Source organism: Streptomyces sp. H39-S7 (assembly GCF_027158205.1).
GTDB lineage: Bacteria > Actinomycetota > Actinomycetes > Streptomycetales > Streptomycetaceae > Actinacidiphila.
In genome coordinates, this window is record NZ_JAPVLU010000023.1 from 1 (window position 1) to 114,080 (window position 114,080).

The following is a 114,080-nucleotide window of genomic DNA, read 5'->3' on the forward strand; positions in this document are numbered from 1 at the left end:
TTCCGAACCCGGAAGCTAAGCCTTTCAGCGCCGATGGTACTGCAGGGGGGACCCTGTGGGAGAGTAGGACGCCGCCGAACAATCTTTGAGAAGAAGCCCCCAGGCTAATGCCTGGGGGCTTCTTTGCGTTCTCGGCAGGGTCGTTCCCTACAGTGGGGTCATGCGCTATGACCTGATCATCTTCGACAACGACGGCGTCCTGGTGGACAGCGAACCGATCTCCAACCGGATCCTGTCCGGCTATCTCACGGAACTCGGCCATCCCACGTCGTACGAGGAGTCGATCCGCGACTACATGGGCTCCGCGATGCACCGGGTCCACGAGTTGGTGCTGGAGCGCTCAGGACAGAAGTTGCCGGAGGACTTCGACGACGTCTTCCACGGACGGGTCTTCCAGGCGTTCCGGCAGGACCTCCGACCCGTGCCCGGAGTCGCGGACGTTCTGGCGAAGTTGGAGGCGGACGGTGTGCCGTTCTGCCTCGCCTCGTCGGGGAGCCACGAGCGGATCAGGGTGGCGCTGCACACGACCGGGCTCTTCGAGCACTTCGGCGAGGAGCGGATCTTCAGCTCGCAGGACGTCGGACGGGGGAAGCCGGCGCCCGACCTCTTCCTGCACGCCGCCCAGGTGATGGAGGCGGAGCCCGCCCGGTGCGCGGTCGTCGAGGACAGCCCGCTGGGCGTACAGGCGGCCGTTGCGGCCGGGATGGACGTGTACGGGTTCACGGCGATGACTCCCGCGGCGAAGCTCAGGGACGCCAACGCCCTGTTCAGCGACGCGCGCGAGCTCCTGGATCTGCTCGCCGGCCGATCGCCCAACTTGTGACCCGCAACACCTACTCATCCGTAGCTTCGGGATCTACGCTGCTCGCTCATGGACGCATCTCTGCGGCATGGCCGGGCCTCGCTGGCGGTCAGCTTCTTCAGCCAGGGCGTGGTCTTCGCCCTGCTCGTAACCCGTATCCCGGCGATCCAGGACCGCTACGGCATCAGTGACGGACTGCTGCCGGTCTTCCTCGCCGCTGTGCCGATCCTCGCCGGTGCGGGGAGTGTGGCGACCGAGCACCTGGTGAAGCGGGTGCGGCCCAGCGTCGTACTGCGGTGGGTCCAGCCGCTGGTGGCGCTGGTCCTGGTCGCGGCGGGTTCCGGGAACGCGATGTGGCAGATAGCCGTGGCGCTGGGCCTGTTCGGCATCTGTGTCGGCGGGCTCGACGCCTCCATGAACATGCTGGGTGTGAGTCTGCAGCGCACCTACGGCCGGAGCATCATGCTCGGCTTCCACGCCGCCTACAGCCTCGGCGGCATCGCCGGCGCCTCGCTGGCGTGGGCCGGGGCGCACTGGCACCTGTCGCTCGCGGTGCTCTACGCGCCGGTCGCCGTGGTGCTGATCCCGGTGGTGCTGGTGGCGAGCCGCCGGTACGTGGACCAGCGGCAGGAACCACTGGCCGAGGGCGCGGAAGCGCCGGCGGCGACCCCCGTGGCGATGCGGCTGCTGCTGCCGCTCTGCCTGGTGATGTCCTTCGCGTACATCGGCGACTCGACGGTCTCCAACTGGGGCGCGAAGTACCTGCAGGACACGCTCGGCAGCTCCGAGCAGCTGTCCACCGTTCCGTACAACATCTACATGGTGACGACCCTGCTCGGCCGGGCCGCCGGCGACCTGGGTGTGCGGCGCTTCGGCGCGGCCGCGGTGGTGCGGTTCGGGACGGTGCTGGCCGCGGTCGGCTTCGGGGTGGTGGCGGCGGCGCCGGGCCCGTGGGTCGGGATGATCGGGTTCACGCTGCTGGGATTCGGGCTCTGCGTCATCGTGCCGACCACGTTCGCCGCTGCGGGACGGCTCTTCCCCGGGGCCTCGGACACGGCCATAGCGCGGCTGAACATCTTCAACTACGTCGGCTTCCTGATCGGCGCCCCGCTGGTGGGTGCGATCGGCGACGCGTGGAGCTACCGGGGCGCGATGCTGATCCCGATGGTGCTGGTGCTGGCGACGCTCCTCTACGCCAAGTCGTTCGACACCGGTGAGGCCCGATACGGTGTCGGCCATGAGCGGCCGCGCACAGCTGATGTGGGATGAGCAGGTAACGGAGTACGACTTCGGCCCCGGGCATCCGATGGACCCGGTGCGGCTGTCCCTCACGATGCGGCTGGTGGAGGCTTTCGGGCTGGACCAGAGGATCAAGGTGACGGCGGCGCGGGCCGCCGGGGAGTCCACTCTCGGGCTGGTGCACCGCGCCGACTACGTGGCCGCGGTGCGGCGGGTTTCCGCCGATCCGCGGTCGGCCGAGCCGGCCTACGGCCTCGGTACCGAGGACAATCCGGCCTTCGCGAACATGCACCGGGCTTCCGCGCTGATCGCCGGGCAGTCCGTCGGCGCCGCTGAGGCGGTGTGGAGCGGTGACGTTGCTCACGCGGTGAACTTCGCGGGCGGTCTGCACCACGCGATGCCGGGCTCCGCCGCGGGCTTCTGCGTGTACAACGACGCCGCGCTGGCGGTGGCGCGGCTGCTGGAGCTCGGTGCGGAGCGCGTGGTCTACGTGGATGTCGACGTGCACCACGGGGACGGGGTCCAGGCGGCCTTCTGGGACGATCCGCGGGTTCTGACGATCTCGCTGCACGAGCACCCGCGGACGCTGTTCCCGCAGACCGGCTGGCCGGAGGAGACCGGTGGCGCCGGTGCGGAGGGCGGGGCGGTGAACGTCGCGCTGCCGGCCGGGACGGGCGACGCGGGATGGTTGCGCGCGTTCCACGCCGTCGTACCGGAGTTGATCGCCGCCTTCGCCCCGCAGGTCATCGTCTCGCAGCACGGGGCGGACACCCACTTCGAGGACCCGCTGGCGCACCTCGCGGTGAGCCTGGACGCCCAGCGCGCCGTCGCCGAGGCGTGTCACGAGCTGGCGCACGAGCATGCCGGGGGCCGCTGGGTGGCGCTCGGCGGGGGTGGTTACGCGGTGTCGGACGTCGTGCCGCGCTCCTGGACGCACCTGGTGGCGATCGCCGCGGGCGCGCCGATCGACCCGACCGCCGAGACGCCGGAGCCGTGGCGGCACGAGGTGTACCGGGCGACGCGGGCGATGGCGCCCGCGCGGATGACGGACGGCCGCCACCCGGTGGCCTGGCGGAGTTTCGAGGATGCCGGGTACGACCCGGCGGACCGGCTCGACCAGGCGGTCCTCGCCACCCGGCGCGCGGTGTTCCCCCTGCACGGCCTGCTGGCCTGACGCCGCCAGGGGGCGGTCAGGAGGCGCGGTCAGGAGGCGCGCGCGGGATGGGTGGTATTAGGTACCAATCACCCGCAAGGGGTGTGTTTTCCGGTTTCGCGGGGATGGCGGGGGCGTAGAAGGCAGTATCGGGGGCGTGCTGAGTGTCGGCGCGCTGCGCGCGCATCTGCTGGCGGCCCGGCTGGCCGGTCCCGTGGCGACGCCCCGGGAGAAAAGTCTGCTGAGTTATCGGTTGTTCGCGGCGCGGGATCCGCGGCTGACACTCGGCCTCGACCCCGAAGGCACCTGGGGTACGGCGGAGTTGCTCCGGTTGATGGCCGAAAGATGCGGCGTCTCGCCGGATCCCGGGCACACTTCGGGGCAGGATGTGATCGACCCCGACTGCACGGTGGCGGCGCTCGACGCTTTCGCGGAACGTTTGGGGCGGGCGGCGACCGACCGGGTACCGGTGTTGATCGGAACAGGTCATCCGCACCGACTTTTGGGCTTCTACGCCGCATTGGCCGCGGCCTTGTCGGCGGCAGGATGTCCTGTCCTCACCTCCGCGCACGGTCGACCTGTCGACATTCCGACCCGATTCGGGCTACGCCAGCACAACCTTTGGTACGTAGGCGGAGTCGCGACGGTCCGCACTGTGGACGCGATTCCCACGGCGGACGAGTCCGGGACGCACACGCACTCCCCCCTCCCGGTTCGTACCGCGCTGGCCGCCGCGGCCGGCCGCGGGGGGCAGTTGCCGGGGCTGGTGGTCGGTGATCACGGGTGGGTCTGCGGGGCTGGTCAGCTGGGCATTGAGGCGATCGGGCTGGCGGACGCCGATGATCCCGCGGTCTTCGTGGCCGAGGCGGAGGGCCGGGTTTCCGTCGCCGTTCCGCTTGATGACGCTGTGCGCTCCGATTACTACCGACCGCTTACACGCTATGTACTCAATCGAGCGTGTCTGTCACAGTAGTCAACCGATCGCAACTCCTCTTCCCCACTTGCATCACCCGCACCTAATCTGGGGAGGAGCGCACGTGCCTGCTGGAGTCACCGGAGGGGAAGCCGGTGGCCGTCATGTGCGGAAGGTTCAGGTGTGTCATGGCTGCTAGCGACAGGCCTCTCAACGAGGTCGTTTTCCTGACTGTGGCGGAGGTCGCCTCAGTAATGCGTGTGTCCAAGATGACCGTGTACCGATTGGTGCACAGCGGTCATCTGCCGGCGATCCGGGTGGGCAGGTCCTTCCGGGTGCCAGAACAAGCCGTCCACGACTACCTGCGTGAGTCCTACGTGGGGGTGGGGGAATCCGCTTGACGGCCTTCTCGGTCGCCTCGGTTCTACCCGCCCCCTCAGGGCGGGTAGGCTTGGCCGACGTAGGTCGTGTGGGCTCGGACGCCCCGCACCGAGTGAAAACGAAGCGAGGGTAGTCGTGGGCTCTGTCATCAAGAAGCGGCGCAAGCGTATGGCCAAGAAGAAGCACCGCAAGCTGCTGAAGCGTACGCGTGTGCAGCGTCGCAACAAGAAGTAAGCGAGCCACTCGCTGCACTTCCTGCCCTCCCACCACCGTGCTCCGCGCGGCGGTGGGAGGGCAGCTGCGTTTCCGGGGGCCCTGCGATGCCCGGAACGCGCCCGGGGGCAGCCGGAGGTGCGGGGGTGTCCGCCGCACGGGGGGCGTTCCGGCCGACGGCCCGATGCCGTCATCACAGCGCAACAACGAACCGATACGGTGCGTACATCCCTGATGGAAGGCGCTGAATCGTGGGCAAGGTGGTGCTCGTCACCGGAGTCGCGCGAAAGCTGGGCGGCCGGTTCGTCCGCCGGATCCAGCATGATCCGGAAGTGGACCGGGTGATCGGCGTGGACGCCGAGGTGCCCGAGCACCAGCTGGGCAGCGCGGAATTCGTCCGGGCGGACATCCGGCACCCGATGATCGCCAAGGTGCTCGCCCAGCACAACGTCGACACCGTGGTGCACATGGACGTCAGCGGCACCCCGCTGGGCTCCGGCGGCCGGACGCAGGTCAAGGAGACCAACGTCATCGGCACGATGCAGCTGCTGGGGGCGTGCCAGAAGGCGCCGGCGGTGCGCCGCCTCGTGGTGAAGTCGACGACGAGTGTCTACGGCTCCGCGCCCCGTGACCCGGCGGTGTTCACCGAGACCATGCCGCCGAAGTCGCTGCCCAGCGGTGGCTTCGCGAAGGACGCGGTCGAGGTCGAGGGCTACGTGCGCGGATTCGCGCGCCGCCGGCCGGACGTGGCGGTCGCCGTCCTGCGGTTCGCCAACATCCTCGGCCCGCAGGCCGACTCCCCGCTCGCGGAGTACTTCTCGCTGCCGGCGCTGCCGACCGTGTTCGGCTACGACCCGCGGCTGCAGTTCGTGCACGAGGACGACGTGACCGACGTGCTGGTCCTCGCCTCGCTCGACGCCCGCCGCGGGACGCTCAACAGCGGCACGTTCAACATCGCGGGCGACGGCGTACTGCTGCTGTCCCAGACCGCGAGGCGGCTCGGCCGGCCCACCGTCCCGGTGCTGCTGCCCGCCGTCACCTGGATCGGGCAGATGCTGCGCACGGCGGGGGTCACCGACTTCTCCCCGGAACAGATCCGCCTGCTGACGCACGGCAGAGTGGTGGACACCACTCAGATGCGTGAGACGCTCGGGTTCGCGCCCAGGTACACGACGGCCGAGACCTTGGGCGACTTCGCCCGCAGCCGTGGCCCCGGCCTGCTGCCGCCCGACCGGCTCGCCCGCACGGTCGACGCGATCGCCGCCGCACTTCCCGCGGGCGCCAACCGGACGTGAGAGCCCCAACGAGGAGGAGCCGCAGCATGGCGGATGCCAAGGTCATCCCGTTCGACGAGGACACACGTGCCCGTCGGGGGCCGGGCCGGCCGCGCGGACGGGCGGGGGCCCGGAAGAAGAGCGACGGGGCCGCTTCGCCGGCCTCCCTGTCCGCCGTCCCGGCGGAGTTCCCGGACGAGTCGGCCACCGCGCCGGAGCCCCGCGCTCCGCGTGATGCCGCCGACCCCGCGGGTCCGTCCGGAACGGCCCGTGAGGGCGCTCAGCAGGGCCAGGACGGCTCTGCGGACGACCCGGGGGCAATCGGCGGCGCCGATGCGGCCGATGGCGGTGGCGGCCCGCGCACGGCGCCCGCGGCGGCCGTCGCCGAGGCCCTGACCGACGCGCTCACCGGTGCGGCCGAGCGGCTGATGGGAGCCCGCTGGGACCGCAAGGTCGCCCACGGGCTGTCGTTCCTGCGGCGCCGGATCACCGGGGACTACGAGGTCGACGAGTTCGGCTACGACGAGCAGCTCACCGAGCAGGTGCTCATGTCGGTGCTGCGGCCGATCTTCGACCAGTACTTCCGGGTCGAGGTCAAGGGCATCGAGAACATCCCGGCCGAGGGCGGCGCCCTGGTCGTCGCCAACCACTCCGGGACGCTGCCGCTCGACGGGCTGATGGCGCAGGTCGCCGTCCACGACCACCACCCGGCCGGCCGCCACCTGCGGCTGCTCGCCGCCGACCTGGTCTTCGTGCTCCCGGTGGTGAACGAGCTGGCCCGCAAGGCGGGCCACACGCTGGCCTGCGCCGAGGACGCCCAGCTGCTGCTGGAACGCGGTGAGGTCGTCGGGGTGATGCCGGAGGGCTTCAAGGGTCTCGGCAAGCCCTTCGCCGACCGCTACAAGCTGCAGCGCTTCGGGCGGGGCGGCTTCGTCTCGACGGCGTTGAAGACCGGGGCGCCGATCATCCCGTGCTCGATCGTGGGGGCGGAGGAGATCTACCCCATGGTCGGCAACTCCAAGACGCTGGCGCGCCTGCTGGGCGTGCCGTACTTCCCCGTCACGCCGACGTTCCCGTGGCTGGGGCCGCTGGGCCTGGTGCCGCTGCCGACGAAGTGGACGATCCAGTTCGGCGAGCCGATCAGGACCGACCAGTACCCGCCGGAGGCGGCCGAGGACCCGATGCTGGTCTTCAACCTGACGGACCAGGTGCGGGAGACCATCCAGCACACGCTGTACAAGCTGCTGGTGCAGCGGCGGTCCGTGTTCTTCTGAGCCGAAGGCGGCGGCCGCCGCCTTCGGCCGGAGAACGCCTGTGGGGTGGGTCCGGGCCGCCCGCCCGGACCCACCCCACACGTATGCCCGGCCGCCGGCTACTCCTTGGCGTCCTCCGCCCCGAGGCCGAGGCCCGGGAGCAGGCCGGGGAGCAGCGGGGGCAGGTTGACGGACGGCGGGGTCGCCGTCGCCGGTCCGGACGAGTTCTCCTCGCCGGTACCCGGGGACGGGGGGAGCAGCCCGTCCGTTCCGCCGATCAGGCGGTCCTTGTCGGTGCCGGCGCTCGGGCTGCTGGTGGTGCCCGGTGTGCCGCTGTGACCCTCCGCGGTGGCGGAGGGGTGCGGCGCCGGGGTGGCCGTGCCGCTGTGGCCGGTACCGGAGGAGCCGGGTTTGCCGCTCTGCCGGTGCGCGGGGCCTTCGCTGCCCTGAGGGTGGGGGAGCTTTCCGGCCAGAGGCGCGACATCGTGCTCTATGGCGTCGAAGACCGACGTGACCTGGTTGCTCACATCACCGAGCTGGGTGGGCAGCCGGTCGCGCAGCTGGCTCCAGCCCTCGCGGTGCGAGGCGTTGAACTCGTTCAGCACTTCCATCGGCTGCAGCGAGCCGTCGCGCTGGTACGCCGCGGTGAGCAGCCGGTGGCCTTCCGCGGCCTCCTGGTGCATCCCGAGGAGCGCCCGGCGGACCTCGTTGACCGACTCGCTGTCGAGGTCGCCCGAGCGACCGCGCTCCATGAGGCGCCGGGCCTCCTGCATGCGGGTCGCGGCCATGTCCAGGAGGACGCCTCCTCGGGAGGCGTCGTTGTTGGCCATGTCCAGCTTGAGATCCTCCATGCCCCGTTTGAGGCCGTAGAGGGTGTCCCCTGGCAGTGCGTTCGTACTGGCCGCCGCGACTCCGCCCAGGGCTCCGGCCGCGACGCCCACGGAGAGCCCGCCGGCGGCGAGCCGGCGGGACCAGCGGGAACGTGGCCTGAGTTTCCCGAGCCCGGTGGCGCGGTGCGCGCCGCCGGTGCGTTGCTCGGGGACCTTGGGGGAGACCTCAAGGCTGCCATCGGCGAGCGCGGTCTCCATCGCGGCGATCAGTTGAGCACGTTGCACCGTCTTCGCCTCGGCGCTCAGCACCGGCGGCTGCCGGTTGCCGATGGCGCCGACCAGAGCCAGCAGCTGCCCCTGATCGGGGTCGGCGTGCCGGTCCGTGGCATGGGCGCCGTGTTCGCCGGCGGGCTCCTGGGGTGTGCTGTCGGAGTTCCGGGGGTCTCCCCCGGAAAACCGGCAGTCTCAAGGGCCTGGGCGAAGGCGTTCGCCCTACGGTGTGCCGTTGCTTGTCCGATCATGGGCGGCACCTCCTCTCGTCATCCACACTCGACTCCCGAAGCCGCCCGGAAGGTTGCATTCCTTGTTTCTGTCCACCCAATCGAGTGACTGGAAGCGGCCAGAGCGCGGCAGAGAGGTGTCTGCATGTGGTGCAACGAGCGGCGCGCCAGTTGGGTTACGCGGTCATGATGATCGGACTGGAGCGGCCGGGAAAAAGACCGTTGGGAGTGGGGAAAAAGGGACAACTCCGGCTCACCGGGCGTCTTCGGGCAGCAGTCGGGCCAAGGTCCGCACAGCGCGGTACTGAAGGGTCTTGATCGCCCCTTCGTTCTTGCCCATGATGCGTGCCGTCTCGGCGACCGACAGGCCCTGCAGGAAGCGCAGCGTCACGCACTCCTGCTGCTGCGGGTTGAGTTTCCTGACCGCGACGAGCAGCGCCTCGTTGGAGAGCTGTTCCAGTACCGAGTCCTCGGGGCTGCGCTCGACCTCGTTCGCGTCGAGCATCTCGCCGGTGGTGACCTCGAGCCGGAAGCGGCTGGACTTGAAGTGGTCGGCGACCAGGTTGCGGGCGATGGTGACGAGCCACGCGCCGAAGTCGCGGCCCTGCCAGGTGAAGGTGCCGATCCGGCGCAGGGCGCGCAGAAACGTCTCGCTGGTGAGGTCCTCGGCGGTCGCCTTGCCGCCGACGCGGTAGTAGATGTAGCGGTAGACGGTGTCGGAGTAGTGGTCGTAGAGCCGGCCGAAGGCCTCGGTCTCGCCGGCCTGGGCCCGCTCGACGAGGTCCATCATCCGGCCGCTGTCACTGTCCGCGGCGGGACGGCGAGCGGTGGGTCCGCCTGCGGCGTTGCTGCCGGAGCCGCTCCGAGGGGTGTTCCGGGTGCGTCTGCCTGCGGCGGTGCTGACTTCGGCCAGTGCGTACGCGGGGCCGGGGGAAAAGGGCGTGGCGAGGGCGGGCTCGGCGAACGCGGGGACGACACGCAGGCAGTCGTTCACCAAAGCGCGCAGCGTTGCCAGGCCGGAGGTGTCAACCCCGTCGTGTGGGTACACGGGACTCCCAGAGGCAGAACTTCCATCACGTGCAGTACGGGACCGTGCACGCGCCGTGGTCGACGTGTGGGTTCCGATTGCGTCTGAGGAGAATAACGCTTCGTACAGGCAGCGCTACACCGTGTTGCCTAAATCGCCGATTACGTCGGTTCCTTGGTGCATTGGTGATCGATCAATTATCGAACAATGAACCGAAGTTGACCGCTTATGTTCGTGAATTGGTCGCGAGGAGTGCGTGTTGTGGCTGTGTGGCAGCACTGCGACGGCGGGGGACCGGAGGGCACGACCTAGCGGCGGCGTCGGTGGATCGCCACCGCGGCGAGCGCGCCGCCCGCCACCGCGCCCACCCCGGCCGCGGCCGGGATGCCGATCTTCGCGGCCTTGCGGCCGGTGCGGTAGTCGCGCAGCCGCCAGCCCTCGGCGCGGGCGTGCTTGCGCAGCCGGGCGTCGGGGTTGATCGCGTACGGGTGCCCGACGAGCGACAGCATCGGGATGTCGTTCGACGAGTCGCTGTAGGCGGCGCAGCGTGACAGCTGGAGCCCCTCGGCGCCGGCGAGCGCCCGGACCGCCTCGGCCTTGGACGGCCCGTGCAGCGGTTCGCCGACGAGCCGGCCGGTGTAGACGCCGCCGACGGATTCGGCGACGGTGCCCAGCGCGCCGGTCAGGCCCAGCCGACGGGCGATGATCGTCGCGGTCTCCACGGGTGCGGCCGTGACCAGCCAGACCCGCTGGCCCGCGTCGAGGTGGGCCTGGGCGAGCGCCCGGGTGCCCGGCCAGATCTTCTCGGCCATGTACTCGTCGTAGATCTCCTCGCCGATCGACATGAGCTCCTCGACGCGGTGCCCCTTGACGATCGACAGCGCGCTGTCCCGCGCGTCCTGCATGTGCTCGGGGTCCTCGGAACCGGCGAGCCGGAACCAGGCCTGCTGCCAGGCGAAGCGGGCGAGCTCGCGCTTGTGGAAGAACTTCCGCTTGTACAGGCCGCGGCCGAAGTGGAAGATCGCGGCGCCCTGCATCACGGTGTTGTCGAGGTCGAAGAAGGCCGCGGCGTGCGGATCCCCGACGACGGGGAACTCGGGCGCGGCACCGTTCCCGTCCGGCTTTCCCGGTCTTCCGTTCTTTCCGGGCCCGGCGTCCGCCGCGGGAGCTTCCGTCTCCTGGGCGTGTCCGGCCGGCGCCGCGAGGGCGGCCTCGGCCGCGGCCTCGCCTGCGAGCACGCTGCGCGCGGTGGCGGAGCGCTTACGGGGGGTGAGCCATTGCAAAGCGGCCATGCGGCGAGCATAGCCATTCTGTTCGGCCGCCCCTTGCCGCGGAAGGAGCGACGGCGTGAACTCCTCGCGACGTACGTGTTACCCGACGGCCGGGTCCGCCGGAAGGGATGCGGGGGCACAATGTCTCGAATGAGTCCCCTCCTGCGCCGCAGCGCCCGCAAGGATCCCGCCGACCGCACCGTGACGCTGATCGGCAAGCCCGGCTGCCATCTGTGCGACGACGCCCGTGTGGTGATCGAGAAGGTCGCGGGGGAGCTCGGTTCCCGGGTCGAGGAGCGGGACATCACCCAGGACGAGGAGCTGTACCGCAGGTACTGGGAGCAGATCCCGGTGGTGCTGGTCGACGGTGAGCAGCACGACTTCTGGCGGGTCGACGAGCAGCGGCTGCGTACCGCGCTCACCGGCTGAGCCCTTTTTGGGCGCGTTACACGTGGAGCGCGCATTCGATTACCATCGGGTTCGGTTTGTACACCGGGGGCTAGGCGTGAGGATGTGGGCGCGTGCTCTCCGGACGGTTCCAGGGGTCTGGCGGCTATGCCGTCGTGGACCTGGAGGCCACCGGGTCCAGTTCACGGCGGCACCGGGTGGTCGAGGTGGCGGTCGTGCTGCTCGACCGGGAGTGCGTCCCGCAGGGCGAGTTCAGTACGTTGATCGATCCCCAGGGGCCGGTCGGCCCGACCCATATCCACGGCATCGAGGGGCACGATCTCGGTGGGGCGCCGACGTTCGCGGGGATCGCTCCGCGGCTGCTGGGGCTGCTGAGCGGCAGGGTGCTGGTGGGGCACAACGTGGGCTGTGATCGGGCGTTCCTGGCCGCGGAGTACGCGCGGCTGGGTGTGCGGCTGCCGGCCGTGCCGGAGCTGTGCACGATGCGGATGGCCGTCTCGCGGGTACCCGCTCCGAGCGGATTCTCGCTGGGGGCTTGCGTAGCGGACGCCGGACTGGGTGACTGGGCGGCGCACACGGCGCTGGGTGACGCGCGGGCCACCGCGCGGCTGTTCGCGCATTACGCGGCGGACGCACCGGACCTGGCCGGCGTGCCGGGAGCGCTGGAGGCGGCGGCGGAAGTGGAGTGGCCGGTGATCGCGCACACGCCGGAGGCCGAGGCGCTGTGGCTCGGGAGGCGTTCCGTTGATCGTCCGGAGGACCGGTCGGTAGGGCAGTCGGCGGAAATGCCGAAGGGCCCGAAGGGATGGAACGATTCGCCACAGCAAATGGTTTCTTATGTCCGGAATGGGAGCGCGTGATGCCGGTCACTTCCCCCGGACAAATCGGACACTATCTTTGTGCACGCGTTCACAAAGACATAGCCTGGCATGCACGGGGCGGCCCCGGGGACTGTGGTTCCTGGACGTCTACGCTCTACCCGCAGGAGCATCGTGGCAACTAGCCGTTCTCACCGACCGGCGACCCGCAGCCGAGGTATCCCCGAGGCCACCGTCGCCAGGCTTCCGCTGTACCTGCGGGCTCTCACCACGCTTTCCGAGCGTTCGGTGCCCACGGTGTCGTCGGAGGAACTCGCGACCGCCGCGGGCGTCAACTCCGCGAAGCTGCGCAAGGACTTCTCCTACCTCGGCTCCTACGGGACCCGCGGCGTCGGCTACGACGTCGAGTACCTCGTCTACCAGATCTCCCGCGAACTGGGCCTCACCCAGGACTGGCCGGTCGTGATCGTCGGTATCGGCAACCTCGGCGCCGCGCTCGCCAACTACGGCGGCTTCGCCTCCCGCGGGTTCCGCGTCGCGGCCCTCATGGACGCCGACGCCGCCCTCGCCGGGAAGCTGGTGGCCGGACTCCCCGTCCGGCACATCGACGAGCTCGAGGCCATCGTCGAGGACAACCAGGTGTCGATCGGCGTCATCGCGACCCCGGCCGGCGCCGCGCAGGAGGTCTGCGACCGCCTCGTCACCGCCGGCGTCACCTCCATCCTGAACTTCGCGCCCACCGTGCTGCAGGTCCCCGAGGGCGTGGACGTCCGCAAGGTCGACCTCTCCATCGAGCTGCAGATCCTCGCGTTCCACGAGCAGCGCAAGGCCGGCGAGCAGGGCCAGAGCCCGGACGGGGACGTGCCCGCCGTGATGCCCGCATGAGTGTTCTCGTTGTCGGCCTGAGCCACCGCAGCGCACCGGTCAGCCTGCTGGAGCGGGCCGCGCTCGCGGACGAGGCCAAGGCCAAACTGCTGCAGGACGCGCTGGCCGCCGAGCCCGCGACCGAAGCGGCGGTGCTCGCCACCTGCAACCGCATCGAGCTCTACGCGGACGTGGACAAGTTCCACGCCGGCGTCGCCGAGCTGTCGATGCTGCTGTCACTGCACAGCGGCGTCGGCCTCGAAGAGCTCACCCCCTACCTCTACGTGCACTACGAGGACCGGGCGGTCCACCACCTGTTCTCGGTCGCCTGCGGCCTGGACTCCATGGTGGTCGGCGAGGGCCAGATCCTCGGCCAGATCAAGGACGCGCTCGCCCTCGGCCAGGACCTGCACACCGCGGGCCGGCTCCTCAACGACCTGTTCCAGCAGGCCCTGCGGGTCGGCAAGCGCGCCCACAGCGAGACCGGCATCGACCGGGCCGGGCAGTCGCTCGTCACCTTCGGCCTCGACCAACTGGCCGGCACCACCGGCAAGCTCGCCGGCAAGCGCGTCCTCGTGGTCGGCGCCGGTTCGATGTCCTCGCTCGCCGCCGCGACCCTGGCCCGCGCGGGCGTCACCGAACTCGTCATCGCCAACCGCACCGCGGACCGCGCGGAGCGCCTCGCGGCGCAGCTCGGCGGCCGGGCCGCCGACTTCGACGCCGTCGCCGGCGAACTGGCCTCGGCCGACCTCGTCGTGTCGTGTACTGGGGCGACCGGCCTGGTCCTGGACCACGCCACCGTCGCCGCCGCCGTCGCCACCCGCACCGCGACCGGCGCCGGCTCCGCCCCGCTGGCCCTGCTCGACCTGGCCATGCCGCGCGACGTCGACGCCGCCGTGCACGGCCTCGAAGGCGCCCACCTGGTCGACATAGAGTCGCTCGCCGAGGCCTCCGCGGACGCCCCGATGGCCGCCGACGTCGACGAGGTCCGCAAGATCGTCGCCGCCGAGGTCGGTGCCTTCGGCGCCGCCCAGCGCGCGGCCCGGATCACCCCCACCGTCGTCGCGCTGCGCGCGATGGCCGCCGACGTCGTCACCGGGGAACTCACCCGGCTCGACGGACGCCTCCCCGACCTGGACGACAAGCTGCGCGCGGAGATCACCCAGACCGTGCGCCGCGTCGTCGACAAGCTCCTGCACGCGCCCACCGTGCGGGTCAAGCAGCTCGCGGGCGAACCCGGCGGCGCCGGGTACGCCGACGCGCTGCGTGAACTCTTCGACCTCGACCCGCAGGCGGTCGCCGCCGTCAGCAGGGCCGACGACCCGAATCGAGGGCGGCCATGAACGGCCCCACCGCATTGAAACTGGGCACCCGGCGCAGCAAGCTCGCCATGGCGCAGTCCGGCATGGTGGCGGAGCAGGTGCGCCAGCTGACCGGCCGACCGGTCGAGCTCGTCGAGATCACCACGTTCGGGGATGTCTCCCGTGAGCAGCTCGCGCAGATCGGCGGCACCGGAGTCTTCGTCTCCGCGCTGCGGGACGCGCTGCTCGCCGGTGAGATCGACTTCGCCGTGCACTCGCTCAAGGACCTGCCGACGACGCCCGCCGAGGGGCTCACGCTCGCCGCGATCCCGGTCCGCGAGGACCCGCGCGACGCGCTCGTGGCCCGCGACGGGCTGACGTTCGAGGAGCTCGTGGCGGCCGCCGCCGCGCTGGGCCGGCCGGCCCGCGTCGGCACCGGGTCCCCGCGCAGGATGGCGCAGTTGAACGCCTGGGCCCGCAGCCTGGGCGGAGCGGTCGAGACGGTGCCCATCCGCGGTAACGTCGACACCCGTATCGGCTTCACCACCTCCGGTGAGCTCGACGCCGTCGTCCTGGCCGCGGCCGGGCTCAGCCGCCTCGGCCGCCTCGGTGACGCGACCCAGCTGATCTCCGTCGACGCCGTCCTGCCCGCCCCGGGACAGGGCGCGCTCGCCATCGAGTGCGCCGCCGGTAACGCGGCGGGACTGGCGCTGGCGGCACAACTTGCGGAACTCGACGACCCGTTCACCCGGGCCGCCGTCACCGCTGAACGATCACTGCTCGCCGCCCTTGAGGCCGGCTGCTCCGCCCCTGTGGGCGCGCTCGCCGACCTGGTGGCCGACGGGCAGATTTCCGAGCTGCGCCTGCGGGGGGTCGTCGGCACGACCGACGGCACCCAGCTGGTGCAGATGTCCATCACTGGTGCAACCCCTGAGTCCGCGGATGACGCCGCGGTTCTCGGTCGCGAACTCGCGGCCGAGATGCTCGCCAAGGGCGCAGCCGGTCTTATGGGGGAGCGCGTACTTTGAGCCCCACCGCCGTCAATCACTCCGGCCTCGGCCACGTCACCTTCCTCGGTGCCGGGCCCGGTGATCCCGGGCTGTTGACCCTGCGCGCCGTCGAGGCGCTGGCCCATGCCGACCTGCTGGTCGGCGAGCCGCATGTACTGGAGGTCGTGCGTACGCACGCCCGAGCAGATGTGGGCACGGCTGAACCAGCCGCGGGCGAGGGCGCGTTGGACGCCTCCGCTGCTGCCGCCCAGCTTGTCATGGCGTCCGCGCGCACCGGAAAGCGGGTCGTCCGTGCGGTAGCGGGTGATCCCGGCCTGGACAACTCCTCGGCGAGCGAGATGCTCGCCTGCGCGGCCGCCGGCATTCCCTTCGAGGTCGTGCCGGGTGTCTCCGCGGCCATGGGCGTACCCGCCTACGCCGGGGTCCCGCTCAGCGCGGACGTCCGCTGCATCGACGCCGCCACCGCCTCCGACCGCTGCTGGAGCGAGGTCGGCGCGAGCGAGGCCACGCTGGTCCTCACCACGACGCTGCAGACCGTGGTCTCCGCCGCCGCCGAACTGGTCGCGGCGGGCCGCAAGCCCGACACGCCGCTGACCGTCACGGTCGCCGGCACCACGACCCGGCAGCGCACCTGGACCGCGACCCTGGCCACGATCGCCTCCGAGCTCAAGGCCACCAAGGCCCTGCCGACGCCCGAGGGCCCGATCGCGGCGATAGCCGTCGTCGGCCAGCGCAGTCTGCAGCGAGCTCAGCTGTCCTGGTTCGAGACCAAGCCGCTCTTCGGCTGGCGCGTCCTGGTGCCGCGCACCAAGGAGCAGGCCGCCTCGCTGTCGGACCAGCTGCGCTCGTACGGCGCGGTCCCGCACGAGGTGCCGACGATCGCCGTGGAGCCGCCGCGCACCCCGCAGCAGATGGAGCGGGCGGTCAAGGGTCTGGTCACCGGGCGTTACGAGTGGATCGCTTTCACGTCGGTGAACGCCGTCAAGGCGGTGCGGGAGAAGTTCGAGGAGTACGGGCTCGACGCGCGCGCCTTCGCGGGGATCAAGGTCGCCGCGGTCGGCGAGCAGACCGCCCAGTCGCTGGTCGAGTTCGGCGTGAAGCCGGATCTCGTCCCGAGCGGTGAGCAGTCGGCGGCCGGCCTGCTGGACGACTGGCCGCCGTACGATCCGGTCTTCGACCCGATCGACCGGGTGTTCCTGCCGCGTGCGGACATCGCTACGGAGACGTTGGTGGCCGGCCTGGTCGAGCTGGGCTGGGAGGTCGACGACGTCACTGCTTATCGGACGGTGCGGGCTTCGCCTCCGCCGGCCGACACGCGGGAGGCGATCAAGGGCGGCGGGTTCGACGCGGTGCTCTTCACTTCGTCGAGCACGGTGCGGAATCTGGTCGGCATCGCCGGGAAGCCGCACAACGTCACGGTGATCGCGTGCATCGGTCCCGCGACGGCGAAGACGGCGGAGGAGCACGGGCTGCGGGTCGACGTGATGTCGCCGGAGCCGTCCGTGCATGCGCTGGCGCAGGCCTTGGCCGACTTCGGGACGGCGCGGCGGATGGCGGCGGAGGACGCGGGCGATCCTGTGACGCGGCCCAGCGAGCGGCGGCCGGGATCGCGGCGGCGGGCGCGCGTGTAGTTCTTCGGCGAGGGGTACGGTGCGGGTCCGCTCTTCAGGGGCGGGGCCGCGCCGGGGTATCTCCTCGGACGACGAACGCTCGTGCCTGTTGCAAGGTGACGGCCGGATTCGTTCGTCGTCCTGCGGGGACACCCCGCCACTGCCCCTCCGGCCGGTGTGTGGGTGTGCCCCGCGTGCGTGGTGGTCCTGACCCGCCATACCCCCCTCAGTCCGCTCCGGCCGACGTCTAGTCGGGAAGTGCATGCTGTGACCGGGCGTAGCGTGGACGTCTGGAACGTCTCCAGCGCTGGAGGAAGGCTCGGACATGACTGGCTACGGTGATTTCCCCGGAGTGCGCCCCCGCAGGCTGCGCACCAGCCCGGCGATGCGGCGCCTGGTCGCCGAGACCCGGCTGAACCCCGCCGAGCTGATCCTGCCCATGTTCGTCCGCGAGGGCCTCAGCGAGCCGGTGGCGGTCTCCTCCATGCCGGGCGTCTTCCAGCACACCCGCGACACCCTGCGGAAGGCGGCCCTGGAAGCTGCCGAGGCGGGCGTCGGCGGGATCATGCTCTTCGGGGTCCCGGCGGAGAAGGACGCGCTCGGCACGCAGGGCACCGAGCCGGACGGAGTCCTGCAGGTGGCCATCCGCGATGTCGTGGGTGAGGTCGGGGACGCGGTGGTGGTGATGTCCGACCTGTGCCTGGACGAGTTCACCGACCACGGCCACTGCGGAGTGCTCGACGCGCAGGGCCGGGTCGACAACGACGCGACGCTGGAGCGCTACGCCGAGATGGCGCAGGTGCAGGCGGACGCGGGCGTCCACGTGGTGGGGCCGTCCGGGATGATGGACGGTCAGGTCGGCATCGTGCGCGATGCGTTGGACGCGGTGGGGCATCAGGACGTCTCCATCCTGGCGTACACCGCGAAGTACGCGTCGGCCTTCTTCGGGCCCTTCCGCGAGGCCGTCGACTCGTCGCTCACCGGCGACCGCAAGACCTACCAGCAGGACCCGGCGAACTTCCGCGAGTCCCTGCGCGAGCTGGCCCTGGATCTTGCCGAGGGCGCCGACATGGTGATGGTCAAGCCCGCACTGCCGTACCTGGACGTGCTGCGGAAGGTCGCCGACACGGTCGACGTGCCGGTCGCCGCGTATCAGGTCAGTGGTGAGTACGCGATGGTCGAGGCGGCGGCGGCCAATGGCTGGATCGATCGCGATCGCACCATCATGGAGACGCTCACGTGCGTGCGGCGGGCCGGCGCGAACATGATCCTCACCTACTGGGCGACCGAGGTCGCGCAGCGGCTGGGTCGCGAGGGCTGACCGAGGCAGGGGTTACGGTCACACGGGCTGCCCGGCGGGGCAGTATGGGATTGTCACGCCACCAGAAGGAGACGAGTCGGCCATGAGCGCGGAACGAGCGAGCAGCCCCGGTGCGGTACCGCAACCGTCCGCGGCACCCGAGGCGTTGCGTTCTGCTCTGGCAATAGTCGCTCCAGGCCGGCTTCCTGCATTCGACCAGGAACGTATCGCCGCCACCGACGCGGCCCGTACGGCTGTCTCGGCCGCTCCCTTGAGGCGTTTTGTGGAACAGTGGGCCGTATACGTCGCGATCGAGCGTCACCCTGACCGCGCCGCACGCCTGCGGGAACTCGAAGCGCTGGCGGCGACTGCGTCGGATCGTGACGAGGCTCGCCGCATCGCCGCCGAGGTAAGCGAGATCCTCGCCACCGCCGCGATCGAGGCCGGACTCGACCGTGGCGGGGACGGCACATGAGCGGCACCTCCGGGTGGTACTGGGAGTACGTCCCCGACGAGTCTGCCGGGCGGTGGCTGGGTGAACGTGCTGATCGTGCCTCGGGGCTGTCTCGTGGCGATCGTCATGATCGTGCCGCCCGTCCAGCACCTGTGAGCCGGGCGTGCGGTTCGCCAGGTCCGTCCTACGACGCCGCGTAGGCAGTGAGTGGGGCGAGTCTCTGCGGGACCCCGGCAGGATCGTCCGGTGCGACTTCGGGGCGTCCCGGCGGACGGCCGCGACAGGCTGGCTGAGGGGCGGCCAATTTCGAAAATAGGTTCGAGTTCTGTTCTGGGTGGGCAGGTTGATTTGGTCAACTCGCCCTCCCTGGAGAGGAATTCACCTGTGCACGCACAAAACGGGGGCCGCCGGGCCGTCCGCGCACTGTTCACCGGTCTGCTGGCGTCGGCCGGGCTGATCGGTGCTCTCATCACTCCTGCTCAGGCCGCTACGGCGCCGGTGGCGGCGACCTCGTACCGGTTCGCCAGCACGGCGGGCGACTACATAGGCCAGGGCAGGACCGCCTCGTACTCCGCTCCGGCAGCCAGTGTCACCGTCATGGGGACGGGCGCCGATCTGACCGTGCGCGTCGTCGGCGGGGGAGACGACTGGCGTGTCGAACTCGCCGCGCCCCGGGGCGACACCCTGCGGCCGGGCGTCTACCGGGGCGCGGAGCGCGCGCCGTTCCGGACCGGGCGTTCGCCCGGACTGGACGTCGGTGGCGATGGACGCGGCTGCAACGAGGTGTACGGCCAGTTCGCCGTCAACCAGATCGCGACCGACGCCTCGGGCGCGGTGACGCTCCTGGACGCGAGTTTCACGCAGAACTGCGAGCAGGCGTCCGCGCCGGCGCTCACGGGGACCGTCAAGTACCACGCCTTCCCGCTGTCCTACTCCTACTCCAGCGACGCGGGAGACTGGATCGGCGGGGGCAAGAGCACTTCCTACACCGGCTCCACCAGCACCTTCACCCTCAGCGGATCCACCAGCAGGCTGCAGTACGGGGTGTCGGGCAAGCGGGACGACTGGACCGCGCTGTTCGACGCGCCCAGCGGGCAGCAGCTCACAGCGGGGACCACCTACCAGGCGACGGGCGTGAACGGCGACGCGTCCATGATGGTCTTCGGTGACGGACGCGCCTGCACGGCGACCGGCACGTTCACCATCAGCAAGCTCGTCACCGACGCGGCGGGCAACGTCACCGCCCTCGCCGCCACGTTCGTCCAGCACTGCGACGGCGGCACGCCCGCCCTGCGCGGCACGATCCACTACAACGCCTGACCGGCTCCGCGGGATATGACGAGGGGCCCGCCGGACGATCGTCCGGCGGGCCCCTCGGTGCGTTCGGTCAGAGCTGCTCGGGGGTGTGGATGCCCAGCAGCGTCATTCCCTGGCGCAGCGTGCGGCCGGTCAGGGTGCAGAGGAAGAGCCGGTTCTCGCGGACGTCCGCGGGGGTCTCGGGCTTGAGGACCGGGCACTGCTCGTAGAACGTGGCGAACGTGGAGGACACCGAGTAGAGGTACGAGGCCAGTTTGTGGGGCTCGTAGGTGTCCGCGACGCCTGCGAGGGCGTCGCCGAACTCGTCCAGCAGCAGGCCCAGCGCGCGCTCCGCCGGGGCCAGCGGGAGCTCCGGGCGGGCGACCGCCCTGGCCTCGCCGGCCTTGCGGAGGATTGACTGGGTCCGGGCGTACGCGTACTGGGTGTACACGCTCGTGTCGCCGGTCAGCGACACCATCCGGTCCAGGTCGAAGACGTAGTCGCGGCCGAGGGACGTGGAGAGGTCCGCGTACTTGACCGCGCCGATGCCGACCTCGGCGCCGCGCTCCGCGACCTCGGCGTCGGACAGTTCCTCGTTCTTCTCCTTGACGACGACCGTGGCCCGCTCGACCGCCTCGTCGAGGAGGTCGACCAGCCGGACCGTCTCGCCCTCACGGGTCTTGAACGGCTTGCCGTCCTTGCCCAGCACCGTGCCGAACGGCAGGTGCTTGACGGTGACCTCGTCGGTGAGCCAGCCGGCCCGCCGGGCGGTCTCGAAGACCATGCGGAAGTGCAGCGCCTGCCGGGCGTCCACCACGTAGAGAAGGGTGTCGGCCTTGAGGTTGCCGGTCCGGTCGCGGATCGCCGACAGGTCGGTGGCCGCGTAGCCGAAGCCGCCGTCCGCCTTCTGCACGATGAGCGGGACCGGCTCGCCGTCCTTGCCCTTGATGTCGTCGAAGAAGACGCAGAGCGCGCCGTTGGAGCGCACCGCCACGCCGGTGTCCTCCAGGATCTTGCAGGTCTCGACGAGCATGTCGTTGTACGCGGACTCGCCGACGATGTCCTCGTCCTGGATCGCGATGTCCAGCTTGTTGTAGACCGAGTAGAAGTAGATCTTCGACTCGTCCACGAACCGCTGCCAGAGCTCGAGGGTCCGGGGTTCGCCTGCTTGCAGGTCCACCACGCGCTTGCGGGACCGGTCCTTGAACGCCTCGTCGGCGTCGAAGAGCGTCCTGGCCGCCTTGTACGTCCGGTTGAGGCGGGACATCGACGCCTCGCCGTCGGTGTCGGCGTCCGCGTGGTCCAGCTCGTGCGGGTGCTCGATCAGGTACTGGATGAGCATGCCGAACTGGGTGCCCCAGTCGCCGATGTGGTGCCGGCGGATGACGGTCTCGCCCTCGAACTCGAGGATCCTGGCGATCGCGTCACCGATCACGGACGACCGCAGGTGGCCGACGTGCATCTCCTTGGCCACGTTCGGCTGCGCGTAGTCGATCACCGTGGTGCCGGGGTTCGCGGTCAGCGGCACGCCGAGCCGGTCGTCGGCGGCGCGCGCGGCCAGCGTGGTGGTGATCGCCGCGTCCGCGACGGTGATGTTGAGGAAGCCAGGACCCGACACCTCGATCCCGGAGATCAGCTCGTCGGTGGGCAGACCGGCGACGACCTGCGTCGCGAGCTCCCGCGGGTTCGCCTTGTTCCGCTTCGCCAGACCCAGCACGCCGTTGGCCTGGAAATCGGCCCGGTCGCTTCGGCGCAGCAGCGGGTCGGCACCGACGGCCGACGGCACGGCGGCCGCCAGGGCGGCCGAGACACGCTGCTGGACAGAGGCGGAAAGGGAAGCGACCGAAGCCATGGGATGGGTGCCGTTCCGGTTGGGGGAATGGGAAACCCTTCGAGTATCCCACGGGACCGCATCCCCTTTTCGGTCTGTGAGAATGGGTGCGACATGCTGTCGAGGAAGGAAGTGCCGATCGTGGCTCAGAGCCCCGAGACCGACTGGGTCTCCCGTTTCGCGGACGAGGTCATTGCCGAGGCGGACCGTCGCGCCCCCGGCAAACCGATCGTCTGCGCATCGGGTCTCAGCCCGTCCGGCCCGATCCACCTCGGCAACCTGCGCGAGGTCATGACGCCCCACCTGGTGGCCGACGAGATCCGCCGCCGCGGCCGCGAGTGCGTCCACATCATCTCGTGGGACGACTACGACCGTTTCCGGAAGGTGCCCAACGGCGTCGACCCTTCGTGGTCGGAGCACATCGGCAAGCCGCTGACCTCGGTCCCGGCGCCGGCGGGCAGCGAGTACGGCAGTTGGGCCGAGCACTTCAAGGCGCCGATGATCGCCGCCCTCGCCGAGCTGGGCATCGAGTTCCACGGCATCAGCCAGACCGAGCAGTACACGGCCGGCGCCTACCGCGAGCAGGTGCTGTTCGCCATGCGTGAGCGCGGGGCGATCGACGCGATCCTCGACCGGTACCGGACGAAGGACAAGCCGGCGGGCAAGAAGCAGCAGCAGAAGCCGCTCGACGAGGCCGAGGTCGAGGCCGCCGCGGGCTCGGGCGCGGCCGACGAGGACGACGGCACCGGCGGCGCGGGCTACTACCCGTACAAGCCGTACTGCTCGGTCTGCGACAAGGACCTCACCACGGTCACCTCGTACGACGACGAGACCACCGAGCTTTCGTACACCTGCGCCTGCGGTCACTCCGAGACGGTGAAGCTCTCCGAGCACAACCGCGGCAAGCTGGTCTGGAAGGTCGACTGGCCGATGCGCTGGGCCTACGAGGGCGTGATCTTCGAGCCCTCGGGCGTCGACCACTCGTCGCCGGGCTCCTCGTTCGTCGTGGGCGGCCAGATCGTCCGCGAGGTCTTCGGCGGCGAGCAGCCCATCGGCCCGATGTACGCCTTCGTCGGCATCAGCGGCATGGCCAAGATGAGCAGCTCGGCCGGCGGCGTGCCCACGCCGTCCGACGCGCTGGAGATCATGGAGGCGCCGCTGGTGCGCTGGCTCTACGCCCGCCGCCGCCCCAACCAGTCCTTCAAGGTCGCCTTCGACCAGGAGATCCAGCGCACCTACGACGAGTGGGACGCGCTGGAGCGCAAGATCGCCGACGGCTCGGTGCAGGCCGCCGACGCCGCCGCGTACAGCCGGGCCACCCGCACGGCCGCGGGTGAGCTGCCGCGGACGCCGCACCCGCTGCCGTACCGGACGCTCGCCTCCGTCGTCGACATCACCACCGGTCACGACGAACAGACACTGCGGATCCTGCGCGATCTGGACCCGGCCAACCCCGTCACGTCGCTGGACGAGACCCGGCCGCGTCTCGACCGCGCCCAGGCGTGGATCACCACCCACGTCCCCGCGGACCAGCGCACCCGGGTCCGCACCGAGCCGGATCGTGAGATTCTCGGCAGCCTTCCGGCCGCCGACCGGGCCGCGCTCGACCTGTTGGTCGGCGGACTCGACGACCACTGGTCGCTGGACGGCCTGACGACCCTCGTCTACGCCGTGCCCAAGCTCCAGGCGGGCCTGGACGCCGACGCGAAGCCGACGCCCGAACTCAAGGTCGCGCAGCGGTCGTTCTTCGCGCTGCTCTACCAACTGCTCGTCGGCCGAGACACCGGCCCCCGGCTGCCCACCCTGCTGCTCGCGGTGGGCGCGGACCGCGTCCGTACGCTGCTCGGCGCCGTCTGACCGAAGACGGCTGGTCCCCCGGTTGCCCTTCCGGCGGCCGGGGGATCTCTTTTTACGGAACCTGTTCCGAGTCCCACTCGGTCCGGTACTGCGACTCGAACTCCGTCAGGTACCGGCGCAGCGTCCCCTCGCTGAGCGGGCCCCCCGAGCGGCCCGTGACACCGTAGTTCTCCAGCAGGTAGCGGCCGAACTGGCGCGGGTTGGGGAACTCGTTGACCTCGACCACGTAGCGGCGGAACGCCCCGTAGTACTGCTCCTCGCGCGGCACGTCGGGTTCGATGTGCGGCGGGCGGTGCAGAGCGGGTGCCGGCTCGGGCTCGGGCTCGGGCTCGGGGTCAGGCTCCGCTTCCGGTTCCGGGGCGTAGGCGCTGACCTGCGCGGAGCCGTAGCCGTTGGCGAGGGTGCGGACGCGGCCGGGGGAGACGGGGACCGTGGTGCGGGCGTCGGGTTCCGGGTCCGGGTCCGGCACCGGCGCCGGTATGCGGGCGCGGGCGGCCGCCGGGGCCGGCTGGGTCCGCCGGACCTGCGGCACGGGTTCCGGTGCGGGCTGCGGTGCCGGCTGCGGCTCGGGCTCCGGCCGCTGCTCCTGCTCGGCCGGGTGGGGCGACTCCAGGGCCAGGGCGGGCACAGGCACGGGTGCCGGGGCCGGTACCGGCCCCTGGACAGTGATGCCGGCGGCGGCGAGGCCGAGGGGGGCGGTTTCGGCGAGGGGGATGCCGTAGCGGGCCAGGCGCAGGGGCATGAGGGCTTCGACGGGGGCTTTGCGGCGCCAGGCCCGTCCGTAGCGGGCCTGGAGGCGGGCCTGGTAGACGAGGCGGTCCTGTTCGAGGCGGATGACCTGGTCGTAGGAGCGCAGTTCCCACAGCTTCATGCGGCGCCAGAGCTTGAAGGTGGGGAAGGGGGCGAGGAGCCAGCGGGTGAGGCGGACCGATTCCATGTGTTTGTCGGCCGTCAGGTCCGCGACGCGGCCCACCGCGTGGCGGGCGGCTTCCACGCAGACGACGAACAGGACCGGGATGATGCCGTGCATGCCGACGCCGACCGGGTCGGGCCAGGCGGCGGCGCCGTTGAAGGCGATGGTGGCGGCGGTCAGCAGCCAGGCGGTCTGGCGCAGCAGCGGGAACGGGATCCGCATCCAGGTCAGCAGCAGGTCCAGGGCCAGCAGCACCACGATGCCGGCGTCCACGCCGATCGGGAACACGTTCGCGAACCAGCCGAAGCCCTTGTTCTGCGCGAGCTCCCGCACCGCGGCGTACGATCCCGCGAACCCGATCGCGGCGATCACCACCGCACCGGCGACCACCACACCGACAAGGATCCGATGCGTCCGGGTCATGCGTATCGCGGGCACCCGCGACCCCTCCCACCCTCGGCAACTGACCGGCCCAGACTGTCATATGGCGGCCGGGCCAGGTCGTGCAAAGGCGCCGATACCGGCACAGGTACGACCGGAGTTGTTACGCGTTCGCCGCCGCGACCGAGGCCACGGCCTCCTTCGCCGCCGCGACCGCGTCCTTCAGCAGCTGAGCGGCCGCCGGAGTCTTCGCGTCCTCGAAACCCGCGCCGTTGTGGGACAGGATCACGATGACGTTGCCGGTCCGCGCGATCACCGTCTCGTCCTGGTAGCGCAGCTTGTCCTTCTCCACCGGCGCGCTGACCACGGTCGCCTCGTCGCCGACGCCGTCCGCCTTCGTAGAGGTGGCGCCCTTGAGCCCGCCCGCCACGGCGACCTGCTCGGTGAAGCGCTTCTTCGCCTGCTCCTCGCCGCTGCCGACCCCGTTCGCCGAGTCGAAGCGCTGCAGGGCCACGTCCAGCCAGCGGAACTGGAAGCCGTCGAGTCCGTTCCACGAGCAGCCGCCGCGCGCGGTGGCGTCCGCGGACTTCGCCGGCGTGCCCGCCGCGCTCTTCGCCTTCGGGACGAGCCGCGCCACGGTGGCCGCCGGGACCGTCTTGCAGGGGTCCGGCAGCTTCGTGAACTTCGCCGCGGCGGGGGCCGCCGAGGCGGACGTCTTGGCGGAGCCCGAGGCGTCCGGGGACTTCTTGGGCGAGTCCGACCCCGACGAGCAGCCGGCGATGAGCAGTACCGGCACGGCGGCACAGGCGAGAACTCGGGCGATGCGCGGTGCTGAACGGTGCATGGGTCCTTCGCTCACTTCATTGCTCCGACGAGGGGCGGGGCCGGCCGGGGTGCCGGGAAACGGACAGCCTACGGGGCGCCCGTTATCGGACGATCCGGGCTCACTTGATCGTCTTGACGAGGGCGTCCGCCACTTGCTCCGCGCCCTGCTGCAGGTCAGCGCTCTGCGGGGTGGTGGCCTTGTCCGCCGACCACTGCGCGTACGAGATCGTCACGAGGACGTTCGCCGTACGGAAAACGAGAGTGATGTCACGGTGGACCCCCGAGTCGCGGGTCATCAGCTCGTCGTCGATGAAGGCCGCGTCGCCGACCTCGGCGAGCAGCCGCGGCGCGAGATCGGGGGAGGTCGAGGGGGAGGTCGGCGTGCCGACGGGGTTCTGGCCCGGGAGGCCGGCCGGGCTGCCGGTCGGCAGCACGGGCGCCGTCGTCACGGGAGCGCTCGGGGTCGCCTGGATGCCGGCCTTCAGCACCTTGGCCTCGTAGTCCGACTGCGCCTGCGCCTCGTCGCTGACCCCGGGGTCGTAGGACACGACCCGCTCGAAGTCGATCTGCAGATAGCGGTTGCCCTGCGAGGTCTCACCGGCCCAGGTGCAGCCGACCCGCCGGTTGGTGTCGTAGGTGAGCTCGGCGGCGCCCGAGTACTCCGGGGCGTTCGGCACCAGCTTCTTGAGCGCGTCCGGGTCGAGCGAGCCGCACGGCTCCGGCAGTTTGCGGTACTTGCCGGGCGGCGCGGGGGCGATCTTCTGCTCGCCGACGGCGGATTTTGGGTCCACCGCCGCCGGGTCCTTACCGCCGTCCGCGGTGCAGGCACTCAGCCCCGAAACGGCCAGTGCGGCCGCGCAGACGATGCCCAGCAGTCCTCGCGATGGCTGCACTGGCCAGGCTCCTTCCACCGGGGGGGTGCCCCGAAATCCCTTGGCGCGCGCGTGCGTGCCGTGGACACAATGTCTACCGCACCTGCTGACGCGGCTGCGTGGCCCTCTGGGGTTATCGGACGTTTCGTCCACATTATTGATGTCATCGCGGCGCGATTCGTTGTGCCTATTTGTCCGTTCGAGAAGGGGGATGGAGATGTCCTACACCGAGGTGCCCGGCGTCCGGGTGCCGATCCGCATGTGGACCGACCCGGCCTCCGTCGAGGACGGCGCGATGCAGCAGCTGCGCAACGTCTCGTCGCTGCCGTGGATCAAGGGTCTCGCCGTGATGCCGGACGTCCACTACGGCAAGGGCGCGACGGTCGGCTCCGTCATCGCCATGCACGGCGCGGTCTGCCCGGCGGCGGTCGGCGTCGACATCGGCTGCGGCATGAGCGCGGTGAAGACCTCCCTCACCGCCAACGACCTGCCGGGTGATCTGTCGCGGCTCCGGTCGAAGATCGAGCAGACGATCCCGGTCGGGCGTGGCATGCACAAGGAGATGGTCGACCCGCGCCGCATGCACGGGTTTCCGACGGCGGGGTGGGACGAGTTCTGGGCGGGGTTCGACGGACTGGCGAAAGAGGTCAAATTCCGTCATGAACGGGCCACAAAGCAGATGGGAACGCTCGGCGGCGGCAACCACTTCTGTGAAGTAACGATCGCCGATGACAACTCTGTCTGGCTCATGCTGCATTCCGGCTCCCGGAACATCGGCAAGGAACTCGCCGAGTACCACATCGGCGAGGCGCAGAAGCTGCCGCACAACCAGGATCTGGCCGACCGTGACCTCGCGGTCTTCAACTCCGACACCCCGCAGATGGCGGCCTACCGGCGCGATCTCTTCTGGGCGCAGGAGTACGCCAAGCGCAATCGCGCGATCATGATGGCGCTCTTCCAGGACGTGATCCGCAAGGAGTTCAAGAAGGCCAAGCCGACCTTCGACGACGTGATCAGCTGCCACCACAACTACGTGGCGGAAGAGCGCTACGACGGCATGGACCTGCTCGTCACCCGCAAGGGCGCGATCCGGGCCGGCTCCGGCGAGTTCGGGATCATCCCGGGCTCCATGGGCACCAGCTCGTACATCGTGAAGGGCCTCGGCAACGCCGACGCGTTCAACTCCGCCTCGCACGGCGCGGGCCGCCGGATGAGCAGGGGCGCGGCGAAGAAGCGGTTCACGACGCGGGACCTGGAGGACCAGACGCGGGGCGTGGAGTGCCGCAAGGACTCCGGTGTCGTCGACGAGATCCCGGGCGCGTACAAACCGATCGAGAAGGTCATCGAGCAGCAGCGGGACCTGGTCCAGGTCGTGGCCAAGCTGAAGCAGGTCGTCTGCGTCAAGGGCTGAACGGTGCGGCCGGTGGGGGCGGGGGTGATCACCCGCCCCCACCGGCACGTCCGGGTCAGTTCTCGCGGTGGACCTTGTAGTTGGAGGCCTGGGCGCGGGGGCGGACGACCAGGAGGTCGATGTTGACGTGTGCGGGGCGGGTGACGGCCCAGGCGATGGTGTCGGCGACGTCGTCGGCCGAGAGGGGTTCGGCGACGCCCGCGTAGACCTTGGCGGCCTTGTCGGTGTCGCCGCCGAAGCGGGTGACGGCGAACTCGTCGGTCTTCACCATGCCCGGCGCGATCTCGATGACGCGGACCGGGTCGCCGCACAGTTCGAGGCGGAGGGTCTCGGCGATGACGTGCGCGCCGTGCTTGGCGGCCACGTAGCCGCCGCCGCCCTCGTAGGTGGCCAGGCCCGCGGTGGAGGAGAGCACGACGACCGTGCCGTCCCCGCCGGCGGTGAGGGCCGGGAGCAGGGCCTGGGTGATGTTGAGGACGCCGATCACGTTGACCTCGTACATCGCGCGCCAGTCGGCGGGGTCGGAGGTGGCGACGGTGTCGGCGCCGAGGGCGCCGCCCGCGTTGGCGACGAGGACGTCGCAGCGGTCGAGGGAGGCGGCGAAGGCGTCCACGGCCGCGCGGTCGGTGACGTCCAGGGCGTGGGCGGCCGCCGAGTGGCCGGCGGCGGTGAGTTCCTTGGCGAGCGTTTCGAGGCGGTCGGCGCGGCGGGCCGTGAGCAGTACGTGGTAGCCGGCGGCGGCGAGCTTGCGGGCGGTCGCGGCACCGATGCCGCTGCTCGCCCCGGTGACCACTGCGGTACGGATGCTCATGTCACGGCGCCTTTCGACTGCGGGATGGCTTTCCCGTCGAGCATAGGCGGCGGGTCGGTGGCGTCCGGCGGCCGGTTCGGATCTTCATTAGCATCGTGGGAGCGGGGTGCCCGTGTTGTTCATGGAGGAATCGGTTCAGTGGTGAGCACGGGCACGCGGGTGGTTGCCGGACGGGCCGGACAGGCCGGACGGGCCGGGCGGCGGTTGCTGTGGCCGGTGGGGGTGTGGCTGCTGACCCGGTTGGTGCTGGTGACCGCGGCGCTGCGGCTCGGCCCGTTCCGCAGCGACGACGGCGTGGACGTGTCCGTGTCGAAGGTGTACCGCGGGTGGTACGACGTGCTGAGCTCCGGCTCCTTCCCGCACGACGACGTGTCCTGGCAGTACCCGCCGGGTGCCGCGCTGCCGGTTCTCGCTCCGCGGCTGGTGCCGTTCCTGGACTATTCGCACGCGTTCATCGTGCTGTGCGCGGTGTGTGACGCGGTGGTGCTGGCGGCGCTGGTGTACGCGGCCCGGTACCCGGACGGGCGGCGCAGTGTCGCCGGCGCGTGGATGTGGGTGGCGGGGCTGCCGCTGCTGAGCACGGTGCCGTGGAGCCGGTTCGACGTGATGGTGACGGCGGTCGCGGTGGGGGCGCTGCTGGCGGCCGGTACGCGGCGGGTGTGGGCGGACCGGGTGTTCGGGGTGCTGGTCGGGATCGGCGCGGTGGTGAAGGTGTGGCCGGTGCTGCTGCTCGTGGGCACGGCGCGCGGGCGGCGCACCCGGCTGTCGTGGCCGGTGGCGGTGTTGTCCGCGGTGCTGGTGACGGTGGGATTCCTGCTGGCGATGCCGGGCGCCCTGTCGTTCCTGACGTATCAGGGGGACCGCGGCATCGAGGTGGAGTCGCTCGGGGCGCTGCCGTTCCACCTGGCGCGGCACTTCGGCTGGTCGGGGCACTGGGCGCCGCACGACGGGTCGATGGAGTTCATCGGCCCGTACGTGCGGGTGGTGGCGCGGGTGAGTGCGGCCCTGACGGTCGTCGCGTTCGGGTGGCTGCTGCTGTGGCGGGTGCGGTCGGGGGCGGGGCGTACGGAGGCGTGGGTGCTGCCGGACGCGGCGCTGACGGCCGTCCTGCTGTTCGTGGTGACGAGCCGGGTGATCAGCCCGCAGTACATGGTGTGGCTGGTGGGCCTGGCGGCGGTGTGCCTGCTGCACCGGGCGACGACGCAGCGGCCGGTGGCGTGGCTGCTGCTGGCCGCGTGCGTGCTGACGACGGCGGTGTTCCCGTACCTGTTCCGGGATCTGCTCGGCGGGTCGGTCCTGGCGGCGCTGCTGCTGGCGGCGCGTGATCTGATCCTGCTGGTGGCGGCGGTGCTGTCCGCGGTGCGGCTGTGGCGGGTGACGGTGCCGGGCGTCACGGGGGATGGTGCGCCCGGCACCGCCGGCTTCAGCGGGCCTTGAAGCCCTGTTCGGTGAGCCACCGGAAGACGTCGGGGACCTGGGACTTCCAGACGCTCGTGCCGTGGCCGCCGGCGCCCTCGGCGATCTGGACCACCTTGACCTTCGTGGGTGCCTTCGCCGCGTTCCGCAGGGCCACGCCGTCCTGGTAGCCGTCGCCCGAGGCGCCGGAGACGTAGAGCGACGTGTGCGGCGGGTGCGCGGCGTGCTGGAGCATGAACAGCGGGTTGGACTTCTCGCGCAGCACCGGGTCCTTGGCGGTGAGGGAGTCCTTCTCCGCGCCGGGGTTGTTGTAGCCGGAGAGGCTGACGCCGGCCGCGTACCGGTCGGGGTGCTCGATGGCGAGGCGCGCGGCGCAGTGGGCGCCGGCGGAGTATCCGACGACGCCCCAGCCCGCGGCGTTGTCCTGGGCGCGGAAGTTGTCGGTCACCATGCGGCGGACGTCGACGCTCAGCCAGGTGTCGGCGTTGACCTTGGCGGGGATGTTGGCGCAGCCGGTGTCCTGGCCGCCGAGGAGCGTGGTGCGCGGTGAGACGAGGATGAACGGGGCGATCCTGCCGTTCTGCATCAGCGGCTTGAGCTGCGACTGGACCTTGAGGGTGCCGTACCAGGCCTTGGCGGATCCGGGGTAGCCGGGGAGCAGTTCGACGACCGGGAACTTCTTGTCCTTGTACGCGGGGTCGTTGTACTGCGGCGGCAGCCAGACGTAGACCTCGCCCTGGACGCCGGAGACCCGGCCCTTCAGGTCGGCCTGCTGGACGTCGGCCATGTTCGGGCCCTTGGCCTGCTTGAACTTCTGCTCGATCCGCGGTTCGCGCCTGGCCTGCGCCGCGCCGCCGTCGGGGCCGAGGTCCGCGGTGGCCTGGACGTGGGTGCCGGTGCCGAGGAGGTCTTCCCAGTTGTCGTACAGGCTGTTGGAGTTGTTCACGATCACGAAGACCATGAGCACCGACGTGACCTGGCAGAGCAGCAGCATGCCGAACCGGGCCGCGTACCGCACGGCCCGCGGCCCGCGCAGCCGGCTCCAGAGGGTGAGCGGCAGCGCCAGGGCGACCAGCACGAGGAGGATCGTGCAGAGGAAGAACGGGGTCCCCGTCAGGCTCATCAGAATCTCGATTCCCAATCTTGGGCGCAGTGCCCCGGCCCGGCGTTCCACCCGCTTATGAGCCTCTCGACATGACGAGACGGAATTCGGGCGGTGGGGGTTGCGCTGCCTCTCCCGGTGAATTGGGACGAGGGTCACGCCGGTCACGGGCAACGGGCGTGATGTGACCCACGGCACCATGGCGGGCCGGAACGTTGGGTAAAGATCCGGAATCACAACAGGCGTAAGCGTCGCTCCGCCCTGTCGGGCCGGATGAAGGGGGACCTGCCCCGTGAAACGTTGGCCCATGGCAGTGGCGGCCGTTGTGGTGCTGCTCCTCTTCGCCGGTTACGGCTCCCGGCCTCTTCCGTTCCGCGGCGGCGGCCCGGACTTCCCGCACACGGCGGCGGGGACGGCCTCATCGATCCTGTCCGGCGCGCACGCGTCGTTCACCGATCAGCGGACGACGCTGGCGGGCGGCACCAAGATCGGTATGACCACGTACCGGGGGAAGAAGTCCGGGTTCACCGGCAAGGTGTGGGTGTGGGCGCCGCCGCAGTACTACGACCCGCGGTACGCGAAGAGCGCGTTCCCGGTGCTGATAGCCCTGCCGGGCAGTTACGGCTTTCCGTACAACTACTGGATCCGCGGCGACCTGGGTCTTCAGGAGGACGTGGCGCGGTGGTCGGCGCAGGGCGGCGGGCTGCCGTTCATCGTGGTCATGCCGGTGATGAATCCGGGGCCGCACTACCACGACTGCAGTGACATCCCGGGTCAGCAGAAGATGGGCACCTGGATGACGAGCGATGTCCCCGACCTGGTGCGGGAGAACTTCCGGACGTTCGCGAGCCGCGACGGCTGGGCCTTCATGGGCTCGTCGTCGGGGGGTTTCTGCGCCCTGAAGAGCGTGCTCCAGCACCCGGAGACGTTCAAGGCGGCCATAGTGAGCGGCCCCGACATAGTGCCGGACTCCTCGCTGTGGCGCGGTCACCTCAAGGAGAAGCAGGCGAACAACCCGCAGGTGCTGGCGCAGCGGCTCATCGACCGGCGCGGGCCGGAGGTCTACCTGGCCTTCCAGGTCGGCACCGAGGAGAGCCGGGGGGAGATGGCGAAGGTCAGGCAGTTCATCGCGGGGTACGGGAAGGGTCCGGTCAGGACCCGTCTGCAGACCATCGTCGGCGGCCGGCACGACGGGATCTCCTACTTGCGGGGCATGGGGCAGGGCTCCATGAAGTGGATCAGTGACCACCTGCGGGCGCCGACGCCGGCGGCGTGACGGCGGCCGGCTCGGCTCTGTTCAGCGCCGGAAGGCGAGGGCGCGCCGGACCAGTGCTGTGGCGCGCCAGTAGGCGTCGAGGGCGTATCCGGTGACGGCGGCGAGCGCGAGCACGGGCCGGGCGAAGGGTGGGGCGGACGGCTGCCGGCCGGTCGCCATCGTGCCGGATGTCGGGAATGTAGCCATATGCGGCACGGTAGCGACTGGTCCGGTGCCTGTCGCGCCCAAGGCACCCGAATGGCGTCATCACGGTTTGGCCCGGATCATTGGCTGCGCGAGGCCAGATAGGCCCGCGCTTTCACGAGCGTGGCCGCACGGGCATGGAACACCACGGATTCCCCGGGCCCGGAGATCTCCACCCGCATTCCGCCGTCCGGGTGCCGCTCCACGGAGACGGTCTCCTTGAACGCGAACGTCCATCCGTCGATCACCAGTCCGGACACGCCGGTGAACGAAAGGAACATCTCGAACGCGTTGAGCCCTTTCGCGGTCCATTCCGGAAGCGGCTGGTCCGGAAGTCGATCCAGTTCGAAGCCGAGGGTGATCGCGGTATCCCGTTCGTCGATGTGCAGATAGAACAGGCCGCACTGCGACAGGTCGGGAGCGGACGCGAAGAGATCGGTGACGAGGCCGGGATCGTCGAGGAGCTCGGGCCAGTCAGACGCGCTCATAGAAATTCTTCTCCCAGACGTCGGGGACGGTGCTCCAGCGGAACTGGTCGGTCCTGCCCACGAAATGCCGCGGTCCGGCGTCCGTCCCGTCGTCGGACCGCGCGTAGGCGCTCAGGTGTCCGACGGTGAGGGAGTCGCTGCTGGTGAACGCCAACTCCGCGCCTGCGCCCCGCATCCCGACCCGGATCCGCCGGTTCTCCTCCTCCTCGATCACCACGTCCGCGGTCACCGGCGGGCTCCAGCCGCGCATGACGACGTCCGCCACGGCGAGGAAGCGCAGCTGGCACTGGAACGTGTCGCACCCGGCCGCCGCCCACTCGGGCGGCGGGGCGTCAGGGAACCGCGGCAGGTCGAACCGCAGGATCAGCGTCGGCCCCCGCCGGTCCAGGTGCACGGACCGCACCGTGAGGGATTCCAGCGCGGGGACGGGCGAGTAGAACGCCTCCAGCGCCGGTCTATTCACCAACAGGCTTTCCCAGGCTCGGGTCATAGTAGTAATGCTCCTCACATCCCGGCAGCTGCCCGTTCCGTGGTTCGTCGGCGGGCCTGACGTGTACGTGCGGCTCCTGGCGGCCGGGATCGCCCGGCTCCCGGTGACCGGTGTGGTGGTCCTGGAAGGTGATGAGGTCACCCGATTCGGTGAGGTGGTCCTCTTCCCTGAAGTAGATCGCGTTGTGCTCCGCGTCGAACAGCTGGGGGCTGCCCTGCCACTCCGGGCCCGTCGAGGGTACCCACTCGCGCACTTCCCAGGGCTCCTGGCCCTCCGGGACCCCGGCCTCCCGCAACGCCCTGGCCTTCACCTCGGCGTAGCTCGGCACCGGATCGCCGCACTCCAGGCCGAGCGGGTCGATCCAGGCCAGCGGGTTGCTGATGTAGGCGTGGTGGTTCGGGGCGGGTGCCAGGCCCAGCGGGTCGGGGCTCAGATAGGCGGCGGTCTCGGGGGAGTAGTACCGGAAGAGGTTGTAGTGCAGCCCCGTCTCGTCGTCGTGGTACTGCCCCGGGAAGCGCAGCGGGCAGTCGGCGGCGCCGGAGGCGGAGAGCGGCGCGCCCCACAGCGTCGTGCGGTGCCGCCAGGCGATGGAGCCGTCGGGGTCGACGAGCTCGGTGGGTGTTCCCACCACGTCCGTGACGATGGCGTAGAACCGCGCGTCGATCTCGGCCTGGGGCGCGCCCGCAGCGCCGGTGGCGTCCGTTCCGCCCGCGGCGCCGGTCCGCGCGGTCCGCACGGACCGCTCGGTCTGGGACAGCACCCGGTGGGAGCCCGGCGCCCAGTCCCAGGTCGTCGTCCGCCCGTCCCGCGTCTGCTCGGCCAGCCGGCTGCCGTCCCAGCAGAAGTCGGTCCGCTCCAGGACGGTGCCGTCCGCCCCGACCAGCTGTTTGGCGATCCGCCGGCCGAGCGCGTCGTACAGGTAGTGCCAGTGGCGGCCGTCGGGGGTGACGACGTCGGTGAGACGGTCGTCGGCCGACCAGGTGTAGTGCCAGTCGCGTCCCCCGCCGGACAGCAGTCTGACCCTGCGGCGCACGACGCGCCCCTGGTCGTCGTAGGCGTAGTGGGTGCGCCCGGCGCTCCGGATCAGGGTGCCGGTGACGGCACGCTCGCCCGAGCTGTCCGCGGCGGCGAGGTCGCCGAGGCCGGCGTGGCTGACGTTGCCCGAACCGTCGTAGGCGTAGCTCTCCGTCCAGCCCTCGGACCGTACGGCCGTCACCCGGCCGACCGGGTCCAGCTCGTAGCGGCTGCTGCCGGCGTGAAGGTCGTCCACCGCGGTGACGTAGCCGTCGGCCCGGTAGCTGTAGATGCGCCGCTGGAGCACCTGCGCCGGGTCGTCGACGGCGGATCCGCCGAGTTCCGGGAACCCGGTCGTGACGGTCTGCCCGGTGAGCCGGCGGTTTCCGTCCCACTCCTGGACGAGGGTGGCCGCGCCGCCCAGCCGCCGTTCGACCTCGTGGCCCTCGGCGTCGTAGGTGAAGTCGAGCGTGTGTCCGGCGGTGCTCAGCGCGGTGGGCCGGCCGTCGGGCCGCCAGCTCCAGCTGCTGTCGAGTCCGGAGGGGGTGCGCCGCACGGTGCGGCGGCCCAGGACGTCGTACGTGTTCGCCAGCGTCCGGCCGTTGCAGGACTCGGCGACCAGCCGGCCGGCCGCGTCCCGCTCCATCGTGACGTCGGCGTCGGCGTTGACGGCCCGCAGCACCCGCCCCGCGGCGTCGTAGGTGAACGAGGTGACCGAGTCGCCGTGCGCCTGGCCCACGACGCGCCCCATGACGTCCCGGCTGAAGCGGATGGCCTGGCCGGCGCCGTTGACGCGCTCGACCAGTTGCCCCGCCGCGTCGTGACGGTAGCTGAGGGTGCGGCCGTTGAAGTCGCTCTCCCGGACGAGCCGGCCCGCCGGGTCGTACTCGTAGTCCCACGTCAGGCCGTCCGCGTTCGCGACGGACCGCAGCCGGAGCTCGGTGTCGTAGGAGAACCGCAGGGTGCTGCCGTCCGGGGCGGTGCGGGCCGAACGCAGCGCGAAGTGGGTGGACTCGAAGCGCGTGACGCCGCCCGACGCGTCGCGGTGCGCGACCAGCTGCCCTTCGGCGTCCCACGTCCAGCTCTCGTCGGCACCGTCCGGAAACGTCCGCCAGGACGGTTTTCCGTCGGCGGTCCAGCCGATCCGGGTGACGGCCGCCGAGGTGCCTCCGGCCGCTCCCGCGGTTCCGGTGCTCTCGGCGACCTCGGTCACCCGTCCGCAGATGTCGCGGGTGAAGCGGGTGACGGCACCCGCCGGATCCGCCAGTTCCACGACCAGGCCCGCCGCGTCGGCCCTGCTGTACCGCGTGTTGCCCGCCGGGTCGGTCACCGCCGCCAGATGGCCGCGCGCGTCGTACTCGTAGGACCGGACCGCGCCCTGCGGATCGGTCGTCGTCAGCAGGTTCCCGCGGTCGTCCCAGGTGTGCTCCCAGCGGGCGCCGCCGGGGTAGAGGCTCGCGACCGGACGGTTCAGCTCGTTGTAGCGGAACGCGACGGATGTCCCGTCGGCGCGGACGACCGAGGTGAGGTTGCCCATCTCGTCGTACGTGCGCCGGTTGGTGCGGCCCAGGGGGTCGGTGCTCGCCAGGAGCCGGTTGCGCGCGTCCCATTCGCTGTACGTGGCGCGGCCGAGCGGATCGGTGGTGGACGTGAGCTGCAGGCGTTCGTTGTAGCGGTAGACGGTGGTCCGGCCGAGGGAGTCGGTGTAGGAGTTGGTGCGGGTCTGCGGGTCGTAGGTGATCGTGCAGTCGAGGAATCCGTCGGCCCCCTCGCCCCGGACGCAGCGGTCGGCCTCGTCGTACTCGAAGCGGTACCAGCTGTCGTTGCGGTCGACCCACCGGGTGATGCGGTGGCCGGAGTCGTACTCCAGGTGCAGGGAGCGGCCTGCCGCGTCGACCACCTCGGTGAGGTCGCCCGCGGTGCTGTAGCGGAAGCCGCGCAGCGGCGGTTCCGGCTCCACGCCCGCCGCGGCCCCCGTGCCGCTTCCGGCCGGGGCCTCCTCCATCGCGCTGTGCGGGCCGACCGGGTTCACGGGGCGCAGCGCGGTGATCCGGCCCCCGTCGGTGTCGATGGCCAGGTGGTAGCCGCCGGAGTGGCGGATCGCGGTGGGGGTGCCGTCGTCGGCGCGCTCGAACTCGATGCGATGGCCGTTGCGGTCGGAGATGGCGCGCAGCGGCAGGGTGAAGCGGGTGCCCGCCCCGGGGCTCACGACCGGGGCGAAGTGCCGGGTCCGGCCGGCCACCGGATCGGTTATGCGGATGGCGGAGCCGGGAGTTCCGTCCCACTCCAGCGGCCAGCGCGGCCCCTGCGTCGGGAGCACGGCGACACCGGGTCCGGGAACGGGGTAGACGAGGATCATCCCGTCCTCGGCGGCGAACGTGATGCCGGCGCCGTCCGCTTCCAGCCGCTGGTCGATCGTCGAGGCCCAACTGGGCCCGAACCAGCCGCCGGACCGGTAGCCGGACAGATGGGTCCGCTGGAGGCTGAGCGGCAGCAGGCCGGGCAGGTCGACATCGCGCTCCTGCCGGAGCATCTCGCCGGTGATCATGTCGATCGGGTCACCGTTCAGGCACTTGCCGTCGGCCTGCCGGCCCGCCTTGGCCTCGTTCGCCGCGCCCTTGCGCAGCGAGGTGAACCCGTCCTTGAGGTCCTTCCCGACCTGCCGCACCGCGGTCGCGCCCTTGCGTACGCCGTTGGCGACGTTCTGCAGCGCCTTGCCGCTCTTGAGGAGCGCGGGCAGGCTCTTGGCCGCCTTGGCGAGGCCGCCGAGGGTCGTCAGGCCCTTGAAACCGGGGATGCAGTCCAGGGCGGCGAACGCGACGTCCCAGAGACTGGCTTTTCCTTGCGCGTATTTGACGAGGGTGTCGGCGAGGACGACGAGGGCGGCGGCGAGCACGAGCCAGGCGAGCGGTCCGCCGATGATCATCACGAGGATGCCGAGGACGGCGACGATGACCTTGCAGACGGCGACGATCTCGTCCCAGTGGTCGGCGACCCAGTCGACCGCCTTCTCCCACCAGTGCTTGTTCTTGATGCCCGCGTCCGACGCCTCGTGCAGCGCGTGCTCGGCCGTCGACGCGGCGGTGTCCCGCAAATGGGCCGCTTGTGCGGCGAGTTCCTTGGCCGCGTCCAGCCGCTGCTGCGCGTCGTGCACGGCGGAGTTCGCGGACTTCTGCGCGTTCGAGGCGTCCAGGGCGTTCCGGGTCGCGGTGCGGACCTCGTCCGCCGACGGCGGCTCCACACCCGGCTTCGGATCGGCCTGGTACTCCTTGGACTTGTCGCCCGCCCGCTTCACCCAGTCGGTCGCGTTGTTCTGCGTCGATTTGGCGGCGTCCAGGTCCTGCCGCGCCGCGCGGCCCTGGGACAGGGCCCGGTCGGCGTCCGCCTGCGCGGTCTCCAACTTCGGCCAGTACGTCTCCAGAGCGCCCGACGCGAGCCGGTAGGACCTCTCCAGCTTGTCGAGTTCGCCCGGCAGGTCGCCGAACTGCTCCCGGTACGCGTCGGCGGCGAGTCCCGCCCAGTCCTGGACCGCGTTGTTGCCGCTCAACCCCTTGACCGACCGCAGGGCCGAGGAGACGTCGTCCGCGAAGTCACCCAGCTTGCGGGCGAGTTCCTTCACCTCGAACGGATCGCCCGGCACCGGATCCCGGTCGAGATCCAGCACATGCCAATCCGTCGGACGATTCGCCATTCCCTGCTCCCCGTGTGTTGCCGCCTTCCCGCAACCCTCTCACTTCGATCACTCGCGTCATCGGGAGGCTCCGAGCTCACAGCAGGTAGGGACGCAGGTCGCCTCCGGCCGGTTGCGGGCCGCTACGCGGGGGGCGCCGCGAGGAGGGTGCGGAGGTCGGCGATCTCGTAGCCGCGGGCGCGGACGGCGTCGATGATCAGGGGGAGGGCCTGGGCGTCGAGGATGGTGGGGCGCTCGTTGGGGTCGCCGACGTGCATCTGGATGATCTCGCCCGGCGTCAGGGAGTCCAGGGCGCGGGTGACGGCCTTCTGCACGGTCATGCCACCCGCTGTGTTGAGGTAGCCGTTGGTGTCGGTGGTCCACTCGATGTCCGCGAAGCCGAGCGCGTTGACCTCCGTCACCTGCTGCGCGGTGGTCTCGCCGTAGGGGAACCGGACGAACGGCAGCGGCGCCGTCCCGATCGCTGTGCGCAGCGCCTGGTCGGCGAGGCGCACCTCGCGTTCCCGCCCCTCGCAGGTGAGCTCGTCGAAGTGCGGGTGGCTGTAGCTGTGGTTGGCGATGCCGTGCCCCGCCGCCGCCATCGCCCGGGCGGCGGCCGGGTGGGCCTCGGCGAACTGTCCGGTCAGGAAGAACGTGGCGGGTGCCTTGGCGTCGTGCAGCACCTTCAGGACGGTGTCCAGGCCCGTCTCGTCCCACGCCGCGTTGAACGTCAGCGCGACCATCTGCTGCTGGACGGGCAGGGTGCGGACCACCCGGCCGAGCAGGTTCGCGGGGAGTGCGGGAGCGTCCGTCCCGCCCGACGGGCATACGGCGGCGGCCGGCGCCGCGGCGGCCGTCCGCCCGGTCGCGGGGGCGGCGGCCGACGCGACGATCGCCATGAGGGCGGCGATGACGGTCAGGAGAGCGGTGCGCTGGGTCATGGCACGGCAGCGTAGGAGCGGAGCCGGAGCGGACGCGGTACATCGGGGGTGATGTCGCCGATTACACCCGACTTGTCCCCCGCCGGGCGAAAACCTGCCGTGGCGCGAATACGCACCTGTACATCCGGGAGATTGCACGCAAGGCGGGCGCGGATCGTCAGAAGGGCCCGGTCAGGGCCAGACCAGGCAGTACAGCTGGTGACCGGCCTCGTGGCAGCGGGAGGCGAATCCCTGCCACTCGTGGAGCATCTGATAGATGACGAAGGCGTCTCGGGGGCCGCGGCGGTCCGGGACGGTGGACCAGATGAAGGCGGCGGCGCCGAGTTCTTCTTCGCCGGCTTTGCGCAGGGGTTCCACCACGCTCATCGGGAGCTTGACGACGGCGTAGTCCGGGTGGAGGACGACGAGTTCCAGCGGCGGGACCTTGGCCGGGGGTATGCCCTCGATGCCGGTGAGCACCATGGCGGCCATGGTCTCCGGCTTGACCTTGGTGTACATGCCGTTGCCGAGTTCGTCGCCGCCGAGTTCCTCGGGGCGCATGGAGATCGGGACCCGGGCGGCTGTGGCGCCATCGGGTGCCCCGAAGTACTTGTAGGTCACCCCCACTCGGCCACCCCTGCTCCCACTCTCCGCGGCTGCTCTGCGATCGCGATCGGAGGACCGACGACGCCTGCCGGTGGGCCGGGCGTGGTCGGGCTCGTGGTCGCCCGTTCCCTCGCCCAGTTCGCCACCGCGCTGCATTTCACTACCCGACCATTCACAGACCCAACCGCGCAACCCGATCATCGTCTCAGATGCCGGGTCGAGACCTGCGCGCGCAACGCCCGGCGTTTGAGAGCATGTGCCTGTGAGCTATCCGTACGAAGCCCCAGTTTCGCAGGTTCTGTTCGACCGAGCTGCCGTTGTGACGCCCGGAGGTGTGAACTCCCCGGTGCGCGCCTTCCGCGCCGTGGGCGGTACGCCCCGGTTCATGGTGTCCGGGAAGGGTCCGTACCTGACGGACGCCGACGGCAGGGAGTACGTCGACCTCGTGTGCTCGTGGGGTCCGATGATCCTCGGCCACGCGCACCCGGAGGTGGTCCGCACCGTGCAGGAGGCGGTGACGCGCGGTACGTCCTTCGGCACCCCCGGTGAGGGGGAAGTGCTGCTGGGCGAGGAGATCGTGGCGCGGATCGGCCCGGTGGAGCAGGTCCGCCTGGTGTCGTCCGGGACCGAGGCGACCATGTCGGCGATCCGGCTGGCGCGCGGCTTCACGGGCCGGGCGAAGGTGGTGAAGTTCGCCGGTTGCTATCACGGTCATGTGGACGCGCTGCTGGCAGCGGCCGGTTCCGGGGTTGCCACGTTCGGGTTGCCGGACACGCCCGGGGTGACGGGCGCGCAGGCGGGCGACACGATCGTGCTGCCGTACAACGATCTTGAGGCCGTGCGGGCGGCGTTCGCCGCGAACCCCGGCGAGATCGCGTGTGTGATCACCGAGGCGTCGCCCGGCAACATGGGCGTCGTGCCGCCGGCGGCGGGCTTCAACGCCGGGCTGAAGAGCCTGTGCGCGGAGAACGGCGCGCTCTACGTCTCCGACGAGGTGATGACGGGCTTCCGCGTCTCGAAGGCCGGCTGGTTCGGGCTCGACGGTGTCGAACCCGACCTGATGACCTTCGGCAAGGTCATGGGCGGCGGCTTCCCGGCCGCCGCGTTCGGTGGCCGCGCGGACGTCATGGGCCGTCTCGCACCGGCCGGCCCGGTCTACCAGGCGGGCACCCTGTCGGGTAACCCGGTGGCGACCGCGGCGGGCCTGACGCAGCTGCGGCTCTGCGACGACGCGGTGTACGCGACCGTGGACGCGGTGTCCGAGCGGGTGTCGTCGCTGGTCGGCGAGGCGCTCACCAAGGAGGGCGTCGCCCACCGGGTGCAGCGGGCCGGGAACATGTTCTCGGTGTTCTTCACCGACGAGCAGGTGACCAACTACGACGAGGCGAAGCGGCAGCAGGCGTTCCGCTTCACCGGGTTCTTCCACTCGATGCTGGCGCAGGGCGTCTACCTGCCGCCGTCGGCCTTCGAGTCCTGGTTCGTCTCGGCGGCCCACGACGACGCGGCGATCGAGCGGATCGCCGCGGCGCTGCCGGCCGCGGCGCGTGCCGCGGCCGAGGCGACGGAATGAACGGGGATGACGGAAAGATGAGCGGCATGACTGACGACACAGAGATCACCGTGGTCCACCTGATGCGGCACGGCGAGGTGGAGAACCCGTCGGGCGTGCTCTACGGGCGGCTGCCCGGCTACCACCTCTCCGAGGTGGGCCGGAAGATGGCGGAGCGGGTCGGCGAGCACCTCGCGGGGCGCGACATCACGCACGTGGTGTCGTCCCCGCTGGAGCGGGCGCAGGAGACCGCGGCGCCGATCGCGGCCCCGCACGGGCTGGAGGTCGCGTCGGACGCGCGGCTGATCGAGGCCGAGAACGTCTTCCAGGGCAAGACCTTCGGGGTCGGCGACGGCGCGCTGAAGAACCCGTCGAACTGGAAGCACCTCACCAACCCGTTCAAGCCGAGCTGGGGCGAGCCCTATGTCGACCAGGTCGTGCGGATGATGGCGGCGCTCGGCGCGGCACGGGACGCGGCGCGCGGTCACGAGGCGGTCTGCGTCAGCCACCAGCTGCCGATCTGGATCGCCCGCAGCTTCGTCGAACGGCGCCGGCTGTGGCACGACCCGCGCAAGCGGCAGTGCACGCTGGCGAGTGTGACGAGTTTCACCTACCAGGGCGACAAGATCGTGTCGGTCGGCTACGCGGAGCCGGCCCGCGATCTGGTGCCGGCGCACCTGCTGGCGGGCGCGAAGCCCGTCAAGGGCGGATCGAAGGCTTTCGGCGCGTAGCCGGCGCTGCCGCGATCCGGCTGCCGCGATCCGGCTGTCATCGGGTCATCGGGTCATCGGGTCGGCCTGTCGGACCTGCCGAAAGGGCCGGTCCGATGGGTCAATCCGGTGTTCCTGCGGCACTTCGCGTGCGCCACTAGAGCGAACCGGTGGGATTTTTCTGACTTTTCGGTAACCGTACGGCTGTGACGGCCGTCATGGATGGTGGCCACCTTTTTCGTGATCGCCAGCCATGAGGCCCGAGAAATGGGGATGTACATGAGCGCCTTGACCCGCAGGAGTCTGCTCACCGCCACCGCCGGAGTCGCGGTCGGTGCGGCTGCCGGATGCTCCTCGGGGGGCGACGGCGGCAAGACCGGTGGCAACGGCACGAAGCCGGGGACGGCCACGGGTCAGAAGGAGCCGGAGCAGACGATCCAGCTGATCGGGGACGGCTCCACCGCGAACACCGGACCGCAGCCGGGCCAGCCGAAGCCGGAGCGGATGGAGCCGGGGCAGACGCCGCCGCAGTTCGTGATCTTCTCGTGGGACGGCGCGGCCGAGGTCGGGAACGGTCTGTTCCCGCGGTTCCGCAAGCTGGCCAAGGACCACGGCGCGTCGATGACGTTCTTCCTCTCCGGGCTGTACCTGCTGCCGGAGTCGAAGAAGCGGCTGTACGACCCGCCGAACAACAATCCGGGCGCGTCGGACATCGGCTACCTCACCGACGAGCACATCAAGATGACGCTGGACAACATCCGGGCGGCGTGGACCGAGGGCCACGAGATCGGCACGCACTTCAACGGGCACTTCTGCTCGGGCCGCGGCACCGTCGGGAACTGGACGCCCACCCAGTGGCAGAGCGAGATCGACCAGGCCAAGTCGTTCGTCAAGAACTGGAAGACCAACACCGGGCTGAAGGACGAGGCCCCGCTTCCGTTCGACTACGACAAGGAACTCATCGGCGCCCGCACGCCGTGCCTGCTCGGCCAGGACAACCTGCTGCCGACCGCGCGCAAGCTCGGCTGGCGCTACGACGCGAGCTCGCCCGGCGGCCGGCAGGTGTGGCCCGAGAAGCGCGGCGGCCTCTGGGACCTGCCGCTGCAGCTCATCCCGTTCCCCGGCCACTCCTTCGAGGTCCTGTCGATGGACTACAACATGCTGGCGAACCAGTCGAAGAACGCCACCCAGAGCGACCCGGGCAACTACCCGGGCTGGCAGCGGCAGGCCGCCGCCTCGTACATCGCGGGATTCCAGCGGGCCTACGAGACGAACCGCGCGCCCTTCTACGTCGGCAACCACTTCGAGAAGTGGAACGGCGGCATCTACATGAACGCCGTCGAGGAGGCGTTCCGTCACATCGCCGGCCAGGAGAAGAAGGACGTCCGGGTGGTCTCCTTCCGGCAGTACGTGGACTGGCTCGACGCGCAGGACCCGAAGGTGCTCGGGAAGCTGCGTCGGCTGGACGTCGGTCAGAAGCCGGCGGGCGGCTGGGCGTCGTACCTGGCGGCGGAGGGCACGGCCGGTTCGCCCGGCTCCCCTGCGTCCCCGATGATGGCGCCCACCCCGTAGGCGCTTCCGCTACCTGATCCTTACTTGGGGCAATTGCCGCTTTTGGCGTCGGTGTCGGGGGCGCGAAAGATCGACGGACGACGCATGCGAAACTTTTCACATGAGTCCTACGCGCGCTGGCCGACGCAGCCCCCTCCGCGGTGCCGTGGCACTGGCAGGGATCGCCGTGTCGGCGCTGGCGCTCTCGGCCTGTTCCGGCGGCGGCACCGCCTCCGGCGGCAGCGGCACCAACTTCGTCGGCGGCTCGGGTGAGATCTCCCGGGCGGCCAAGGCCGACCGGCGCCCCGCCCCCGCCATCTCCGGGGCATCGATCGACGGCAAGCAGCTGAACCTGGCCGACTACAAGGGCAAGGTCGTCGTCCTCAACGTCTGGGGCGCGTGGTGCTCCCCCTGCCGGGCCGAGGCACCGCACCTGGTCAAGGTGGCCAACGAGACCAAGGCCAAGGGCGTCGAGTTCGTCGGGATCAACACGCGCGATCCCGACAAGGCCAGGGCGCACGCGTTCGAGACGCAGTTCCACGTCCCGTACCCGAGCTTCTACGACCCGATCGGGAAGCTCATCCTGAAGTTCCCCAAGGGCAGCCTCATGCCGCAGGCCATCCCGAGCACCCTGATCATCGACCGCGACGGCAAGGTCGCCGTACGGATCCTGATGCCCGTCGGCGAGGACAAGCTGCACCAGGCCCTCGACCCGATCGTCGCGGAGAAGTGACGTGACCGACACGGTCTCCTCCGGGGCGCTGCTGCTCGCGATCCCGATCGCGATGCTCGGCGGCCTGGTCTCGTTCTTCTCCCCCTGCGTCCTGCCGCTGGTGCCCGGCTACCTGTCCTACGTGACCGGCACGTCCGGCGCGGACCTCGCGGAGGCCAGGCGCGGCCGGATGGTCGCCGGCGCTTCGCTGTTCGTCCTCGGCTTCACCGCGGTCTTCGTCTCCGGAGGCGCGCTCTTCGGCTACTTCGGGCTGCGGCTGCAGGAGCACAAGGAGATCATCTCCCAGGTGCTCGGGGTCGCCACGATCCTCATGGGCCTCGCGTTCATGGGGATACTGGGCGGCCTGACCCAGCGGGACATCCGCTTCCACCGCAAGCCCGCGATGGGCCTGGTCGGCGCGCCGCTGCTCGGTGTGCTCTTCGGCGTCGGCTGGGCGCCGTGCGTCGGCCCGACGCTGGGCGCCGTGCAGGCGCTGGCGTTCAACGAGGCGAGTGCCGGGCGCGGGGCGCTGCTCACCGTCTTCTACTGCCTGGGCCTCGGCCTGCCGTTCATCGTCGCCGCGGTGGCGTTCCGCCGCGTACTGGGCGCGTTCGGGTGGGTCAAGCGCCACTATGTGTGGGTCATGCGGATCGGCGGCGGCATGCTCGTCGCGGTCGGCGTGCTCCTGCTCACCGGCGTGTGGGACGACATGGTCGTCTCCCTGCAGAGCTGGTCCGCCAACTTCACCCCTGGGGTCTGATTCATGAGTACGGAATCCGGGCCGAAGACCGCCCGCGAAGCCGAGGAAGGTGTCGCGGCCGACGGTGGCGCCGACTACGGGTCGGCGGGCGCGCAGCTGTCGACGGCGCCGGTCGAGGAGCTCGGCCAGGCGGTGCCCGGCTCCTTCGGCGGCGTGCGCAGGCCCGGTCGGCGCGGCGCGATCGGCTGGACGCTGCGCGAGTGCGTCGGCTGGCTGCGCTGGATGTGGCGGCAGCTCACGTCGATGCGGACCGCCCTGCTCCTGCTCTTCCTGCTCTCCATGGCCGCGATCCCCGGTTCACTGGTCCCGCAGACCAGCGTCGACGAGGTCAAGGCGCAGTCGTGGAAGGACGTGCACCCCAACGCCACCCCGATCTACGAGCGGCTCGGGCTGTTCCACGTGTACAGCTCGCCGTGGTTCTCGGCGATCTACATCCTGCTGTTCATCTCGCTGGCGGGCTGCATCCTGCCCCGCAGCTGGCAGTTCGTCGGCCAGCTGCGCTCCCGGCCGCCGGCCGCGCCGCGCAATCTGACGCGGCTGCCGGCGTACACGACCTGGCGCACCGCGGCGGGTGAGGACGAGGTGCTGGACGCCGCGCAGAAGCTGCTGCGCGGGCGCCGGTTCCGTACCCACCGGGCCGGTGGCGCCGTCGCGTCCGAGAAGGGCTTCCTGCGCGAGGCCGGCAACCTCATGTTCCACCTGGCGCTCTTCGGACTGCTGATCTCCTTCGCGGTCGGCGCGCTGTGGAAGGGCGAGGGCGGCAAGCTGATCGTCGAGGGCGACGGCTTCTCCAACAACCTCACGCAGTACGACGACTTCAAGCCCGGCACGTTCTACACCGCCGACGACCTGGACCCCTTCGGCTTCTCGCTGGACAGCTTCGACGCCACGTACGCGCGGAACGGCCCGCAGAAGGGCACCCCGCGGACGTTCCGCGCCAACATCCACTACTGGAAGGGCGCGGACGGCAAGCCGGTCAAGTCCTCGATCGAGGTGAACAAGCCGCTGGAGATCGACGGTGAGTCGGTCTACCTGATCGGGCACGGCTACGCGCCGGTCGTCACTGTGAAGGACGCCCGCGGCACCGTCGTCTACCAGGGCCCGACGCCGTTCCTGCCGTCCGACGGCAGCCTCACCTCGCGCGGCGTCGTGAAGGTCACCGACAACTACCGGAACAAGGCGGGCGCCGAGGACCAGCTGGCGTTCAGCGGGATCTTCGCCCCGACGATGGTGATCGACGACGTGCAGGGGCCGCACTCGGTCTTCCCCGCGCTCGACCGCCCCGCGCTGATCCTGACCGCGTACCACGGCGACCTGGGCCTGAACGGCGGCGTGCCGCAGAACGTGTACCAGCTCAACGACAAGAAGCTGACGCAGTACAAGGCCGCGAACGGCCAGCCGCTGCGCCAGGTGCTGGCCGTCGGGGAGGTGCTGCAGCTGCCGGACGGCGGCGGCTCCATCACCTTCGACGGCGTCAAGACCTGGGCCAGCTTCCAGGTCTCCCACCAGGTCGGCAACGGCTGGGCGCTCGGCAGCGCGGTCGCCGCGATCCTGGGCCTGGCCGGCTCGCTGTTCATCCAGCGCCGCCGGGTGTGGATCCGCGCCACCCCGGGCGCGGACGGGGTGACCGTGGTGGAGCTGGCCGGTCTCGGCCGCAGCGAGTCCGCGAAGATCGCCGACGAGCTCGGGGACCTCGCCTACCAGCTCCTGCCGGACGCGCCCCAGCTGGCGGACACCGGCGGACCCGGCGGCCCTGGCGGCACCACCACAGACCCCTCGGAACCTCTCCTGCCAGACGAAGGAGCGCGCGCGTGACTATCGCGGCAGCGGTCAATGAGAACTTCGCGAACTACAGCAACTACCTGATCTATTCGGCCATGGCGGTCTACACGCTCGCCTTCCTCGCGCACATGGCCGAGTGGGTGTTCGGCAGTCGCAGCCGGGTCGCCATCACCGCGGCGGCGCTCACCGCACCCGCGGCGGCCCCCGCGATCGAGGTCGTCCAGCGCGGTGGCGGCACCGCCACCCTGGAGCGTCCCAAGGTCGTCACCCGCTCCTCGGCCAGCGACCGCGGCATCCCGGACGGCCCCGGCGCCGCCGGCACCGACGCGGACGGCGACAGGTACGGGCGGATCGCCGTCTCGCTGACCGTGCTCGCGTTCGTGTTCCACCTGGCCGCCGTCGCGTGCCGCGCCGCCTCCGTGCAGCGGGTGCCGTGGGGCAACATGTACGAGTTCTCGACGACCTTCGGCATGGTCGCGGTCGGCATGTACCTGGCCCTGCTGGCGCTGAAGAAGCGGGTCCGCTGGATCGGGCTCTTCCTCACCACCACGGTGCTGCTCGACCTCGGCCTGGCCGTCGCGGTGCTCTACACCGACAGCGACCAGCTGGTCCCGGCGCTGCACTCGTACTGGCTGTGGATCCACGTCTCGTGCGCGATCATCTCCGGCGCGGTCTTCTACCTCGCGGCGGTCGGCACGTTCCTGTTCCTCTTCCGCGACTACTACGAGGCGGCCCTGACCGCCGGCCGTGCGGTGAACCCGACCTGGGCGAACATCATGAACCGGCTGCCGTCCGCGGCGACGCTCGACAAGTTCGCGTACCGGATGAACGCGCTGGTCTTCCCGCTGTACACGTTCACCGTCATCGCGGGTTCGATCTGGGCGCAGGCCGCCTGGGGCCGGTACTGGGGCTGGGACCCCAAGGAGACCTGGTCGTTCATCACCTGGGTCGCGTATGCCTGCTACCTGCACGCCCGCGCGACGGCCGGGTGGAAGGGCCGAAAGGCCGCCGCGCTGGCGCTGGTCGCCTTCGCCTGCTTCATCTTCAACTACTACGGCGTGAACATCTTCATCACCGGCAAGCACTCGTACGCCGGGGTCTGACGCCTCAGCTGCCGGAGGGCGGCGTGTCGTCCTTCAGTCCCTTGAGGAAGTCCGGGTTGTCGTCCGGCGCCACCCACCGCGGGGGCGCCGGGGCCCGGTGGCGGTTGCGGCCGGCGACGAGCCAGGCGATCGGGCCGACGAGGACCTCGCCGAAGAGCAGGATGATGATCACCCACACCACCTTCGGCAGTCCGCGGACGTCCTCCTCCGGGGTGTTCAGGCAGTCGATGAACGCGTAGATCCACAACGCGAGCACCAGGAGGAACGGTAGATACCTGACCATCTGGGAGAGCCCCCTGAGCGTGGAGACGGGCCGCGGAAGGGGCCCGGTGACGGCTCCAGGGTAGTGCGTGGCGGATACTGGACCCTATGGCTTACGACGATCTTCGCTCCTTCCTCAGGGCCTTGGAGAAGGACGGCGACCTCCGGCGGATCAAGGCCGAGGTCGACCCGTATCTGGAGGTCGGCGAGATCACCGACCGCGTGAACAAGGCCGGCGGTCCCGCGCTGCTCTTCGAGAACGTGCGCGGGTCCTCGATGCCGCTCGCGATGAACGTGTTCGGGACCGACCGGCGGATGCTGAAGTCCCTCGGACTGCGGGCGTACAGCGACATCAGCGACAAGATCTCCGGGCTGCTGAAGCCGGAGCTGCCGCACGGCTTCACCGGTGTGCGGGAGGCGTTCGGCAAGCTCGCCGGGATGACGCACGTACCGCCGAAGAAGGTGAAGTCCGGCGACGCGCCCGTGCAGGAGGTCGTGCTGACGGGTGACGACGTCGACCTGGACACGCTGCCCGCGCTGTTCACCTGGCCGGAGGACGGCGGCTCGTTCTTCAACCTCGGGCTGACGCACACCAAGGACCCGGAGTCCGGGGTGCGCAACCTCGGGCTGTACCGGTTGCAGCGGCACGACCGGAACACCATCGGGATGCACTGGCAGATCCACAAGGACAGCCGCAACCACTACAAGGTGGCGGAGCGGCGCGGTGAGCGGCTGCCGGTCGCCATCGCGTTCGGCTGCCCGCCGGCGGTGACGTACGCGTCGACCGCCCCGCTGCCCGGCGACATCGACGAGTACCTGTTCGCGGGCTTCGTGCAGGGCAAGCGGGTGGAGATGGTGGACTGCAAGACCGTCCCGCTCCAGGTCCCGGCCAATGCCGAGGTCGTGCTGGAGGGCTGGCTGGAGCCCGGGAAGACGCTTCCCGAGGGGCCGTTCGGCGACCACACCGGCTTCTACACCCCGCAGGAACCGTTCCCCGCGCTGACCATCGACTGCGTGACGATGCGGAAGCGTCCGCTGCTGCAGTCGATCGTGGTGGGCCGGCCGCCCACCGAGGACGGGCCGCTGGGCCGGGCCACCGAGCGGTTCTTCCTGCCGCTGCTGAAGATCATCGTTCCGGACATCGTGGACTACCATCTGCCGGAGGCGGGCGGCTTCCACAACTGCGCGATCGTCTCGATCGACAAGAAGTACCCGAAGCACGCCCAGAAGACGATGCACGCGATCTGGGGCGCGCACATGATGTCGCTGACGAAGCTGATCATCATCGTGGACGCCGACTGCGATGTGCACGACCTGCACGAGGTCGCCTGGCGCGCGCTCGGCAACACCGACTACGCCCGCGACCTGACGGTCGTCGAGGGGCCGGTCGACCACCTCGACCACGCCTCCTACCAGCAGTTCTGGGGCGGCAAGGCGGGCATCGACGCGACACGTAAGTTCCCCGAGGAGGGGTACACGCGCGATGGCGGCTGGCCGGAGATGGTGGTCTCCGACCCGGAGACGGCCGCGAAGGTCGACCGGCGCTGGAAGGAGTACGGCCTCTCGTGACCACGGATTCCGCAACCCCGGACCTCTTCGCCCCGGAGCCCGCGCCGCCCGGCCGGATCCGGGCGTTCCTGCGCCTCGTCATGATCGAGCACTCGATCTTCGCGCTGCCCTTCGCCTACATCGCCGCGCTCAGCGCGATGTTCGCGCTGGACGGCTCCGTCCACTGGTGGCGGCTGGTCCTCATCACCGTGGCGATGGTCGGGCTGCGCACCTTCGCGATGGCGTGCAACCGGATCATCGACCGCGAGATCGACGCCCGCAACCCGCGGACCGCGCAGCGGGAACTGGTCACCGGGGCGGTGTCGGTGCGCTCCGCGTGGACCGGCGCGCTGGTGGCCGTGGTCGCCTTCCTGGGCGCGGCGGCGCTGCTCAATCCGCTGTGCCTGGCGCTCGCGCCGATCGCCGTCATCCCGATGGTGGTCTATCCGTACGGCAAGCGGTTCACGAACTTCCCGCACGCGATCCTCGGCGTCGCGCAGGCGATGGGCCCGATCGGCGCGTGGCTCGCGGTCACCGGCGAGTGGTCGTGGGACGCGGTGATCCTCGGGCTGGCCGTCGGCGTGTGGATCGGCGGCTTCGACCTGATCTTCGGGTCGCAGGACGTCGCCGCCGACCGGGCGGACGGCGTCAAGTCCGTCCCGGCCCGTTTCGGCGTCGCCGCCGCCCTGTACGGCGCGCGCGGCTGCCATGTCGTCACGACGGTGCTGCTGGCCTGGTACGGGGTCGCCACCGGTGCGGGCGCGTTCTGGTGGATCGGCCTGGCGGTCGTCGCGAGTGCGTTCCTGTACGAGCACTCGATCGTGCGGCCGCACGACCTGAGCCGGCTGAACCGCGCCTTCTTCCAGGTGAACGGTTTCATCGGCATCGCGCTGTTCTTCTGCGCGCTGCTCGACCTCGCGGTCCGCGGCCTCGGTATCTGACGGATACCGGGCCGCGGAGCCGCCGGGCGTTACGTCTTACGCGCCGAGGCCCTTGAGGTTCTGGGCTCCGAGCATGAACAGGCCCATGATGTCCTGCGGGGTGAACGCCTTCGCGCCGGTCGGGGCCGTGACCGGGGCGCTGCCGCCGTTCAGGCCGATGACCAGCGGGAGCTTGCCCTGGGGCTTCTTGTTGAACTGGGTCATGTCCACGGAGATCCCGGACAGCATGCCGTCCTTGATCGACAGATCCACCGTGAAGTCCTTGGCCGGGACCTTGTTGAGGTCCTGCACCTTGAAGCCCGGGATCTGCTTCTCCAGCGGGGCGAGGCCCTTGGCGAGCTCCTTGGCCGCCTGAGCGCCCGGGACCGTCATCGTGACGTGGTCCACGCCCTGGTCGCTGCCCTTGTCGGTGAACTTGGCGTTGTGCGCCATCGCGTTCTTGACCGCGTCGACCAGCTGCTGCTGGGTCTTGGCGTCGAAGGACGACGCGTCCGGCAGCGGCGACTTGCCCTGGCCCTTGTCACCGCCGAGGGTCTTGGCGAGATCCGAGAACGCCGCCGGGTCGATCGAGACCCACTTGCCCTCCAGCGCGTCCTTCACGACGCCGAGCGAGGACGGGATCTCGTCGGCCGGGGGGAGGAGCCCTTCGAGCGACTTGTCGCCGTCCTTGCCGCCGAGCGCGGACAGCGCCTTGATGTCGGCCCGGAGGTAGACCTTCTTGCCGATGGAACGGACCTCGACGAGGTTCTGCTTCCCCTCGGCGTCCGAGGACAGCTGGAAGGAGAAGGAGGAGGCGTCGCTCCCGGCGTCCTTCGCGTCCTTCACGGCCGCGGTGTCCTTGAGCGCCTTGTCGGAGCTCAGCCCGAGCCGGGCGTGCAGACCCGCGAGCATCTTCGCGTCGTCCTTGGTGAAGTCGTCCTCACCCTTCATCGCGGCCCAGATCTGGTCCTCGGTGGCGTCGAAGGAGACGGTCGCGGTGACCGCCTTCTGCTCCCCGAGCTTGTCCACGGCGTTCTGGACCTTCACCGCCGCACCGACCTGCTGGACGGTGCCGCAGGCGGCGGAAGCGGTGGCTATGAGGGCGACGCAGCCGATGGCGGCCAGGCCCTTGTGTGCGGTGCTGATGTGGTGACTCCCGTAGAACAAGCGGGCCTTCGGCCGGTGGCCTTCGACGCCGGGTGAGATCTTCAGATTAGCTGTGAGTGGCGTCCGGCCCTAAAGGCTTTTCCGCGTCGACCGTGCTGCCCTCACCGCGCCGGCCCGTCGGGCGTGCGGACACGGAAGAAGAAGGCGGAGGCGACGCCGCCGAGGAGACCGAAGAGATGGCCCTGCCAGGAGACGCCCTGGGCGGTGGGCAACACACCCCACAGGATCGACCCGTACAGCACCGCGACGCCGAGGCCGACGGCTATGTCCAGCAGCCGCCGGTCGACGAACCCGCGGACCAGCAGATAGCCGAAGAGGCCGAAGACGACACCGGAGGCCCCCGCCGTGTTGGTGTGGGCGGGCGCGACGAGCCAGACGCCGAGGCCGCTGGCCAGGATGATGACGAAGGAGACGCTGAGGAAGCGGACAATGCCGCGCAGCGCCGCGATGAAGCCCAGGACGAGCAGCGGGAGGCTGTTGGCCGCGACATGGGCGAACCCGAAGTGCATGAAGGCGGCCGGGATGATGTCGCGCAGCTCACCCGTCTCGCGCGGCACGATGCCGAACGTGTCGAGTGAGTGGTCCGACACCACGTCGATCGCTTCGAGCAGCCACAGCAGCCCCACCCACGCCAGCATGACCGCGGCTGCCGCCGTGACCCGCACTCCGCCGCGCAGTGGAGCCAGCCCGACACTCGCCTGCGCGGAACGGTCCGCGACCGGTTCGTAGCTGTGACTCACCGAGGCCCCCCTCAGGTCCATGTGTCCCTACCGTAGACAACGCCACCGACATCCGGGGTGGTTCCCGGCGAGTGCACTCTCCCGCCGCGGGACGTCCCGGGACGTCGCGGGACGTCCCGGGCGGCCGGATAGGCTCGGCAGGTGGAAACGAGCCTGCGCACCCCCTGGATCGTCGGGGTCTCCGGAGCATCCGGGACGCCCTACGCCGCCGCCGTGCTCCGGGGGCTGCTGCGAGCGGGCGAGGCGGTGGACCTGGTGGTCAGCCGGGCCGCCCGGCTGACCCTGCTCGACGAGACGGGCCACGCCTTCCGGGACGCGCACTGGCGCGAGGACCTGCGGACCTGGCTGACGCGCGGCGCCGACGGCAAGGACGGGCACTTCGATCTGGAGCCCGCCGACCTGGCGGACGTGCGGTTCTGGGCCGCGGGCGATCTCGCGGCCGGACCGTCCTCCGGCTCGTACCCGGTCAAGGGGATGCTCATCGTGCCGGCCAGTACCGCCTGCGTCGCGGGCGTCGCGCTCGGGCTGTCGAAGGACCTGCTGCAGCGGGCGGCGAGCGTCACGCTCAAGGAGCGCAGGACGCTGGTGGTCGCGGTCCGCGAGACGCCGCTGAACGGCCAGACCCTCAAGCACCTGGTGACCCTCGACGAGGCGGGCGCGGTCGTCCTGCCCGCGTCGCCCGCCTTCTACGCGGGCGCCCGGCACATCCAGGACCTGGTGGACTTCGTCGCCGGCCGGGTGCTGGACGCGGCGGCCGTGCCGCACCAGCTGTACCGCCGCTGGGAAGGCGAGCTCGGATCGGCCGGTTCGAGCTGACCGCCTGCGCTGATGCGCAGGCCGCAGGGTCGCGGATGCCTTAGATTCTTGTTCGCACGGCGCAATCGATGCATGAACGGGAGGGTCCAGGCATATGGACGCGGTGGACAGGCAGCTCATCCAGGCGCTGCGCGAGAACGGGCGGGCCTCGTACGCGGAGCTGGGCCGGCTGGTGGGGCTCTCCGGGCCCAGCGTCACCGACCGGATCAACCGGCTGGAACAGGCCGGAGTGATCACCGGCTACCGGGCCACCGTCGCGCCCGTGGCGCTCGGACTCGGCGTGACCGCCCTGGTCGGGCTGCAGCTCAGCGACGCGGCCGACCACGAGGACGTGGCACACCGGCTGCGCGACCTGGACGAGATCGAGGACTGCTGGTTCATCGCCGGCGACGACTCGTACATGCTCAAGGTCAGGGTCGGCGACGTGGACGGCCTGGAGCGGACGATCCGCCGGCTGTCGGGAACGAAGGGCGTGGCCCGGACCCGGACCACGATCGTGCTCTCCACGAAGTGGGAGAACAGGGTCGGATCGCTCCCCGAAGAGGCGTGAGTGGGGCCTGCTCGCGGGCGGGATCCGGGGGAGTAGTTTTGATCGGGTCGGAATGGCAACTAGGAGGCGGCAGGCATGGACGCTGGACTCAAGCGTGAGCTGGAGGAGAAGGTCTACGCGGGTGAGCGGCTGACCCGTGAGGACGGAGTCGCCCTCTACGAGTCCGACGACCTCGCCTGGCTGGGTGGTCTCGCGCACCACGTGCGGACGGAGAAGAACGGCGACGTCGTCCACTTCAACGTCAACCGGCACCTGAACATGACGAACGTGTGCACCGCGTCGTGCGCCTACTGCTCGTTCCAGCGCAAGCCGGGCGAGAAGGACGCGTACACGATGCGCATCGAGGAGGCCGTCCGTCTCGCGAAGACGATGGAGGGCGAGAACCTCACCGAGCTGCACATCGTCAACGGGCTGCACCCGACGCTGCCGTGGCGGTACTACCCGCGGTCGCTGAAGGCCCTCAAGGAGGCGCTGCCCTCCGTCTCGCTGAAGGCGTTCACGGCGACCGAGATCCATCACTTCGAGACGATCTCCGGCCTGTCGGCCTCCGACATCCTGGACGAGCTGATCGAGGCGGGCCTGGAGTCGCTGACCGGCGGCGGCGCCGAGATCTTCGACTGGGAGGTCCGGCAGCACATCGTGGACCACCGCACCCACTGGGAGGACTGGTCCCGGATCCACCGCCTCGCGCACTCCAAGGGCCTCAAGACCCCGGCGACGATGCTCTACGGGCACATCGAGGAGCCGAGGCACCGGGTGGACCACGTGCTGCGGCTGCGTGAGCTGCAGGACGAGACCGGCGGTTTCCAGGTCTTCATCCCGCTGCGGTACCAGCACGACTTCGTGGACATGAAGGACGGCAAGATCCGCAACACGCTGCAGGCCCGCACCACGATGGCCAGCGGCGCCGACGCGCTCAAGACGTTCGCCGTCTCCCGGCTGCTCTTCGACAACGTGCCGCACGTCAAGGTCTTCTGGGTGATGCACGGGGTGCAGACGGCCCAGCTGGCGCTGCAGCACGGCGCGGACGACATGGACGGCTCGGTCGTCGAGTACAAGATCACCCATGACGCGGACGACTTCGGCACGCCGAACAAGCTGAACCGTGACGACATCCTGGAGCTGATCCGCGACGCCGGTTTCCGGCCGGTCGAGCGCAACACGCGCTACGAGATCATCCGCGAGTACCCGGGGCCCAACGCCGAGCGGCGCGAGTCCCCGCAGCCGATGCGCCTCTGACGTCCCGCTGTTCTCCGAGGGCCCCGGCAGTACGCGTGAGCGTGCGGCCGGGGCCCTCGCGTTGTCGGGGCTCTCGCGATGCGGACAGCCGTTGCTGCCCTCCCGAGGTAATGGTTACGATGAACATATGACCCTTACTTTCGCTCGGGACCCCGAGCTGTCCGCCGGCCTCCGCGATGAGATCGTCCGGATCTGGACCGACGCCTCCAACGCCGGCGGCGCGGTCGGCTTCGTCCCGCCGGTCACGGCCGGGGACGTACGCCCGGTCGCCGAGGGGCAGTTCGAGTCGGTCCGCGCGGGGACCCAGCGGCTGCTCGTCGCGTACGAGGACGGGCGGGCGATCGGCACGGTCTTCCTCAAGCTCAACACCCACCGGCTGATGCGGCACTGGTGCACGCTCGTCACGGTCATGGTCGACCCGGCCCTGCAGGGCGGCGGCCGCGGCCGGCTGATGGTGAACGAGGCCGTCGGCTTCGCCCGCGACCTGGGCTTCGACGCGCTCCGGCTCGGGGTGCGCGGCGGCACCGGCACGGACGCCTTCTACGCCGCCTGCGGCTTCAAGGAGGTCGGTCGCGTACCGGACGCGATCCGCGTCGCCGCCGACGACTTCCGCGACGACATCGCCATGTGGCTCCCCCTGCACTGATCGTCGGGAGGACATGCTTCACTGGAAGCATGTTCCGTTACACCGCCATGCGTTTTGGCCTCTTCGCCGCCTGCTTCGCGGTCATCTGGGGTCTGGTCTCCCTGCGGATCCTGCCGGCCGGGCTCGGCAGCTCCAACCTGCTGTGGGTCGCGCTGCTCGCGCTCGTCATCTCGGCGCCGCTGAGCTTCGTCCTGCTGCGCGGCGCCCGCGACGCCGCGTCGGCCCAGGTCTCGGCGCGCGTCGAGCGCAGCCGGTCGAACTTCGCCAAGAACCAGAGCGCGGAGGACGCGGCGGACGACGCCGCGCGCACCGCGTAACCCCGCACCCGCGTACCGCCGGGGGTCGGTGGGTAACCCTCGTCACACGCTTCGCCATGCCCCGCCGGGAACACCACGTTCCCGGCGGGGTTTTGCGTTCCCGGTGCCTCCCGTACCCAAAGAATCGCTTTGGGTTTCTCAAAGCCCAGGTGTTAGCGTCACGAACATGTCTCCTACATCCAGTCGCGTACGCATACCCAAGATCCCGTTCTGGGCCCAGATCCTCGGCGGCCTCGTCCTGGGTGTGCTGCTCGGCTGGATCGCCCGCAGCGGCGACGTCGCCTGGCTCGGCAAGACGCTCGACGAGATCGGCTCGATCTTCGTCCAGTTGCTGAAGCTCGCCGTCGCCCCGCTGGTCTTCTTCGCCATCGTGGTCTCGATCACCAACCTGCGGAACGTCTCCAACGCCGCCCGGCTGGCCACCCGCACGCTGCTCTGGTTCATGATCACGTCGCTGATCGCGGTCTCGATCGGCCTCGCGATCGGGCTGCTCACCAACCCCGGCTCCGGCAGCGGCCTCACCCCGGCCGACGGTTCCAAGCCCCAGCACACCGGTTCCTGGCTGGACTTCCTCACGGGGATCATCCCGACCGACGTCATCACGCCGTTCACCGAGCTGAACGTGTTGCAGATCGTCTTCATGGCGGCCGTCATCGGCATCGCGCTGCTCCAGCTCGGCGAGAAGGCCGAGCCGATCCTGACCCTCAGCTCCGCCGTCCTCGAACTGCTGCAGAAGGCCCTGTGGTGGGTCATCAAGCTCGCCCCGCTGGGCACACTGGGCCTGATCGGCAACGCGATCAACACCTACGGGTGGGACCTGATCAAGCAGTACGCGACCTTCACCGCCGACGTCTACGTCGGCTGCGCCCTCGTCATGTTCGGCGTCTACCCGCTGCTGCTGGCCACGGTCGCGAAGGTCAGCCCGGTGCAGTTCTTCCGCGGCGCCTGGCCCGCCATCCAGCTCGCCTTCGTCTCGCGCTCCTCGGTCGGCACCATGCCGGTCACCCAGCGCGTCACCGAACGCCTCGGCGTTCCGCGCGAGTACGCCTCCTTCGCCGTCCCGTTCGGCGCCACCACCAAGATGGACGGCTGCGCCGCGATCTACCCGGCCCTCGCCGCGATCTTCATCGCCGAGGTCTTCGGCGTGCACCTGGGCATCGGCGACTACCTGCTGATCGCGTTCGTCTCGGTCATCGGCTCCGCCGCCACCGCGGGCCTCACCGGCGCCACCGTGATGCTCACCCTGACCCTCTCCACCCTGGGCCTGCCGCTCGAAGGTGTCGGCCTGCTGCTCGCGATCGACCCCATCCTCGACATGATGCGGACCGCCACGAACGTGGCCGGCCAGTCCGTCATCCCCGTCATCGTCGCGGCCCGCGAGAACATCCTCGACCGCGACAAGTACGCGACGGCCCACGGCGCGGACATCGACGACCTGATGGACGACGACGCGAACACCGAGCGCGAAGCGCGCGTCCCGGTCGCCGCGTAGCACCACCGGCAACAGTGCCCCCCGCCCTTTGAAGGGCCGGGGGCACCGTCATGTGCGGGCGCGTTCGGGCGGTACCACGGTCAGCCGGAGGCCAGGCGGAAGTTGAGGCTGCCGAAGGCTACGTGGTCGCCGGGGTGGACGCGGACGGTGCCGGTGATGCGGAGGCCGTTGACGTGGGTGCCGTTGAGGGAGCCCAGGTCGGAGAGGAGCCAGACGTTGTCCTGGTAGCGGAGTTCGGCGTGGGTGCGGGAGACCGAGTCGTGGCCGAGGCGGAGGTCGCACACCGGGGCGCGGCCGATGCGCAGCGGCTGCGGGCCGGGCTCGGGCAGTCGCAGGCCGGGGAGCTGCTCGGTGCGCCAACTGCCGCGCAGCCGAACGGAGAGCGCCGAGAGGCGGGCGACGCTGCGCAGCAGGAGCTGCGGGGCGCGGCCGCGGGAGGGGAGGTCGGCGAGGGCGCCGTCGACCTCGGCGCGGCTGCGGGCGGTGAGCACGATGTGCATGCGGTGCATGAACGTGTCGTGGGAGATCCGGCCATCGCCGGTCCCGGCGCGCAGCACGTCGAGCGCGTGGTCCCGCTCGGTCTCCGAGGGCCGTACACCGTGGGCGCGGAACTCGGGCGACGTCATGCTGGGATTGTCGGCCCGTCAGTGGGGCGCTGTCCAGATTCGCGAGGTGCGGCCGGTTCCGCGCGACCTGTCGCGGTCGGCGGGCCGGGCGGGGGCGCGCCCCGTAGGCTTACTTACGGGTAGGGCTACGAGAGGGTGGCGCGGGGTGGGCGGGAAGACCAAGCGGGTGCCGCGGCAGGTGCGGGAGCAGCAGATGCTCGACGCGGCGGTGGCGACTTTCGCGCGGCGGGGGTACCGGGCGGCCTCGATGGATGAGATCGCCGAGCTGGCGGGGGTGTCCAAGCCCCTCGTCTATCTGTACTTGAACTCGAAGGAAGAGCTGTTCACCGCGTGTATCCGCCGTGAGGCGGCGGCGCTCACCGAGGCGGTCATGGCCGGGGTGGAGCCGGGGGCGGCGCCGGACCGGCAACTGTGGTGCGGGCTGCGGGCGTTCTTCACGCACACGACGGAGCGCCCCGACGGGTGGACCGTGCTGTACCAGCAGGCGCGGACCCAGGGGGAGCCCTTCGCGGACGAGGTCGCGAAGATGCGCGCGGAGATCGCCGAGTTCGTCAGGGAGCTGATCGCGGCGGCGGCCCGGGAGGCCGACTGCGCGGGCGAGCTCGCCGAGCGCGAGGTCACGGCGCTGGCGCAGGCCCTGGTGGGAGCGGCGGAGTCACTGGCGGGCTGGGGCTGCGGGCAGCCCGGCCAGTCGGGCAAGGACACCGCGGCGACGCTGATGAACTTCGCCTGGGCGGGTCTGGACAACCTCATGAACGGCCGGCGCTGGGAACCACCTCGCCCGTGAGGTGGACGCGGTCGCCGCTGCGCAGCTCGAAGCGGGATCCCGCGCCGGCGGTGGCGCAGGCCGCGTAGGTCACCGTGCCGGGCAGCAGCACCGGCGCCCTGAACCGGGCCTGCAGGGTGACGTGTTCGGCCGCCGCCGGGACCGCTTCGGCCGCGCAGCGGGCCACGGTCCACATGCCGTGGGCGATGGCGCGGGGGAAACCGAGCGGCTTCGCCGTCCAGGGGTGCAGGTGGATCGGGTTGTAGTCGCCCGACACCCGCGCATGGCGGCGGCCCAGGTCCGCGGCGAGCTGCCAGGTGGCGACGGCGGGCAGCCGGGACCCTTCGGGCTCCGGCGCGTCGTCGGGGCGCGGGCCGGTGGCGCCGCTGTGCCGGGCGAGGTACGTGCTGCGGTCGGACCAGACGAGCTCGCCGTCGAGCCGGGCCTCGGTGACGAGCACGGCTTCGGTGCCGCGGTGGTGCGGCCGGAGCGCCGCGGTGTGGACGGTCAGCTCGGGGCGGTCGGTCGCGCGCAGCGCGCGCCGTTGAGTGATCTCGATCGAGGTGTGCACCAGCCCGAGCAGCGGCAGCGGGAACGCCGGGTCGGCCATCAGCTGCGCCGCGAGCGGGAATCCGAGGATGTGCGGGTACGTCGGCGGCACCCCGTCGCGCGCCGCGTCGGTCGGCGTGCCGGCCGGCTGCTCGCGGGTGAAGCCGCAGACCCGGGCGTACGCGGCGAGCCGCCCCGGGTCGATCCGCACGGCGGGCAGGACCAGCCGGTCGGCGGGCGCGGCGCCGTCGCGCGGGCGCCCGCGCTTGCGGCGCGAGCCGATCGCGCCCTTGGCCAGGACCAGGGGCAGCCGCGGTGGCGCGGCGAGGGTGCGGGTGGGCACGTCGGGTCGTCCCTTCGATACGGGGGATGAGAGGCGCTACGCGCCGAGCAGGCTCTGGCCGCAGACGCGGACGACCTGGCCCGTGACGCCGCCCGACCCCGGGTCGGCGAACCAGGCGATGGTCTCGGCCACGTCGACCGGGAGGCCGCCCTGGCCGAGGGAGTTCATCCGGCGGCCGGCCTCGCGGATGAACAGCGGGACCGCGGCGGTCATCTTCGTCTCGATGAAGCCGGGGGCGACGGCGTTGACGGTGATGCCGTGCGCGGCCGTGCGCGGATCAGTGGCGAGCGCGCGGACGAAGCCGATGACGCCCGCCTTCGAGGCGGCGTAGTTGGTCTGGCCGGCGTTGCCGGCGATGCCGCTGATCGAGGCGGTGGCGATGATCCGGCCGCCGTCGTGCAGGGTGCCGGACGTGAGCAGGTGGTCGGTGGTGCGGATGACGCTGCCGAGGTTGACGTCGAGGACGGAGTCCCAGCGGTCGGCGGCCATGTTGGCGAGCTTGCGGTCGCGGGTGATCCCGGCGTTGTGGACCAGGACGTCCAGGCCGTCGGGGAGTGCGGCGGCGATGCGTTCCCCGGCGTCCGGCGCGGTGATGTCCAGGGCCAGCGCGGTGCCGCCCAGCCGCCGCGCGACCTCGGTCAGGGCCTCTTCCGACTGCGGGACGTCGAGGCAGACGACGTGGTGGCCGTCGCGGGCGAGGGTGGCGGCGACGGACTCACCGATGCCGCGCGCGGCACCTGTGACCAGCGCGATCCGGGTGCCGTCGGATGCCACGGGAACCGCCGGGCCGATCTCGATGACCTGGCCGCTCACGTACGCGGACTTGGGGGAGAGGAGGAAGCGCAGCGTCGAGTCGGGTTCGGCGCCGGGCGCCAGGCGCAGGAGCTGGACGGTACGGCCGCGGCCGATCTCCTTGCCGAGGGAGCGGACGAACCCTTCGAGCGCCTGCTGGGCGGCGGCCTGGTGGGGATCGGCCGGGTCCGGGGGGCCGCCGAGGACGATGAGCCGGCCGCAGGGCGCGAGCGAGCGGACGACGGGGTGCAGCGCCGCGTACACGTCGTGCAGGCCGGCCGTCCGGCGGACGCCGGTGGCGTCGAGTACGACGGCGGCGGGAGCGGGCCCCTCGACCGCCGCGTCGACCGGCCGCGGGACACCGGCCGTCAGGCGCAGGACCGGCCCGGCCAGGTCCGGGTGTTCCGGGGACCAGCGCCGCAGTGCGGTGGGCTGGGGGAGGCCGAGGCGGCCGGAGAGGAAGCGGCCGGGGGCCGTACCCGTGAAACGGAGATAGCGATCGGCCATTGGCCTTCTCCTTACTCTGGAGTAAGTTTACCGCCGGTAAGGCTACTGGTGAGTCAGCGCCCAGCCAAGGGAGAGCCGCCCGATGAGTGATCGCAGGGACAGTCCGCGCCGGGTCGCGGTGGTGGCGGGCAACCGCATACCGTTCGCCCGTTCCGACGGCCCGTACGCCACCGCGTCCAACCAGGACATGCTGGGCGCGGCGCTGGGCGGGCTGGTGGAACGGACCGGCCTGGCCGGTGAGCGCGTGGGTGAGTTCGTCGCCGGGGCCGTCCTCAAGCACAGCCGGGACTTCAACCTCGCCCGCGAGACCCTGCTCGGCAGCACGCTCGACCCCGCGATCCCCGCGTACGACATCCAACAGGCGTGCGGCACCGGCTTGCAGGCGATCATCGCCGTCGCGAACAAGATCGCGCTCGGCCAGCTCGACTGCGGCATCGCGGGCGGCGCCGACACCGCGAGCGACGCGCCGCTCGGCGTCAACGACGAGCTGCGGAAGATCCTGCTGGAGGCGCGCCGGGCGAAGTCCACGGGTGCGCGCGCCAAGGCGCTGGCGCGCATCCGGCCGCGCCATCTCGTACCGGAGATCCCGCGCAACGCCGAGCCGCGCACCGGGCTGTCGATGGGCGAGCACGCGGCCCTCACCGCCAAGCGGTGGGGCATCGCGCGCGAGGCGCAGGACGTGCTGGCCGCGGCCAGCCACCAGCGGCTCGCGGCGGCGTACGAGCGCGGGCTGTTCGACGACCTGGTGACGCCCTTCCGCGGCCTGGACCGCGACCAGAACCTGCGCCCGGACTCGACGGCCGAGAAGCTCGCGCGGCTGAAGCCGGTCTTCGGGGTGCGGGAGGGGGGCGCCACCATGACGGCCGGCAACTCGACGCCGCTGACGGACGGCGCGGCCGTCGTCCTGCTGGCGAGCGAGGAGTGGGCGGCCGCCCACGGACACGAGCCGCTCGCCTTCCTCACGGCCTACGAGACGGCCGCCGTCGACTTCGTCGGCAATCCCGGGGGCGACGAGGAAGGGCTGCTCATGGCGCCCGCGTTCGCGGTGCCGCGCATGCTGGAACGGGCCGGGTTCGCCCTCGGCGACTTCGACCTCTACGAGATCCACGAGGCGTTCGCCTCGCAGGTCCTGGCCACCCTCGCCGCCTGGGAGGACAAGGAGTTCTGCACCGGGCGGCTGGGCCTGGCGGGCCCGCTGGGGACGGTGGACCGGGACCGGCTGAACGTGGCCGGTTCGTCGCTCGCCACCGGGCACCCCTTCGCGGCGACCGGCGCCCGCATCGTCGCGACCCTCGCGACGCTGCTCGCCGAGCGGGGCGGCCCGGGGCGCGGGCTGGTCTCCATCTGCGCGGCGGGCGGCCAGGGAGTCACGGCCGTGCTCGAACGCCCGTGAATCCGCGCGACAACGCCCCGCACCGCAACGCCCCGCACCGTCACGCTGCGAACCGCCCCACCCCGCCCCCCGCCGCTCCGAACCGCCACTGCCGCCCTGACCGCCGCCGATCCGCGTAGCGCGAGCCGCCGTACGATTCCGCGAACCAGGAGAGCCCCTGATGTCCCGTAAGAGCCCGATACCGCCGCAACTCGTCGCCGTCGAACCGGATCTCGTCGTATCGGGCGGTTCGGTACGGCAGGCTTCCGTGCCGGCTCTCGTAGCGCCCGAGAGCGAGGGGAGTCTCGCGGACATCCCCTTCCGCAACGCCCTGGAGGCGCCGGACGAGGCCGTGCTCAGCCGCAAGGACGAGCGCGGGGCCTGGCGCGACATCACGGCTGCCCAGTTCCGCGACGAGGTGGTCGCCGTCGCGAAGGGGCTGATCGCCTCCGGGATGCGGCCCGGCGACCGGCTCGCGATCATGGCGCGGACGACGTACGAGTGGACGCTGCTGGACTTCGCGGCCTGGGCGGCCGGACTGATCACCGTCCCCATCTACCCGACGTCCTCCGCCTCGCAGGCCGCCTGGATCCTCGCGGACTCCGGCGCGGTGGCGTGCGCGGTGGAGAGCGTCGAGCAGACCCGGCTCATCAGCGGGCAGCGCCGCGAGCTGACCGGGCTGCGGCATCTGTGGCAGCTGGACGCGGGGGGCATCTCCCAGCTGATGGCCGAGGGGCGGGAGCTGCCGGACGTCCTCGTCAAGGGCCGGCGCGCCAACCTCGGACCCGACAGCGTCGCCACGCTCATCTACACGTCGGGCACCACCGGACGCCCCAAGGGCTGCATCCTCACGCACGCCAATTTCTTCGCCGAGGTCGACAACTCGATCGAGCTGCTGCACCCCGTCTTCAAGTCGGTGAGCGCGGAGCCCGCCTCGACGCTGCTCTTCCTGCCCCTGTCGCACGTCTTCGGCCGGATGGTCGCCATCGGCTGCCTGCGCGCCCGGGTCCGGCTCGGCCACGCCCCCAGCATCGCCACCGACGACCTGCTGGCCGACCTCGCCGGTTTCCGGCCGACCTTCCTGCTCGCGATCCCGTACGTGCTGGAGAAGGTCTACAACACCGGCCGCGCGACCGCCGAGTCCATGGGCCGGGCATCCTCCTTCGACCGGGCCGCCACCATCGCGCGGCGGTACGGCGAGGCCCTGGAGGCGCAGCAGTCCGGCACCGGGCGCGGGCCCTCGCTCGGGCTGCGGGCCGCCCACGCGCTCTACGACCCGCTCGTCTACCGGCGCATCCGCGCCGCGCTCGGCGGCAAGGTCCGGTACGCGATCTGCGGCGGCTCACCGCTCGGCCGCCGCCTGGCCGCGTTCTACGCGGGCGCGGGCGTCACGATCTTCGAGGGGTACGGGCTGACGGAGACCACGGCCGCCGCCACCGTCACCCCGCCGCTGCGGCCCCGGCTCGGCACCGTCGGCTGGCCGCTGCCCGGCGCGGCCGTGCGGATCGCCGACGACGGCGAGGTGCTGCTCACCGGCAACATGGTGTTCGGCGGCTACTGGAACGGCCGGGTCGGGGCCTACCACCCGGTGGACGGCGGCTGGTTCGCCACCGGTGACCTCGGTGAGCTCGACGCCGAGGGATATCTGACGATCACCGGCCGCAAGAAGGAGATCATCATCACCGCGGGCGGCAAGAACGTCGCCCCGGCTCCGCTGGAGGACCGGCTGCGGGCGCACCCCCTCGTCGGGCAGTGCATGGTCGTCGGTGACAACCGCCCCTACGTGGCGGCGCTCATCACCCTCGAACCCGACGGCCTCAGCCACTGGCGCCGGATGCACCACCGCGACGGAGTCCGTACGGCGCAGCTCGCCGAGGACCCGGAACTCCTCGCGGAGATCCAGCACGCGGTCGACGACGCGAACGAGTCGGTGTCGCGGGCCGAGTCGATCCGGCGCTTCAGCGTCCTGCCGGTGGAGTTCACGGAGGACTCGGGGCACCTGACGCCCTCGATGAAGCTCAAGCGGACCGCGATCGCACGGGACTTCACGAAGGAGATCGACGAGATCTACCGCAAGCGGTGAAGCACGGCAGGGGAGCGTGCCGACGCCGGCCGGGCCGGGGGACCGGTCCGGCCGGCGACGGGCGCGGGCCCGGCGGAATCAGCAGTTGCCCGCCGTGGGGTGGCCGGCGAAGCGGTCGGCGAGCCACTCCATCGCGAAGGGGGACCCCGCGATGGCTCCGGTGATGTGGCCCAGCGGCATGGGCTGCCACTGGACGTCGACGCCCTTCGCGCACCAGTCGGAGCGCAGCTGCTGCCCCACGGTGTAGGGGATCAGCTCGTCGACGACGCCGTGGTAGAGGTAGACCGGGGCGTCGGGCCCGTGGGTGCCCAGCGTGTCGGCGCGCAGCGCGCTCTGCCAGTCGGCCTGGTGGAGCGGGTTGCTGGTGGTGACCTGGTCGATGCGCTGGAAGAGGCCGGCGATGGCGTCGATGGCGACGCACTGCGTCCTGACGATGTTCACCATCGACCGGCCTCTGGCGTTCAGGTACTTGGCGAGGTCGAGGGCCGGGTACGCGGCGTCGTGACCGACGGCCGAGGCGAGGATCAGGCCGGCGCCGACACCGCCGTTGTTGAAGTCGGCGACCTTGAGGAGGTCGGCGGGGACGCCGCCGGTGGCGGTGCCCTTGACGTTCAGGTCGGGTGCGTAGGAGTCGTGGATCTCGGCGGCCCAGCTGGAGGCCTGGCCGCCCTGGGAGTAGCCCATGATGCCGACGGGCGTGTCGGCGTTCAGACCGGTGCCGGGCAGCCGTTCGGCGGCGCGGGCGGCGTCGAGCATGGCCTGTCCCTCGGCCCGGCCGACGGTGTACGTGTGGGTGCCGGGGGTGCCGAGGCCCTCGTAGTCCGTGACGGCGACGGCCCAACCGCGCAGCAGCGCCTGCCAGATGAGGCTGCCCTCGGCGGTGGTCCCGGTGGGGAAGCCGGCGGAGGGCGCGCAGCTGTCGGCGAGGCCGACGGTGCCGACGGCGTACGTGACGAGGGGGCGCTGTCCGGTCCGGCCGTCGCGGGGGACGAGGACGGTGCCGGAGACGGTGGTGGGCGCGCCGGTGGCGGTGGTGGACCGGTAGTGGATCTTCCAGGCCTTGGTGTCCGTGGGGACGAGGGGATTGGGCATGAAGCGGGTCTGCTGGGCGCTGACCAGGTCGCCGGGCTGTCCGGCGGCGGTGGCATCGGTGGCGGTGGTGGGGGTGGCCTGCGTGTCCGCCGAGGCCTGGGCCGGGGCCGTGGCGGTCAGCGCGGTCGTCAGTGCGAGGGCGGCCAGGGCCGCGGGAACGATGTGCCGGATGCGTCGTACGGTGCTCTGCACTGCGGCTCTCCCATCGATTCGGTGGAAGGTGTGGGGTACAGGGACCGTAGTGACTTACGGGTAGGTCCGGCGCTGACCACGCCGCTCACCTTTGCTGACCCGGAATCGCATTCACTCCAAGGGGTTCATGCCGGGGGCTCATGCCAGGGCTCCGACGCCGGAGGGCGCGTCCCGGGGGCCGCGTGGCGGTACGCGCCCGGGGTGGTCCCGGTCCAGCGGCGGAAGGCCCGGTGGAACGCGGTGTCCTCGGAGAAGCCGAGCCGCGAAGCGAGCTGGGCGATCGGCTCGTGCCCCTCGCGGAGCCCGGCGATGGCCGCGTCCTTGCGGACCGAGTCCTTGAGCTGCTGGAAGGACGTCCCCTCGGCCGTCAGCCGGCGGCGCAGGGTCGCGGGGCTGACCGCGAGCCGCGCCGCGATCTCCGGGGCCTCCGGCAGCCGGGTCCGGGTGGTCAGGGCGCGGGCCATGGTGCGCCGGATCTGCTCGGTGACGGTGGTGCCGTAGTCGCGCCGGCTGAGCAGGTCGGCGGGGGCCCGGCGCAGCAGTTCGCCCAGCGCCGTCTCGTCCTGGATGAGCGGCGCGGCGAGCCAGTGCGCGTCGAAGGCGGCACCGGTGTGCTGCGCACCGAAGCGGACCGGGCAGCCGAAGAGCAGGTCGTACTCGGCCCGGTGCGGCGGCGCCCGGTAGGCGAACTCGGCCTGCAGCAACGGGATGCGGCTGCCGACGAGCCAGCTGGAGAGCCGGTGCCAGATCACGACCAGGCACTCGGCGAGGAAGTGGTCCGGGTCGTCGGCCAGGTCGCCGAGCACCGTGAAGTGCGCGACGCCGGCCGAGGCGTCGACGGCGAGGGCGGGACCGCTCGGGAACAGCCCGTAGAACCGCACCGCCCGGTCCAGCGCGGCGCCCAGGTCCCGGCCGCCCAGCGCCGTGCAGCACATCATGGCGAAGGAGCCGCGCGGGCTGGGCGCCGGGCCGAGGCCGAGGAACTCGTCGTTCGTGGCCTGGTGCAGTTCCCTGACGAGGCGGCTGAACTGGGTGTCGGTCACCCGGGCCCGGTCGTCGCCGAGCAGCAGGGGTGCGATCTGGGCCCGTTGGAGCAACGGGGCGGTGTCGATGCCGAGCCGCTGCGCGCCGCGTAACGCCGCTCTGACCCGGTGCACCGTGATCGTATGCGTGCCCATGACACTCAACGGTGGTGCAGCTGAGCGGCAGGGTCAACCCGTGTGACGGTTCGTGTCATCTTCGTGCGGCCTCGTGCTTCATAGCGTCAGGGCTACACGACCAAGGGAGGCGCGCGATGGGCACCATGGCACCGCAGACCGATCGGCCAGGGACGCTGGCGCTGACAGCGGAATGGGTGGCGGAACGGCACGGCGACAGTCCCGCACTGCGCTTCCGCGTCGGCGGCGGTTGGCGCGACGTCACCTTCACGGAACTGCGCGACACCGTACGGCGGGCCGGCTGCGGGCTCATCGCCCTCGGTGTGGAGCCCGGTGACCGGGTGGCGATCCTGTCCGAGACCCGGCCGCAGTGGACGTACGCGCACCTCGCCGCGCTGGCGGCGGGCGCCGTCGTCGTACCGGTCTATCCGACGGCCGGGGACGAGGAGGTCACCTGGGTGCTGAGCGACTCCGGCGCCTCCGTCATCCTCTGCGAGGACGACCGGCAGGTCGCCAAGGCCGAACGGCTGCGGGGCGGGGTGCCGAGCCTGCGGCGGATACTGCCGCTGCACGCCCTCGACGGCCTTGCGGAGGGCTCGACGGGGACGGCGGCCCCGCTCGACGACGGCCTGCTCGCCGAGCTGCTGGCCCGTGCCGAGTCGCGCAAGCCCGAGGACGTGGCGTCCATCGTCTACACCTCCGGCACCACCGGTATGCCCAAGGGCTGCCGCCTCACCCACGGCAACTTCGGCGCGGTGCAGGACGCCACCGTGCCGCACATCGACGGCGGCCTGCCCGGCGACACGACGTATCTGTACCTGCCGCTCGCCCATCTCCTGGCCCAGCTGATCCAGTTCACGACGCTGCTGGTCGGCGGGACGCTGTGTTTCTTCGGCGGGCGGATCGAGAACATCGTCGCCGAACTGACCGACGTCAGGCCCACCCACCTGCCGTCCGTGCCACGGCTGTTCGAGAAGGTGCACGCGCAGGTGCTGGCGCTCGCGGAGTCGCAGGAGGGCGGCAGGGAGCGGTTCGAGGCGGCCATCGCGCTCGGTGTGCGCGCGGCCGAGCTGCGGGAGCGCGGCGAGGAGCTGCCGCCGGAGCTGCGCGAGGCCTACGACGCCGCGGACGCCGCCCTGTTCAGCCTGGTCCGGGCCGCCTTCGGCGGCCGGCTGCGCTGGGCGACCACCGGAGGGGCGCCGATCGCCCCGCAGACCATGGCCTTCCTGCGGGCCTGCGGCCTGGGCGTCCTGGAGGGGTACGGCATGACGGAGTCCGGTGGCGTCATCGCCGTCAACCACGCCTCCGACTTCCGGCACGGCACGGTCGGCCGGCCGATCGACGGCTGCGAGGTGCGGATCGCGGACGACGGGGAGGTGCTCGCCAGGGGCGCCAACGTCTTCCCCGGCTATCACCACAACCCGGACGCGACCTCCGAGACGCTGGACTCCGACGGCTGGCTGCACACCGGGGACCTCGGCGCGCTCGACGCCGACGGCTATCTGACGATCACCGGCCGCAAGAAGGACATCGTCATCACCTCGGCCGGCAAGAACCTCACCCCGACCCAGATCGAGTTCGCCATCCAGCAGTCCCGCTACGTGTCCCGGGCGGTGATGATCGGCGACCGCCGCCCGTACCCGGTCGCGGTGATCACCCTGGACCCCGACGAGATCATCGGCTGGGCGTCCCGCACCCGGCAGGTGCTGGGCGCCCGCCCGACCCGGCACGCCGCGGTGCACGCGCTGGTGCAGGAGGTGGTGGACGCGGCCAATGAGCAGGTCGCCCGCCCGGCGCGGATCCGGGCGTTCGTGATCCTCGACGAGGACCTGTCGGTGGAGTCGGGCGAGCTCACACCGACGCTGAAACTCCGCCGCTCGGTCGTCGAGGAGCGGTACCGGGACCGGATCGACGCGCTCTACGCGGAGGCCGCGCCGAGCGTGCGGTAGCCGGGCCGCGCCGGGAAAGGCAGGAGCCCCGCACCACGGTGCGGGGCTCCTTGGTCGTGCTTTTCGGCGACTCGGTGATCAGACCGGGGTCACGTTCTCCGCCTGGGGGCCCTTCGGGCCCTGGGTGACGTCGAAGTTGACCTGCTGGTTCTCCTCGAGGGAGCGGAACCCAGCGGCGTTGATCGCGGAGTAGTGAACGAAGACGTCGGGGCCCCCGCCGTCCTGGGCGATAAAGCCGAAGCCCTTTTCAGCGTTGAACCACTTCACGGTTCCGGTAGCCATAAAGCCCTCCTTGGGCCCAAAGGGTTGCCCTGCTCCAGAACCTGCAACTGCGAAGTCTGAAAACTACAAAAGCCTACGGGGTCACATGCTCCGCAGGCTCTGTACTGCAAGGGAAACCAAACTGCAACTTGCGAGGAGAGTAGCACGCAGGTTCAGGGGTGGGGAAGGGTCTCAAGATCGGCCTTTTGAGGCCCTCCCAGGGGTGGTTCCGCCGCCCGCTCACAAGATCCGCAAGGACCAGGACTAGCCTCCTGATGTGGACAAATCTGCATCTGACACCGAAAGCGGCCGGACCCGTCCGCGGGTCGGCCACATCCAGTTCCTGAACTGCGTGCCCCTGTACTGGGGGCTTGCCAGGACAGGAGCCCTCCTCGATCTGGAACTGACCAAGGACACCCCGGAGAAACTCAGCGCCCAGCTGGTGCGCGGGGACCTGGACGTCGCGCCCGTCACCCTCATGGAGTACCTGCGGCACGCCGGCGAACTGGTGGCGCTCCCCGACATCGCCGTGGGCTGCGACGGCCCCGTCATGTCCTGCGTCATCGTGAGCCAGCTGCCGCTCGACCAGCTCGACGGCCAGCGGGTCGCCCTCGGCTCCACGAGCCGGACCTCCGTGCGCCTCGCCGAGCTGCTGCTCACCGAGCGGTTCGGGGTGACCCCCGACTACTACACCTGCCCGCCCGACCTGTCGCTGATGATGCAGGAGGCGCAGGCCGCCGTCCTCATCGGCGACGCCGCCCTGCGTGCCTCCCTGCACGACGCGCCCCGGCTCGGCCTGCAGGTGCACGACCTGGGCCAGATGTGGAAGGACTGGACGGGGCTGCCGTTCGTCTTCGCCGTCTGGGCTACCCGCCGCGACTACTTCGCCCGCGAGCCCGAGGCCGTCCGCGAGGTGCACCGCGCGTTCCTCGCCTCCCGCGACCTGTCGCTGGAGGAGGTCGAGAAGGTCGCCGAGCAGGCGGCCCGCTGGGAGGCCTTCGACTCCGAGCTGCTGAGCAGGTACTTCACGACGCTCGACTTCTCCCTCGGGGCCGAGCAGCTCGCCGGCATCGCCGAGTTCGCCCGGCGCGTCGGCTTTCCCAAGGAGGCGCGCGTCGAACTGCTCTGACGCCCGCCCCCTCCCGCACGGCCGCTGCGTCCGCCCCTAAAGGGCGGTCAGGGGGACCTGGACGGTACGGACCTCGCCGTCGCCCAGGTGCAGCAGGCCGCGGCCGGGCTGGATCGCCTGGCCGATGGAGCCGCGCTGCAGCCGGACGCCGACCAGGTCGCCGTCCGACATGTTCTGCGGCGACAGGAGCAGGCCCCGGCGCGCCTTCTTCATCTCGACCTGCCAGCCGTTGAAGCCTCCGCAGATGTCGTCCGCGTCGCCCGCGATGACCAGGCCGATGTCCTTGCCGGTCGCGTTGCGGACCACGGACTGGAAGACGTCCCCCGCCTCGCAGTTACGCAGCAGCTCCGCGTCGTCCACGATGATCACTCCGGGACCGCTGAAGCGGGACAGCGCCTCCTGGAGCTCCGCCGCGGTGATCTCGTCGGTGCCGAAGAAGCCCACGACGCCCGGGGCGTGCTTGAGGCGACGCAGCGGCGACTGGCGGCGCGGGGTGGCCAGGATGATCTGGGTGCCCGCGGTGAGGAACGAGCGGGTCATCGTCAGGAGCGCGGTGCTGCGCCCGGAGCGGGCGGGGCCGGCGATGACGAAGGCGGGGGTGCCCTCGGCGAGGTTCGGGCCCAGCACGGTCAGCTGGTCGCCGCCGATGGCCGCCATCGACCAGAGCCGGCCGCCACCGCGCATGGCCTGCTGCTCCTGCGGGTCGCGCATCTCCCACGCCTCCTCGAACTCGATCCGGGAGGGCAGCACGTCGACCCGGAACGGCCGGCGGGAGCGCGGTACGGCGCTGTCCCGGTCCTTGGCCGCGGCGCCGATGGCGTGCAGGGCCGCGGACTGGGCCTGGCCGCTGGGGTCCTCGGCGAGCAGCGCCACATGCGTCTCGACGGCGCCCTGGGCGCGGAACGCCCGGCCCGGCGGGATCTTCGCGGGGATCTTGCGCGGGTTGAGGCCGATGAGGGACAGGTCGCCCGAGTCGCTGAGCTGCAGCGCGATCTTGTTCTCGGTGAGGGTGGAGATCCGCCCGAGCAGCAGGGACCGGTCGCCCGTCATGATCACGTGGATGCCGACGGACGCGCCCTCGCGCATCAGCTGGAAGATCGTGTCGGTCAGCGAGCCGTTGTTGAGATCGCCGAGCGAGGGGGTGAAGCCCTCCCAGCGGTCCAGCAGCAGCACGATGTGCGGCAGCCGGTCCGCCTCGGCGACGCCCGTCCGCTGCTCGTTGACGTCGGTGAAGCCGCCCTCGCCGAGCAGCGCCATCCGGCGCTGCACCTCGGCGGCCAGCTTGCCGATCAGCCGGACCGCGCGGTCCGCCTCGTTGGAGCGGACCACGGCGCCGCAGTGCGGCAGCGACGACAGCGCCAGCAGCGCGCCGTTCCCGCAGTCCAGCGCGTACAGGTGCACGTCGGCGCAGGAGTTGGAGCGGGCCAGCGAGCCGGCGATGGTGCGCAGCGCCTGGGAGCGGCCCATGCGCGGGGCGCCCGCGATCATCAGGTGGCCGAAGGTCGTCAGGTCGATCGAGGCGGTGCGCCGCGCCTGCTCGCTCGGCAGGTCGTCGACCGCGTACGGGGCCGGCAGCAGGCCGTCGCGGGAGACGTTGACCGGGGCCTCCAGCTCGTCGATGACCATGCGCTCGGTGAGCGCGGGCAGCCACGGGCTGTGCTGCGGCGGCAGCCCCAGCTGCTCGTTGGCGCCCTGGATGGCCTCGACGAGGACGGCGAGGTCGGTGAGCAGGTCGTCGTCGTTGGTGCGGGGACCCGCCGGGCGTTCCGGGACCGGGCGGCCGATGCCGTCCCAGCCGATCTGCACGGTCCACGGCGCGGGCGCCTTGGTGGCGACCTGGCCGGGCCGCCGGCCGCCGACGCGTCCGGACTGGAACGGCAGCAGCGATGACGCGCCGAGCCGCACATACGCCCGGCCCGGGGTGGACTTGGCGATGTATCCGGCGTCGGGGGCGTCGATGACGTCGGACGATTCGCTGGCGTCGGTGACGCGCAGGGCGATGCGGAGGTTGGTGTTGGCGCGGATCTCGGGGGAGACGACGCCGGAGGGGCGCTGGGTGGCGAGGATGAGGTGGATGCCGAGCGAACGGCCGCGCTGGGCGATGTTGACCAGGCCGGTGACGAAGTCCGGCAGCTCTCGGGCCATGGACGCGAACTCGTCGATGACGATGAGCAGCCGGGGCATCGCCTCGAGCCCCGGATTGGTGCGCATCGCGATGATGTAGTCCTCGAGGTCCTTGGCGCCGGCCGCGGCGAGGGTGTGCTCGCGGCGGCGCAGCTCGGCGCCGAGCGACTCCAGGGCCCGCTCCACCAGGTGCGTGTCGAGGTCGGTGACCATACCGACGGTGTGCGGCAGCTTCACGCAGTCCTTGAAGGCCGCGCCGCCCTTGTAGTCGACGAGGACGAACGTCATCGCGTCCGGCCGGTTGGCGACCGCCAGCGAGGCCACGATGGTCTGCAGCAGCTCGGACTTGCCGGAACCGGTGGTGCCCGCGACCAGGCCGTGCGGCCCGTCGCGGACCAGGTCGATGGCGAACGCGCCGTCGAAGGACGAGCCGACCACGGCCTGGGTGGAACGGCCGCCCATGCTCCAGCGGGCGGCGATCCCGCCGACGGTGGGCGGCTCCATCTCGATGACGTCCAGCAGCCGGCAGGAGTCCGGCAGCGCCGAGCCCTCGTCACCGCTGACGTCGCGGATCGGGGCCATCGCGCGGGCCATCTGCTCGCCCCACGCGGCGGTCACACAGTCGGGCCGGACGGCGGAGACCGGCTCGACGCCGGCCATCGAGACCTGCAGCAGGCCGTAGTAGTCCTCCTCGACGAGCGCGCGGCACTCCTCGGGGAGCAGCCGGCGGTCGGCGTCGAGGCAGATGAGGTGGATGCCGACGCGCGGGCCGTCGCGCAGCACCTGGGTGAGGCCGGGGAGCGCGCGCAGCCGCCGGGAGCCGTCGAGGACGACGAGGATCGTCGGGCCGCCCCAGGCCTGGTTGGGCTGCGTGCCGGCCTCGCGGGCCGCGTCCTGGCGGGAGGTGACCTGGGCGAGCAGTTCGCTGATGCGGCGGGCGACGCTGTCGGCGTCGGTGCCGATCAGGGCCAGCGCCGACTGCCCTTCGCGGGCCCTGGCGTGCGGGAGCCAGCGCACCCACTCCCAGCCCTCGCGGCCGCTGGGGTCGGTGAGCACGCAGATCTGCAGGTCGGCGGGGGAGTGCAGGGCGGCGGCCTGCGCGACCAGCCAGCGGCCGATGGCGCGCGGCAGTTCACCGCGGCCGGCGACGCCGAGCACGCCGTGCTGCTGCATGGGGACGGTCACCGGGACGTCGGAGAGCTTCCGGGCCTCGTTGCGCTTGTGCTCCTCCTGGGCCGGGTCCGAGACCTGGACCTCGGTGGGGAGGGTGCCGGTGCCGACGCGCAGCATCCCGTAGTCCGGGTCGGAACGCCGCCGCTCCCACAGCCGCTGGCTCGGTCCGGTCGCGGCGACCAGCACCTCGGCCGGGTCCGGGGCCTGGGTGCGGCGGGCGGCGGTGTCGGCGGCCATGGCCTTGCGGGCCTGCCGCTCGATCGACTCCTTGTGCGTCTCGTAGTCGGCGGTGGTCTGGCGGAACGACTTCTTGCCGTGCTTCTTGTCGTTCATGTAGTTGCCGACCATGGCGACCGGGCTGAGCACCGCCATGAACAGGAAGCGCGGCTGGTGCATCATCATCGCCATGAGCACCGCGCCGAAGAGCGGGATGACCGCCATCAGCCAGGGCAGGGGCCGGTTCTCGGACTGCTTGGGCTTGCTCGGCAGCTGGAACTTGGTCGGCCGCGGCGGCGGCGTGATGCGCGGCGGCCGGTTGTAGTCGAGCCCGGTGCCGTCCTCGGAGGGCTTGAGGGCGGTGTCGGGGAAGCTCGGCAGGCTCAGTTCGAGCAGGGTCTGCCCGGCGGCGACGACACTGCGCGGCCGCCAGGGGCTCGCTTCGGTGAGCGGCAGGCCGTCGATGGTGGCGGAGCTGCCGAAGGACGGGTGGACGGTGACCGTCCCGTCGACCGCGACGTCCACCTCCACCGCCGAGTGCGGCAGCGCGGGGTCGTTGAGCCGGATCCACGCGTCGGGTCCGCTGCCGACGACGGCGACGCCCGGTCCGAGGCGGTGCACGCCGCCCGCGTCGGGGCCGCCGACGATCCGTACCTCCACCGTCCCCTGGGCGTCGGGCGCCGGGCAGGCGTCGGGCGCGGCGACGCTGAGCACCGCGCCGTCGCGCACCGGCGAGGCGTCCAGGCTCAGTTCGGGGTCGATCTGGAAGCCGTTGATGTGCAGGGCGGGCGGCCCCTGGCCGTCGTCCGGACGTCCGAGCAGTCGGCCGATCTCGGCCGCGAGCGCGCCGACGGGCGCCGCGGGGTCGGCGTCGACCAGCATGTCCGCACGGTCGTCACGGACCGGGTCGATCACGCTGAGCTGCAGTTCCACTGCCGTCCCCCTGCACCACTGAGCACCACTGGTATTTGCTGTTGACCATCATGCAACAGACGGCCGACAACGCACCGGCCGCATCAGGCGGAACCGCGGCCACGGCGGGAGGTGTCCTGACGATGGGTGGGGCAACAGTGAGAGAATCGACCGGCAGCGAACGCGGAAGCCGTGTGCGGCGGGCGGCCGCAGAACCGACGGGGGAAATATGGGCAGTCCTGACCGATTGAAGGTGGATCTAGGCGGTTTGGAGGATTTTGCCTCCAATCTCGAAGCGGTACGGACCACCATGAACGGCACGCGCAAGCTCTTCGAGTCCTACGAGGCGAAGCTCGGCTCCGGGAAGGTCGCGGACGCGCTGGACAGCTTCGAGCACAACTGGAAGGACGGCCGGAAGGAGATCGACGGGCACCTGGAGGGGTTGGCCAAGATGGCCAACACCGCGGTGCGCGAGATCCGGAAGGCCGACAAGCAGCTCGCCGACGATCTGGCGAAGGCGGCAAAGGGTGAGGGCGGCAAGTAGTGAGTGCGACTCCGCGGGTGATGCCGGTCGAGCGGGAGGGCTTCTCGCTCACCGTCCCGATGACATGGTGGGAGTTCGATCTGCACCCGGCCAGCCGGGACGAGAGCATCCGCAGGCTGATGGCGCAGCGGGTGCAGGAGAATCCGGCGCTCGGTGAACACCGTGACGTGCTGGCCAAGTTCCTGCGCAGGGCGGCGCGCGAGGCGTACGACAGCGGGGCGGTGTACGTCGGCTGCATGGCGCAGAACTTCGGCGGGGTGCCGCTGACCGCTTCCGTCACCGTGTCGCTGGTGGGTGCCCGTACGCCCGAGGGGCAGTTGCTGGCCACGGATCCCGCGTCGATCGTGGCGGGGCTGCGGGAGAAGCCGGCCCGGCGCGAGGGCGACGCGTGGCGGAAGGTGACCACGGTGGAGATTCCGGAGACCGGGGCCGCCGCCCGCACGTACGGGATCGAGGACATCGAGATCCCCGGTGACACCAGAACCATGCGAACCGTTCTGATGCAGACATTCATCCCGCTGCCGGGCGGCGGGGACCGGGTCGCACTGGTCGCCTGCAGCAGTCCCGTACTCGACCTCGCGGACTCGTTCTTCGATGTCTTCGACGCGGTGACCTCGACGTTCCGCTACCGGGAACCGCAAGCTGCACCTGCGCCGTCCTCACCCGTAAGCTGAGGCTTCCGCAGACCATCACATCAATCTGCGACTCAACGGCCACGGGGGTCGGCCCTGCGGCTAGGCCAATGGAAGGTATTCCTCTATGTCCAACGTGAACGTCACATACCAGGACATGCGTGACGCTGCCACCAAGCTCAAGACGGGGCAGACCGAGATCACGGAGAAGCTGAACACGCTGCACAAGTTTGTTCAGAGCCTGGTGAACGGCGGTTACGTGACCGACCGTTCCTCGAAGCAGTTCGACCAGTCCTACACGGAGTTCAACACCGGTGCCACCAAGACCATCGAGGGTCTTGAAGGTATGGGCAAGTTCCTCGAGAGTGCCGCGCAGGCGTTCCAGTCCGCGGACGAGGAGCTCGCCAAGGGCCTCGGTCACTGATCGAGCGGCAACGGATGCGCCGCAGCGGATCACCGCTGCGGCGCATCGTGCGTCGCGGCAGCCGCTCGGGGGCACACTCGCTCAGAGGAGGATCCGATGCAGCCGTTGGCTACGACAGATCCGTCGTCGATCGGTCCGTACCGTCTGCTGGGACGGCTCGGAGCGGGTGGGATGGGCCGGGTCTATCTCGGCCGCAGCCCCGGCGGCCGTACGGTCGCGGTGAAGGTGGTGCGCCCCGAACTCGCCGAGGACGCCGAGTTCCGTACCCGCTTCCGCCGTGAGGTGGCCGCCGCCCGGCTGGTGAGCGCGGTCTGGAGCGCCCCGGTGCTCGACGCGGACACCGAGTCGCCGGTGCCGTGGATCGCCACCGGGTACATCGCGGGGCCGACCCTGGCGCAGGCCGTCGACGAGTTCGGGCCGCTGCCGCCGAGCGGCGTGCGGACCCTGGGCGCCGGGCTCGCCGAGGCGCTGGACGCGCTGCACCGGCTCGGCCTGCTGCACCGCGACGTCAAACCGTCCAACGTGATGCTCTCGATCGACGGCCCGGTGCTCATCGACTTCGGGGTCGCCCGCGCCATGGACGCGGCGGGCGCGTCCGTCACCGGCAGCGGGGTGGTCGTCGGCTCGCCGGGCTACATGTCGCCGGAGCAGGTGCTCGCCCGGCCGCTCGGTGCGGCCTCCGACGTCTTCGCCCTCGGAGCCGTGCTCGCCTTCGCGGCGACCGGGCACGGCCCGTTCAGCGGGGACAGCGCCGCCTCGCTGCTCTACAAGGTCGCCCACGAGGAGCCGGAACTCGACGGTGTGCCGTACGAGTTGCGCGACATCGTGGAGTCCTGCCTCGCCAAGGCCCCGGCCGTCCGTCCCACTCCCGCCCGGCTCGCGGCGCGGCTGTCGCCCGACGGCGCCGCCGCGCTCGTGCGCCAGGGCTGGCTCTCCCGGCCGCTGATGGCGCAGTTGGGCCGGCACGCGGTCGAACTTCTGGACCTGGAGGCGGCTCCGCTGTCCACCCGCTCGGGGGTGACGCCCTCGGGGACGCCGCTCGGGTCGGCCTACGGCACGTTCGGTCCGCCGCCCGCGCCCTCGCACTCCTTCGGCATGGAGGCGTCGGGGCCGCGCGACGCGCTGCCGGGCACCGCGGGCTCCGGTGCGCGGTTCGCGCCGGAGCCCGCCGCGGACCGCGGGTACCGCCGGCTGCTGGCGGCGGTGGCCGTGGTGCTGGCCGCCACCGTCGCCGTGACCGCGGTGGTCCTGTTCCGGCTGGAGGACAAGCCGGGCGGCACCACCGGCGGGACAGGGAGCGGAACCCCGTCCACCGGCGCGAACACCGGCGCGGTCACCGGGGCCGTGCCCGCCGTGTTCATCGGCACGTGGCAGGGCGGCACCGTGTCCACCAACGGCGTTCCCAACGGGGTCCTGACGGTCACCGTCAAGGCGGGACGGGTCGGCGAGATGGTCGCCGACGGCACCGTGGACCTGCTGGGAGTCCTGCACTGCGGAGGCACGTGGAAGCTGGTGTCCGCGACCACGAGGATGCTGGTCCTCGACTCGACGGGCGGCAATCCGGGCGCGACGAGCGGCTGTTCGCCGGGCGCCACGGCGGAACGGCTGACCCTCAAGAACGCCCTGACGTTGACCTACACCACCAACGACGCGGCAGCCGGCCACCCCAGCGGCGACCTGAAGAAGATCAATTAGCCGGAGGCGGCGGCCGGGTGGTCAGCCGGTGGTTTTGCAGAGTTCCTTGGACGGCGCGAACTGGAACTTGCCGTCGACCGAGATCACCGCGTTGACCGTGTAGCAGGTGTCGGCCGTCACCGACCCGGCCGTGAACACCACCGCGGGCTCGTTCCCGTTCGGCGTCTTCTGCAGCGGCTCGCCGCCACCGGGCACCACGGCCCGCACGACATAGCCGGCGACCTGCGCGGCCTGGGTCGGCGCCTTCCACGTGATCTGCACATTCCCGTTGGCCTTCACGGCCTGCACGTTCTGCGGCATCAGACCCGCCAGCTTGTCCGCCGGCACCTGCACCGGGGCGGCGCTCGACGTCGGTCCCGGCGCCGTGGAGGCGCTGGAGGACGCCTTCGGCTCGGGCTTGGAGTTGCGGTCGCGCAGCACCAGCGTGGCCGCGGTGCCCGCGGCGGCGAACACCACCAGGGCGGTCGTCGCCGCCAGCAGCCGCTTGCGCGACTGCCGCTTGGCCTCGTCCTGCGCCCGCGCGCCCGCCTGTTCGACGGCCGCCTGCTCCTCGGGCGTCAGGTCGTCCGCCGGGTCCCAGCCCGGCAGCGGCGACTCCATCGCCGGTTCCGGCTCCAGGGAGGGCACCTTCGTCGCGGACGCGGGGGTCAGCAGTGAGCGCAGCGAGCGGTGCACCTCGGTCAGCGGCGGCCGGCCCTCCGGGTTCGCCGACATCATCCTCCGGACGAGGATGAGCAGCGGGTCCGGTATGTCATGCCGGTGGGCCGGGTACGGCAGTTCGCCGCGCAGCACCTCCGCGTAGAGCGCGGACCACGAGGTGCGGCCGGCGTCCGCGTACGCCGGTTCGCCGTTGAGCAGCGCGTACAGCGTCGCGCCGAGGCTGTACACGTCGGCGGCCGGGCCCGGCTTCTCCCAGCCGAAGAGCTCGCGCGGTACGAACATCGGGTCGAAGACCGTGCCCAGCCGGGGCGCGGAGCGCTGCAGGACGCGGGCGAGGCCGTGGTCCGCGAGCAGCGCGTCGCCGTTCTCATCGAAGAGGATGTTGGCCGGGCGGACGTCCAGGTGCAGTACCCCGCGGCGGTGCGCGGAGTGCAGCGCCAGCGCCAGGCGGGTGCCGATCACGATCGTCTCGTCGACGGGGAACGGGCCGGAGTTGGCGAGCTTCGCCTGTGCGTTGCCGCCGCGGCAGAACTGCTCCACCAGGTAGGGGCGGTGCTCGGCGGTGAAGCCGGCGTCCTCGACGGTCACGGAGCAGGGGTGGCGGGCGGCGGCGCCCGCCGACAGGAGTTCGGAGTGCGCGGCCAGCCGGGTGCTCTCGTCGTCGACCGTGACGGCGAGCAGCTTGACGGCCACCTCGGCGCCGGTCGCCTCCTCGGCGCACAGCAGCACGGAACTGTGGCGGCCGGTGCCGGCCTGGCGGAGCAGTTTGTAGCCCGGCGGGAGGCGATGGCCCTCCGCCGACGTCTGCGCCGGTACGGCGACGGAACCCTCGTCGCTCTCCGGGTTGTCCGTCGCGCCCTGCCCGCGCCTTCCCGGCGTCCGGTCCACCGATGTCCTCCCGTGCCTCACGCGTCTCACGACAACCTACCGTCTCCGCCGTCCGGCCGGGTCGGCGCCCGCACCCTGTGGCCGGAGGCGGTCAGTTCCGCCGCAGGCGCAGCGCGCGAACGACCCGGTCGCGTCGGGGGATGGTGCGGAGCACGACGCGTTCGATGGCGTCGCAGTGGGCCCAGGCGGCGTCGGCCGACGCCGGGTCGGGGGTGCGGCCGGCGTAGCCGACCTCGTTCACCAGGCGGGCGAGATCGGGGAGATGCTCGCCGGCGGCGCCGCCCACCCGGGACGCCCCGAACGCGGCGACCTCCTCGGCGGTGTGCGCCCCGGTGGCGGGCAGCCCGATCTCGGTGAGCCGGTCGACGATCTGCTGCCAGGCGCCGAGCACCCGCTGCCGCACATCGGCGGCGCCGCGCCGCCTGGCCCGCCGCCGCCAGGGCAGCCAGGCAGCGTAGAGCAGATAGCCGAGGACGAGGAGCAGGGCGCCGGCCAGGGCGTAGATCCACCAGGGGGTCCCGGCGTCCGGGGCCGCCGCCGCGGGCCGCGTCGTGCCGGGCCCCTTGGGCGGGGCGGACGGCCGCGGCTGGTCGGTGATCTGCTGGTCGACCGTCTTGCGGTCCTTGGTCTGCCCGGCCGGGGCGACGGAGGTGCCGTCCTTCGACGTGGTGCCGGGGGTCGGGTAGAAGGGGACCCAGCCGATGCCCTGGAACTCCACTTCGGGCCAGGCCAGTACGTCCTTGCCCGCCACCTGCCAGGTGTCGTCGGCCGTCTTCGTGCCGGGGCGGAAGCCGACCACGACCCGCGAGGGCAGCCCGAGCGTGCGGGCGAGCACCGCGAACGAGGCGGCGAACTGCTCGGAGGTGCCGCGCTTGCCCTCGGTCAGGAAGAACTCCAGACCCCGGTAGGTGTGACCGGGGATGGCCCGCGGGTCGAACTGGTAGGACTCGCGCAGCCAGTCGGCGAGCTTCACGGCCTGCTCGTACGGGAAGGAGCTGCCCTCGGTGGCCTTCGCGGCGATCTTGGTGAAGGACGCGACGGACGGGATGGGCTGGTCGGCCGCGTCCGTGCGCGGGAGTTGCACGAGGGCCGGGTCGTCGGCGGCCGGCGCGTACTGCAGCCGCTGCACGTCGTAGACCGGCAGCTGGGACACGGTCGTGTAGCTGAACCCGGAGGGCGCCGTCCGGTCGGTGGCCAGCACGCCCGCGGCCGGGTCCACCGACAGGTCGGTGTGGTCCGGCAGCGTCACCGCCGACGGCCGGTCGGCGGCGGGCAGCCAGATGCCGGGCAGCGACTGGACGGTGAAGCGCTGGGTGACCTCCTGGCGCTTGCCCGGGTCGACGCCGCGTTCCGCGGGGACCCGGCCGCCGGTACGGGCCAGCTCGGCGGTGCTGGACCACGTCGTGCCGTTGTACGCGTCCAGCACGGCCAGCCGGTAGTTGGTCTCGGCGGCGGTGCGGACGGTGAAGACCTTGGCGTCGCCGCTGCGCATCAGTGCCGCGACCTGGTCCAGCGGACTGATGGACTGCGGACGGACGGTGGGCGGGGTGACCGCGTCCCGCGGGTCGTACGCGGCGCCCATCCCGGGCAGACCGGTGCCGGCCAGCGAGGCGACGAGGGTGAGGCCGAGGACGACCGGCAGGCCGAGCGCCAGACCGCGCGGCGACAGGCTCACCCGGGAGCGGATCAGTGCCAGCAGGGCGGTGAGCGCGGCCAGCGCGGCGACCACCGGGTAGTTGGAACCCGGGCCGTCCACCCCGAGCACCAGCGGGATGCCGAAGGCGAGCACCGCGGGCAGCGCCGGGAGCACCGGGGTGCGGGTGCGCAGCGCCAGTTCGGCGGAGGCGAAGGCGGCCAGCCACAGCACGGCATGCGGCAGGACCAGCAGCCGCGCTTCGCCCGGCACGGGGAGGATGGTGGTCAGGACGGCGTGCGGGGCGTCGAGCAGCGCGGGCCAGATCGCGCGCGGCCCGCCGTCCCGGAACATCGTCAGCCAGACCGTGCCCGTCCAGGCGGCGGCCGTCAGCACGATGGACGGCCAGAGCGGACCGGTGCGGCCCTTGCGGGACAGCGCGCCCGACAGCGCCGCGGACACGACGATCGGCGCGAGGACGGAGACCGCGAGGACCGGCAGCAGGTCGCGGGTGTCGAACACCCGGTGCCAGCCCAGGCCGGAGGCGGCGAGCAGCGCGGCGACCGGCAGCAGCGACCACAGGCGGCGGGCGCGCCCGAGGCCGTCGCCGCGGGTCGCGACCGGGCTCTTCGGACGTTCGGCGCTCGGCCCGGTGGGCGCGGGCGCGGCCCAGTCCCAGTTCGGGCCGCCGCCCTGCGGCGGCAGCGGCGCGGTGCGCGCGGGACGCGTGGTGGCACTCACCGCACGGCCTCCCAGCGCCAGCCGGCCAGCAGGGCGTCCAGGGACGCGATGTGCAGTTGCGGTACGTCGACGGTGGCGCTCGACACGCCCTGCGCGTCGGGCGCGGCCATGTCCTGGCCGGCGCGCAGCATCGTCACCCGGTCGAAGCGCCGCCTGACCCGGCCGAGCGCGGTGAGCCCGTCGGTGTCGCCGGTGCCGGTGACGACGACCAGCGAACCGCCGCCCCGGTGGTGCTCCAGGCCGTCGAAGGCGGACGCGGCCGACTTCCGGTCGGAGCGGCCGATGAGCGCGAGCCGGTCGAGGAGCGCGTCGGCGTCGTTGCCGGAACCGTCGGTGTGCAGGATCGGGCCCGCCTCGCTGAGCACGTGCACGGGGAAGTTGGAGCGGGCGGCGGCGTACGCGATGGACGCGGCAGCGTCGACCGCCAGCTCGAAGTCGTCGTCCGACACGTAGGCGCCGGGCCGGGTGTCGAGGACGAGCGTGGTGTGCGGCAGCGACACGTCGACCATCTGCCGGACCATGAGCGTGCCGGTGCGGGCGGTGGACCGCCAGTGCACCCGCCGCAGGTCGTCGCCGAGGACGTACTCGCGCAGCGCGTGGAAGGTCAGCGACCCGTCGTCGGCGGTGTCGGAGGTCGGCCCCTCGACATGGTGCGCCTTGCCGGACGGCAGCACCGGCAGCAGGCAGACGCGCGGGCGGACGACGAGGGTGTCGGCGGAGCCGTAGGAGCGGACCCGGCGCGCGAGACCGAGCGGGTCGGTGCGCTCCAGTCGCAGCGGGCCGACGGTGATCCGCCCGCGCCGCGTGGTCGGCAGCGCGTAGTGCAGCTCCTGCGAGCCGCCCGCGCGCAGCACCGGCACGTCCATGGTGAGCGGCTGGTCGCCGCACATGTCGGTGGCGCGCAGTCCGCGCCGGGTGCGGGTGCCGGTGTTGGTGAGGGTGACGATGCCGTCGGCCGGGTCACCCCGGCCGACCTTGCGCGGCGCGATCCTGCGGTCCGCGCCCAGTTGCGGTCTGGGCAGCGTCCAGAGGACGGCCGTGACGACCGCGGCCAGGCAGGTCAGCCCGAGCGCGGCGGCCTCCCCGTACCCGTACCCGTAGCCGGCGCCCAGCAGGGCGGCACCGGCCAGCAGCGTGCCCCAGCCGGTGGCGGACAGCGGGCCGGCGCCCGCACGGGCCGTGGCGGTCGCCCCGGACATCAGATCCGCGCCCCGCCGGCCGCCTGCGGCACCGGAACCGTCGCCAGGACCTCGGCGATGACGTCCGCGCCCGTACGGCCGCTCAACTCGGCCTCCGGGGTGAGGATCAGCCGGTGCGCGAGCACGTGCACCGCGAGCGCCTTGACGTCCTCGGGCAGCGCGTAGTTGCGCGACTGGGAGGCGGCCCGGACCCGGATGGCACGCAGCAGCGCGACGGATCCGCGCGGCGACGCGCCCAGCCGGACGTCGGGCAGCGCGCGGGTCGCCGCGACGACCCGCACGATGTAGTCGTAGAGCTGCTCGGCGACCTGCACCTGCGTCGCGACCTGGATGAACTCCGCGATGTGGTGCGAGGAGGCGATGGTGGAGAGCGCGTCGGGCGAGGCGTTGGCGGCGGAGCCGGTGAGCACCGCGACCTCCGAGGCGTGGTCCGGGTACCCGATCGTGACGCGCATCAGGAAGCGGTCCAGCTGCGCCTCGGGCAGCGCGTAGGTGCCGCCCATGTCCACGGAGTTCTGTGTCGCGAGGACCATGAAGGGGCGCGGCACCGGGTGGGTCTTGCCGTCGGCGGTGACCCGGCGCTCCTCCATGACCTCCAGCATCGCCGACTGCGTCTTGGGCGAGGCGCGGTTGATCTCGTCACCGAGCACGATGTTCGCGAAGACCGGCCCCGGCAGGAAGTCGAACGTCCCGGTGTTCTGCCGGTAGATCGTCACGCCGGTGATGTCGGACGGCAGCAGGTCGGGAGTGAACTGCACCCGCGCGAAGTTCGCCTCGATCGACGCGGCCAGGCAGCGCGCCAGCGTCGTCTTGCCCGTGCCGGGAACGTCCTCGATGAGCAGGTGCCCCTCCGCGAACAGGCAGGTCAGCGCCAGCTCGACGGTGTCGCGCTTGCCCTTGACGACGCGCTCGATGTTGTCCCCGAGCGCGTGGAAGCACTGGGCGAAGAGCGCGACGGGATCGTTCTGCGGGTACTGCGGGGGAACGCTCATGACGTGCTCGCACTTCGGTCGTCGGGTCGGGAGGGGCTCGGAAGTGGAGGGGTCATGTGCATTCCCAGACGCTGCCGTTGTTGCGCGAGTCCAGGTAGATGTCGGCGACGTAGCCGTTCCCCGAGCCGGACGAGATCTTGGCCCAGACGTTGCTGGTGACCTTGTCGTACGGGTGGGTCTCCGAGCTGCCCGTCGTCCGGCAGTGCACGGTGACGGCGCCCTGGTAGTTCGACGGGAACTGGCCGGCCCGTCCGCCGGTCTGGGTGCTGGGATCGTTGCGGATCGCGAGCGGGTCCGGGTCGTCGTCGTTGTGCGTGATGTTCATCGTCACGTCCGGCGGCGTCAGGTCGATCGTGCCGCTGGTGGCGGCGCCCGAGCCCGCCGCGTTGCTGGTGCTCACCGAGACGTCGTACTGCTTGCCGTTGTCCAGGCCGGTGATCGACCGGCTGGTGTTCTGCGTCGACCCGCTGCCGCCGGACCAGGTCACCGCGTAGGTGACACCCGACGCGCCGCCCGAGGGCGCCTTCCAGCTGACCTTCGCGCCGTGCCCGCCGCTGTTGTTGGTGACCTTGAGACTCTGCGGGGCGCCGGGGGCGACACAGGGGCGGACCGGGGCCGAGGACTTCGACTCCTTGCTCGCCGCTCCGGCCGCGTACTCCGCGACCACCGTGTAGCTGAACTCCGTGCCGCAGGCGCCGCCGTCGATCCGGAACGTGAAGGGCCCGTTCGGACCGACCTGGGACGGCGTCGCCGTCTGGCCGCCGCCCAGCCCCTTCAGCACGTAGCGCTGGGGGGTGAGCCCGGAGGCCGGCTGGAACGTCAGCGTGATGGAACCGTCGCCGGACTGGGCCTGCGGGGTGCCGGGCGTCTGCGGTTCCGGGCAGCCCGCCTCCCAGTTGATGGCGCAGTTCTTCGTCGGCGTCGCGGGCGGTGCCTGCGACGGCGGCGGCGTGGTGGCCGGCGCGTGCGTGGGCGGCCGGGTGGTGCCGGCCGGGCCCTTGCCCGGGCGGGTCGGCTGCTGCGCCTGGTGGGTCGGCCGGGAGGACGGGACGTTGTCCTCGACGGGCTTGTCGTTCTTCTTCCGGGCCGTCGGCACCTTGTCCGAGTACTTGCCGATGGTGTGGACGTCGCCGCCCGCGTTGATGACGGCGGCGGAGCTGTTGTTCTGGTCGTTGACCCACAGCAGGCCGTTGCGGACGAAGAGTTCCAGGTTGCCCGGCTTGCTCGTCACGTTCACCGAGTCCTGGAACGCCGAGCCCGCGGTGTCGTAGACGAGCAGGCGGCCGGTGGTCCCGTCCGGGATGTACACCTTCTTGCCCAGCACCTGCGGCGCGCCCAGCGCGTGCCCCTGGATCGGGACCTTCGCGTTGATGGACTGGCCGCTCGTGACGTCGACGAGCGCGAGCGCGCCGCTGTCGGAGGCCAGGATCGGCACCATCGGGCTGTCGGTCGAGGCGGGCACCAGGATCTTCCCCGGGGCGGAGTCGTTGATCCCGCCCTGGAGGTTGAAGGTCTGCTGGGTGCCGGCGACGCTCAGCACCTTGGTGACGGCGTCCGTGCGGTTGGTCACGACCGGCCGGCCCTGCGCCAGGGTGAGGACCAGGTCGTGGTCGGGCGCGGCGACCTTGACCTCGGCGCTCTTCGTCCCGTTCACGAACGGGACGACGGTGCCCTTGCCGGGCTGCGGCACCCAGAGCGTGCCCTGCGCGTCGACGGCCGCGGTGCCGAGCCCCGGGCCCAGCTGGACCTTGTCCCCGGTCGGGATTGTCAGCGCCGGGTCGATCCGCTGGACCGTGCCCTTGGCGGCGTCCACGACGTACGCGTACGTGCCGCCGGAGACGAGCTGCAGTCCGCTCTGGCCGTAGTTCGTCGACTGCTCCGCGGTGAGCTGGGAGGGGTCGATCCGGACGACCTTGCCGGTCTTGCGGTCCAGGACGAGGACCGTCTTCCCGTCCTGGGCGATCGTCACGGAGTGGCCGTTCATGCCCGGCAGCTTGACCTTGCCGTCCACGTCACCCGTCAGGCCGTTGGCGTGCGAGGCCTCACCCGATCCGCTGCTGTTCAGCCAGGCGCCGATGTCCGCGAGCCGCGGGATCGAGCCCGCGGCGCCGACGCCGAGGGCGATCGAACTGGCGATGAGGGCGCCGACGGCGCCGATCGCGAGATAGCCGGTGCTGCGGTTGCGGGTCGGGCGCACCGTCGTCCACAGGGCGGTGGCGGCGGAGCCGGCGCGCTGTCTCAGCACCGTTCCGCGACCCGGCGCCGGCGCCGTGGTGAGTGTCTCTTCGCTGAGCCTGCGCGGACGCAGCCCCCTCGTCGATCCGGCCCCCGACATATCCAACCCCGTCCCGCACCACAAGCCGTCGTCACTGAGCATTTGTCCTGGGACAGCAGGTTATCCGGGACGCGAGGGCGGTGTCAGGGGCGCCGGGCACCCCGTGACAAGCATGTGACGGTCCCCCGGCTACCGCCGGGAGGTGCCCCCACGGTTTCGGCCGGCGTGGTGCCTCACGGTCCGGCGATTCCCGACGGCCGCTCAGTGGCCCCCGTGGCCCGCCCAGGGGAGTGTCCGCGGTCTGGCGTACGCTGAGCTGGTCCGTCTTGTACCCCTTCGGAAGGGACAGCCCCGGTGCGCGACTACGCAGCCGTCCTCGATCGCGCCGCCGCCGGCGGCCGCATCACCCCGGAGGAGGCGCTGGACCTGTATCGCTCCGCCCCGCTGCACGCCCTCGGCTCGGCCGCCGACGCGGCGCGCCGCCTCCGGTACGCGGGTACCGAGCACATCGCGACGTACATCATCGAGCGGAACATCAACTACACGAACTCGTGCGTCACGGCGTGCAAGTTCTGCGCGTTCTACGCCGCGCCGCAGAGCGACAAGGTCTGGACGCGTGACATCGCGGACATCCTGCGCCGCTGCGCGGAGACCGTCGAGCTGGGCGGCACCCAGATCATGTTCCAGGGCGGCCACCACCCGGACTACGGCGTCGAGTACTACGAGGAGCACTTCGCCGCGATCAAGAAGGCGTACCCGCAGCTGGTCATCCACTCGCTGGGCGCGTCCGAGATCGAGCACATGTCGCGCATCTCCGGGGTGACGGCCGAGGAAGCGATCAAGCGCATCCACGCCGCGGGCCTCGACTCCTTCGCGGGGGCGGGCGCCGAGCTGCTGCCGGCCCGGCCGCGTACCGCCATCGCGCCGCTCAAGGAGTCGGGCGAGCGCTGGCTGGAGATCATGGAGATCGCGCACAACCTGGGTGTCGAGTCGACGTCCACGATGCTGATGGGCACCGGCGAGACGAACGCCGAGCGCATCGAGCACCTGCGCATGATCCGTGACGTACAGGACCGGACGGGCGGCTTCCGCGCCTTCATCCCGTACACCTACCAGCCGGAGAACAACAAGCTGAAGGGGCAGACGCAGGCCACGATCTTCGAGTACCTGCGGCTGATCGCGGTCGCCCGGCTCTTCCTGGACAACGTCGCCCACATCCAGGGCTCCTGGCTCACGGTCGGCAAGGAGGTCGGCCAGCTCTCCCTGCACTACGGGGCGGACGACCTCGGCTCGATCATGCTGGAGGAGAACGTGGTCTCCTCGGCCGGTGCCAAGCACCGCTCGAACCGCATGGAGATCATCCAGCTGATCCGTTCGGCGGGCCGCGTTCCGGCGCAGCGCGCGACCACGTACGAGCACCTCGTCGTGCACGACGACCCGGCCGACGACCCGGTCAACGACCACGCCGTCTCGCACCTGTCGTCGACGGCGATCGAGGGCGGCACGGCGCACCCCGAGCTGAAGCTGCTCGCAGCCAACTGAATGCTCACGATCCACATCGGGGACGGTGGCACCGGACGGGCGGTCGCCGTCTCCGGCGATCGGATCACGGCGGTCGGCACGGCCGACGAGGTGCGCGCGCTGTTCCCGGACGCGAGGGTGCGGGAATGGCGCGGCACGCTGGGCCCCGCCCTGGTGCACGCGGCCCCGGTGCCGGACGCGCCGAGTCCGCGTGAACGGATTCACGCCCTCTTGCGGCTCGGGGCGACGGCGGTCGTGGACGGGTATCTGACCGATCCCGCCCTGCGGGCCGCCGCCGCTCGCGGCGGTCTGGTCAGGGTGCCCGCCGGATCGGTGCCGCCCGAGCTGGTGACCGGCGGCCGGGCGGACCTGGCGGTGTTCGACGCCGGCGGCGGCTGCGTGGCCACGGTGGCCGGCGGACGGCTCGTGCACCGGAGGGCGTGACCGCCGCGGGCGTGGTGGACCAGCGCGATCAGGCTCAGCTGCAGGCGTGAGACGCCGCCCAGCTTGAAGCGCAGGCTGGCGACGTGCAGTTTCACCGTGCGTTCCGTGATGCCCAGTTCGGCGGCGAGCTCCCGGTTCGAGGCGCCGTCCCGCAGGCTCAGCAGCACCTCGTGCTCACGGCCCGTCAGATCCGGGATCAGCCGCAGCCCCGCCAGGACCGCGCTGCCGTAGGGGTGGGCGTCCTCCCGCGGTCCGGTCCCGCAGACCTCGCACACCGGGCAGAGCAGATGCACGGATTCCCCCCGGAAGCGTGGACTGGAGCACAAGGAAGGCTATATCAGCCCCACTCGGCCCAACAGTGAATCGGCCATCACCGCCGCCGGATCAGCCCCTCGGCCCGTCAGCCCACCAGCGAGTCGGCCAGCCGCATACGCGCCTGCTGCTGGTCCTTGAAGGTCTTCAGCGTTTCCGCGTTCTTCTCGATCAGCGCCTTCTGATAGGCGGACTCGACGGTGAACCAGACGCCCACGAGGTTCACCTGCCGCTTGCAGGCGACGTCGGAGGTGGCGACGGTGACCGCCTGCGGGCCCGACAGATCGGTCAGCTTCAGGGCGGTCGGCACACCCAGCGGCGACGGGACGCGGTAGCCGTGCCCGGCCATGCAGGCCGACCACTCCCGGACCGCCCCCACCACCCGGGAGTCCTGCCGCGACCGCTCGTTGGCCTCGACGTTGAGGTTCTGCGGGAACGTGATGTCGACGGCGGCGGCGTCGGGCGCGTAGAGCCGGAGCCCCGACTCGCCCGCGCAGCCCGCGACGGGGATCTTGACGCCGTTGACGACACCGGTGTTCTTCCCGGACGTCCTGGCCTTCTCCGCCTCCTCCAGGTTGCCCGGGAGGGACTTGGGGTCCAGGTCGGGCGGCCCGTCGAGGACCAGGGACTCATTGGTGCCACTGGCGGGGCGCGGGGCGCGGACCGGGGTCTGCCGCGGCGGGTCGCCGTAGCCGTAGCGGGCCGCCAGGGCCGGGCTGGACAGGCCGTAGCGGCGGCCGTTCTCGCCGTAGGCGTCCGTGGCCGTGGTGGAGTCCGGTGCGGTGTAGCGGAAGCCGTAGCGCCGCATGCACTGGTCGATCAGGATGTTCTGGGCCTTCTGCAGCTCCTGCCGCTGCTCCGCCGCGACGAGGTAGTCGTCCAGGGGGAACGTCAGCCCGTTGCTGTCGAGCAGCGCCGGCGGCGTGCCGACCGCCGGCTCCGCCCGGTCCCCGGACTTCCCCCCGTCGGACGCCGCGCCGGAGGCGGATCCGCAACCCGTGAGCCCCGTCAGGAGAACGGCGAGCAGGGCGAGGCAGGCGGCGGGTGCGGCGGCACGGCGGCTGGACATCTGCGGACTCCGGGTGACGGCGGGGGTGCGGGCCTGGCGGGATCTGTCGGGCAGGGCCTAGCCTGGGTTGGCGGACGAGATCTTGTTCTTGAAGTTGGTGCTGGCGTTGCTCCACGTGTACGCCGGGATCCATCCGTGGACGCCGGAGCGGTACGCGTCGGTCCAGACGCTCCACGTCTGCGCGTCCCGGTTCCAGTACGACTCGGTGTTGTCGTTGGGCGAGATGCTGGTGTTGGCGGCGTACCGGTCGCCGGCGAAGTTGTTGCCCGCGTAGTAGAGGTCGAAGAGCAGGTTGGTGCGGTTCTGGGCGTAGTAGAGGCCCAGTTCACCCGGCTCCAGGGTGCCGTCCTTGCCCAGGGCGTCGGCGGGCCCCGCGCAGACGAGCGAGGCGGTGCCGAGCGCGGCCAGGGCCAGGGTGGTGGCGAGTGTCCGGCGGAGAGCGGTGCGGTTGACGTGCGTCATGCGGCGTTCCTCCCTGATGCGTGGTGCGTGCGGTGGCCGCGATGGCGGCGCACTATGCGACCAGAGGTAAACGCGTTGTCTCTACTGTCCTTTGGGACAGTAGAGCGGATGTTCGACGACGGCTACGCTGATCGATCGTGCCCAGCGCAGACCGGACTCCGTTCCGTACCTTCCGCCGCCCGATCCCGCTGCTCCTGCCCGCGCTGCTGACCGTGGCGCTGGGTCTCGGCGGGTGCTCCACGGACTCCGGGAGCGCGGGTGACGGCAAGCCACGCAAGAGCGGCACCACCACGAGCGACCCCATCCCACCGGCTTTCCTGGCGGCGCTGCGGCAGGAGACGAAGTGCATGCGGGAGCACGGGATCGCGGACTATCCGGACCCCAGCCCGACGAACGGCGAGTTCACGTACCCCGCCGCGCTCGGCGAGAAGCTCAAGCTGGACCCGGCCACCGCCGCCATCTGGCACACCTGCCAGGCGAAGTCCGGCGGCGACGGGATCCAGGGTGGCTGACGCTCCCGCACCGCTCCTGGCCCGGCGCCGCCTCTGGGTGATCGCCGTCGCGGTGGGCGCTCTGGCGGTCTCCGGCTCGGCCGCCGGCGCGTCGCTGGTCATCAAGTCGCCCGGCCAGGCCGCCGCGGAGCGCGCGGCACCCGCCCCCGACCTGCTGACCGCGCCGGTGGAGCGCCGGGTGCTCAAGGACTCGGTGATCCTGCGCGGCACGGTGCGGGCCGGGCAGTCGGTGGACGTCTCACCCTCCGTCACGCCGGGGGAGGGAACCGGTACCCCGGTCGTGACGAAGCTGCTGGTGGCTCCCCGCGCGATGGTGACCGACGGCAAGGTGCTGCTGGAGGTGTCCGGGCGGCCGGTGTTCGCCCTGCGCGGCGCGCTGCCGGTGTACCGGGACCTGAAACCGGGCGCGACCGGCGGCGACGTCGCCCAACTGCAGCGCTCCCTCGCGGAACTCGGCCACCGGTCGGGGGACGACCCCGCCGGGACCTTCGGACCCGGGACGAAGGCGGCGCTGACGGGGTTCTACGCCTCGATCGGCTACGACCCGCTGCCGGCCCACACGGACGGCGGAGCGGCGGTGAAGGCGGCGCGGGACGCCGTGGTCGCGGCCGAACGCGCCCTCCAGGACGCGCAGGACGCCCAGGACGAGATGGCCGCGGCGAACGAGCCGTTCCTGTCCCCGACCGCGAAGCCGGGAGGCGGCGGCCGCGCGACCGGGAACCCGTCGGCCGGGAAGCCCGCCACCGGCAAGGCCGCCAAGCGGGCCGTGCAGCGGGCCCGGGAGGACCTGGGCAGCGCGCGGACGGACCTCGCGGCGGTCCTCACCACCGACGGACCGATGCTGCCGGCGGGCGAAGTGGTCTACCTGGACGGCTTTCCGGCCCGGGTGGACGCCATCCCCGCGCACGTGGGGTCGAAGGTGTCGGGGTCCGCGGTCATGACCGTGTCGGCCGGGGCGCTGGTGGTGCGGGGCACGCTGCAGGAGTACCAGAAGGGGCTGGTACGGCCTGGGCAGCGGGTCCAGATCCTGTCGGAGGTCAGCGGGGTGACCGCGACGGCGACCGTGGTCTCGGTCGCCACGACGGTCGACAGCGGGCAGGCGGCGGGAGCCACGTCGCAGGACCAGCAGATCCAGCAGGGCCAGCAGGGCCAGCAGGGCCAGAGCCAGGACCAGCAGTCGCAGGAGCAGGGCGGCCCCTCGGGGCAGCGCGGCTATCCGCTGGTGGTCCGCCCCGACCAGCCGCTGGACCCGCAACTCGCCGGGCAGGACGTCCGGCTGACCGTCGAGGCCGCCTCGACCGACGGTATGGCGCTCGTCGTCCCCGTCACCGCGATCTCGGCCGGCGCGGACGGCCGCACGGTCGTCACGGTCGTCGCGAAGGCGGGCGCGCAGCGCCGGGTGGAGGTCCGGCCGGGCACGACCGGGGACGGCTTCGTGGAGGTCGTCCCGGTGGGGAGCGGCGCGCTGGCGGAAGGCGACCGGGTCGTCACCGGGGTCAAGGGCGCCCCGGCCAAAGGTGCGTCCGAGGGCGCCTCCAGTGGCAGCTGAGGTACTCCCGGCCTCGATTCCCGCGGTCATCGAACTGCGGCGGGCGGGGCTCACCTACCCGGGGCCGCCGCCGGTCGCCGCGCTCACCGACTGCGACCTGACCGTCGGAGCGGGCGAGTTCGTCACCGTCGTCGGGCCCTCCGGCTCGGGCAAGTCCACCTTCCTCAACATCGTGGGCCTGCTCGACGTGCCCACCTCCGGCAGCTACCTGCTCGACGGCATCGACACCGGCGCGCTCAAGGACGCCGACCGCACCGCGCTGCGCGGCCGGCGCATCGGGTTCGTCTTCCAGTCCTTCCACCTCCTGCCGTACCGCACCGCCGTCGAGAACGTCCGGCTCGCCCTGCTGTACAGCGGCGTGCCGCGCGCCGAGTCCCACGAGCGGGCCCGGGAGGCGCTGGCCAGGGTGGGTCTCGACCACCGGCTGGACGCCGTGCCCACCCGGCTCTCCGGCGGTGAGCAGCAGCGGGTGGCCATCGCGCGGGCCCTGGTGTCCAAGCCGTCGCTGCTGCTCTGCGACGAGCCGACCGGCAACCTCGACACCGCCACTGCGGGCGCGATCCTGGGCCTGCTCGACGAGTTGCACGCCGACGGCATGACGGTCGTCGTGATCACCCACGACCCGCTGGTGGCCGCCCGCGGCGCGCGCGCCCTCGCGATCCGCGACGGCGTGCTGACCGAACGGGCCGCGGTGTGAGGTGGAGGTTCGGTGCGGGCCGCGGGGGGCGCGAACGGTGTCCCGTCGAGCCGTCCGTGCTCCCGCCGCGCGAGCTGCTCTCCGAGTCGCTCGCCGGGATGCTGCAGCGCCCCGGCCGCTCCGTGCTCACCGCGCTCGGCACGGTCCTCGGCGTCGGCACCTTCGTGGCGATCCTCGGACTGACGGCCACCACGTCCTCGCAGATCGACTCCCGCTTCGACCTGCTCACCGCGACCGAGGTGACGATCGAGGACGTCAGCATCCAGCAGAACGCGTTCGCGGGCCCGGTCTTCCCGGCCGACGCCGACGACCGGATCGGCCGGCTCGGCGGCGTGGAGCACGCGGGGGTGTACTGGGCGGTGCACCCCGCCGGCAGCGCCACCGTCCGCTCCTCGCCCGTGGGCGCGGCCTCCGACGGCGAGGAGATCGGCATCGTCGCCGCGTCCCCCGGCGCGCTCCTCGCGGCGGACCCGCACCTCGCGCAGGGCAGGCTCTACGACGACTACCTGTCGCGGAGCGCGCAGCCGGTCGTCGTGATCGGCTCGGGCATCGCCGCCCGCCTCGGCATCACCACGCTGGAGACGTATCCGGCGGTCTTCATCGGCGACCAGCCGTTCACCGTGGTCGGGATCATCGACGACACCCGCCGCAAGGCCGACCTCCTGCTGTCGGTGATCGTGCCGCGCACCACCGCCGAGCGGGTCTGGGGCCCGCCGAAGGGCGGCGACGCCAGGATGCTGGTCGCCACCCGGATCGGCGCCGCGGGACAGATCGCCGACGAGGCCCCGACCGCGCTGCGCCCGGACCACCCCGAGTACCTGAAGGCCGTCCCGCCGCCCGACCCCCGCACGCTGCGCGGCACCGTCACGGGCGACCTCAACCAGCTCTTCCTCCTCCTCGCGGCGATCTGCCTCGTCATCGGGGCCGTGGGCATCGCCAACACCACGCTGGTCGCCGTCCTGGAACGCACCGGCGAGATCGGGCTGCGCCGCGCCCTCGGGGCGCGGGGCCGGCACATCACCGCCCAGTTCCTGGCGGAGTCCGGCGCCCTCGGGGCGCTGGGCGGGCTGGTGGGCACCGGCCTCGGCGGCCTCACGGTCGTGATCGTCGCCGTCGCACGGGACTGGACGCCCGTCGTCCATCCGGCGACAGTCGTCGTCGCCCCGGTGATCGGTCTGCTCACGGGCCTGCTCGCCGGCCTCTACCCGGCCCTGCGGGCCTCGCGGATCCAGCCCGCGGAGGCCCTGCGCCGCTGACCGGCGGGTGCTCCTGCGGGTGGCCGCTGCGGGGGCGGCCGGGCGCGGGGTGGAGAATGGGCCCGTGACCCGAGCCTCCCTGGAAAAGCAGCCGCACGAAGTCGCCGCGATGTTCGACGACGTAGCCGCCAAGTACGACCTGACGAACGACGTGCTGTCCCTCGGCCAGGCCCGGCTGTGGCGCAAGGCCGTCGCGCAGGCCCTCGACGTCCGGCCCGGCGAGCGCGTGCTCGACCTCGGTGCCGGCACCGGCACCTCCTCACTGCCCTTCGTCGAGGCGGGCGCCCAGGTCGTCCCGTGCGACTTCTCCGTCGGCATGCTGCGCGAGGGCAAGAAGCGCCACCCGTCCCTGCCGCTCACGGCGGGCGACGCGACCAGGCTGCCGTTCGCCGACGGCGTCTTCGACGCGGTCACCATCTCCTTCGCGCTGCGCAACGTGCACGACACGGACGCGGGCCTGCGCGAGATGCTGCGCGTCACCAAGCCGGGCGGGCGGGTCGTGATCTGCGAGTTCAGCAGCCCGACGTTCAAGCCGTTCCGCACCGTCTACACCGAGTACCTGATGCGGGCCCTGCCGCCGGTCGCGACCGCCGTGAGCAGCAACCCGGACGCGTACGTCTACCTCGCCGAGTCGATCCGCGCCTGGCCCGACCAGGCGGCGCTCGCCTCCCGGCTCCAGGGGGCCGGCTGGTCCAAGGTCGCCTGGCGCAACCTCACCGGCGGTGTCGTCGCGCTGCACCGGGCGGCCAAGATCGGTCAATAGCCGCGCAGTTGTGAGGGCGGTGACAATAAACTCCGGGGTCTGAACGAGGACGGCGGTCTCGACGGCCGTTCCCCGACGGCTGTTCCCACAGCCGTCCCGACACCCGTTCCCGACCTCCGGAGTGCCCCATGCCGTTCTGCCCCGCCTGCGGCGACGCGTCGGCGGACGATGCGCGTTTCTGCCGGAGATGCGGCCGTGACCTGGGGGCGCCGCCGATACCGGCGCAACCGCCGGCCGAGGACCAGGTTCCGCGGGCCGAGGGGCAGGCGCCACCGGTCCCGGGGCAGGCGCCACCGGTTCCCGGGCAGCCACCGAGCCCGCCGAGCCCGCCGCCCCCGTACAGCGGGCCGTCCTACGGGCCGCCCGCGTCCGGGCCGCCGGTCTACGCCCCGCCCGCCTACGCGCCGCCGCCGTACGCACCGTCGCCCTACGCCGCGGTGCCGCAGGCGCCCTCGCCTGTGGCCCTGTTCCTGCGCCGTACCGTCTCCGGCGACTGGACGGGACCGCTGAAGGCGGCTCTGTGGCCGACCGCGGTGCTGCTGGTGTTCGCCGCGGTGCTGGCGACGCAGTCCAACCGGCAGCTCGACACGGCCGAGGTCGGCTACGGCACGAGGCTGCGCTGCTACCTCGCCATGGTCCTCCAGGGCGTGGGCGGCGTCCTCGGCGTGAAGCTCTGGTCGAACGACAGCGATTCGTCCTACGACGACTCCGACTCGACCGCCGCCCCCCTCCTGAGCTCGACGACGCAGGACGCCATCACCCTGTCGGTCGTGCCGCTCGTGGTCACCGTCCTGTGGGCGCTCGCCCTCGTCCTGGCCCTGCGCCACCTGCGCCGCACCCAGACCGGCGCCGAGGCGGCGATCCGGGTCGCGGTGGTCTGCGCGGTCGCCGCTCTCGTCCTGGCGCTCTTCGCCCAGCCGGACTACACCGTGTCGGAGGAGAACTCCGGGGGCCGCGTCGAGGTCTCGTCGGGGCCGTTCACCGTGCTCCTGTGGGCCTTCGTGCTCAGCCTGCTGGTGGGCCTGTTCGTCCTGTGCCGCGACCGGTGGGACGGGCCGTCGGCCACCAGCCCGGGACTGGCCGCCGCGGCCCGCGCCCTGCGGGCAGCGATGCTGGCGCTCGGCACCGGCGTGGCTCTCTGCGCCGTCATCGTCCTGATCGTCCTGTCCTACCACTCCGACGAGATGAACAGCGGGGCGTGGACGGGCGTCACGATCCTGGTCCTGAACGGCGGGGTCTCGGCCCTGGGCCTCGCCTGGGGAGTGCCGGTCGAAGCGACCCGCTCGGGAACGAGTTACGACACCGAGCGGTTCGGCCTGTCGGACCTGGACAAGTTCAACAACGGCTGGGCCGTTCCCGGGGCCGTGGCCGCGGGCGTGGTCTGCGCCCTGATCCTCGGCCTCGTGGCCGTCCGCCTCTGTGCCGACCGGCGCGAGCAGTGGCTGGCCGCCGGCTTCCACGCGGGGCTCTTCGTCCTGCTGATCGCGCTCGGGGGCGCGGAGGCCGATTACACGGAGGGCAGCAGGTCCGTGACGGTGGGGGCCGCATCCCTCGTTCCCGAGGCGCTGCTCTTCGGCTTGCTGTGGTCCTTCGGCGGGGTCCTGGCGGTGACGTTCTTCCTGCGGGTGCGCGAGGGCGGGCAGGGCGGGTGGGGCGGCTACCCACCCGGGCACGCGCCCGCCTACCCGCCGGGCTACGGGCAGCCGGGCTATGGACAGCCCGGCCACGGACAGCCGGGCCCGCAGCCGCAGGACCAGCCGTCGGAGGACCCGCGGACACACCACCTGCAGCCGTACGAGGAGCGGCCGCACGGCGCGCCGCCCGCCGGCGGCTTCGGCGAACCGGAACTCCTGCTGGATCTCAACGCCCCGCCCGGGAAGCCGGCCCGCGCGCCCCGCAACCGGCTGCTCGTGATCGGTCTGATCATGCTCGGCGCCTTCGCGATCGGGGGCGCGGCCGCCGCGGGCGTGATGCTGTACAACCGCGACGACGACAAACCGGCCGAACCCGGCTCGTCCACGTCCTCGCCCGCCGTCCCCGGCGACGAGGCCAGTCCGTCCGACAGCGCCAGTCCGTCCGACGACGGGAGTCCGTCCGACGGTTCGAGCCCGTCCGACGACGCGAGCCCGACCGACAGCACGGCGGACACGCCCTTCGGCAGCCCGACCGACGACCCGACCGGCGGCGCGTCCGACAACCCGGCCGGCCTCCCCAGCGGCTCCGTCTGAGGCACACCGTGAGCCGCCCGTCCGGATCCGCACCGAGAGCCGCCGCTCGCCTCCGGGCGGCGGCCTCATAGACTCGGTCGGAGCCAAGACCCCTCGCCGAGACCGGAGAGCCCACCGTGACCGACACCGCCCTGTCCGAGAACAAGGCCGATGTGATCGTCGTCGGCGCCGGGCCCGCCGGTTCGACGACCGCGTACTACCTGGCCAAGGCGGGACTCGACGTCCTGCTCCTCGAGAAGACCGCGTTCCCGCGCGAGAAGGTCTGCGGCGACGGGCTGACCCCCCGCGCCACGAAGCAGCTCGTCGGGATGGGCATCGACATCTCCGAAGAGGCCGGGTGGCTCCGCAACAAGGGGCTGCGCATCATCGGCGGCGGCGTCCGCCTCCAGCTCGACTGGCCGGAGCTGGCCTCGTACCCGGACTACGGACTCGTCCGCAAGCGCGAGGACTTCGACGAGCTGCTCGCCCGTCAGGCCCAGAAGGCCGGCGCCCGGCTGCACGAGCGCTGCAACGTCGGTGCCCCGATCCGCGACGAGCGCACGGGCCACATCATCGGCGTCGAGGCGAAGCTCGGCGAGGAGAAGACCCCGGTCACCTTCCACGCGCCGCTGGTCGTGGCCGCCGACGGCAACTCGACGCGGCTCTCCCTGCACATGGGTCTGCACCGCCGCGAGGACCGCCCGATGGGCGTGGCCGTCCGCACGTACTTCACCTCGCCCCGCCACGACGACGACTACCTCGAATCCTGGCTGGAACTCTGGGACAAGCGCGGCACCGAGGACCGGCTGCTGCCCGGCTACGGCTGGATCTTCGGCATGGGCGACGGCACGAGCAACGTCGGCCTCGGCATCCTCAACTCGTCGAGCGCCTTCAAGGAGCTGGACTGGCGCGAGGTCCTCAAGACCTGGTGCGCCTCGATGCCCGCCGACTGGGGCTACACCGAGGAGAACCAGGTCGGCCCCATCCGCGGCGCCGCCCTCCCGATGGCCTTCAACCGCCAGCCGCACTACACCAAGGGCCTGCTGCTCGTCGGCGACGCCGGCGGCCTCGTCAACCCGTTCAACGGCGAGGGCATCGCCTATGCGATGGAATCCGGTCAGATCGCCGCCGACGTCATCGTCCAGGCCAACGCCCGCCAGACTCCCGCCCAGCGCGAACTGGCCCTGCAGAACTACCCGCGCATCCTCAAGGAGACGTACGGCGGCTATTACACGCTGGGCCGCGCCTTCGTGAAGCTGATCGGCAACCCGCGGGTGATGAAGGTCATCACCCAGCGCGGTCTCACCCACCCGGTCCTGATGAAGTTCACGCTCAAGATGCTCGCCAACCTGACCGACCCGACTGGCGGCGACGCGATGGACCGCATCATCAACGGTCTGAGCAAGGTGGCTCCGAACTCCTAGCTCGTGGGGTGTCGGGCGAACCGCGCGGGCGTGGTGCCCACGTGCCGCCGGAAGTGCCGGTTCAGGTGCGCCTGGTCGTAGAACCCCACCTCGGTGGCGATCTCGGCCGGGCGCCCGCCCGCGAGCAGCAGCTGCCGCGCCCGGTCGATGCGCAGCCCGGTCAGGTACACGTGCGGCGGCAGGCCGTACGTCTGCTTGAAGCAGCGGATCAGATGGGTGGGGTGGGAGCGCAGCAGCGCGCTCGCCTCGTGCAGGGAGATGCCTTCCGCCACCCGGGCGTCGAGCAGTTCGCGCAGCGAGACGGCCAGCCGGGCCGCTTCCTGGCCGGGCCGGCGGGTGCGGCCTGTGGCCAGGTGGACGTTCAGCCGCTCCCGGACGAAGGCCAGCCGGGACTCGCCCTCGAAGGCGTCCCCCGCGCGGCCGAGGGAGTCGTGCAGCTGCCCGATGCGGTGGCGCAGCAGCCCGTCGGTGAGGACGGGACGGTCGACGGCGGTGCCGGTCAGGGTCTCGGGCAGCACGCTTCTGTCGAGGTACAGCACCCGTTTGCGGAAACCGGCGGGAGTCGCGGTCCGGCCGTCGTGGAACACGTTGGGCGGCAGCAGCAGCGCCACGGTGTCGGTCCCGGAGGCGCCGTGCCGGTGCCGGTCGAGGCCGAAGTCCACCGACCCGTCGTCGACGATCATCAGCGTCCACGTGTCATGCGTGTGCGCGGGATAGGCGTGGTCCAGGAAGTGCGCGTGGAAGACCTCGCTGATGCCCGGGACCGCCGGCCGCCAAGCGGTGATGTCACCCATGCGAGGAACGTACAAGACCGCCGGTGACGCGCCGCGGCACGCTCAGGGGAACCAGCCGATCAGAGAGGCCTTCCCATGACCATGCCCGAGACCGCCCTGCCGCCCGTCGTGAACATCGCCGCCGCGCTCGGCCGGTTCAGCGAGCAGTGGGCGCAGCGCCGGATCGCCGGCGTGAACGACTACGACGTCAAAGTCGCCAAGCTGGAGGGTGAGTTCGTCTGGCACAGCCACGAGGACACCGACGAGCTGCTGCTCGTCGTCAGCGGCCGGCTCACGGTCCGCTTCCGGGCGGGGGACGTGTTCCTCGATCCGGGGGAGTTCGTGGTCGTCCCGCGCGGGGTGGAGCACTGCACGGCCGCGGAGGAGGAGACGGCCATCCTGCTGCTGGAGCCCGCCGGGGTCGTCAACACCGGCGACGCGGGCGGAGCGATGACGAAGGCCGCGCGCGAGTTGGAGGGCTGAGAGCTGCTGACGCGCGCCGGGAGGCGGGTACCGCCGCCCCGGCGCGTCCGTCATACGTCCGCTGGTGCGGGTCAGTCCTTGACGACGCCGGAGGCGGAGATGGTGACCTTGGCGGAGGTCTTGCCGCTGCGCGAGCCGTAGCCCTCGATCTTCGTCACCAGGTCCTGGCTGGCCTGGTCGGCGACCTCGCCGAAGACGACGTGCTTGCCGTCCAGGTGCGGGGTGGCCACGGTGGTGATGAAGAACTGCGAGCCGTTGGTGTTCGGCCCGGCGTTCGCCATCGACAGCAGGCCCGGCTTGGTGTGCTTGCGGGTGAAGTTCTCGTCCGCGAACTTCGCGCCGTAGATGCTCTTGCCGCCGGTGCCGTCACCGCGGGTGAAGTCGCCGCCCTGGAGCATGAAGCCCGGGATGACGCGGTGGAACGAGGAGCCCGCGTAGCCGAAGCCCTGCTCGCCGGTGGCGAGGGCGCGGAAGTTCTCGGCGGTCTTGGGCGCCACGTCGTCGTACAGGTTGAAGGTGATGCGCCCGGCGGGGGCGTCGTCGATGGTGATGTCGAAGTACACGCTGATGGTCATGCCCCCCATCCTGACACCCCGACCCCCCACCAGCCGATTCCCGCCCCCCCAGCACGCCCCCCGTCTGCTGTGACCTGCCCTTTCACAGGGTGAACCAGACGAACTTCCCCGGCCCCGCGTCGGTGGCCCGCACCCCCCACTCGGTGGCACAGTCCCCGATGAGCGCCAGCCCCCGCCCCGACTCGTCACCCCCCTCGGCCGCCCGCCCGGCGGGCAGCCCGGGCGCGGAGTCGTGCACGAGGACGCGCAGCGTCCCGGAGGCGTCGGCCCGGGTCCATTCGGCGGACAGCGTGACGGGTATCGAACAGCCGCTGCTGTGGCACGCGTTGACGGCGTTGGTCACGACCTCGGACGTCAACAGCAGCGCGGTATCGGTGAGATCGTCCCGCCGCGCACTCCGCAGAAGCGCGCGCACGGCCTCACGAGCGGACCGCACCCAGACGGGATCGGGCGGGAAGACGAGAGAAAAGTCGGGTCCTGGCATGACGCGATGCCTCCGGGTGTCCGGTTGCCCTCAAGGTATTGACGTGGGGTCAACTCGCCCTGGAGTAGCGGTGTGGCTCCGCCGCAAGGGGGCGAGTTGGTCAGACGGTAGAGAACAGCGTGTAGCGATTGCAACCTAATCGCCGGAAGTGCTCCGAACGAGTGGACCGCGCCCCCGGCCGACGGGCAGACTGCGCATGATCCGTCGAGGAGGTAGTGATGGGCCTGAGGTCCAACCCGTCGCAACGGCAGCGCCGCTTGGGTGCCGAACTGCGCAGGCTTCGCGAGTTGAGCGGCATGTCCGCCACCGACGCCGGAGCCCTCGCCGGGCTGGGTCGCGCCCACATGAGCCACATCGAAATGGGACGTACGGCCATCCCCGAGGAAAAACTGCGCGCCCTGGCGGATGCCTATGGTTGCAACAGTCGGACCTTGGTCGATGCGCTGGTTGAGATGGGACAGGCGACAGGCAAGGGATGGTGGACGGAATTCCGCGACTCCCACTCCGCGCCCGCGCTCGACCTGGCCGAAATTGAGGCCGATTGCACGGCTCATCGGAGCTTCGAGTGGGTCTTCGTGCAGGGTCTGCTGCAGACGCCCGAGTACATGCGTGCCCTGTTCGAGATCGGCAACCGCGACGCCGGCTCAGACGAGCTGGACCGGGCGGTGGATTTCCGGCTCCGGCGACAGCAGATCCTCAAAGGCGGCTCACGCAGGAGGCTGCACATGGTGATCCACGAAGCCGCGCTGCACATGCAGTTCGTAGGCGCCGACATCATGCGCCACCAGATCGAGCACCTTGTCGAGCTGGCCCGGCTTCCGGACATCCGGATCCAGATCCTGCCCTTCAGCGCCCAGACCTACCCGGCGGCCTTCGGCACGCCCTTCGCTCTGTTCGATTCGGTGGCGCCCGAGCTGGGCACCGTCTACGTGGAGCATCCCGTGGCACCGCTCTTCCTCGGCGAACCGGATCACCTGACCGAGTTCACGGATGCGTTCGAACGGCTGAGTACGGTGGCCCTACCACCGCTCGACCCCGAACCCGAGTCCAAGTTTTACGCACGGAGGGACTCCCTGGGGCTGGTTCAGCACCTGCTCTACCGCATGTGAGAGGGAGATCAATGACGGATCGGATCTGGCAGAAGTCGAGTTTCAGTGGCACGGGGATATCCGACAACTGCCTCGAAGTGATGGCCGCCCCCACGGGCCAAGTCCACTTCCGTGAGAGCGACCGCCCCGGCGAGATCCTCACCACCACGCCCGCCCGTTGGGCGGCGTTCCTGCGAAGGATCAAGGCTGACGAGGTCGGCGCGTTGTAGCCGGCTGGGGCGCGGTGGCTGAGGTCAGAGCCCCGCGAAGTGGTGCGTCTGCGCGGGGAGGGGGGAGGCTCCCGGCGCTGCGCGCCTGCCGGTGGGCAGGCCCGCTGCGCGGCCCGCGCGCCTCGAAGCACAGCGAACCCAGCTCGTGCCCCGGCGTCAGACGGACGTCGGAGTCCAGTGCGGCGGCCAGCGTGCGGAGCAGCACTATCGTCGGCTCGGTGCCGCCTTCTTCGATGCACTCGATGTCGTCCTGCGTCATGCCGGCCCGCGCCGCCAGCTCTCCCGTGCTGAGGCCGAGGGCCTCGCGGCGGTCATACAGGGCTTTGCCGAACGCCAGGGACTCTCGGATCGCGATCCGCTCGGGATCCTCGGCCTCAAGGCCGGAGGGAACCCAGCGGGTGTGCCGGCTTGCCATTACGCCTCCCGCCAACTCGCCCACTGGTCATTCCTTCCACCCCAAACCCCTCATCCGCCGCCGGACGAACAACGGTGAGGAGTGACCAGGAGTAACGGCGCAACCTTCTCAACGCCAGGGTCCGCCCACCCGAAAGGGCCGCCGGCCCGAGCGGTGGGGCGGCGGCCCTTTGTGGGGGGAAGCGGGGGAGCGGGGTGGGTCAGGCGACGCGGGTGGCGAAGTCCGGGGTGGACCAGCTCATGTCGTGGACGCCGATGCCCGTCTCCGGGTTCGCGGCGTCGAGGTACTGGTCGCCGCCGATGTAGACGCCGACGTGGTAGGCGCTGCCCTGGCCGCCCCAGAAGACCAGGTCGCCGACCTGGAGGGAGCTGATGGACACCGGGGTGCCGGTGTTCGACTGCTCCTGGGAGGTGCGCGGGAGGTCCACGCCGATCGTCTTGAACGCCGCCTGGGTCAGGCCCGAGCAGTCGTACGAGGACGGGCCGGTGCCGCCCATGACGTACGCCTTGCCGACCTGCGCCTGCAGGAAGCTGATGACGCTCGCGATGCTGCCGCTCGCCTGGGAGGCGGCAGAGGTCGCCTTCGAGGACGAGGACGACGAGGAGTCGCTGGAGGAGGTCACCGAAAGCTTGGTGCGCTCCGAGAAGCGGGAAGCGGCCTGGGAGGCGGCCTCGCGCTCGTCAGCGGCCTTGGCGGCGGCAGCCTCGGCGGCGGCGGCCTTCTTCACCTCGGCCCGCTTGGCCGCGGCTGCGGTCTTCCTGGCCTCGGCGGTCGCGCTGTCCTCGGCGGCCCGCAACTTCAGCTGGACGACCGTCTGGTCGAGAGCTGCTGCGGCCTGCGCGGCGGAGGCGGTGGTGCTGAGTGCGGGCGTCTGCTCGGCGGTCGTCGTGGTGTCGGCCGGCGCGGGCGGGGTGTTCCGGTGCTCGGCCATGGCCGGAGCGGCCGCGCCACTGAGCGCGAGCGCACTGACGACGCCGCCGACGATTCCGGCCCGGCGGACCCAGTTCGGGTTACCGGGAGCGGCGTGCCGTCGGCGGCGTATATGCGATTCGGACCTGGTCGTCCGGTTCAGGTTTGGGGACATGTGGTCCTGGCTATCAGGATGCGACGGTTCCGTTCAACAAAGGTGGGATGCGACACAGTTGTCGTGTGCACGGCCGAATGTCCTTATTTGGATCTTGCTCACCGGAGCCATATGTCCGACTCGTTCCGTTGGTCCCACCGGGGCGGCGCCGAGCGCTCGTGAGTCGGTTCACGTGCGTCAGCGGGACCTTCGTCCCGTTCACCCCTAGGGGGGCGACCGGCGCTATCACGCCATTCGGTCCAGGGCGAATTTGCCTCCTGCGAGGGGCGCTTGATAATGCGCGCGCCGCTGTGACCAGGGGTAACGCGAGTGAATGTGACGTCAAGTGATTGTTTGTGCCGCATGCGGTGCAAGATCACCGCTCATCAGCCTTCATGATCATTCGTCAGGTGGTGGAGATCACAAAGCCGTTGACCCACCCCGTGTCGCAGATCACAGACCGGCGGGCATAAGATGCAGGCGGCTTGGGCTTGTGAACTGCCTCACATAGGCGCGATCTTCAGATGAACGCGATCTGATAGCGATCTTCGTGAGCCGGACGCGACCCGAGTGCACGGTCCCTCCCCTGGCGGGGGGACCCCCACGCAGTCATCGGCGACTGGAAGGAGCGGGGGACGGTGAACGCCTATGCGCCCATCCTCGTGTTGGGCGGCCTCGGGGCCGGCTTCGCGATCTTCTCCGTGATCACGGCCTCGATCGTCGGACCGAAACGGTACAACCGGGCCAAACAGGAAGCCTATGAGTGCGGCATCGAGCCCACTCCGCAGCCGATCGGCGGCGGGCGCTTCCCCATCAAGTACTACCTGACGGCGATGCTCTTCATCGTCTTCGACATCGAGATCGTCTTCCTCTATCCCTGGGCCGTCACGTTCGACTCCCTGGGGATTTTCGGGCTCGTGGAGATGCTCCTCTTCGTGCTCACCGTCTTCGTCGCCTACGCATACGTGTGGCGGCGCGGCGGCCTGGAATGGGACTAGGGGACAAGGGGTCAACGCATGGGTATCGAAGAAAAACTGCCGAGTGGATTCCTGCTGACCACGGTGGAGTCCGCTGCGGGCTGGGTGCGTAAGGCGTCGGTCTTCCCGGCCACCTTCGGCCTCGCCTGCTGTGCCATCGAGATGATGACGACCGGGGCCGGGCGCTATGACCTGGCCCGTTTCGGTATGGAGGTCTTCCGCGGCTCGCCGCGGCAGGCGGACCTGATGATCGTGGCCGGCCGGGTCAGCCAGAAGATGGCGCCGGTGCTGCGGCAGGTCTATGACCAGATGCCGAATCCCAAGTGGGTCATCTCCATGGGGGTTTGTGCTTCTTCGGGTGGAATGTTCAACAATTATGCCATCGTGCAAGGTGTTGACCATATTGTCCCCGTTGATATCTATTTGCCCGGCTGCCCGCCCCGGCCCGAGATGCTCATGGACGCGATCCTCAAGCTCCACCAGAAGATCCAGGGCGAGAAGCTCGGCGTGAACCGTGAGGAGGCGGCCCGCGAAGCGGAGTCCGCCGCCCTCAACGCGCTCCCGCTGATCGAGATGAAGGGGCTGCTGCGGTGACAGACGCCAACGGCACCAACCCCGACCGCGACATGCAGGCCGACAACCTCCCCGGCCAGCGCAGCGAGGCGGGCGAGGTCATCGGCCACCGCCGGGGCATGTTCGGCGCCAACAACGGCGGCGACACCTCCGGCTACGGCGGCCTCGTCAGGACCGTCCGGCTGCCAGGACCGGCCCACCGGCCCTACGGCGGCTGGTTCGACGAGGTGGCCGACGAGCTGGAGGGCGCGCTGGAGGAGCAGGGACTGCTCCCCTCCAACGCGATCGACCGGACCGTCATCGAGCGTGACGAGCTGACCTTCCACATCGCCCGCGAGCACCTCCTGCAGGTCGCCAAGACCTGCCGCGACGATCCGGCGCTGCGCTTCGAGCTCTGTACGGGCGTGAGCGGGGTGAACTACCCCGAGGACAAGGGCCGCGAGCTGCACGCCGTCTACCACCTGCGTTCGATCACCCACAACCGGCTGATCCGGCTGGAGGTGAGCGCCCCCGACAGCGACCCGCACATTCCGTCGATCGTCTCGGTGTACCCGACGAACGACTGGCACGAGCGTGAGGCGTACGACTTCTTCGGCATCGTCTTCGACGGCCACCCCGCCCTCACGCGGATCATGATGCCGGACGACTGGCCCGGCCACCCGCAGCGCAAGGACTACCCGCTCGGCGGCATCCCCGTCGAGTACAAGGGCGCCCAGATCCCGGCTCCCGACCAGCGGAGGTCGTACTCCTGATGAGCACTCACCACGCACCCGCTCAGGCGGAGGAACGCGACACCACCGAAGGCCGGGTCTTCACCGTCACCGGTGGCGACTGGGACGAGCTGGCCGAGAGCGTCGGCAGGTCCGACGACGAGCGCATCATCGTCAACATGGGGCCGCAGCACCCGTCCACCCACGGGGTGCTCCGGCTGATCCTGGAGATCGACGGCGAGACGGTCACCGAGGCCCGGTCGGGCATCGGCTACCTGCACACCGGCATCGAGAAGAACATGGAGTACCGGACGTGGACCCAGGGGTCCACGTTCGTGACGCGCATGGACTACCTCACGCCGTTCTTCAACGAGACGGCGTACTGCCTCGCGGTGGAGAAGCTGCTCGGCGTCACCGAGCAGGTGCCGGACCGGGCGAGCGTCATCCGCGTGCTGCTGATGGAGCTGAACCGGCTCTCCTCGCACCTGGTCTGCATCGCCACCGGCGGTATGGAACTCGGCGCCACGACGATCATGATCTACGGGTTCCGCGACCGTGAACTGATCCTGGACGTCTTCGAGCTCATCACCGGCCTGCGGATGAACCACGCGTACATCCGGCCGGGCGGCCTCGCCCAGGACCTGCCGCCGGGCGCGGTGGACCAGATCCGCGAGCTCGTGAAGAAGATGCGCAAGAACCTTCCCGAGTACGACAAGCTCGCCACCGGCAACCCGATCTTCAAGGCCCGGATGGAAGAGGTCGGCTACCTGGACCTGGCCGGCTGCATGGCGCTCGGCGCCACCGGGCCGATCCTGCGCGCCGCGGGCCTGCCGCACGACCTGCGCAAGTCGCAGCCGTACTGCGGCTACGAGGGCTACGACTTCGAGGTCCCGACGGCCGACACCGCCGACTCCTACGGCCGCTTCCTGGTCCGCCTGGAGGAGATGCGGCAGTCGCTGCGCATCGTCGAGCAGGCCCTGGACAAGCTGGCGCCGGGACCGGTGATGGTCGAGGACAAGAAGATCGCCTGGCCCGCGCAGCTCGCGCTCGGCCCGGACGGCCTCGGCAACTCGCTCGACCACATCAAGAAGATCATGGGCACCTCGATGGAGTCCCTGATCCACCACTTCAAGCTGGTCACCGAGGGCTTCCGGGTCCCGCCGGGCCAGGCCTACACCGCGGTGGAGTCGCCCAAGGGCGAGCTGGGCGTGCACGTCGTCAGCGACGGCGGCACCCGCCCCTTCCGAGTCCACTTCCGGGACCCGTCCTTCACCAACCTGCAGTCCATGGCGGCGATGTGCGAGGGCGGCCAGGTCGCCGACGTCATCGTGGCCGTGGCGTCCATCGACCCCGTGATGGGAGGCGTCGACCGATGACCGACGTCAGTTTGGGGATGCCACAGCTTCCCGCCGCCGACTATCCGGCCGACGTGCGCGCCAGGCTGGAGGCGGACGCGAAGGACATCATCGCCCGCTACCCCGGCAGCCGCAGCGCGCTGCTGCCACTGCTGCACCTGACGCAGTCCGTGGACGGGTACGTCACCCGCACCGGCGTCCGGTTCTGCGCGGAGCAGCTCGACCTCACCACCGCCGAGGTCACCGCGGTCGCGACGTTCTACTCGATGTACCGGCGCAAGGCCGGCGGCGACTACCAGGTCGGGGTCTGCACCAACACGCTCTGCGCGGTGATGGGCGGCGACGCCATCTTCGAGGAGCTGAAGGAGCACCTGGGGGTCGGCAACAACGAGACCACCCAGGACGGCAAGGTCACGCTGGAGCACATCGAGTGCAACGCGGCCTGCGACTTCGCCCCGGTGGTGATGGTGAACTGGGAGTTCTTCGACAACCAGACGCCGGACTCCGCCAAGCACCTCGTCGACGACCTCATCGCCGGCCGCGAGGTGCGGCCGACCCGTGGCGCGCCGCTGTGCACGTACAAGGAGACCGCCCGCATCCTCGCCGGCTTCCCCGACCAGCGCCCCGGCGCGGTCGAGGCCACCGGCGGCGCCGGCCCCGCCTCCCTCGCGGGGCTGCGGCTGTCACGCGGCGAGGCACTGTCCGGCGCGGACGCCGGCCGGCCGGCCCGCCGCCCGTCGGTACCCCAGCAGGGCGAGACGCCGGCCGCGTCGTCGGGCTCCCCCGGGCATCCCGGCCCCGCCGAGCACGCCAGCTCGCACGACGCACCGCAGGAGACCGCCGTGTCGGACCCCGCCAACCCGGCAGGACCTGAGGGCGAGGAGGGCAAATGATGACCGTGGACTCGCCCGAGAAGCTGCTCACCCCCGTCCTGTCGGCCTTCTGGGACGACGCGCGGTCGTGGACGCTCGACACCTACCGCCGCCACGAGGGCTACGAGGGCCTGCGCAAGGCCCTCGCGATGCCGCCGGACGACGTCATCGCGTACGTGAAGGACTCGGGCCTGCGCGGCCGCGGCGGCGCCGGCTTCCCGACCGGTATGAAGTGGCAGTTCATCCCGCAGGGTGACGGCAAGCCGCACTACCTCGTCGTCAACGCGGACGAGTCGGAGCCGGGCACCTGCAAGGACATCCCGCTGCTCTTCGCGAACCCGCACTCGCTCATCGAGGGCATGGTGATCGCCTGCCACGCGATCCGCTCCAACCACGCCTTCATCTACCTGCGCGGTGAGGTCGTCCCGGTGCTGCGCCGGCTGCACGAGGCCGTGCGCGAGGCGTACGACGCCGGCTACCTCGGCAAGAACATCCAGGGCAGCGGCTTCGATCTGGAGCTGACCGTCCACGCCGGCGCCGGCGCGTACATCTGCGGCGAGGAGACGGCGCTGCTGGACTCCCTCGAAGGACGCCGCGGCCAGCCCCGGCTGCGCCCGCCGTTCCCGGCGGTCGAGGGCCTGTACGCCTGCCCGACCGTCGTCAACAACGTCGAGTCCATCGCCTCCGTGCCTGCGATCATGCAGCGCGGCAAGGAGTGGTTCAAGTCGATGGGCACCGAGAAGTCCCCGGGCTTCACGCTCTACTCGCTGTCCGGGCACGTCGTCAGCCCCGGCCAGTACGAGGCCCCGCTCGGCATCACCCTGCGCCAGCTGCTCGACATGAGCGGCGGCATCCGGCCGGGCCACCGGCTGAAGTTCTGGACCCCGGGCGGCTCGTCGACCCCGATGTTCACCGCCGAGCACCTGGACGTGCCGCTCGACTACGAGGGCGTGGGCGCTGCCGGCTCCATGCTCGGCACCAAGGCGCTGCAGTGCTTCGACGAGACGACGTGCGTGGTCCGGGCGGTGACGCGCTGGACGGAGTTCTACGCGCACGAGTCCTGCGGCAAGTGCACGCCGTGCCGTGAGGGCACGTACTGGCTGGTCCAGCTGTTGCGCTCCATCGAAGGGGGCGGCGGGCACATTTCCGACCTCGACAAGCTCAACGACATCGCCGACAACATCAACGGCAAGTCCTTCTGCGCGCTCGGCGACGGCGCCGCCAGCCCGATCTTCTCCTCCCTCAAGTACTTCCGCGAGGAGTACGAGGAGCACATCGAGCGCAAGGGCTGCCCCTTCGACCCGGCCGCCTCGACCGTATGGGCCGACGCCGGAACGTCTCACCTGGAGGTGAACGCATGACAGTCACCACGTCTGCCCCCTCCGGAGGGGGAGAGACGGCGGTTCCGCCGGAGGATCTCGTCGCCGTCACGATCGACGGCGTCGCGCTCTCGGTCCCCAAGGGGACCCTGGTGATCCGTGCGGCGGAGCTGCTGGGCATCGAGATCCCGCGCTTCTGCGACCACCCGCTCCTCGACCCGGCCGGCGCCTGCCGGCAGTGCATCGTCGAGGTCGAGGGCCAGCGCAAGCCGATGGCGTCCTGCACGATCACGTGCACCGACGGCATGGTCGTCAAGACGCACCTCACGTCGCCGGTCGCCGAGAAGGCGCAGCGCGGGGTGATGGAGCTGCTGCTCATCAACCACCCGCTGGACTGCCCGGTCTGCGACAAGGGCGGCGAGTGCCCGCTGCAGAACCAGGCGATGAGCACCGGCCAGTCGGACACCCGCTTCGAGGGTAAGAAGCGGACGTACGAGAAGCCGGTGCCGATCTCCACGCAGGTGCTGCTGGACCGGGAACGCTGCGTGCTGTGTGCGCGCTGCACCCGGTTCTCGGAGCAGATCGCGGGCGATCCGTTCATCGAGATGGTCGAGCGCGGGGCGCTGCAGCAGATCGGAATCGGCGAGGGCGACCCGTTCGCCTCGTACTTCTCCGGCAACACCATCCAGATCTGCCCGGTCGGCGCGCTGACCTCGGCGGCGTACCGCTTCCGGTCCCGGCCGTTCGACCTGGTGTCGTCGCCGTCGGTCTGCGAGCACTGCGCGGGCGGCTGCGCGACGCGCACCGACCACCGGCGCGGCAAGGTCATGCGGCGGCTGGCCGCCGACGACCCCGAGGTCAACGAGGAGTGGGTGTGCGACAAGGGCCGCTTCGGCTTCCGCTACGCACAGCGCCCCGACCGCCTCAAGCACCCGCTGCTCCGTAACAAGGAGACCGGCGAGCTGGAGCCGGCGAGCTGGCCCGAGGCACTGGCGGCCGCGGCCGCCGGGATCGCGGCGGCCGGCGGCCGCACCGCGGTCCTGACCGGCGGCCGGCTGACCGTCGAGGACGCCTACGCCTACGCCAAGTTCGCGCGGGTCGCCCTCGACACCAACGACGTCGACTTCCGGGCCCGCGTGCACAGCGCCGAGGAGGCCGACTTCCTGGCCTCGCAGGTGGCGGGACGCGGCCGGGACCTGGACGGCGAAGGCATCACCTACACGACGCTGGAGAAGGCTCCGGCCGTCCTGCTCGTCGGGCTCGAAGCCGAGGAGGAGGCTCCGGGGATCTTCCTCCGGCTTCGCAAAGCGAACCAGAAGCGGCGCCAGCGGACCTTCGCACTGGCGCCGTTCGCGACCCGCGGCCTGAAGAAGGCGGGCGGCACGCTGCTGCCCGCCGCACCCGGCACCGAGCCGGAGTGGCTGGACGCGCTCGCCGGCGGTGTCGGTCTCGACGAGGCGGGCGAGAAGGCCGCCGAGGCGCTGCGCGCCCCGGGTTCGGTGATCCTGGTCGGCGAACGGCTGGCCGCCGTGCCCGGCGCGCTGACCGCCGCGATCCGCTTCGCCACGGCGAGCGGCGCGAAGTTGGCGTGGATCCCGCGCCGCGCGGGTGAGCGCGGAGCGGTCGAGGCGGGCGCGCTGCCGGGGCTGCTGCCCGGCGGCCGGCCGGTCACCGACCCGCGGGCCCGCGACGAGGTCGCACGGGTCTGGGGCCTGTCCGAACTCCCGCACCGCTTCGGGCGGGACGCCGGCCAGATCATCGAGGCGGCCGCCGGCGGTGAGCTGGCGGCCCTGGTCGTCGGGGGCGTCGAGGTCGCGGACCTGCCGGACCCGGCTCGCGCCCGGCTCGCGCTGGACGCGGTCGGCTTCGTCGTCAGCCTGGAACTGCGGCCCTCCGAGGTCACCGACCGGGCGGATGTCGTCCTGCCGGTGGCCGCGGTCGCCGAGAAGCCCGGGACCTTCCTCAACTGGGAGGGCCGGGCGCGGATGTTCGAGGCGGCCATCAAGCCGGACCAGGTCGCCAACCGGCACCAGCTGCCGGACGCCCGGGTCCTGACGATGCTCGCCGACGCGCTCGGCGTCAGCCTCGGCCTGAGCGACGTACGCGCCGCCCGCGACGAGCTCAACCGCCTCGCCCCCTGGGACGGGCCGCACGCCTCGCAGCCTCTGGAGACGTCGCGGACCCTGCCCGTCCCCGGCACCGGCGAGGCGGTACTCGCCGGCCACCGGCTGCTGCTCGACCAGGGCAAGCTCCAGGAGGGCGACGACGCGCTGGCCGGCACCCGGCACGAGGCGGTGGTGCGGCTGTCGGCCGCGACCGCGGCCGAGTCCGGACTCACCGACGGTGCGCTCGCCGAGGTCTCCGGACCCGCCGGTTCCGTACGGCTGCCGCTGCGCGTCACGCCGATGCCCGACCGGGTGGTGTGGCTGCCGCTGAACTCCACGGGCGGGGGCGTCGCCAGCGATACCGGCGCGCTCCCCGGCCAGATCGTCACGGTCGGCGCCGCTGCCACGGAGGTGGCCCAGTGAACAACCTCTCCGCCGAAGACCTGTCGATGTTCGGCACCGATCCTTGGTGGCTGGTCCTCCTCAAGGCGGTCTTCTGCTTCGCCTTCGCCATGCTGACCGTGCTGTTCTCGATCGTCTGGGAGCGCAAGGTCGTGGCGTGGATGCAGCTGCGCATCGGCCCCAACCGGCACGGCCCGTGGGGCATGCTCCAGTCGCTCGCCGACGGCGTCAAGCTGATGCTGAAGGAAGACATCATCGTCAAGCGCGCGGACAAGGTGGTGTACATCCTCGCGCCGATCGTCGCGGCGATCCCCGCCTTCATGTCCTTCGCGGTGATCCCCTTCGGCCCGGCCGACAACGAGGTGTCGATCTTCGGCACCCGCACCGCGCTGCAGCTCACCGACCTTCCGATCGGCGTCCTGTACATCCTGGCCACCGCGTCCGTCGGCATCTACGGCATCGTGCTCGCGGGCTGGTCCTCCGGCTCGACGTACCCGCTGCTCGGCGGGTTGCGCGCGTCGGCCCAGATGATCTCCTACGAGATCGCGATGGGGCTCTCCTTCGCGGCGGTCTTCCTCTACTCCGGGTCGATGTCCACCTCGGCGATCGTCGAGGCGCAGCAGGACCGCTGGTTCGCGGTGCTGCTGCCGGTCTCGCTGCTGATCTACATCATCGCGATGGTCGGTGAGACCAACCGCGCCCCGTTCGACATGCCGGAGTCCGAGGGCGACCTGGTCGGCGGCTTCAACACCGAGTACTCGTCGATCAAGTTCGCGCTCTTCATGCTCGCCGAGTACGTGAACATGGTGACGGTCTCGGCGGTGGCGACCACCCTCTTCCTGGGCGGCTGGCGGGCCCCGTGGCCGATCAGCACCTTCTGGGAGGGCGCGAACCACGGCTGGTGGCCGATGCTCTGGTTCACGCTCAAGGTCCAGCTGCTGCTGTTCTTCTTCATCTGGCTGCGCGGCACCCTTCCCCGGGTGCGCTACGACCAGTTCATGAAGCTGGGCTGGAAGGTCCTCATCCCGGTCTCCATGGTCTGGCTGATGCTGGTCGCGACCGTGCGGGCGATGCGGAACGAGAACTACGGCCTGCGCGACATCGTGCTGTACGTAGGCGGCGCCGTCGTCGGCCTGCTGCTGATCTCCCTCGTGGTCGACGTGTTCCGCGACCGCGGGCGGAAGAAGGAGGAGGCGGTGGCCGACGCGGCACCGCCCGAACCGTTCGATCCGATGGCGGGCGGCTTCCCCGTACCGCCCCTGCCGGGGCAGACACTGCCGCCGGTGCCGCGCCGTCGCAGCCGCGGCCAGGGCGAGCCCCAGCTCGTCGGGGCCCCGGCAGCCACCCCGGACGCCGCGGACACTGACAAGGAGGCCGACGATGCCTGAGTTCCTGGGCCCGGTCGCGGGCTTCGGCGTGACCTTCAAGGCCATGTTCAAGAAGCGGCTGACCGAGCAGTACCCCGAGGAGAAGAAGCCGACCGCGCCGCGCTTCCACGGCCGGCACCAGCTCAACCGCCACCCGGACGGGCTGGAGAAGTGCGTCGGCTGCGAACTGTGCGCGTGGGCCTGCCCGGCCGACGCGATCTACGTGGAGGGCGCGGACAACACCGAGGAGGAGCGCTACTCCCCGGGTGAGCGCTACGGCCGCGTCTACCAGATCAACTAC

General features: G+C 71.3%; 102 protein-coding genes, 1 rRNA gene and 2 pseudogenes (1 of these 105 running past the window's edge). 67 read left to right on the plus strand and 38 right to left on the minus strand.

The window, feature by feature from the left end; all coding sequences use genetic code 11:
- From rrf to O3X23_RS22525, 9 genes are all read left to right on the plus strand, one after another.
- A 5S ribosomal RNA gene (gene rrf / locus O3X23_RS22485) occupies positions 1 to 80 on the plus strand; the annotation flags it as partial.
- Between the two features lie 80 nt (positions 81 to 160).
- Positions 161 to 823, plus strand: a complete 663-nt coding sequence (locus O3X23_RS22490; protein WP_269273287.1) for an HAD family hydrolase — start codon at positions 161 to 163, stop codon at positions 821 to 823.
- A 48-nt stretch (positions 824 to 871) separates the two neighbouring features.
- Entirely contained in the window at positions 872 to 2,071 is a 1,200-nt protein-coding gene (locus O3X23_RS22495) for an MFS transporter (protein WP_269273288.1), read from the plus strand.
- Positions 2,040 to 3,215 (plus strand): acetoin utilization protein AcuC, encoded by a 1,176-nt coding sequence (locus tag O3X23_RS22500; RefSeq protein WP_269273289.1) that lies wholly within the window; start codon positions 2,040 to 2,042, stop codon positions 3,213 to 3,215. The genes O3X23_RS22495 and O3X23_RS22500 overlap by 32 nt, the downstream gene beginning before the upstream one ends.
- 136 nt (positions 3,216 to 3,351) lie before the next feature.
- Positions 3,352 to 4,167 carry a phosphatase gene (locus tag O3X23_RS22505; protein ID WP_269273290.1) on the plus strand — a complete coding sequence of 272 codons (816 nt, stop codon included), beginning with the start codon at positions 3,352 to 3,354 and terminating at the stop codon, positions 4,165 to 4,167.
- A 128-nt stretch (positions 4,168 to 4,295) separates the two neighbouring features.
- Positions 4,296 to 4,508 (plus strand): helix-turn-helix domain-containing protein, encoded by a 213-nt coding sequence (locus O3X23_RS22510; RefSeq protein ID WP_164297503.1) that lies wholly within the window; start codon positions 4,296 to 4,298, stop codon positions 4,506 to 4,508.
- 115 nt (positions 4,509 to 4,623) lie between these two features.
- Positions 4,624 to 4,722 carry a 30S ribosomal protein bS22 gene (locus O3X23_RS22515; RefSeq protein WP_003948845.1) on the plus strand — a complete coding sequence of 33 codons (99 nt, stop codon included), beginning with the start codon at positions 4,624 to 4,626 and terminating at the stop codon, positions 4,720 to 4,722.
- A 230-nt stretch (positions 4,723 to 4,952) separates the two neighbouring features.
- Entirely contained in the window at positions 4,953 to 5,996 is a 1,044-nt protein-coding gene (locus O3X23_RS22520; protein WP_269273291.1) for an NAD-dependent epimerase/dehydratase family protein, read from the plus strand.
- Positions 5,997 to 6,022: 26 nt separating this feature from the next.
- Entirely contained in the window at positions 6,023 to 7,249 is a 1,227-nt protein-coding gene (locus tag O3X23_RS22525) for a lysophospholipid acyltransferase family protein (protein ID WP_269273292.1), read from the plus strand.
- A 98-nt stretch (positions 7,250 to 7,347) separates the two neighbouring features.
- Here O3X23_RS22525 and O3X23_RS22530 read toward each other — a convergent pair.
- The 3 genes and pseudogenes from O3X23_RS22530 to O3X23_RS22540 all read right to left on the minus strand — a co-directional run bounded on the left by O3X23_RS22530 (position 7,348) and on the right by O3X23_RS22540 (position 10,877).
- Positions 7,348 to 8,579: pseudogene (locus tag O3X23_RS22530) on the minus strand (DUF5667 domain-containing protein).
- Positions 8,580 to 8,811: 232 nt separating this feature from the next.
- A complete protein-coding gene (locus O3X23_RS22535) occupies positions 8,812 to 9,606 on the minus strand; it encodes an ECF subfamily RNA polymerase sigma factor, BldN family (RefSeq protein WP_269273293.1) in 795 nt (264 codons plus the stop codon).
- 287 nt (positions 9,607 to 9,893) lie between these two features.
- Positions 9,894 to 10,877: an HAD family hydrolase gene (locus O3X23_RS22540; protein ID WP_269273294.1), complete on the minus strand. Its 984-nt coding sequence runs from the start codon at positions 10,875 to 10,877 to the stop codon at positions 9,894 to 9,896.
- 129 nt (positions 10,878 to 11,006) lie between these two features.
- On the opposite strand from O3X23_RS22540, the gene O3X23_RS22545 reads away from it, so the two are divergent.
- The 9 genes from O3X23_RS22545 to O3X23_RS22585 all read left to right on the plus strand — a co-directional run bounded on the left by O3X23_RS22545 (position 11,007) and on the right by O3X23_RS22585 (position 19,941).
- A complete protein-coding gene (locus O3X23_RS22545; protein ID WP_269273295.1) occupies positions 11,007 to 11,285 on the plus strand; it encodes a glutaredoxin family protein in 279 nt (92 codons plus the stop codon).
- A 92-nt stretch (positions 11,286 to 11,377) separates the two neighbouring features.
- Positions 11,378 to 12,124, plus strand: coding sequence for a 3'-5' exonuclease (locus O3X23_RS22550; RefSeq protein WP_269273296.1), 747 nt, complete (start codon positions 11,378 to 11,380; stop codon positions 12,122 to 12,124).
- Between the two features lie 132 nt (positions 12,125 to 12,256).
- Positions 12,257 to 12,967: a redox-sensing transcriptional repressor Rex gene (locus tag O3X23_RS22555; RefSeq protein WP_269273297.1), complete on the plus strand. Its 711-nt coding sequence runs from the start codon at positions 12,257 to 12,259 to the stop codon at positions 12,965 to 12,967.
- Positions 12,964 to 14,289, plus strand: coding sequence for a glutamyl-tRNA reductase (locus O3X23_RS22560; RefSeq protein WP_269273298.1), 1,326 nt, complete (start codon positions 12,964 to 12,966; stop codon positions 14,287 to 14,289). The genes O3X23_RS22555 and O3X23_RS22560 overlap by 4 nt, the downstream gene beginning before the upstream one ends.
- Positions 14,286 to 15,275, plus strand: a complete 990-nt coding sequence (gene hemC / locus O3X23_RS22565; protein ID WP_269273299.1) for a hydroxymethylbilane synthase — start codon at positions 14,286 to 14,288, stop codon at positions 15,273 to 15,275. The genes O3X23_RS22560 and hemC overlap by 4 nt, the downstream gene beginning before the upstream one ends.
- On the plus strand, positions 15,272 to 16,888 hold the full coding sequence (locus tag O3X23_RS22570; protein WP_269273300.1) for a uroporphyrinogen-III synthase: 1,617 nt from the start codon (positions 15,272 to 15,274) through the stop codon (positions 16,886 to 16,888). Before hemC ends, O3X23_RS22570 begins: the two co-directional genes overlap by 4 nt.
- Positions 16,889 to 17,192: 304 nt before the next feature.
- Positions 17,193 to 18,188, plus strand: coding sequence for a porphobilinogen synthase (gene hemB / locus O3X23_RS22575; RefSeq protein ID WP_269273301.1), 996 nt, complete (start codon positions 17,193 to 17,195; stop codon positions 18,186 to 18,188).
- Between the two features lie 82 nt (positions 18,189 to 18,270).
- The gene (locus tag O3X23_RS22580; RefSeq protein ID WP_269273302.1) at positions 18,271 to 18,642 is read left to right on the plus strand and encodes a hypothetical protein; all 372 of its coding nucleotides are present in this window, start codon (positions 18,271 to 18,273) and stop codon (positions 18,640 to 18,642) included.
- Positions 18,643 to 19,005: 363 nt separating this feature from the next.
- Positions 19,006 to 19,941 carry a hypothetical protein gene (locus O3X23_RS22585; RefSeq protein WP_269273303.1) on the plus strand — a complete coding sequence of 312 codons (936 nt, stop codon included), beginning with the start codon at positions 19,006 to 19,008 and terminating at the stop codon, positions 19,939 to 19,941.
- A gap of 67 nt (positions 19,942 to 20,008) precedes the next feature.
- On the opposite strand, the gene argS is transcribed toward O3X23_RS22585, so the two are convergent.
- Complete coding sequence (argS, locus tag O3X23_RS22590) at positions 20,009 to 21,769, minus strand: arginine--tRNA ligase (protein WP_269273304.1); 1,761 nt, start codon at positions 21,767 to 21,769, stop codon at positions 20,009 to 20,011.
- Between the two features lie 93 nt (positions 21,770 to 21,862).
- Here argS and lysS point away from each other — a divergent pair, with 93 nt between their 5' ends.
- A complete protein-coding gene (gene lysS, locus O3X23_RS22595; RefSeq protein WP_443047937.1) occupies positions 21,863 to 23,605 on the plus strand; it encodes a lysine--tRNA ligase in 1,743 nt (580 codons plus the stop codon).
- 52 nt (positions 23,606 to 23,657) lie between these two features.
- On the opposite strand, the gene O3X23_RS22600 is transcribed toward lysS, so the two are convergent.
- The 3 genes from O3X23_RS22600 to O3X23_RS22610 all read right to left on the minus strand — a co-directional run bounded on the left by O3X23_RS22600 (position 23,658) and on the right by O3X23_RS22610 (position 26,617).
- Positions 23,658 to 24,941 carry a DUF2637 domain-containing protein gene (locus O3X23_RS22600; protein WP_269273305.1) on the minus strand — a complete coding sequence of 428 codons (1,284 nt, stop codon included), beginning with the start codon at positions 24,939 to 24,941 and terminating at the stop codon, positions 23,658 to 23,660.
- 121 nt (positions 24,942 to 25,062) lie between these two features.
- Positions 25,063 to 25,743 carry a DUF3558 family protein gene (locus tag O3X23_RS22605; RefSeq protein ID WP_269273306.1) on the minus strand — a complete coding sequence of 227 codons (681 nt, stop codon included), beginning with the start codon at positions 25,741 to 25,743 and terminating at the stop codon, positions 25,063 to 25,065.
- 100 nt (positions 25,744 to 25,843) lie between these two features.
- The gene (locus tag O3X23_RS22610) at positions 25,844 to 26,617 is read right to left on the minus strand and encodes a hypothetical protein (RefSeq protein ID WP_269273307.1); all 774 of its coding nucleotides are present in this window, start codon (positions 26,615 to 26,617) and stop codon (positions 25,844 to 25,846) included.
- Positions 26,618 to 26,813: 196 nt separating this feature from the next.
- Here O3X23_RS22610 and O3X23_RS22615 point away from each other — a divergent pair, with 196 nt between their 5' ends.
- Complete coding sequence (locus tag O3X23_RS22615; protein WP_269273308.1) at positions 26,814 to 28,007, plus strand: RtcB family protein; 1,194 nt, start codon at positions 26,814 to 26,816, stop codon at positions 28,005 to 28,007.
- A gap of 55 nt (positions 28,008 to 28,062) precedes the next feature.
- On the opposite strand, the gene O3X23_RS22620 is transcribed toward O3X23_RS22615, so the two are convergent.
- Positions 28,063 to 28,818 (minus strand): SDR family NAD(P)-dependent oxidoreductase, encoded by a 756-nt coding sequence (locus O3X23_RS22620; protein WP_269273309.1) that lies wholly within the window; start codon positions 28,816 to 28,818, stop codon positions 28,063 to 28,065.
- Positions 28,819 to 28,959: 141 nt separating this feature from the next.
- Here O3X23_RS22620 and O3X23_RS22625 point away from each other — a divergent pair, with 141 nt between their 5' ends.
- On the plus strand, positions 28,960 to 30,255 hold the full coding sequence (locus tag O3X23_RS22625; RefSeq protein WP_269273310.1) for a glycosyltransferase family 87 protein: 1,296 nt from the start codon (positions 28,960 to 28,962) through the stop codon (positions 30,253 to 30,255).
- Here the strand turns inward: O3X23_RS22625 and O3X23_RS22630 are convergent.
- Positions 30,242 to 31,357: an alpha/beta hydrolase gene (locus O3X23_RS22630; protein ID WP_269273311.1), complete on the minus strand. Its 1,116-nt coding sequence runs from the start codon at positions 31,355 to 31,357 to the stop codon at positions 30,242 to 30,244. The genes O3X23_RS22625 and O3X23_RS22630 overlap by 14 nt on opposite strands.
- Before the next feature lie 286 nt (positions 31,358 to 31,643).
- On the opposite strand from O3X23_RS22630, the gene O3X23_RS22635 reads away from it, so the two are divergent.
- Positions 31,644 to 32,612, plus strand: a complete 969-nt coding sequence (locus O3X23_RS22635) for an alpha/beta hydrolase (protein WP_269273312.1) — start codon at positions 31,644 to 31,646, stop codon at positions 32,610 to 32,612.
- Positions 32,613 to 32,633: 21 nt separating this feature from the next.
- Here the strand turns inward: O3X23_RS22635 and O3X23_RS22640 are convergent, their stop codons facing one another.
- From O3X23_RS22640 to O3X23_RS22665, 6 genes are all read right to left on the minus strand, one after another.
- Entirely contained in the window at positions 32,634 to 32,798 is a 165-nt protein-coding gene (locus O3X23_RS22640) for a hypothetical protein (RefSeq protein WP_269273313.1), read from the minus strand.
- Between the two features lie 77 nt (positions 32,799 to 32,875).
- Positions 32,876 to 33,283, minus strand: a complete 408-nt coding sequence (locus O3X23_RS22645; RefSeq protein ID WP_269273314.1) for an Imm50 family immunity protein — start codon at positions 33,281 to 33,283, stop codon at positions 32,876 to 32,878.
- Complete coding sequence (locus O3X23_RS22650) at positions 33,270 to 33,746, minus strand: Imm50 family immunity protein (protein ID WP_269273402.1); 477 nt, start codon at positions 33,744 to 33,746, stop codon at positions 33,270 to 33,272. The genes O3X23_RS22645 and O3X23_RS22650 overlap by 14 nt, the downstream gene beginning before the upstream one ends.
- A complete protein-coding gene (locus O3X23_RS22655) occupies positions 33,739 to 38,478 on the minus strand; it encodes a DUF6531 domain-containing protein (RefSeq protein WP_269273315.1) in 4,740 nt (1,579 codons plus the stop codon). The genes O3X23_RS22650 and O3X23_RS22655 overlap by 8 nt, the downstream gene beginning before the upstream one ends.
- A 122-nt stretch (positions 38,479 to 38,600) precedes the next feature.
- A complete protein-coding gene (locus O3X23_RS22660; RefSeq protein WP_269273316.1) occupies positions 38,601 to 39,398 on the minus strand; it encodes a polysaccharide deacetylase family protein in 798 nt (265 codons plus the stop codon).
- Between the two features lie 171 nt (positions 39,399 to 39,569).
- Positions 39,570 to 40,139 (minus strand): hypothetical protein, encoded by a 570-nt coding sequence (locus O3X23_RS22665; protein ID WP_269273317.1) that lies wholly within the window; start codon positions 40,137 to 40,139, stop codon positions 39,570 to 39,572.
- Positions 40,140 to 40,245: 106 nt separating this feature from the next.
- On the opposite strand from O3X23_RS22665, the gene hemL reads away from it, so the two are divergent.
- The 7 genes from hemL to ccsB all read left to right on the plus strand — a co-directional run bounded on the left by hemL (position 40,246) and on the right by ccsB (position 48,150).
- Positions 40,246 to 41,553 (plus strand): glutamate-1-semialdehyde 2,1-aminomutase, encoded by a 1,308-nt coding sequence (gene hemL / locus O3X23_RS22670; RefSeq protein WP_269273318.1) that lies wholly within the window; start codon positions 40,246 to 40,248, stop codon positions 41,551 to 41,553.
- A gap of 26 nt (positions 41,554 to 41,579) precedes the next feature.
- On the plus strand, positions 41,580 to 42,263 hold the full coding sequence (locus O3X23_RS22675) for a histidine phosphatase family protein (protein WP_269273319.1): 684 nt from the start codon (positions 41,580 to 41,582) through the stop codon (positions 42,261 to 42,263).
- 258 nt (positions 42,264 to 42,521) lie between these two features.
- The gene (locus tag O3X23_RS22680; RefSeq protein WP_269273320.1) at positions 42,522 to 43,814 is read left to right on the plus strand and encodes a hypothetical protein; all 1,293 of its coding nucleotides are present in this window, start codon (positions 42,522 to 42,524) and stop codon (positions 43,812 to 43,814) included.
- A gap of 100 nt (positions 43,815 to 43,914) precedes the next feature.
- Positions 43,915 to 44,526, plus strand: a complete 612-nt coding sequence (locus O3X23_RS22685; protein WP_269273321.1) for a TlpA family protein disulfide reductase — start codon at positions 43,915 to 43,917, stop codon at positions 44,524 to 44,526.
- A 1-nt stretch (position 44,527) separates the two neighbouring features.
- Positions 44,528 to 45,265: a cytochrome c biogenesis CcdA family protein gene (locus tag O3X23_RS22690; protein WP_443047938.1), complete on the plus strand. Its 738-nt coding sequence runs from the start codon at positions 44,528 to 44,530 to the stop codon at positions 45,263 to 45,265.
- Positions 45,266 to 45,268: 3 nt separating this feature from the next.
- Entirely contained in the window at positions 45,269 to 47,080 is a 1,812-nt protein-coding gene (gene resB, locus O3X23_RS22695; RefSeq protein WP_269273322.1) for a cytochrome c biogenesis protein ResB, read from the plus strand.
- Entirely contained in the window at positions 47,077 to 48,150 is a 1,074-nt protein-coding gene (ccsB, locus tag O3X23_RS22700) for a c-type cytochrome biogenesis protein CcsB (RefSeq protein ID WP_269273323.1), read from the plus strand. Before resB ends, ccsB begins: the two co-directional genes overlap by 4 nt.
- A 4-nt stretch (positions 48,151 to 48,154) precedes the next feature.
- On the opposite strand, the gene O3X23_RS22705 is transcribed toward ccsB, so the two are convergent.
- Positions 48,155 to 48,433, minus strand: coding sequence for a PLD nuclease N-terminal domain-containing protein (locus O3X23_RS22705; protein ID WP_269273324.1), 279 nt, complete (start codon positions 48,431 to 48,433; stop codon positions 48,155 to 48,157).
- 86 nt (positions 48,434 to 48,519) lie between these two features.
- Here O3X23_RS22705 and O3X23_RS22710 point away from each other — a divergent pair, with 86 nt between their 5' ends.
- On the plus strand, positions 48,520 to 49,980 hold the full coding sequence (locus tag O3X23_RS22710) for a menaquinone biosynthesis decarboxylase (protein WP_269273325.1): 1,461 nt from the start codon (positions 48,520 to 48,522) through the stop codon (positions 49,978 to 49,980).
- Positions 49,977 to 50,900: a menaquinone biosynthesis prenyltransferase MqnP gene (gene mqnP / locus O3X23_RS22715; protein WP_269273326.1), complete on the plus strand. Its 924-nt coding sequence runs from the start codon at positions 49,977 to 49,979 to the stop codon at positions 50,898 to 50,900. Before O3X23_RS22710 ends, mqnP begins: the two co-directional genes overlap by 4 nt.
- 36 nt (positions 50,901 to 50,936) lie before the next feature.
- Here mqnP and O3X23_RS22720 read toward each other — a convergent pair whose 3' ends face one another.
- Together O3X23_RS22720 and O3X23_RS22725 are read right to left on the minus strand one after the other, a co-directional pair.
- The gene (locus O3X23_RS22720; RefSeq protein WP_269273327.1) at positions 50,937 to 52,046 is read right to left on the minus strand and encodes a hypothetical protein; all 1,110 of its coding nucleotides are present in this window, start codon (positions 52,044 to 52,046) and stop codon (positions 50,937 to 50,939) included.
- Between the two features lie 101 nt (positions 52,047 to 52,147).
- Positions 52,148 to 52,684: a rhomboid family intramembrane serine protease gene (locus O3X23_RS22725; protein WP_269273404.1), complete on the minus strand. Its 537-nt coding sequence runs from the start codon at positions 52,682 to 52,684 to the stop codon at positions 52,148 to 52,150.
- 243 nt (positions 52,685 to 52,927) lie between these two features.
- Between O3X23_RS22725 and O3X23_RS22730 the strand changes: the two genes are divergently transcribed.
- The 6 genes from O3X23_RS22730 to O3X23_RS22755 all read left to right on the plus strand — a co-directional run bounded on the left by O3X23_RS22730 (position 52,928) and on the right by O3X23_RS22755 (position 57,846).
- Positions 52,928 to 53,602 carry a UbiX family flavin prenyltransferase gene (locus O3X23_RS22730; protein WP_269273328.1) on the plus strand — a complete coding sequence of 225 codons (675 nt, stop codon included), beginning with the start codon at positions 52,928 to 52,930 and terminating at the stop codon, positions 53,600 to 53,602.
- Between the two features lie 94 nt (positions 53,603 to 53,696).
- A complete protein-coding gene (locus O3X23_RS22735) occupies positions 53,697 to 54,152 on the plus strand; it encodes an Lrp/AsnC family transcriptional regulator (RefSeq protein WP_250977167.1) in 456 nt (151 codons plus the stop codon).
- A 75-nt stretch (positions 54,153 to 54,227) separates the two neighbouring features.
- Positions 54,228 to 55,391 carry an aminofutalosine synthase MqnE gene (gene mqnE, locus O3X23_RS22740; protein ID WP_269273329.1) on the plus strand — a complete coding sequence of 388 codons (1,164 nt, stop codon included), beginning with the start codon at positions 54,228 to 54,230 and terminating at the stop codon, positions 55,389 to 55,391.
- 127 nt (positions 55,392 to 55,518) lie between these two features.
- Positions 55,519 to 56,037, plus strand: a complete 519-nt coding sequence (locus tag O3X23_RS22745) for a GNAT family N-acetyltransferase (RefSeq protein ID WP_269273330.1) — start codon at positions 55,519 to 55,521, stop codon at positions 56,035 to 56,037.
- Between the two features lie 29 nt (positions 56,038 to 56,066).
- Positions 56,067 to 56,354, plus strand: a complete 288-nt coding sequence (locus tag O3X23_RS22750) for a DUF4229 domain-containing protein (protein ID WP_269273331.1) — start codon at positions 56,067 to 56,069, stop codon at positions 56,352 to 56,354.
- 166 nt (positions 56,355 to 56,520) lie between these two features.
- Positions 56,521 to 57,846 carry a dicarboxylate/amino acid:cation symporter gene (locus O3X23_RS22755; RefSeq protein ID WP_269273332.1) on the plus strand — a complete coding sequence of 442 codons (1,326 nt, stop codon included), beginning with the start codon at positions 56,521 to 56,523 and terminating at the stop codon, positions 57,844 to 57,846.
- An 80-nt stretch (positions 57,847 to 57,926) separates the two neighbouring features.
- On the opposite strand, the gene O3X23_RS22760 is transcribed toward O3X23_RS22755, so the two are convergent.
- Positions 57,927 to 58,472: a DUF1707 and FHA domain-containing protein gene (locus O3X23_RS22760; RefSeq protein ID WP_269273333.1), complete on the minus strand. Its 546-nt coding sequence runs from the start codon at positions 58,470 to 58,472 to the stop codon at positions 57,927 to 57,929.
- A gap of 193 nt (positions 58,473 to 58,665) precedes the next feature.
- Here O3X23_RS22760 and O3X23_RS22765 point away from each other — a divergent pair, with 193 nt between their 5' ends.
- Complete coding sequence (locus O3X23_RS22765; RefSeq protein WP_269273405.1) at positions 58,666 to 59,259, plus strand: TetR/AcrR family transcriptional regulator; 594 nt, start codon at positions 58,666 to 58,668, stop codon at positions 59,257 to 59,259.
- On the opposite strand, the gene O3X23_RS22770 is transcribed toward O3X23_RS22765, so the two are convergent.
- Together O3X23_RS22770 and O3X23_RS22775 are read right to left on the minus strand one after the other, a co-directional pair.
- A complete protein-coding gene (locus tag O3X23_RS22770; protein WP_269273334.1) occupies positions 59,222 to 60,130 on the minus strand; it encodes a MaoC/PaaZ C-terminal domain-containing protein in 909 nt (302 codons plus the stop codon). The two genes, O3X23_RS22765 and O3X23_RS22770, sit on opposite strands and share 38 nt — an antisense overlap.
- A 36-nt stretch (positions 60,131 to 60,166) precedes the next feature.
- A complete protein-coding gene (locus O3X23_RS22775; RefSeq protein WP_269273335.1) occupies positions 60,167 to 61,429 on the minus strand; it encodes a 3-oxoacyl-ACP reductase in 1,263 nt (420 codons plus the stop codon).
- Positions 61,430 to 61,511: 82 nt separating this feature from the next.
- On the opposite strand from O3X23_RS22775, the gene O3X23_RS22780 reads away from it, so the two are divergent.
- Positions 61,512 to 62,822, plus strand: a complete 1,311-nt coding sequence (locus O3X23_RS22780; protein WP_269273336.1) for an acetyl-CoA C-acetyltransferase — start codon at positions 61,512 to 61,514, stop codon at positions 62,820 to 62,822.
- Between the two features lie 160 nt (positions 62,823 to 62,982).
- Positions 62,983 to 64,884: an AMP-dependent synthetase/ligase gene (locus O3X23_RS22785; protein WP_269273337.1), complete on the plus strand. Its 1,902-nt coding sequence runs from the start codon at positions 62,983 to 62,985 to the stop codon at positions 64,882 to 64,884.
- A gap of 78 nt (positions 64,885 to 64,962) precedes the next feature.
- On the opposite strand, the gene O3X23_RS22790 is transcribed toward O3X23_RS22785, so the two are convergent.
- Both O3X23_RS22790 and O3X23_RS22795 read right to left on the minus strand, forming a co-directional pair.
- The gene (locus tag O3X23_RS22790) at positions 64,963 to 66,147 is read right to left on the minus strand and encodes a lipase family protein (RefSeq protein WP_443047941.1); all 1,185 of its coding nucleotides are present in this window, start codon (positions 66,145 to 66,147) and stop codon (positions 64,963 to 64,965) included.
- Positions 66,148 to 66,293: 146 nt separating this feature from the next.
- Entirely contained in the window at positions 66,294 to 67,346 is a 1,053-nt protein-coding gene (locus tag O3X23_RS22795; protein WP_269273339.1) for an AraC family transcriptional regulator, read from the minus strand.
- Between the two features lie 116 nt (positions 67,347 to 67,462).
- On the opposite strand from O3X23_RS22795, the gene O3X23_RS22800 reads away from it, so the two are divergent.
- Positions 67,463 to 69,274, plus strand: coding sequence for an AMP-dependent synthetase/ligase (locus tag O3X23_RS22800; protein WP_269273340.1), 1,812 nt, complete (start codon positions 67,463 to 67,465; stop codon positions 69,272 to 69,274).
- Positions 69,275 to 69,352: 78 nt separating this feature from the next.
- Here the strand turns inward: O3X23_RS22800 and O3X23_RS22805 are convergent, their stop codons facing one another.
- On the minus strand, positions 69,353 to 69,556 hold the full coding sequence (locus tag O3X23_RS22805) for a cold-shock protein (RefSeq protein WP_014144190.1): 204 nt from the start codon (positions 69,554 to 69,556) through the stop codon (positions 69,353 to 69,355).
- A gap of 256 nt (positions 69,557 to 69,812) precedes the next feature.
- On the opposite strand from O3X23_RS22805, the gene O3X23_RS22810 reads away from it, so the two are divergent.
- Positions 69,813 to 70,664: a menaquinone biosynthetic enzyme MqnA/MqnD family protein gene (locus O3X23_RS22810; protein ID WP_269273341.1), complete on the plus strand. Its 852-nt coding sequence runs from the start codon at positions 69,813 to 69,815 to the stop codon at positions 70,662 to 70,664.
- Positions 70,665 to 70,700: 36 nt separating this feature from the next.
- Here O3X23_RS22810 and O3X23_RS22815 read toward each other — a convergent pair whose 3' ends face one another.
- On the minus strand, positions 70,701 to 75,110 hold the full coding sequence (locus O3X23_RS22815) for an FtsK/SpoIIIE domain-containing protein (RefSeq protein ID WP_269273342.1): 4,410 nt from the start codon (positions 75,108 to 75,110) through the stop codon (positions 70,701 to 70,703).
- A gap of 247 nt (positions 75,111 to 75,357) precedes the next feature.
- On the opposite strand from O3X23_RS22815, the gene O3X23_RS22820 reads away from it, so the two are divergent.
- The 4 genes from O3X23_RS22820 to O3X23_RS22835 all read left to right on the plus strand — a co-directional run bounded on the left by O3X23_RS22820 (position 75,358) and on the right by O3X23_RS22835 (position 78,384).
- Entirely contained in the window at positions 75,358 to 75,633 is a 276-nt protein-coding gene (locus O3X23_RS22820; RefSeq protein ID WP_269273343.1) for a hypothetical protein, read from the plus strand.
- Positions 75,633 to 76,307: a hypothetical protein gene (locus O3X23_RS22825; protein ID WP_443047939.1), complete on the plus strand. Its 675-nt coding sequence runs from the start codon at positions 75,633 to 75,635 to the stop codon at positions 76,305 to 76,307. Before O3X23_RS22820 ends, O3X23_RS22825 begins: the two co-directional genes overlap by 1 nt.
- 85 nt (positions 76,308 to 76,392) lie before the next feature.
- A complete protein-coding gene (locus O3X23_RS22830; RefSeq protein ID WP_269273344.1) occupies positions 76,393 to 76,689 on the plus strand; it encodes a WXG100 family type VII secretion target in 297 nt (98 codons plus the stop codon).
- A gap of 96 nt (positions 76,690 to 76,785) precedes the next feature.
- Complete coding sequence (locus O3X23_RS22835; protein WP_269273345.1) at positions 76,786 to 78,384, plus strand: serine/threonine-protein kinase; 1,599 nt, start codon at positions 76,786 to 76,788, stop codon at positions 78,382 to 78,384.
- 21 nt (positions 78,385 to 78,405) lie between these two features.
- On the opposite strand, the gene O3X23_RS22840 is transcribed toward O3X23_RS22835, so the two are convergent.
- The 5 genes from O3X23_RS22840 to O3X23_RS22860 form a co-directional block, all read right to left on the minus strand.
- Positions 78,406 to 79,932 carry a serine/threonine-protein kinase gene (locus O3X23_RS22840; RefSeq protein ID WP_269273346.1) on the minus strand — a complete coding sequence of 509 codons (1,527 nt, stop codon included), beginning with the start codon at positions 79,930 to 79,932 and terminating at the stop codon, positions 78,406 to 78,408.
- Between the two features lie 91 nt (positions 79,933 to 80,023).
- The gene (locus tag O3X23_RS22845) at positions 80,024 to 82,306 is read right to left on the minus strand and encodes a DUF3488 and transglutaminase-like domain-containing protein (protein ID WP_269273347.1); all 2,283 of its coding nucleotides are present in this window, start codon (positions 82,304 to 82,306) and stop codon (positions 80,024 to 80,026) included.
- A complete protein-coding gene (locus O3X23_RS22850) occupies positions 82,303 to 83,505 on the minus strand; it encodes a DUF58 domain-containing protein (protein ID WP_269273348.1) in 1,203 nt (400 codons plus the stop codon). Before O3X23_RS22850 ends, O3X23_RS22845 begins: the two co-directional genes overlap by 4 nt.
- Positions 83,505 to 84,497 carry an AAA family ATPase gene (locus O3X23_RS22855; protein WP_269273349.1) on the minus strand — a complete coding sequence of 331 codons (993 nt, stop codon included), beginning with the start codon at positions 84,495 to 84,497 and terminating at the stop codon, positions 83,505 to 83,507. Before O3X23_RS22855 ends, O3X23_RS22850 begins: the two co-directional genes overlap by 1 nt.
- 52 nt (positions 84,498 to 84,549) lie before the next feature.
- Complete coding sequence (locus O3X23_RS22860) at positions 84,550 to 86,742, minus strand: fibronectin type III domain-containing protein (RefSeq protein WP_269273350.1); 2,193 nt, start codon at positions 86,740 to 86,742, stop codon at positions 84,550 to 84,552.
- A gap of 384 nt (positions 86,743 to 87,126) precedes the next feature.
- Between O3X23_RS22860 and mqnC the strand changes: the two genes are divergently transcribed.
- Entirely contained in the window at positions 87,127 to 88,314 is a 1,188-nt protein-coding gene (mqnC, locus tag O3X23_RS22865) for a cyclic dehypoxanthinyl futalosine synthase (protein ID WP_269273351.1), read from the plus strand.
- A pseudogene (locus O3X23_RS44225) lies at positions 88,315 to 88,419 on the plus strand (imidazolonepropionase-like domain-containing protein); the annotation flags it as partial.
- A gap of 95 nt (positions 88,420 to 88,514) precedes the next feature.
- On the opposite strand, the gene O3X23_RS43955 reads toward O3X23_RS44225, so the two are convergent.
- From O3X23_RS43955 to O3X23_RS22885, 3 genes are all read right to left on the minus strand, one after another.
- On the minus strand, positions 88,515 to 89,030 hold the full coding sequence (locus tag O3X23_RS43955; RefSeq protein WP_331283933.1) for a helix-turn-helix domain-containing protein: 516 nt from the start codon (positions 89,028 to 89,030) through the stop codon (positions 88,515 to 88,517).
- Positions 89,031 to 89,137: 107 nt separating this feature from the next.
- Complete coding sequence (locus O3X23_RS22880) at positions 89,138 to 90,118, minus strand: hypothetical protein (protein ID WP_269273353.1); 981 nt, start codon at positions 90,116 to 90,118, stop codon at positions 89,138 to 89,140.
- Between the two features lie 57 nt (positions 90,119 to 90,175).
- A complete protein-coding gene (locus O3X23_RS22885) occupies positions 90,176 to 90,580 on the minus strand; it encodes a peptidase inhibitor family I36 protein (protein WP_269273354.1) in 405 nt (134 codons plus the stop codon).
- 137 nt (positions 90,581 to 90,717) lie between these two features.
- Between O3X23_RS22885 and O3X23_RS22890 the strand changes: the two genes are divergently transcribed.
- From O3X23_RS22890 to O3X23_RS22920, 7 genes are all read left to right on the plus strand, one after another.
- Complete coding sequence (locus O3X23_RS22890; protein ID WP_269273355.1) at positions 90,718 to 91,092, plus strand: hypothetical protein; 375 nt, start codon at positions 90,718 to 90,720, stop codon at positions 91,090 to 91,092.
- On the plus strand, positions 91,085 to 92,641 hold the full coding sequence (locus O3X23_RS22895; RefSeq protein WP_269273356.1) for a peptidoglycan-binding protein: 1,557 nt from the start codon (positions 91,085 to 91,087) through the stop codon (positions 92,639 to 92,641). Before O3X23_RS22890 ends, O3X23_RS22895 begins: the two co-directional genes overlap by 8 nt.
- Positions 92,631 to 93,338, plus strand: a complete 708-nt coding sequence (locus O3X23_RS22900; protein WP_269273357.1) for an ABC transporter ATP-binding protein — start codon at positions 92,631 to 92,633, stop codon at positions 93,336 to 93,338. The genes O3X23_RS22895 and O3X23_RS22900 overlap by 11 nt, the downstream gene beginning before the upstream one ends.
- A 98-nt stretch (positions 93,339 to 93,436) precedes the next feature.
- Complete coding sequence (locus O3X23_RS22905; protein ID WP_269273407.1) at positions 93,437 to 94,594, plus strand: ABC transporter permease; 1,158 nt, start codon at positions 93,437 to 93,439, stop codon at positions 94,592 to 94,594.
- Between the two features lie 64 nt (positions 94,595 to 94,658).
- Positions 94,659 to 95,357, plus strand: a complete 699-nt coding sequence (locus O3X23_RS22910; protein ID WP_269273358.1) for a demethylmenaquinone methyltransferase — start codon at positions 94,659 to 94,661, stop codon at positions 95,355 to 95,357.
- Between the two features lie 128 nt (positions 95,358 to 95,485).
- On the plus strand, positions 95,486 to 97,585 hold the full coding sequence (locus tag O3X23_RS22915) for a zinc ribbon domain-containing protein (protein WP_269273359.1): 2,100 nt from the start codon (positions 95,486 to 95,488) through the stop codon (positions 97,583 to 97,585).
- A gap of 116 nt (positions 97,586 to 97,701) precedes the next feature.
- Positions 97,702 to 98,988: a geranylgeranyl reductase family protein gene (locus O3X23_RS22920; protein ID WP_269273360.1), complete on the plus strand. Its 1,287-nt coding sequence runs from the start codon at positions 97,702 to 97,704 to the stop codon at positions 98,986 to 98,988.
- On the opposite strand, the gene O3X23_RS22925 is transcribed toward O3X23_RS22920, so the two are convergent.
- Positions 98,985 to 99,782 (minus strand): helix-turn-helix domain-containing protein, encoded by a 798-nt coding sequence (locus O3X23_RS22925; RefSeq protein ID WP_269273361.1) that lies wholly within the window; start codon positions 99,780 to 99,782, stop codon positions 98,985 to 98,987. The genes O3X23_RS22920 and O3X23_RS22925 overlap by 4 nt on opposite strands.
- Before the next feature lie 75 nt (positions 99,783 to 99,857).
- Between O3X23_RS22925 and O3X23_RS22930 the strand changes: the two genes are divergently transcribed.
- Positions 99,858 to 100,244, plus strand: coding sequence for a cupin domain-containing protein (locus O3X23_RS22930; RefSeq protein WP_269273362.1), 387 nt, complete (start codon positions 99,858 to 99,860; stop codon positions 100,242 to 100,244).
- A gap of 71 nt (positions 100,245 to 100,315) precedes the next feature.
- On the opposite strand, the gene O3X23_RS22935 is transcribed toward O3X23_RS22930, so the two are convergent.
- Entirely contained in the window at positions 100,316 to 100,819 is a 504-nt protein-coding gene (locus tag O3X23_RS22935) for a peptidylprolyl isomerase (RefSeq protein WP_269273363.1), read from the minus strand.
- A gap of 82 nt (positions 100,820 to 100,901) precedes the next feature.
- Positions 100,902 to 101,303: an ATP-binding protein gene (locus O3X23_RS22940; RefSeq protein WP_269273364.1), complete on the minus strand. Its 402-nt coding sequence runs from the start codon at positions 101,301 to 101,303 to the stop codon at positions 100,902 to 100,904.
- Positions 101,304 to 101,521: 218 nt separating this feature from the next.
- Here O3X23_RS22940 and O3X23_RS22945 point away from each other — a divergent pair, with 218 nt between their 5' ends.
- Both O3X23_RS22945 and O3X23_RS22950 read left to right on the plus strand, forming a co-directional pair.
- Entirely contained in the window at positions 101,522 to 102,412 is an 891-nt protein-coding gene (locus tag O3X23_RS22945; RefSeq protein ID WP_269273365.1) for a helix-turn-helix domain-containing protein, read from the plus strand.
- A gap of 11 nt (positions 102,413 to 102,423) precedes the next feature.
- The gene (locus O3X23_RS22950) at positions 102,424 to 102,621 is read left to right on the plus strand and encodes a DUF397 domain-containing protein (protein ID WP_269273366.1); all 198 of its coding nucleotides are present in this window, start codon (positions 102,424 to 102,426) and stop codon (positions 102,619 to 102,621) included.
- Here O3X23_RS22950 and O3X23_RS22955 read toward each other — a convergent pair.
- Positions 102,593 to 103,036 (minus strand): helix-turn-helix domain-containing protein, encoded by a 444-nt coding sequence (locus O3X23_RS22955; RefSeq protein ID WP_269273367.1) that lies wholly within the window; start codon positions 103,034 to 103,036, stop codon positions 102,593 to 102,595. The two genes, O3X23_RS22950 and O3X23_RS22955, sit on opposite strands and share 29 nt — an antisense overlap.
- A 199-nt stretch (positions 103,037 to 103,235) precedes the next feature.
- Positions 103,236 to 104,108: a C40 family peptidase gene (locus O3X23_RS22960; RefSeq protein ID WP_443047942.1), complete on the minus strand. Its 873-nt coding sequence runs from the start codon at positions 104,106 to 104,108 to the stop codon at positions 103,236 to 103,238.
- 629 nt (positions 104,109 to 104,737) lie between these two features.
- On the opposite strand from O3X23_RS22960, the gene O3X23_RS22965 reads away from it, so the two are divergent.
- The 9 genes in view from O3X23_RS22965 to nuoI are tightly spaced (at most 26 nt apart) and all read left to right on the plus strand, a layout consistent with a single transcriptional unit that may run on beyond the window.
- Positions 104,738 to 105,097, plus strand: coding sequence for an NADH-quinone oxidoreductase subunit A (locus tag O3X23_RS22965; RefSeq protein WP_269273369.1), 360 nt, complete (start codon positions 104,738 to 104,740; stop codon positions 105,095 to 105,097).
- Between the two features lie 18 nt (positions 105,098 to 105,115).
- Positions 105,116 to 105,670 (plus strand): NuoB/complex I 20 kDa subunit family protein, encoded by a 555-nt coding sequence (locus O3X23_RS22970; protein ID WP_138357562.1) that lies wholly within the window; start codon positions 105,116 to 105,118, stop codon positions 105,668 to 105,670.
- The gene (locus O3X23_RS22975; protein ID WP_269273370.1) at positions 105,667 to 106,401 is read left to right on the plus strand and encodes an NADH-quinone oxidoreductase subunit C; all 735 of its coding nucleotides are present in this window, start codon (positions 105,667 to 105,669) and stop codon (positions 106,399 to 106,401) included. Before O3X23_RS22970 ends, O3X23_RS22975 begins: the two co-directional genes overlap by 4 nt.
- A complete protein-coding gene (locus O3X23_RS22980; protein ID WP_269273371.1) occupies positions 106,401 to 107,735 on the plus strand; it encodes an NADH-quinone oxidoreductase subunit D in 1,335 nt (444 codons plus the stop codon). Before O3X23_RS22975 ends, O3X23_RS22980 begins: the two co-directional genes overlap by 1 nt.
- A gap of 17 nt (positions 107,736 to 107,752) precedes the next feature.
- Positions 107,753 to 108,607 carry an NADH-quinone oxidoreductase subunit NuoE gene (gene nuoE / locus O3X23_RS22985; RefSeq protein WP_269273408.1) on the plus strand — a complete coding sequence of 285 codons (855 nt, stop codon included), beginning with the start codon at positions 107,753 to 107,755 and terminating at the stop codon, positions 108,605 to 108,607.
- The gene (gene nuoF, locus O3X23_RS22990; protein WP_269273409.1) at positions 108,607 to 109,947 is read left to right on the plus strand and encodes an NADH-quinone oxidoreductase subunit NuoF; all 1,341 of its coding nucleotides are present in this window, start codon (positions 108,607 to 108,609) and stop codon (positions 109,945 to 109,947) included. Before nuoE ends, nuoF begins: the two co-directional genes overlap by 1 nt.
- A complete protein-coding gene (locus O3X23_RS22995; RefSeq protein ID WP_269273372.1) occupies positions 109,944 to 112,433 on the plus strand; it encodes an NADH-quinone oxidoreductase subunit G in 2,490 nt (829 codons plus the stop codon). Before nuoF ends, O3X23_RS22995 begins: the two co-directional genes overlap by 4 nt.
- Positions 112,434 to 112,459: 26 nt before the next feature.
- Positions 112,460 to 113,800 carry an NADH-quinone oxidoreductase subunit NuoH gene (gene nuoH / locus O3X23_RS23000; protein WP_269273410.1) on the plus strand — a complete coding sequence of 447 codons (1,341 nt, stop codon included), beginning with the start codon at positions 112,460 to 112,462 and terminating at the stop codon, positions 113,798 to 113,800.
- Positions 113,793 to 114,080 carry the 5' end (the start) of an NADH-quinone oxidoreductase subunit NuoI gene (gene nuoI / locus O3X23_RS23005; RefSeq protein WP_269273373.1) on the plus strand. Its footprint extends 342 nt past the window's final position, so the window shows 288 of its 630 coding nt (coding positions 1-288); its start codon is at positions 113,793 to 113,795; the stop codon falls past the right edge of the window. Before nuoH ends, nuoI begins: the two co-directional genes overlap by 8 nt.

Bases quoted from the DNA above. Each gene is read 5' to 3' on its own strand.
- O3X23_RS22490 (WP_269273287.1), top strand. From the start codon at position 161: ATGCGCTATGACCTGATCATCTTCGACAACGACGGCGTCCTGGTGGAC.
- O3X23_RS22495 (WP_269273288.1), top strand. From the start codon at position 872: ATGGACGCATCTCTGCGGCATGGCCGGGCCTCGCTGGCGGTCAGCTTC.
- O3X23_RS22500 (WP_269273289.1), top strand. From the start codon at position 2,040: ATGAGCGGCCGCGCACAGCTGATGTGGGATGAGCAGGTAACGGAGTAC.
- O3X23_RS22510 (WP_164297503.1), top strand. From the start codon at position 4,296: ATGGCTGCTAGCGACAGGCCTCTCAACGAGGTCGTTTTCCTGACTGTG.
- O3X23_RS22525 (WP_269273292.1), top strand. From the start codon at position 6,023: ATGGCGGATGCCAAGGTCATCCCGTTCGACGAGGACACACGTGCCCGT.
- O3X23_RS22540 (WP_269273294.1), bottom strand. From the start codon at position 10,877: ATGGCCGCTTTGCAATGGCTCACCCCCCGTAAGCGCTCCGCCACCGCG.
- O3X23_RS22545 (WP_269273295.1), top strand. From the start codon at position 11,007: ATGAGTCCCCTCCTGCGCCGCAGCGCCCGCAAGGATCCCGCCGACCGC.
- O3X23_RS22560 (WP_269273298.1), top strand. From the start codon at position 12,964: ATGAGTGTTCTCGTTGTCGGCCTGAGCCACCGCAGCGCACCGGTCAGC.
- hemC (WP_269273299.1), top strand. From the start codon at position 14,286: ATGAACGGCCCCACCGCATTGAAACTGGGCACCCGGCGCAGCAAGCTC.
- hemB (WP_269273301.1), top strand. From the start codon at position 17,193: ATGACTGGCTACGGTGATTTCCCCGGAGTGCGCCCCCGCAGGCTGCGC.
- O3X23_RS22580 (WP_269273302.1), top strand. From the start codon at position 18,271: ATGAGCGCGGAACGAGCGAGCAGCCCCGGTGCGGTACCGCAACCGTCC.
- argS (WP_269273304.1), bottom strand. From the start codon at position 21,769: ATGGCTTCGGTCGCTTCCCTTTCCGCCTCTGTCCAGCAGCGTGTCTCG.
- lysS (WP_443047937.1), top strand. From the start codon at position 21,863: ATGCTGTCGAGGAAGGAAGTGCCGATCGTGGCTCAGAGCCCCGAGACC.
- O3X23_RS22600 (WP_269273305.1), bottom strand. From the start codon at position 24,941: ATGACCCGGACGCATCGGATCCTTGTCGGTGTGGTGGTCGCCGGTGCG.
- O3X23_RS22605 (WP_269273306.1), bottom strand. From the start codon at position 25,743: ATGCACCGTTCAGCACCGCGCATCGCCCGAGTTCTCGCCTGTGCCGCC.
- O3X23_RS22615 (WP_269273308.1), top strand. From the start codon at position 26,814: ATGTCCTACACCGAGGTGCCCGGCGTCCGGGTGCCGATCCGCATGTGG.
- O3X23_RS22620 (WP_269273309.1), bottom strand. From the start codon at position 28,818: ATGAGCATCCGTACCGCAGTGGTCACCGGGGCGAGCAGCGGCATCGGT.
- O3X23_RS22630 (WP_269273311.1), bottom strand. From the start codon at position 31,357: ATGAGCCTGACGGGGACCCCGTTCTTCCTCTGCACGATCCTCCTCGTG.
- O3X23_RS22635 (WP_269273312.1), top strand. From the start codon at position 31,644: ATGGCAGTGGCGGCCGTTGTGGTGCTGCTCCTCTTCGCCGGTTACGGC.
- O3X23_RS22640 (WP_269273313.1), bottom strand. From the start codon at position 32,798: ATGGCTACATTCCCGACATCCGGCACGATGGCGACCGGCCGGCAGCCG.
- O3X23_RS22645 (WP_269273314.1), bottom strand. From the start codon at position 33,283: ATGAGCGCGTCTGACTGGCCCGAGCTCCTCGACGATCCCGGCCTCGTC.
- O3X23_RS22655 (WP_269273315.1), bottom strand. From the start codon at position 38,478: ATGGCGAATCGTCCGACGGATTGGCATGTGCTGGATCTCGACCGGGAT.
- O3X23_RS22660 (WP_269273316.1), bottom strand. From the start codon at position 39,398: ATGACCCAGCGCACCGCTCTCCTGACCGTCATCGCCGCCCTCATGGCG.
- O3X23_RS22665 (WP_269273317.1), bottom strand. From the start codon at position 40,139: ATGCAGCGCGGTGGCGAACTGGGCGAGGGAACGGGCGACCACGAGCCC.
- O3X23_RS22675 (WP_269273319.1), top strand. From the start codon at position 41,580: ATGACTGACGACACAGAGATCACCGTGGTCCACCTGATGCGGCACGGC.
- O3X23_RS22680 (WP_269273320.1), top strand. From the start codon at position 42,522: ATGAGCGCCTTGACCCGCAGGAGTCTGCTCACCGCCACCGCCGGAGTC.
- O3X23_RS22685 (WP_269273321.1), top strand. From the start codon at position 43,915: ATGAGTCCTACGCGCGCTGGCCGACGCAGCCCCCTCCGCGGTGCCGTG.
- resB (WP_269273322.1), top strand. From the start codon at position 45,269: ATGAGTACGGAATCCGGGCCGAAGACCGCCCGCGAAGCCGAGGAAGGT.
- O3X23_RS22705 (WP_269273324.1), bottom strand. From the start codon at position 48,433: ATGGTCAGGTATCTACCGTTCCTCCTGGTGCTCGCGTTGTGGATCTAC.
- O3X23_RS22710 (WP_269273325.1), top strand. From the start codon at position 48,520: ATGGCTTACGACGATCTTCGCTCCTTCCTCAGGGCCTTGGAGAAGGAC.
- O3X23_RS22725 (WP_269273404.1), bottom strand. From the start codon at position 52,684: ATGCTGGCGTGGGTGGGGCTGCTGTGGCTGCTCGAAGCGATCGACGTG.
- O3X23_RS22735 (WP_250977167.1), top strand. From the start codon at position 53,697: ATGGACGCGGTGGACAGGCAGCTCATCCAGGCGCTGCGCGAGAACGGG.
- mqnE (WP_269273329.1), top strand. From the start codon at position 54,228: ATGGACGCTGGACTCAAGCGTGAGCTGGAGGAGAAGGTCTACGCGGGT.
- O3X23_RS22745 (WP_269273330.1), top strand. From the start codon at position 55,519: ATGACCCTTACTTTCGCTCGGGACCCCGAGCTGTCCGCCGGCCTCCGC.
- O3X23_RS22750 (WP_269273331.1), top strand. From the start codon at position 56,067: ATGTTCCGTTACACCGCCATGCGTTTTGGCCTCTTCGCCGCCTGCTTC.
- O3X23_RS22755 (WP_269273332.1), top strand. From the start codon at position 56,521: ATGTCTCCTACATCCAGTCGCGTACGCATACCCAAGATCCCGTTCTGG.
- O3X23_RS22760 (WP_269273333.1), bottom strand. From the start codon at position 58,472: ATGACGTCGCCCGAGTTCCGCGCCCACGGTGTACGGCCCTCGGAGACC.
- O3X23_RS22765 (WP_269273405.1), top strand. From the start codon at position 58,666: ATGCTCGACGCGGCGGTGGCGACTTTCGCGCGGCGGGGGTACCGGGCG.
- O3X23_RS22775 (WP_269273335.1), bottom strand. From the start codon at position 61,429: ATGGCCGATCGCTATCTCCGTTTCACGGGTACGGCCCCCGGCCGCTTC.
- O3X23_RS22780 (WP_269273336.1), top strand. From the start codon at position 61,512: ATGAGTGATCGCAGGGACAGTCCGCGCCGGGTCGCGGTGGTGGCGGGC.
- O3X23_RS22785 (WP_269273337.1), top strand. From the start codon at position 62,983: ATGTCCCGTAAGAGCCCGATACCGCCGCAACTCGTCGCCGTCGAACCG.
- O3X23_RS22795 (WP_269273339.1), bottom strand. From the start codon at position 67,346: ATGGGCACGCATACGATCACGGTGCACCGGGTCAGAGCGGCGTTACGC.
- O3X23_RS22800 (WP_269273340.1), top strand. From the start codon at position 67,463: ATGGGCACCATGGCACCGCAGACCGATCGGCCAGGGACGCTGGCGCTG.
- O3X23_RS22805 (WP_014144190.1), bottom strand. From the start codon at position 69,556: ATGGCTACCGGAACCGTGAAGTGGTTCAACGCTGAAAAGGGCTTCGGC.
- O3X23_RS22830 (WP_269273344.1), top strand. From the start codon at position 76,393: ATGTCCAACGTGAACGTCACATACCAGGACATGCGTGACGCTGCCACC.
- O3X23_RS22835 (WP_269273345.1), top strand. From the start codon at position 76,786: ATGCAGCCGTTGGCTACGACAGATCCGTCGTCGATCGGTCCGTACCGT.
- O3X23_RS22850 (WP_269273348.1), bottom strand. From the start codon at position 83,505: ATGTCCGGGGCGACCGCCACGGCCCGTGCGGGCGCCGGCCCGCTGTCC.
- O3X23_RS22855 (WP_269273349.1), bottom strand. From the start codon at position 84,497: ATGAGCGTTCCCCCGCAGTACCCGCAGAACGATCCCGTCGCGCTCTTC.
- O3X23_RS22880 (WP_269273353.1), bottom strand. From the start codon at position 90,118: ATGTCCAGCCGCCGTGCCGCCGCACCCGCCGCCTGCCTCGCCCTGCTC.
- O3X23_RS22885 (WP_269273354.1), bottom strand. From the start codon at position 90,580: ATGACGCACGTCAACCGCACCGCTCTCCGCCGGACACTCGCCACCACC.
- O3X23_RS22905 (WP_269273407.1), top strand. From the start codon at position 93,437: ATGCTGCAGCGCCCCGGCCGCTCCGTGCTCACCGCGCTCGGCACGGTC.
- O3X23_RS22915 (WP_269273359.1), top strand. From the start codon at position 95,486: ATGCCGTTCTGCCCCGCCTGCGGCGACGCGTCGGCGGACGATGCGCGT.
- O3X23_RS22925 (WP_269273361.1), bottom strand. From the start codon at position 99,782: ATGGGTGACATCACCGCTTGGCGGCCGGCGGTCCCGGGCATCAGCGAG.
- O3X23_RS22930 (WP_269273362.1), top strand. From the start codon at position 99,858: ATGACCATGCCCGAGACCGCCCTGCCGCCCGTCGTGAACATCGCCGCC.
- O3X23_RS22935 (WP_269273363.1), bottom strand. From the start codon at position 100,819: ATGACCATCAGCGTGTACTTCGACATCACCATCGACGACGCCCCCGCC.
- O3X23_RS22940 (WP_269273364.1), bottom strand. From the start codon at position 101,303: ATGCCAGGACCCGACTTTTCTCTCGTCTTCCCGCCCGATCCCGTCTGG.
- O3X23_RS22945 (WP_269273365.1), top strand. From the start codon at position 101,522: ATGGGCCTGAGGTCCAACCCGTCGCAACGGCAGCGCCGCTTGGGTGCC.
- O3X23_RS22950 (WP_269273366.1), top strand. From the start codon at position 102,424: ATGACGGATCGGATCTGGCAGAAGTCGAGTTTCAGTGGCACGGGGATA.
- O3X23_RS22955 (WP_269273367.1), bottom strand. From the start codon at position 103,036: ATGGCAAGCCGGCACACCCGCTGGGTTCCCTCCGGCCTTGAGGCCGAG.
- O3X23_RS22970 (WP_138357562.1), top strand. From the start codon at position 105,116: ATGGGTATCGAAGAAAAACTGCCGAGTGGATTCCTGCTGACCACGGTG.
- O3X23_RS22980 (WP_269273371.1), top strand. From the start codon at position 106,401: ATGAGCACTCACCACGCACCCGCTCAGGCGGAGGAACGCGACACCACC.
- nuoE (WP_269273408.1), top strand. From the start codon at position 107,753: ATGCCACAGCTTCCCGCCGCCGACTATCCGGCCGACGTGCGCGCCAGG.
- nuoF (WP_269273409.1), top strand. From the start codon at position 108,607: ATGACCGTGGACTCGCCCGAGAAGCTGCTCACCCCCGTCCTGTCGGCC.
- O3X23_RS22995 (WP_269273372.1), top strand. From the start codon at position 109,944: ATGACAGTCACCACGTCTGCCCCCTCCGGAGGGGGAGAGACGGCGGTT.
- nuoH (WP_269273410.1), top strand. From the start codon at position 112,460: ATGTTCGGCACCGATCCTTGGTGGCTGGTCCTCCTCAAGGCGGTCTTC.